Source organism: Paenibacillus silviterrae (genome assembly GCF_030167925.1).
GTDB lineage: Bacteria > Bacillota > Bacilli > Paenibacillales > NBRC-103111 > Paenibacillus_G > Paenibacillus_G silviterrae.
Genome location: NZ_JASKUT010000001.1, coordinates 749,729 through 865,071, shown reverse-complemented (window position 1 = coordinate 865,071; position 115,343 = coordinate 749,729). Strand labels below are relative to the sequence as shown.

Here is a 115,343-nt window from a genome sequence, read left to right as displayed (position 1 = left end):
GCCCGCATTGCAACGCCCTTACCGCACCAGCCGTAGCCAACAACGACAACGGTTTTGCCCGCTACAACAAGGTTTGTCGTACGGTTAATGCCATCCCATACCGATTGGCCGGTGCCGTAGCGGTTGTCGAACAAGTATTTGCAGAAAGCATCGTTTACCGCAACCATCGGGAACTGGAGCTGCCCTTCCTTCTCAAGCGACTTCAAGCGCAGAATGCCTGTTGTCGTCTCTTCCGCGCCGCCGCGTACGTTCTTCAGCAGATCCTTGCGCTCGGAGTGCAAAATCGTAACCAGGTCGCCGCCGTCGTCGATAATCAGATCCGGCTCGGTTTCGAGTGTTTTGATCAGAAGCTCTTTGTATTCTTTAGGCTCCGGATTGTATTTCGCGAATACCGTGATGCCGTCCTCTACCAATGCAGCGCATACGTCGTCCTGTGTAGATAGCGGGTTGCTGCCGCAAATCGTCACTTCCGCGCCGCCGGCTTGAACAACCTTGGCAAGGTACGCCGTTTTCGCTTCCAGATGCAGCGAGATGGCAACCTTCAAACCCTTAAACGGCAGCTCCTTCTCAAACTGCTTACGGATGCTGTTCAGCACCGGCATGTGGGCATTCACCCAATCGATTTTCAAATGTCCTTCAGGTGCGAGATTAATATCGCGAATGATGCTTTTATTGATCGTGCTTGGCATGTTCTTCGGTTCCTCCTTAGGTATGTATCAGCATTATCATTACATATAACAAGCATAATGCTTGCCGTCAATGGAAAGCTCCATGGACAGCAGCTCTTTCAACCAATTGTCTCCGTACTTGTTCAAGTAGCCGTACACGTTGTACACGCGCTCTTGCAGCTTACCGCCAGGCATAGCGGATAAGCCGACCCGCTGGAATTGCCTTAAGCCGGACTCATATTGCGATCGAACGGCGTCCGCGGACTTGTTCTCCAGAAACTCAATCTGCTCGAGAATCTTTGCCAAATTCGTTTCGCCCAGCTTCTTGAGTCCCGGGTTGATCCCGGAAATCGTCTCGATGAGCGGCTCATAGTCCGAACGAAACCGCTGCTTCAGCTCGGCAAAGCGGTCCTCCAGCTGCAGACGGTCCTGCTCCTTCAGCCACGCCTCTTGCTTCTCCTGCAGGCGGTACAGCACATCCTCCAACGTCAGTCCGTACTTCTGCATATTCTTTTGAACGGTTCCTTCAACCAGCGTAAAGCTGATGCGCGGAAGCAGCAAAGGCATGCGCATGCCGAGAGCATGAAACGCCTTCCGGGTCAATCCCCAGTAGGCAATCTCCGAACCGCCAAGAACGGCCCCCAGCACGGGGAACAAGAAATCCTGCATCAGCGGGCGCGTCATCACATTATTGCTAAGACGCTCAGGAGCCGCATCCGCCCATTCCAGCAGCTGATTCACCGTGAAGCTGCGGCTTCCCCGGCGGTCGGACCACACGCCGTCTTCTGCCGTTCTATAAAGCAGAAGGCGCTCGCCATGATCATCGAACACGAAGAGGTTCGTCGCTTGCTCGATCAGCTCGGCGGCAGGCCGGTAGCCTAAGCCCTCGATCTGCGCTCTTGCCTCATGAAGCGCCTCATTAATACCGGCGCGCTTCTCGATCAACTGCCGAAACATCGGCCGTTCCAGCGCGCGAATGGCCGGATCGTCGGAATCGACGAGAATTAAGCCATATTCCCCAAAGAGCTCTGCAAGAATACGGGCAAATAAGTCCGTAAGCGTGTCGGCTTCCGCCGTATAGGCATGAAGCTTCTCCAGCAGGGCCGGCTTATATTCTGTCGGCAAAAGCGACTTGTCCAGCTGCTCCAGTGCGTTCGCCCATTGCTCAGGACGGAAGCGCAGCCGGCTGACCGAGGTCCGAACATCCCCCGGGTGCTCGACAGCAAGCTTCTCCACCTGCTGATCCGGCGACAGCACGTAAGCATGATTCACTTCATCGAAATCATGATCCTCGCCGGCGATCCAGAATACCGGCAAAACCGTGCGTTCAAGCCGCTTCGACGCCGTTCTTGCCGCTTGAAGAATGGTTATTGCTTTATGTATCACGAGCAACGGTCCTGTCAGCAGACCGGCTTGTTGTCCGCCGACGATACAAAGGGCACCCGGATCCCGCAGCCGCTCGATCGATGCAAGCGCCGCAGCCGAGTTTCCCGCCTTCTCATTAAACCTACGGAGCGCATCAGCCAGCTGTTCGCGATCCGCTCCCGCAGGCCGCTCCCGATCCAGCCATGCCGCTCTGGCCTTCCAATCCGCCTCATCCCAAGGGTTGTAATCATACAAACCGCTTACTTCGGCAAACTGATGTATATACGCTTCGGTCAAAGGCTGGCCGGAAGGAAAGTCCACTTGCTCCAAACGCATGGTACCGCCGCCTTTCATTTGCAAAATCCACCCCTACCATTTTACACCTCTAACGAGGGATCGTCAAAAAATTACAGCACTTTTTCGCAGAAAAAGGGAAGACCGATCCTATCTCGGTCTCCCCTTCTGTATTAATACAAGTGACAAGCCACAAAGTGGCCCTGCTCCACTTCCTTGAACTGCGGCATCGCTGCTGCGCATTCCGGCATTGCCTTCGGACAGCGGGTACGGAACGGGCAGCCGCTAGGCGGATTCAGCGGGCTTGGAATTTCCCCCTCGAGAATAATCCGCTCGCGTGTACGCTCCACCTCCGGATCCGGAATCGGAATGGCCGATAACAGCGATTGCGTATACGGATGCATCGGCTTCGCATACAAGGCGTCGGAGGTGGTCACCTCAACGAGCTTGCCGAGATACATTACGCCGATTCGATCGGATATATGCTTCACCATGGCAAGATCATGCGCGATGAACAAGTAGGTCAAGCCATGCTCCTTCTGGAGCTTCTTGAAGAGGTTCACCACCTGTGCCTGCACGGATACGTCCAGAGCGGAAATCGGTTCGTCCGCAATAATGAATTGCGGCTCGATCGCCAAAGCCCGGGCAATCCCGATCCGCTGGCGCTGACCGCCGGAGAATTCATGCGGGAATCGCCCAGCATGCTCTTCATTAAGACCTACGGCGCGAAGCAGCTCGCTGACGCGCTCCTTACGCTTACTTCCTTTATGCAAGCCATGGATGTCGATTCCCTCGGCAATGATATTGCCGACCGTCATCCGCGGATTCAGCGAAGCGTACGGATCCTGGAACACCATCTGCATGTCGCGGCGGAAATGATGAAGCTTCTTGCCTCCCAGCTTATGCACATTCTCGCCGTTAAACAACACCTCGCCGCTCGTCGCCTCATACAAGCGAATGATGGTACGGCCCGCCGTCGATTTCCCGCAGCCGGACTCGCCCACCAAACCGAAGGTTTCCCCCTTATGAATGGCAAAGCTCAAGCCGTCCACGGCCTTCAGCGTTTTACCGCCGCCGAGGTGAAAATGCTTTTGCAAATTACGTACTTCCAAAATCGGCTGTTTACTCATCGTGCGGCACCTCCTACTTGGACAGGTCGCTCTACCTTCGGAGCGTCCGGGTGCATCAGCCAGCAGGCCGCCGAATGCGTCTCTGTCAGCTTCGTATGCTCCGGATCCTTCTCCAGGCAGGCCTTCATCGCATAGGGACAACGCGCTGCGAAGGCGCAGCCCTGAGGCGGTGCGAACAAATCCGGAGGCGTACCCGGAATCGGCACGAGCTCGCTGTCGCTATCATGATCCAACCGCGGAACCGACCGCAGCAAGCCCCAAGTATAAGGATGCTTCGGATCATAGAACAGCTCGTCGACCGTACCTTGTTCAACGACCTTCCCTGCATACATTACCACGACGCGCTGCGCCATCTCGGCTACAACACCCAGGTCATGCGTAATGACAATAATGGAAGCTTCCGTCTGCTCGGAAAGTTTCTTCATCAAATCGATAATTTGCGCCTGAATCGTAACGTCAAGAGCCGTTGTCGGTTCATCGGCGATCAGTAGCTTCGGACTGCAGGCCAAAGCAATCGCGATCATGACACGCTGGCGCATACCGCCGGACAATTCATGAGGATACTGGTGAATCCGCCCCTCCGGATTGGACATCCCGACAAGCTTCAGCATATCGACGGCCCGCTTGCGGGCATCGGCGTTGTTCATCCCCTGATGCTTGACAAGTCCTTCGGCAATCTGCTTGCCGATGGTCATGGTCGGATTGAGCGAGGTCATCGGGTCTTGGAAGATCATCCCCATTTCCGAGCCGCGCACCTTCTCCATTTCCCGATCGGACAGCTTCGTAATCTCTTTATTGTCAAATTGAATGGTGCCTCCCTTGATGACGCTCGGAGGAGAAGGAATGAGACGCATGATCGTCTGTGCCGTAACCGACTTTCCGCAGCCGGACTCGCCGACGATAGCAAGCACCTCTCCCTTATTGAGTTGGAACGATACGCCGCGTACCGCTTGTACTTCACCGGCATACGTCCGGAAGGACACCTTCAAATCTTGTACGTTCAATATGGGTTTACTCACAAAGGACACCCCCCTTTTACTTACGCATCTTCGGATCCAGGGCATCGCGCAGCCCATCGCCAAGAAGGTTAAAGCTCATGAGAATCAAGCTGAAAATAACCGTTGGAAACAGCACCCGGTGCGGGTACAAGCGAATCGAATTCGCCCCGTCGGACAGAAGTGAGCCGAGTGATGCCAGCGGCACGCGAATCCCCAGCCCGATAAAGCTCAAGAACGACTCTACGAAAATCGCAGAAGGAACGATAAAAGTAATTTGTACGATAATCAAGCCAAGCGCGTTAGGCACCAAATGCTTCAAAATAATACGGGGCGCGCCTGCGCCAAGCGTACGTGCAGCTAGAACATACTCCTGTTCCTTCAAGGTAAGGATTTGACCCCGCACGAGCCGCGCCATCGGAACCCAGCCTGTGATCGCATAAGCGAAGATGATGGTCTTAACCCCCGGGCCTATGACGACAATCAGCAAAATGGAAATGAGCAAAAACGGAATCGAATAAATAATTTCGATAATCCGCTGCATAACATCGTCGATGCGACCGCCATAATAAGCGGAAACGCCGCCATAAATGACGCCGAACACCAAATCCAGCAATGCCGCCACAATACCGATAAAGAGCGAAATTCTTGTCCCCCACCATACACGGACCCAAAGATCACGGCCAAAGTCGTCCGTACCGAACCAGTGCGCGAGGGAAGGCTTCTGATTTTTGATATCGTAGTTTTGCGTTGCATAGTCAAACGAGGACAGCAGCGGCCCGAGAATCGCTAGCAAGGTCAGCGTGATAAGCGTAATCAAGCCGAACATGGCAAGCTTATTTTTCTTAAGCCGTCTCCAGGCGTCCTGCCAATACGTTAACGAAGGACGAACAATGGATTCCCGAGAAGCAGCTTCCTTGGCCGCCGGTTGAAACATTTCGTTAGACATCTCCATTATTTGCTGCCTCCCTTCGCCAATCGAATTCGCGGATCCACCAAGCCGTAAATGATATCCGTAAGGAACAAGACCGTTACAAGCAAGAACGAGTAGAATATCGTGAGCCCTGTGATCATCGTGTAGTCATTCGAGTAGATCGATGTCACAAAATGCTTTCCGAGACCCGGAACAACGAAAATTTGCTCCACGATGAGGGTGCCGGTGATCAGGTTAACGAAGATCGGACCCAGTACGGTAACGACAGGCAAAATGGCATTTCGAAGCGTATGTCTTACGACGGTAGCCCGCTGCGACAAGCCTTTGGCCTTCGCCGTTTTGATGTAATCATGATTCAGCACGTCCAGCATGGAGGTTCTCATGAGCCTTGCCAATATGGCAATCGTACCGAAGGACAACGCAATCGCAGGCAAGATCCGGTGCTCCGGTCCCGTCCACATTCCCGGAGGCAGCCAGCCGAGCTTCACGCCGACAAAATAAGAGAGCAGCGGCCCCAGCACGAAGGAAGGGATTGAAACCCCGATCACCGCCGTGAACATCGCTGCGATGTCCGCCCCTTTGTTATGATTGAGCGCAGCTATAATACCGAGTATGAGTCCGATCGCTACGGAAATGCCCAATGCCCAAAGGCCGAGCTCCAGCGAGGCCGGGAAGCCTTGCTTAATAATATCCGTTACTTTACGGGTCGGGAATGCAAAGGATACCCCAAGGTCACCATGCATCACTTTCCCCATATATTGAAGGTATTGCTCACCAATCGGTTTATCTAAGCCATATTGGGCATAGAGCAGCGTTCTTTGCTCTACCGTCAGCTTCTGGGAATCCTCACCGAACGGATCACCCGGCAAATTTTTCATGAGCACGAATGTGAACGTCACGATCAGCCACAGGGTGATGATCATATAAATAAATCGTCGCAGCACATAGCGCAGCATGGCACACCTCCTGTACTTGATAAGGAAAACATCTGTGAATGAAGACAACAACGCAAAGCAGCCCACACCTAATCGTCTTGGACGAGAGGCAAAACCGCTTCGCAAGCATAGACTGGCAAGACTTTAGCGATAGGCCATGTTTGCGAAGCGGTTCCGCATCGCTGCTACGGGACATCCCGTTCACTCGCAAATACATGCTAAGAATTAAAACGGAGCCGTTCCTCATCATTCAAGAACGGCCCCGCACAGCCTACAATATTACTTCAGGTAAGTCCATTTGAGTTCCCACTCTTTAGACATCGAAGGGAGGATCAGACCCTCTACGTTCGCTCTCTTCGCGTACGGACGCGTACGGAAGTACAGAGGAGAAATCGCGCCGTCGTTCATAAGAATCTTCTCGGCATCGACGAGCAGTTTCGCACGTTTCGCAACGTCAACTTCTTTGTCCGCCGCTTTAACAAGATCGTCATAAGCTTTGCTGTTATAAGCAACATAGTTAAACGATTTGTTATCAGACAACCACATGTCAAGGAACGTCATAGGGTCGTTATAATCGGCGCCCCACAGAGCGATCAATGCGTCGAAGTTATTTTCCTGCATGTTCTTTACGCGCAATGCGAAAGGCAACGGTTCGCCGTCCACATCGACACCCAGGTTTTGCTTCCATTGTGCTTGAATGAATTCGATGGACTTCTTGGAAGTTTCCGTGTCGTCGGAAGTCAGCTTGAACTTCGGCAGGGAAGTCATATTCATTTCCTTCAGGCCCTCAGCAAGAAGCTGCTTCGCCTTGGCAGGATCGAATTTAGGCTGAGCCTCACCGGCTGTTTTACGGAATTCCTGCTTGTTGCCGTCCAGCATGGTTCCTGGCACCAGACCTGTGGATGGTACGGATGTACCGCCGAGAACGGTCTCGGTGAATGCTTTACGGTCAACAGCCATACCAAGCGCTTGACGAATCTTAGCATTGCCGAAAGCAGGGTTCTTCGTATTATGGAACATCAAGTACGCTGTCACGAATTCCTTCTTGAATACAAGCTCAGGCTTGCCTTCATACATTTTCGGCTGCTCGCCCTTCAGCTCCGTCAGATCCACTTGATTCGTTTCGAACATATTTAAGGAAGTGTTAGGATCCTTCACCACGTTTACGGTAACCTTGTTCAGCTTCACGTTAGCGGCATCCCAATACTTATCGTTTTTCACCATGACGAGCTGCTGCTCATGATCCCACTTTTCCAGCTTGAACGGACCTGCACCGATAACCTTATCGGCATCCGCGCCGTATTTGTCACCTTGCGTTTTGACGAAATCAGGCTTCTGCGGGAAGAAGATCGGCATGGACAGCTGATCGGTAAAGAAGGCAACCGGACGCTCCAGCGTAATTTCAAGCGTCTTGTCATCCTTTGCCTTTACGCCAAGAGCAGCTTTCTTTGCTTCAAGCTCTTCCGGCTTCGCTTTATTCAAGTCAGCGCCGCCTTTGATCCAAGCCAGCATCGTTGCGTATTTCGCCTTCGTAGCCGGATCCAGAGTACGCTTATAGGCCCATTCGAAATCGCTTGCTTTCAGCGGTGTGCCGTCAGCCCATGTCAGACCGTCACGCAGGGTGATCGTGTAAACAAGACCATCCGGGGAAATCTTCGGGAGCTCCTTCGCAAGAGCAGGCTGTGCTTTCCCTTCCGCATCCAAACGATACAACCCCTCATTGATTGCATTCAAAATAGTGAAAGTCGGGTTTGTAGTCGCGATCGAGCTGTCAAGCGCCGGCGGTTCCGCCGACAGGTTAATTCTAAGCTCCTGGGCAGGCGCCTTTGCGGCATCTGTGCCTGCAGATTGATTTTTGTTTCCGCTGTCCGTGGAGCAAGCAGTCGTGCCAAGCATCGCTGCTACTGTCGTCAGGACAAGAAGCTTGTTTAACTTCATGTACATGTCCTCCCTTTTTTCATTATGTAATTATATGATTTTCCACCCCAGGTTAAATATTGACTTCCGAGGATTCTTCATATAATCTCATAAACATCCGCGTATAACAGTGACAAAAATCACTGAGACCGCTACCAAATATAGATTATACAACCAATGGTCAATTAAATCTACTTGTATTTTATTACATATTTTTCTCTAACTATTACATTTTTTCGACAAAAAAAAGAGAAGCTGTTCTCATAGCTTCCCATTATTTTCATTCATTTATTCATCTTTTGGCCTAAAAATCGGATTTCCGTTGGCTGTTCAGCACCTTATCAATTGCTACCGCCAGCTCCCGATACACATCCGTCTCGACTTGATTGCGCAGCTGCGTTTTGGCGAATACTTCCCCCGGCGCCGTGACTACGTACTTCGCGGGCAAATGATTCAGCGTAATCGCCGAAATGTCGGCCTGCGCTTTGTCATCCAAACCGCTCAGTTCTTCCTTATGCTGCATCAATTCCTTGAGACAGCTCTTCACGATGTCTTCCATTAAATTATGTAGTTGCATGCGGACCCTCCTCTATGCGAGCATGTATTTTCCGATTCCAATGATGAGCAGCACCACATAACATGCGCTTAACACAACAAAACCTAAACGACTGAGAGTTTTGGCGATTTTGCCCATGTCGACCCGACCTCGGATACGTGTTTGCAAATTGCCCAGCAGCCCCGCGAGCACCAGGAAAAGCAATACGACGGTCCAGAACAGCATTCCCGACTGAAACAGCCGGTTGCTCATGACCGCCACAGAGCCAATGAGGAACAGCGTAGTCACATCCATGCTAAGATGTGTAGCCGTCTTCTTATCCTTACAGACCCAATATACTATAAACCACGTCACCAGAAAAGCAACAAAAGGTACCATCGCCAGCATCGTATATACTTGATGCAGCCAATCCCATAGTGCGTTCACGGCCTATCACCCGCTTCGTCATCATAATGGTTAGCCTCGTGCCGGCGATACTCCCTCCAGCGCTTTCACCAAACGAAAGATCGTTTCATGGGTAGGTATGCGTACGCCCTCTTCCCTTGCCTTGTCCAGAAGAGCCCCATTGATCGCTTCAATCTCAGTCTGCCGTCCCGCCAGCACATCCTGGAGCATGGACGATCGGTTGTCTTGTGTCTGCCGGCAAACCTCAAGCACGGTCTCCCATAGATCGGGATCAAGATGGATTCCTGCCCGGTCCGCCAGCCCCCGCGCTTCTTCATAGAGCGCTCTCATGAGGGGCTGCGCCTCCGGAAGAAAAGGAAGAGCGCCGTTGTTCACTTGCAGCAGAGCCGTCAGCGGATTGATGACCGCATTGATGATCAGCTTTTGCCAAACACGATTGATGATTTCATTCGACAAAAACAGCTGAAATCCTGCATCCATTAGCATTTCCCGTATAACTTTTTGTTCAGGCTCCCCTTCGGAGCCCCCATTTAGTATAGGACCCAGCCAGGTAACCCCATGCCCTGTATGAGCTACCTCCGTGTCGGTTGCCTTGAGAGCCCCTTCCGTCGTTACCGTAAGCCATATCCGGTTCGCATCGATGTGCCGTGCCAGCACCTTGTCATGTCCCAGACCGTTTTGCCAGCATATCACCCGGCTCCCTTCCCCCATCATTTCCTTGACCCTGGCCGCAAACGCATCCGTCATCGCCGTTTGTTTCACAGTGAGCAGAAGGTAGTGCCTCTCCTTCTTCGGAAACGGCAAGGCGGAGCAGGCTTCCATCGAACATGCCTTAGGATAAACCGTGCCTCCTCCGGTCAAGGTAACTCCTGCAAGGCTTATACGTTTTGCTTGCTCCTCCCGCTTCGTTATCAGCTCTACCTGATAGCCCGCCTCCAACAGCCTGTATGTCAGAAGCATGCCGATTGCGCCGGCCCCAATGACTGTCACTCGCACCATTTGAATCTCCTCATCTTCCGTTTCAACCAATCATAGCAAACCTGCTATACGGAAAAAAGCCCCGTACGCGTAATGAACTTAAGCGCAGCGGGGCCTTCCTCGGCAGCTGCAAGGCAGCTGTATAGATTGCGAGTCTTGCAGTCTATTCAATTCGTTCGAGATTGCCGTTCTCATCCATTTTGAAACGAGGCTTATTCTCCTCTTCCTCTTCAACGAGAAACGCCAGCTTCCTGGCCCTATCCATAATCTGAATCAGAGCCTTGTAATCGTCGTTGACGACTCGATAGTCGGTAGAGACATCGTTGACTTGGCGGCTCAGCTCTTCGTTCTCCGAACGCAGCCGCTCGAGCTCATCTTGTTTATCGTTCAATTCCTTCTCCAGCTGACGTATGTGACGGCTCATCTCTTGATAGCTTCCCTTCCACTGACGCAGAAAGCGGATCACCGCGTCCATGGACATCTCTTCTATCATCACGTTCGCGCGGGATGCCCCTTCCCCGTCCATCACAGCCGTTCCCCCATGCGAAACCGCTGTGAAGGCAGCCGCATGCTTACGCTGCTGATTGCGCTTCTGCCGCTGCGCCTTCGCGATTTGGATCGCGGCCTCATATTTTTTCCTCACAAAACTATTCCAACGGAATCCGCATGCTGCGGCCGTTCTGCCTATTTTCTCGCCCACTTCCTCGAATGCGGAAAGCTGTGTGCTGCCCTCGCGGATATGCCGGAGGGTGACCTCTGCCAAAATCAAATCATCCTCTTCGCTCCAAGCATCTTGTCTAATTGCCGTCATCAAAGCCGTCCTCCTGCCCCTCATGTAATCAACCACATCTATGATCGTGGTACTTAATCAAGCTGCGTTATTTAATCTCTATGCCCATGGTAGAGTTCATAGAATACTTTTCTAGTATTTTGTATTGCCATTTTTGAAGTTAGTCATACATGAAGTTCGTTGAAATCGGGAACCTTACTTTAAGGAAAACCTACGCTACCCGAAAATGACGAAATTTCGTCACGGATTGGACGTTTACATCATCCGGCACGCGAGGTATAATGTTGGATAGAAAACTTGGAGTTGTTTAGTTAACGATAGATGAGGGGGGATACAGGATGGATCGCATGTTTCGAGTACTCGGCTTCTGGACCCTTGTAATCGGATTGATGGGACTGGCCGGAGATTTGATTCCGATGGCCCTGATCTTTTTCGCCCAAACGGCGGTTTTCGTGCTCCTTGGATACATGAAGTTATCCGAACGCACCTACATATTGCTCTTCTGGGGGTATATGCTGATTTCGTTCACAGGCTTCACTTATTGGTCTTTCTTCAAGATGTCGGTGTAACGAGCAAAGAAAGAGGCAGGGTCATAACGACCCGCCTCTTTTTTGTTTCATCATGATAACGGCTCACGGCTTTGTCTGAATTAGCACCTTAAACAGCTCGCTCATGGAATCGCTCAGCAGCAGCTGCCGAATCATACGATTACGCCTCGCTTCCGCACTAAAGGGATCGCGGCCGCTGTGCTCCCGGAGCTTGTCCAGCAGGCCGTTCTCTACCAGAAACTGCTTCTGGGTCAGGAAGCGCCAAGATGAAACGCCTGCCTCCTGCCCTGTCCGGATTAGCGCGCTATAATTAACATGAGACGTCATATCCTGCTCCCCGGGACGCTGGAACGGCGTATCGGAGGCCAAATGACGAGAATAACACATCAAGGTTCCGTTCATCCGATGGGCGGCGTACAGCTCCTCGGACACATCGCCGTAATCGATCGTCATCACTTCGCCTTGCTCTACAGCTCCCAAAATGCTGCGAAGCCAATGCTGGGCTTGCAGATTCACTTCAAAGATTTGACCTTCCCGCAAGGGTGCCCCTTCCCGGGTAAGGTAGTCGGCAACCTCACCGTCTCCAAGCGGAAGATAGGATTCTTTGAGCTCCCTGTTCGCGGCATCCCAGCTAACGAAGCATTCGTGCCAGACCCCGCCGCGAACCATGATCCTGTGAACAGGAAACGCATCCGGCAGCTCATTGGAGAACAAGAGCGTCTTCCGCCAAGGCGCGCTTGCATAGAACTCCGCCTCCTCCAGCCATCGAATGCGATCCTTGTGCGATTCCAGATGCTGCCGCTGAAGCTTGCGATGCTGCGGACTGGCTTCCACGCTGATATACTTTAGCCTGCTGTATAACTCCGGGTCCTCTGCGCAGATGGAATCCAGCAAGGAAAGGGCCAGCGAGCCGGTTCCCCCTCCCCATTCCACTAAATACACTTCACCTTCGTCATCTGCGAATGATTGGCGCACATACGAAGCTAAGCATTCTCCCATGAATCCGCCCAAATTGGAGCTGGTATAGAAATCTCCTTCTTTTCCGATTTTCACACGATCATTCATATAATAGCCGAATTCAGGGTGATATAAGCACCATGCCATATAATCGTGAAAGGGCGCTTTACCGCCCGGGTATGAAGCCAGCTCGCCGCGAATCCACTCTTGGAAGCCAACGAACTGTTGCTGTCGATCCTGCTGCATCCTGTCATCCGTCCTTATTTTTTCAATCGCCGCTACATTCCGTGAAGACAACGAAGCCACTACCCCAGTATAATAAGAGACAAGGAAGGACGCAATTTTATTGTCATGTTTTTCTAATTCCAACGATAATCTTTAGTTGAGACAATTCTTCAGCTTCAATGTGGAGCGGTTGGTTCGTGTTTGAGAGGCAGGAGGTTACAAGTGAGCATAAAGTGGCTGAGACAACTTACCGTAGGGCTGCTCCTCTTCTCTGTGTACATGCTTACCTTAGGACAGGACGCCATCGCCGTAACGGACAGCAGTGTCTCCGCAAGCAGGAATCTGCTGCAAAAAGGGCTGACACTGTTCGAAATCGAGCAAGAGCTGGCTAGAATTGCTTTAGAGGATGCCGCCCTCGCGAAGCGGCTGGCCGAAACCGAGTCTCAGATACAAGACGCGGAAAAGGCATCCTTAGAAGCAAAGCAGCATGCCGCCAAGGTGATTCGAGCCTATTATATGGGAGATCGGGACGCACTCTGGTTCCTGATGTTCTCTATCCGCTCCCTGAGCGACGCCCTGACGACCATGGAATACTTGCAAATGATCCTCGCCAGCGATAAAGAAGCATTACATAAGCATACCCAAAACAATCAGGCCATGAAGAGGCTGCACGCATCATTAGCGGCGTCACAAGCGGAGCTCCAGCTTACAAAGGACAAATATATGAAAGAACGAGCGCGGCAAACTATGCTTCAGAAGGAACTGAACGAAGAACTCTCGCAAAACAAGGAAGCCGAACGCATCCTCAAAGAGATGCTGACGTTAAACCAAACCTGGCAAGAGAAGGGCATCCCTCTGTTCCGGACTTACTTTAAAGCGCTGGCTGAGGCCTCGAAGGAAATTCCCGAGCTGGCGGGCGGAAGCGGCAGCAACTTGATCATGAACGGCTTCAACTATACGTTTCAAATTACAGAGCAAGAGCTCAACGATTTTCTCCGTAAAAAGAATGAGCTGTTTCATAACATGACGTTCCGCTTCACAACGGATCATGTGATCGCATCAGGCAAGCAGGGCGATATCGATGTTCTTATTAAAGGCAGCTATCAGCTGGCCGAGAAAAACTCCGGCGTCAAGTATGTCCGCTTCCGCATTAACGAGCTGCATTTCAACGGGTATCAGCTCCCTGACACGACGGCCGCCGATCTGGAGAAAGAATTCGACCTGGGGATATATCCCCAGAACGTAGCGCGATTTCTTCAGGTAACGCAAGTTCGCATTGAGGAAGGAAAGCTGAGCTTATTTCTAAAGCTGGCGCTGTAGTTGCAGCCGCCGGCTTTTTCCATAATAATAAGAGCAGACGACGGAGCTGGAGGAGGTTTGCGGATGAAGTTAAAATACGCCCTGTTGATGGATATCCCGGAAGGAAAACGGGCCGGTTATTATGCTCAAATCATTAAGGCGTTGGCGGACCGGGCGCCTGTATTCGACCGCGATAAGGAAATGCTGATTTTCTCAAGCGCTGCCGAACGAGAAGCGGCACACGGCATCATGCAACAATATTCGGTACCCTTCGAGGAAATGGAGCTGCTTCTGCTCCCTGCCCCTGTTCAAACGGCCCCTACCCTGGACGACTTCGGATTCACAACCCGAATGGAAAATGTATACGTTTATGCCCAGCTGGCCTTAGCCGGTCAATTGGTTTCGATGGAGAGCGGACGTTCATCCGAGCCTTCCCAAGCCATGGAGCAGCTAAGAGAGCATCTGCTGGCCTTTGGAAGCCTGGAGAACGGGGCGTCCTACTTTGTCATTGAAGATCAGCATCAAGAGCTGGCAGAGCGCATTGCGGCCGCTTACGGCTGCCGAGTGAACTGGCTGGAAGCTTCATAAGACCGCTCAGCTAACAGAGAAAGGCTGTACTCCCGCGTCCATCCGGACGAACGAGAGTACAGCCTTTTCTTGGTTACAGCAAATCCGCTGCCAGCTGAGCCAGGTTCGAGCGCTCGCCGCGCTCCAGTGTGACGTGTCCGCTGATGTTTTGCTCCTTGAAGCGCTCTACGACGTAGGTTAAACCGTTGCTGGAGGCATCCAGGTACGGATGATCGATCTGCTCCGGATCGCCCAGCAGAACAATTTTGGAGCCTTCGCCAACACGGGAGACGATCGTTTTCACTTCATGCTTAGACAGGTTCTGGGCTTCGTCGATAATAATGAACTGTCCTGGTATCGAACGCCCCCGAATATACGTGAGCGCCTCCACCTGAATGCTTCCAAGGCCCGCAAGAATTTTATCGATATCCCCAGGCTTCTTCGTATCGAATAAGTACTCCAAATTATCATAAACCGGCTGCATCCAGGGCCGAAGCTTCTCATCCTTCTCTCCAGGCAAGTATCCGATATCTTTCCCCATCGGCACAACCGGACGGGCAATCAACAGCTTCTTGTACTTGCGCTCATCCTCTACCTTCATAAGACCCGCCGCCAGCGTCAAAAGTGTTTTTCCCGTGCCAGCCTTGCCGGTCAGCGTCACCAGCGGGATATCGTCATTGAGCAGAAGCTCAAGGGCCATACGCTGCTGCGCATTCCGAGCGGCGATCCCCCAGATCGGGTCATTGCTCATGTAAAGCGGCTCCAGCTTCTTCCCGTCGGCATTGACCTTAAGCAGAGCGGACTTCGATGTGCCAAGCTCATCCTTCAGGATGACGAATTCGTGAGGATGCAGCGGGTACGCCAGCTGAAGCGAATTCACACTGAGAAAGCGATACGTATAAAATTCATCAATTATGGCCGGGTGCACCCGAATCGTCAGGTTACCCATATACATATCCGGTGTATTGACAACCCGGTCGGTCAAGTAATCCTGCGCCGCAAGACCAAGCACATCCGCCTTAATGCGGACGAGCACGTCCTTACTGACAAGCACAACGGGCTTGGACTCCGGTTTTTCTTTTTCTTCTAAATGATAGTTCAGCGCTACCGCGAGAATCCGATTGTCATTCGTCGCCTCCGCAAAAACATCCTGCAGCTTCGCAAAGCTCTTATGGTTCAGCTCCACTTTCAAGCTTCCTCCGCTTGGCAGCGGAATTCCCTCATACAATCGGCCTTCATTACGCAAACCGTCCAACATCCGGGAGATATGACGGGCATTGCGCCCGAGTTCATCCGCATTGCGCTTCTTAGAGTCAATTTCCTCCAGCACAATCGCAGGTATGATCACGTCATTATCCTCAAAAGCATATATGGCATTCGGATCCTGCAACAATACGTTGGTATCCAGCACATAGATCTTTTTCATGGTGAGTCCCTCCCAGGTTAGGTGTTTGGCTTCTGGCGTAATACATAGAACCAGCTCGTTAGGACAAACTAACCAAAGCGATTACTGTATAGAAAGGAACGAAAGCTCATGAGAATGTTTGTCGCGGCAATCTTGTTGTTAACCGTATTGTCAGGTTGTAACCAGTCACCAAGGAACGGAGCCTCCCCCTCTCAGACAGGTGATCAAACAGGGAAAGTACAGGTCCAGCAAACAGCGCCTCAGAAGAAGGAAATCACAGATCCGGCAGCCGTATCTGCCCGCTTGGAGCAAATCGCTACAAGCATTCCCAACGTGGAGAGCGCGAATTGTGTGATCTTCGGCAATACTGCCGTCGTAGGCATTAATGTGCCTCCGAATATGGACCGTGCCAAAGTCGGTACGATCAAGCTGTCTGTAGCGGAGGCGCTAAAAAAGGATCCTTATGGTGTCGATGCTTTCGTCACGGCAGATATGGATTTGGCCGGACGGCTGCAGCGGGTCCGCAGCCAGATGCAGAACGGTCGCCCCTTGAACGGGCTCGCCGAGGAGATGGCAGCCATTATCGGCCGTATCATTCCTCAGCTGCCGCGCGATGTGGATCAGTCTCCGGACCAAGCCGTTCAGCAGCATAATACCCGACCGTCCGATTAAGTCGATCCGAGGGAAAGAAAAGCCTAGGACATTAATACATGTTCTAGGCTTTGTGCATTGCGTCGAAAACTTGGTTGTCCAGCTTTTCAGCCGCGCGCTGATCATAGGTTTTTTCATATTCAGGAGCAATGGAAATTTTCGCCCCATAAAACATCGCATCCCGAACGGTGGAGATGTCAATGTCATAACAAGCCAGTTTAAAGGGCACCTCTGGCAAAGCGTCGGTCACTTGGCGAGCAGAACCATAAATCGCATGCACGGATCCGGCACCGATAAAGGTCAAATTGACAAGCGGGTTCTTGCTCACATTCGTTACGATGCGAGACCGCTGATCGACAGCGAAGCGGATCGTCGTATCATCCTTCGCATAAAGCCAGGAAATCGCGTTCATTGTCGGTGCGCCTGATTCATGATCGATCGTGCTCAGAAGCGCGAACGATTCCTTCTGAAGTACCGCGAATAATTGCTCCGGCAAGGCTGTGAGTGTTTCTGCCATCGTAATTCCCTCCTACAAAAGCTGCATTATGCTAAATTGTCTGAATTATGTGAAAACTTAAGCTGTTATGCACATTATATCACACGGACCCTAGTACGGCTACCAACAGTTAACCAGACACTCCCTTCAATCGGTGATAATTTATATTATCTGTTTATTCGGACATATATGTCATTCATTATACTTTGGGTTTGAATTTATGTCCGTCAGGAGCTGCTCGGCCGATTCCCGGTCGAACATGAGCCGCTTGGCACCGCTCTCCGTTTCATAGCGGATGTGATACATCGTCTCGTCCGCTTCCGCTGCAAATTGCTTCAACTGATGATCCTCTTTTAGTATGACCTCAAAGAAGTCCTGCGTTTCCTTCGCAGCGTGATCTTCGGGACGCGCTTCCGCCACAATTTTAATTTGCAGCCAATTAAACAAGGCGTCTTGCAGATTCATTGTCCTACCCCTCCTCTCGCAACAGCAGCACTTGGCAGCCTTCCTCCAGCCACCCGTTCAGCCTATCGAACCATTCCGCATCCTCCGGATGAATAACGGCCCCCGGCAGTCCTGCCTTCAGCTCCATCAGACCGACCATCCTATGCAATCCATTTTCCCCGCAGTGTGAAAGGGGGAGCGCTTTCTCCTGCCATTGCGAACTTTGCTCCGTGACCAGAATGATATCTTCCCCGTTGTCCAGCTCGAACGGGAGCTCATCCACACCGCATGCCTCATAAGCTTCATCAGCGGGCAGCAGGCTTGCCTTAAACAGCAGAGGAAGCCGGGGATGGAGCTGCTGCAGCGCATTCACGAAGCGGTCGCGCTTGGCATCGGGCGCTAACTGGAAGCGCTCCTTCTTCAGTATTGCTACTTCGCCATTCCAAAGCACGGGAGTCAACCAAAAGGCAGTCATTCCCGAATCACCTCCGGCAAAAATTTGCTAATTTTGCTTCCGGTTACCGCGATCCTGGATAAAGTATCGAATGCGTACAATCAGCATGAGAGAAACGGCGACAGTCAAGCTTGCGACAATCGGCAAGCCGGCCATTTGAAACAGCATAAGCATACCTGCACCGACGGCCAGGAGCAAATAAATGACCAATTCCTTTAAAATCGGCAGCTTCCGCATACGAAATACTTTGTTATATACGTAGGTCATAAGCACGAAAATAAAGACAAAGGTTAGAAAAGGATGTGCACGCAGCCAATCCGTCATAAATGGAACCTCCTTTTATAGAGCTTGTAGATATGTACATGGAAAGAAAGCCCCGGAGACCCGACTCTCCGAAGCTTTCTTGTTCATTCACGTATTAAGCGTTCGCTTCAGCCATCTTACGGTGCTTCTCCGCACGCTCGCGCTCGCTCTTATTCAAAATCTTCTTACGCAAACGAATCGACTTCGGCGTAATTTCGCAGTACTCGTCATCGTTCAAGTATTCAAGCGCCTGTTCCAATGAATAGAGACGCGGCGTTTTCATCTTGACGGTATCATCCTTCCCTGCGGAACGAATGTTGGTAAGCTGCTTTTCTTTACAAATGTTAACGATGATGTCGTTGTCGCGTGTATGCTCGCCGACGATCATGCCCTCGTACACTTCCGTTGCCGGCTCCACGAACAGAATCCCGCGATCCTCTACAGAGAGAATACCATAGAGCGTGGAGGTTCCCGTTTCGCTCGATACCAGCACGCCTTCGTGACGTCCGCCTACACCGCTGCCCGCATAAGGACCGTAGCTGTCGAATGCATGGTTCATGACGCCGTAGCCGCGAGTCAGTGTGAGGAAGTACGTACGGTAACCGATCAATCCGCGGGCAGGAATCAGGAATTCCAAGCGGACATTGCCAGTGCCGTTGTTGATCATGTTGACCATTTCGGCTTTACGCGTTCCGAGGCTCTCCATGACGGAGCCCATGCTATCCTCCGGAATGTCGATAATGAGTCGTTCGATCGGTTCCATCTTCTGGCCGTCGATATTTTTAATGATAACCTCCGGCTTGGAAACTTGCAGCTCAAAGCCCTCACGGCGCATGTTCTCGATCAAAATTCCGAGGTGAAGCTCACCGCGTCCGGATACGATGAAGGCATCCGGGCTGTCCGTCTCATCGACACGCAGGGATACGTCCGTTTCCAGCTCCTTGAACAAGCGCTCGCGGATCTTGCGGGAAGTTACCCACTTGCCTTCACGGCCTGCAAAAGGACTGTTATTGACAAGGAACGTCATCTGCAGTGTCGGCTCATCGATTTTCAGAACCGGCAAGGCCTCCGGATTGTTCAGGTCTGCGATGGTTTCTCCGATGTTGATATCCTTAATACCGGCAATCGCAACGATATCGCCGGCGCCTGCCTCTTCAATCTCCAGACGCTTCAGCCCCTGGAAGCCGAACAGCTTCTCGATGCGCGCCTGCTTCGTTTGGCCTTCACGGTTAATAACGGCAACGGGTTGACCCTGGCGAACCTTGCCGCGGTTCACACGGCCGATCGCAATTCGACCCAGGTATTCGTTGTAATCCATCAGAGTTACGAGGAACTGCAAAGGCTCTTCTACGTTCTCGGTAGGGTTCGGGATATGCGAAACAATCGTCTCATAGAGCGACTGCATGTTCTCATCCTGCTTCTCAGGATCCATACTGGAGGTACCCATTAAGGCCGATGCGTACACTACTGGGAAGTCCAGCTGGTCGTCGTTGGCGCCGAGCTCGATAAACAGGTCCAGCACCTCATCAACCACCTCGGCCGGACGAGCGTTCGGACGGTCGATCTTGTTCACTACAACGATAGGCGTCAGGTTCTGCTCCAACGCCTTGCGAAGCACGAACTTAGTCTGAGGCATCGTGCCCTCGAACGCGTCAACAACGAGGAGTACGCCGTCTACCATTTTCATGATCCGCTCCACTTCGCCGCCGAAGTCGGCGTGGCCCGGGGTATCAACAATGTTAATCAAATAATCCTTATAACGAACCGCTGTATTTTTCGCCAAAATCGTAATACCGCGTTCGCGCTCCAAATCGTTGGAGTCCATCGCCCGCTCCTGCACCGCCTCATGGTCCCGGTATGTTCCCGATTGCTGAAGCAGCTTGTCTACGAGCGTTGTCTTCCCGTGGTCGACGTGCGCAATGATTGCGATATTCCGAATGTGCTCTCTTGAATGCATAAGTTCACAAAACCCTCTCATTAAATTTGGGATAATTGCTATCAGATAGGATAGCCGCCCGATTCACAAAAGAAGCGTCGGACGGAAGCGCCGACGCTTGATATACTTTTCACATTATACGTCTATTTTCGCCAAAAGGCAAGGCAGGTCGGGAATTTTTACACCGCATTTACAAAATAACTTAACATTTATGCCGATTTCGGCGTGTTCATCAATTTTTTCCACTGACCTGCCGCAATCACCAAAGCGGTGGTTACCGCCGGAATAATCCAGGTTGGAGTGCTTCCGAAGATAAAGCCGTAGACCGCCTTATCGGATACGAACATCTCGCCTGCCGTATAGCCGAGGATGCCTGCGCCAAGATACACAAGCACAGGATATTGGGTCAGCAGCCTCATGACGAGCGCGCTTCCCCAGACAATAATCGGGATGCTGAGCGCAATCCCCAAGATAATCACGGCGATATCCCCTTCCGCCGCCGCGGCAATCGCCAGCACGTTATCCAGGCTCATCACGAAGTCGGCCACCATAATGGTCCATACGGCGCTGGCCAGCGTGGATGCCTGCTTGATATTTGTATGGTCCTCTTCGTCTCCGAGCAGCTTAATCGCAATCCAAAGCAGCAGCAGCGAGCCCGCCGACTGAATGAACGGAACCTGCAATACGTAGACGGCACCTATGGTCAGCAGCACACGTAGACCGACCGCCGCGAAGGCGCCCCACCAGACCGCCAGCTTCCGTTGATGATAGGGCAGGTTCTTGCTGGCCAGCGCAATGACAACGGCATTATCCCCGCTGAGCACGATATTGATCATCATAATTTTCAAAAAGAGCAAAAACCACTCCATCGCCTAGACCTCCGTCCGTCTGTAGAGAAAGAATACTGACACCTACTACTCAATGTATTCTTGTCCTTGTCCGGACAGGTCTATTTTTTTGCCGCTCGTTTAAAAAAATGATGAAAGCTCATCCCGCTCCGCGGCGGAAGCATCCAAACGGATCGTTTCTGTGCGCTGCACCGCATCCGTTATCGCTTCATCCAGCCAAGGCATGTTCCGTTCGATGCCGAGGAGCACCTTCAGATTCGGATTGGTGCTCGGACTCGGCGGCAGAAAGATCGTGCAGCAGTCCTCATAAGGAAGAATCGAAATATCATACGTATCGATCTGCTTCGCCAAGTCGATAATGGACTGCTTGTCCATACAGACAAGCGGCCGGATGATCGGGAGCTCCACTACACGGCTGATGGCATTCATACTGGACAGCGTTTGACTCGCTACCTGCCCGAGGCTCTCTCCGGTTACGATAGCTCCGGCTCCCTGCTGCTCTGCCAATGCTTGCGCAATCCGCATCATAGCTCTGCGAAGGAGGGTGATATAGAGATTTTCTTTGTAATGCTGGTGAATCTTCGTCTGAATCTCCGTCAACGGAACCATATGCAGGCGTACCGGACCTGCGTAGGCCGACAGCTTTTTCACCAGGTCTTTCACCTTCTGCTGTGACCGTTCGCTGGTATAAGGGAAGCTGTGAAAATGCACTGCCTCCAGCTTCAGCCCCTGACGCATGGCAAGGTACCCCGCCACAGGACTGTCGATGCCGCCGGACAGCATCAGCATCGCTTTGCCGTTCGATCCGAAAGGGAAACCGCCGGCCGCTTCGTCGATTCGGCAATAGATTAGTGCCTGATCCTCGCGAAGCTCAATCCTCATTTCGATGTCCGGCTGATGCAGGTTTACCTTCAATTGCGGCAAAGCCCGGAGAATATGCGCAGATACCCGCCGATTCATTTCCTGCGAATCATGAGGGAAGCTTTTATTCACTCGACGTACGTTCATCTTGAACGTTCCCGGCAGGGCCGGCAAGGCTTGCATGACCTGCAGGGAAGCCGCCTCGATCTCCTCAAGCTTGAGCGGCGCGGTATATACCGGGCTGATCGAGACAATGCCAAATACTCTGCGGAGCTGTGGCAGCACAGCCTCATACGCATGCCCTTTCAAGGCGAGAAGAATCCGCCCGAACTCCGGGGCAAAGCGAATATTGGGAAAACCGGTCAAAGCGCGTTTGACCTGCAGCAGCACCTTGCGTTCGAAGCGGTGCCGGTTGCGCCCTTTCAGCACAAGTTCTCCATATCTTAGAAGCACCCATTCCGGCTTCATGCTCATCACCTCCGACCTTCCGTCTGCACAGTATGGGACAGCTCCTCTACTACCTGCTGAAGAACAAGGCAAAACCGTTCCGCATCCGCCATCGTATGCTGCAGGTTAAAGCTGAGCCGGATGCCTCCCACTGCACGGTCCGGCTCATAGCCCATAGCAGACAGCACTCTGCTGGGCTTTCTTGCGCCTGAGGAGCAGGCCGATCTTGTGGAGACATAAATATCGTGTTGTTCTAAAGCATGAACGACAACCTCGGATTTCATACCCGGGAAGGTGAAATGCACAATCCACGAAGCCATGTTCGTTCCATCGGCCGATCCGCTGAGATACAAGCCCGGGGTTTGTTCGATGCACTGCACCAAGGCTTGACGAATCGCCGCCGTCCTTTCCGCAAATGACGGCTGCTCTTGAACGGCCATCCTTACCGCCTTTGCCATCCCGACGATGCTCGGCACATTCTCTGTTCCGGAACGAACTCCCTGCTCTTGCCCTCCCCCGTAGATCAACGTTGCCAGCTCGACGCCGCGGCGTACGTACAGGAAGCCTGTTCCCTTCGGGCCTCGAAGCTTATGCGCGGAGCAGCTCAGCAGATCCACCTTCAGCTCCTTCGGCTGAACAGGCAGCTTCCCGACAGCTTGGACGGCATCGACATGAAACAATGTCTTCGGCCTGCCCTCCAACAGCTTGCCGATTTCGGCGATCGGCTGAATGCTCCCAACCTCGTTGTTCACATACATAATGCTGACCAGAATCGTTTCGTCCGTCAGCGCTGCCTCCAGTTCATTTATATCCACTATTCCATTCGCATCTACCGGCAAATAGGTGACACGGAAGCCTTCCAGCTCCAATTGCCGAAAGGAATCGTATACCGACGCGTGCTCAATTTGTGTAGTAATCAGGTGGTTGCCCCGTGACCGGTACTGTCTTGCGACACCGAAAATCGCCAGATTATTACTCTCCGAGCCCCCGGCTGTGAAACGAAGCTCTTCCGGGGTGCAAGCCAAGGCAGCCGCTATCGTTTCCCGCGCCCGGCTTACCAGCCGCTCCGCTTCCACTCCTAAGCGGTGCAGGGATGACGGATTGCCGTAATACGTTCTCATCACTTCTGTCATCGAGTCGATGACTTCTTCATACATCGGCGTAGTCGCCGCGTTATCCCAATATAGCATGAGTATAGTTCTCCTACTCTAATGATTGAATGAATATACAAAAGAAACCAACGGTCCAGCTTCGGAAGAAGCTTACCATTGGTTTTCCGTTTGCGTCAAGCTTGATACTCCTGCTTCAGCTTCAGCACCTTGCGAACGTAATTCTGGGTCTCTTCCGGAAGCAGATGCAGCTTCGCCATGAGCTCCTGATCGTTCGCCGCCTGAAGCTTGTCCACCCGGCCCGAGCCGGCATTGTAAGCCGCTAGAGCCATTCCCTGATTGCCTTTATATTTCATAAGGAGATTAGAGAGATATCGGGTTCCCCCTTCAATATTCTGCGAAGGGTCAAACGGATTCGTGACTCCAAGACCTTGTCCAGTCGAGTCCATAAGCTGCATCAAGCCCTTAGCTCCTGCACGCGATACGGCTTGCGGGTTAAAGGAGGATTCGGCACCAATGACCGCTTTCACGAGACTTGAGTCCACACCGAAGCGGCGGCTTGCGGTTTGAATCATGGCATCATATTGGGTTGGCTTGCTTGTCTTTGATGCTTGGTTCATTCCGGTGTACGGAGCGGCCGCAGAGAAAATCGGACTAATAGCGGCTGGCTTGAGCGGCGCTTTATCAACAGAGGCTTCCGTCGTCGTCGATGCCGTCTGCGACTCCGCGAGCAGTGTATTCAGCAGCTCGGCAAACTCCGAATCGTCCGTTCCCGTTTGAGGAGTACCGGAGGACATGAGATTCAATTTGTTCAAAATCTGCAGCTGCAGCAGCTCTTTGATTGTTCTCGGATCAATACTCATCTCGAAGCTAAGCTCCTTCGTTATCCATTTCCTATTCTTTTATTGTACACGCTTCTTCTTCATTCAGCCAGAAAAAATTCAAAGAGAATAATAGGAAAAAAGCGAATCCCGAAGGATCCGCTTTGACGAAAACTATGCATATAAGGGGACTAAAAGGAAGTAACCCGCTAAAGCAATCAAACCCAGCACGATTGACCATACGCCCAGAGCCCGATTCCCGGCCATATAAGCCAAAAATCCAAGCAAGGTCGCCCCGGCGCCAAATAATGTAGGATACACAAACATCGCTAAAATCGCCAGCGTAAGAGAAGCTGCTCCCAGCCAGGGATACGTCTTTTCTTTCGGCGTTTCCTTGCTTTCCAGCTCCTGTGCTTCTGCAGCCCTTACTTTGCGTGTAGCATCGTGGACAGTCGGACCGGTGTATGGAATAGCCAGTTCATTGGCATATTCCTCCATAATATCGTCAGAACCGGTTTCTTTGGAAATTTGATGCTGCTGAAAGCGAATGACCTTACGACTGGTTGCTTCCGACTCTCTTAAGCCTTCTTCTGGTTCATGCTCCATCCCGAAGTCCTCCTTTTTCGCATTTCGTTCCAGAGGAACGAATTACGATTTCGATTTTCTAGGCTCGAAGGTATGGCAGCAGGTTTTGGAGGACGAAGCGGCTTGATCCTGATGATCGGTAAATTCCGCACCGAATTCAGTATCATAAGCCATGCTCGCATGAGAATCGATCTCGATCATAATCTTGTCAGCGCTGCAGTTGTTACCCTGTGCCCAGTATTCACAGTTGGCAACACTGCACTTTACCAATGGTTTATCCATCATCATCACCCCATCTACAGGGTGCCCGGCGTTAAAAAAGGCTATTCGATAATTCGCCTTACCGGAGCTTGTTATATAACACCAAATACATAGCGTGAGACCAAAGCAGCGGCAGGGCCGGGGTTCCCCAGCGCCGAACCCATTCCTCATACCCCTGAAGATCCGGCAAGGCGTCAGGTACTTGTTCCGGCAGTCTTCCGAGCGAATCCGCCTGGGCTGCAATCCACGCCAGTGACTCCCTGGCTTCTTCGGTATTTCCGCTGCGCAGCTGAAGCAGGCCGTACCAAGCGGTAAGGAGGAGCCATTCTCCGCCGCCATAGTAGGTGTCCGTAACGTACCTTCGAATTCCTCCGCGAATTGTACGTAAATCGGCAGTGAGCTTAGCAAACGTCTTGCGCATAGCCGGGTGATCGATCGGAAGTACCTCAAAGGGCTCGCAAAGCCACATCAGGCTGGCATCCACCTCCGCTGTACCAGGTTCATACCGGACCGCTTCCGATGATTCGTAAACAGGCGTTATGTACTTCACAATATACCCGTCCGGATGCATCGCGTGCTTCAGGATGAAATCTTGTATTTTATCACATATGCCAAAAAGCTCTGATCGTCCGGCAAACGAAGCAATGCTGCGCAAGCCGCCGTAAATACACGCAAGGGTCGCCGGGTGCAGCTTGTCGCTGAACTCTTCCCAGCAATCGAAATTGGGATAGGTCCAAAAAGCGGATAAGTATTGTATCGTCGATTCGATGCTGACTCGAAACGATTCCGGAATTTCAGTCACGCCGTTCCTTCGCCAATGCTCTGTTACACCCCAAAGCCAAGCGCCGTACCCGTCGAGCTGAAAATGCCCCCACTCCGAATCGGTATCATCACTCCCGTCCAAATGGTACCGTGTGTGCAGGAATTCGTGCTGAGGTATGTTCTCCCCCCTTTGATGCTTTGCAATGAGATCATCTATTTGATTCGTTTTCCGCGCAATGATGCGGTTAATCCAGTCGTAAAATTTTCGTGCGGATTCATGCTCTCCCGTTGTATCCATAGCGTAGGCAATAAAGGTTCCGTCACGCAGCCAGCTAAAGCCATAATGATGGAACAAAGGACTTGCCACATAGCCCCCGCTAGGGTGCTGATTCCACGAAATCAACTGCCGGCTGACCTGAGCCAGATCTTCCAAGGATCCTTTAGTAAACACTTTCCCGCAGCCTCCTTTCGCCAGTACAACAAAAAACCGCTTTTGTAAATGCAAAAAAGAGATGCTTGGTTAAGCACCTCTTCACCAGTGTATTCGATCCAAGGAAAATTATACTTTTTCCCCTTGCATGCGCTTCTGGGTAATGTAATCCGTTTCGTAATAAGACAAATCCTCACGAAGCGTTTCGAATATTTTTGATAGCTCAATCGTCAAATCGCGGACAGGACGGGATGGCTTCTTACGGAAACGAATGGCATCTTGCCCGGTATACGCATAACGACCGTCTTCCGAATAACATTCGTTCTTCGGATAAAAGAAGTTGTTAACACAGCTGTGATACACTTCGTATAATGCTTTTTCCGCGTAATCATTGTTGAAATTCGGGCGTCGCAAAGCTACACCCAGCTTCTCATACGAAACTTCGCTAAAGACAAGCAGGTGTCTGGTATCCGACAAATATCCTTTATAGAACTCGTCCATCGCTGAGTCATTCTCCGCATTCAGCTGCTGTAAGGATTGGTTATTCAGAAACGCTTCCATTTTGCCGATGGCCTCGCTTAATTTCGTTCTCGTTGAATCACAAAGATTTTTTACGTTAAATACTGCCATAAGGCAAGACCTCCTCAACTAAACCGACGATGATGATGAAGCATACTTTCCTCCCTTCATGGTACCATAAAAACTTCACAAAGGGTATATCTAATGTCTTCGAAAATGCGTTTCTTTTTATCAGGTCCGTGATCCTGCTAAATCAAGGAAGACATAACCCTTTTCTTCCTAGGGGACGCTACAAGTAAAATCATGATGGTAAGGAGGCGGCAGTATGTGGAGATATATTCTGTCGTTTTTGTTTGTAATTGCTGGGGTAGGTCTGCTGTTTCCTCGCGGAGCTGAAACTCCCAGGCCGGAATCCGTCACTCCCGCCGCTGAGCTTCAAATGAAGCAGCAGACACTGAATCAGGATGTGGCGATTACCGATGAGCTGTGCCGCAGCCAATGCAGCTATGAGCTCGGACGGATTGCAAACGAGGTGCAAGCCCTGTCGGCAGAGGATAAACAAAAAGGGTTAGCGGCGCTGCAGTCCGGACACCCCCATATGGAATGGCTTGCCTGGACCGAGCAAGGCAAAACGTTAGCTCAAGCCATGCCTTACGGCACGCTCAAGGCGGAAGTAGAGCAAGCCGCCAAGGATCGTCTGGAAAAGGCTAAACATCATGTGGACAGCGGTCGCTCCTATCAATCGGAGCCGTTCCAAGCGGACGGCGGCACTTACTTCGTATTGGGAGTGCCTGGAACCCAAGGCTCCTCCGGGATTCTAGGAGTAGTGCGGCAGCACATTTTGCAGGAAGTGGAGGAGCATCAGAAGAAAAATTTGCGCCTGGTTACTTATCCTAGCGAAGGCCGCTATAAAATCGAGTCGGTAGAGTCCGGGACGCTGCGCGATGTGCACGTCGATCATCCTGAAGAGAATGAAGGGACGAGCCACTATCATATGAATCAGGTGGTCGTTCGTTTCCGCACAGAGCCTAGCCAAGCGGATTTGGCCAAAATTCGCTCGGAGATCGGAGCGACCCATTCCCAGAAGCTGGGGTATACTTATGTGTTTGAGTCCTCTTCGATGGAGGCTAAGCAGTTGATGGCTTATTTCTCAAAATGGAATGTGGAGTATGCCGAGCCTCATTTTCTTTATTTAACGAATGATGTGGCTGCACCAAGTGCACCAAGCGCCGGTGTGTTTAAGCCTAACGATTCCTTATATGGCCGTTATCAATATAACCTGCCGCTTATTGAGACGGAGGCCGGCTGGAATGTTACCAAAGGCTCGGAGCAGGTAACCGTCGCCGTAATCGATACCGGAGTGGACTTAAGCCATCCGGATTTAAAGGACCAGCTGGTCAGCGGACTCAATGTCGTAAACCCGAGCGCACCGCCGCAGGATGACGTTGGCCACGGGACTCATGTGTCCGGGGTCATCGGAGCTCTTGTGAACAATAATTTGGGCGTGGCGGGAATGAGCTGGTACAACCGCATTATGCCGGTTAAGGTGCTTGACCAGACGGGAGCAGGCAGTACTTATGCCGTGGCTCAGGGGATCATTTGGGCGACTGATCACGGAGCTCAGGTAATCAATATGAGCTTGGGCAACTACGCGGATGCTCAATTTCTCCATGATGCGGTGAAATATGCCTATGATCACGACGTAGTCTTAGTAGCCGCCAGCGGAAATGACAATACGGAACGCCCCGGATTTCCTGCAGCATATCCTGAGGTTCTCGCTGTTGCCGCAGCCGATTCCCGAAAATCGAAGGCTTCCTTCTCCAACTACGGTGACTATGTCGATGTAACGGCGCCCGGAGTCAGCATCGCCAGCACGTATCCGAACGGGCAGTACGCCGCTCTCTCGGGGACGTCGATGGCAAGCCCGCATGCTGCCGCTCTTGCCGCATTGATTCGCTCTGTCAACCCCATGTTGAAAAACACGGAGGTTATGCAAATCATGCGGGATACGGCAATGGATTTAGGCCCGCAGGGTCACGACCCCTATTTCGGTCATGGTATGATCGATGTAGTGGCTGCGGTGAAAGCTGCCGAGCAAGGCAAAAATTCTCTTACGAATTTCCCTCAGAGCACGCAAAGTCAGCTGGAACGAATTATCAGCAAATTTTTTGGCAAATAATGCGAAAAAGAACCGCCTCTGTGGCGGTTCTTTTCCATAATAAAGATTGGCAGCTATTGCAGCTCATGGCGATAAGAAAGCTTGCCGTAAGCCGGGTTCTGTGCTTCCAGTGGTTGTATCGGGGGCCACCCTCCCACCGTTGAAGCGACAATCATCTATCTAGGCCGCACATTGCTGTACGGCTCAAGCGACCAACCCGAACGCGCCTCGGGCTAAGGCTGTCCGCAAGGGACTGCGTTCCTCTAGGTCTTGCTCCAAATGGGGTTTACCAGGAACGATGTCACCATCGCTCCTCGTGGTCTCTTACACCACGGTTCCACCCTTACCTGTTTCGCTGCGACATAAGCGGCAGCGATCATCGGCGGTCCATTTCTGTGGCACTAGCCTTCAGCTCGCGCTGACTGGACGTTATCCAGCATCCTGCCCTGTGGAGCCCGGACTTTCCTCTCGTGACCCGGAGGTCACCAGCGATTGTCTGTCAAACTTTCTTCTGCAATAGGTGCATAACGTAGTATACAGGGTTATCGGACAAAACACAACTGTCAGATCCTAGAGAAAACGGAACGCTTCGGTATCGATCTGTGAAGCAATCACTTCCGTCTGCCATTTCCGGCTGTTCATCTGCTTCTGCAAATAGTCGGCCACGCCCTGCTTCATGATTTTCTCGATATTATGACCCGGATCAATGATAGCGAGGTCTGCTGCCAACGCATCATGAGCCGTATGATAGTCAATATCTCCTGTGATTAGTACGTCAGCACCGGCAAATAACGCATGCCTCATGTATCGCGCACCCGACCCGCCAAGAATGGCAATCTTCCTCACCGTACGATCCGGATCTCCGACCAGACGCAGCATAGGGACATCGTAGGCTCGCTTGACCTGCTCACACAATTCGCGGAGCGTCACGGCTTCCGGAAGCTTTCCGACTCGGCCAAGCCCTAAGGACGGGCCGATAATATCCAGCGGATAAATGTCATACGCTACTTCCTCGTATGGATGAGCCTTAATCATCGCTTGTATCACTTTACGTTCCACGGAAGGGGTAACGACCGTCTCAATTCGAATTTCGGCTACTTGCTCAAGCTTGCCCTCCGAGCCGATAAAGGGATCCGTTCCTTCCCGCGGCATGAAAGTGCCGGTCCCTTCGCTGTTAAAGCTGCAGTGGCTGTATTGGCCAATCCAGCCCCCTCCCGCTTGAAACATGGCGTTTCGAACGGCCTCCGCATGTGTTGCCGGGACGAATACGACCAGCTTTTTCAGCTTTTCGGAGTAAATCTCCTCAAGCGGTGCCGTATTGGTCAGACCGAGCGCCTCTGCTAACAAATCGTTCACTCCGCCCTTAGCTACATCCAGATTCGTATGTGATATGTATACGGCAATATCGTGCTTAATCAGCTTCTCGTACAACCGGCCCGCCGGCGTATCGGTCTGAATATGCGGAAGCGGCCGATAAATAATCGCATGATGGGCAATAATTAAATCCGCTTGGAGCCGTATGGCCTCCTCCACAACCTCGTCCGTTACATCCAGGGCGACAAGCACCTTGCGAATCTCCTTCTGCAAGGTACCGAGCTGAAGACCGATTTTGTCCTCCGGAACGGCATAAACCTTAGGAGCCAGCTCCTCCATCAGCTGAATGACGGCTTGACCTTTGGCAAGCATGCCAGCACCTCCCTAATCGCATGCATTTCTTCTTGGAGCTCCCGCTCCTTCTCTCTGGAAGCCGGGTTATCGGATTGTCCCAGTTGACGCTCGATCATCTGAAGCTTTTTGATTTCCGCTTCCCACTTCTTGATCAGCACAGGAGAACCCTCACGAACCAGATAAGGCCCCATTAGCAGCAATCGGTTCTCCGATAGTTTTACATTCTCCCCAAGTTGGAACGGTTCATAGAGCTTTAGGTTAGTGATGTCCGCCGCGCTTTCCGGGACCGCCGTTAAGATTTCGTAAATTTTCCCGTCTTCCTCCAATATTTGTTCTTGTATCAGCACCCAGCCATGCTGTACCAGCCAGCGGCGCACATTATCTTCTCCGACATTGGGCTGCAGCACTAGCCGCCGTACCCCTTCAAGCTTGGCGGCACCGGCCTCCAGTATGGAAGCGATCAGCGTCCCGCCCATCCCTGCTATCGTAATCACATCTACCTCGCCCGGTTCAATGACTTCCAAGCCATCTCCAAGCCGCACATCAATAAGCTTTTGCAAGCCCGCCGCCTTCACTTGCCTTAGAGCCGCGTCTCTCGGGCCTTCATTCACTTCTCCTGCCACCGCAAAGGTAATGCTTCCCCGCTCGGCAAGCCAGCTGGGGAGCAGGGCATGATCCGAGCCGATGTCCGCCATCCGGCTTCCATCAGGCACCTGTCGGGCAATACATTCCAAACGTTTTGATAATCGCAGCATGCTATGCAACCCATTCCGTCCATTTTTTTCGTAAAGTATAGAGCAGGATGCCCTCTACCGCCATCTTGACAAAAAGCACCGTTTGCACTGTCGCTTTCCCATACTTCTCGGCATAAAGCATACCATACAACTCAGGCATATACCAAACGATCAAGCTTAGCAAGAAGAACACCAGACCGATCTGCTTGCTCTTCTCATGGATCACCCAAGCCATCCAGCAAAACAGCAGACTCAACGGGACCCAGCTAAGCTCCAGCGTGACCCAATTAATCGAATCAAGCTGATGATGAAGCAGCCATCCGTAACAAAAAACAAGGCTGACCCACCCGCATAGCTGAAAGAGCACGAGCCTTGCTAACAGACCGGTTAAGATCCAGATTAAGCTGCATAACACTACATAAGCAACAATGGGGACAGGAGCGTCGATCCCTTGAATACGAAGAATGTAGACGCCGATAAACAACACGTACAGAGATGCCGTACCCAAGTAGATTTGCGAAGCCATCGGTTCTTTATAACGCTTCCAGCCGCCCATCAAATAACATACCGCCAAAAAAAGAAAAGAAACGCCAATTTGCATTGGTAATTCAAAAGCGCTAAAATTAAGGGCAGTAAAGGAAATAACACCCATTACGAAGAAGAACAACGTCCAATTTTTCCAATTACTGTTACGTATAGCGGAAGGGCTTAAGCCGAATAATGCGGAAGATGGCTTTTCGTCGTTATCAACATATAAATTCATTAGAAAATCACAATACTGCTCGGGCAGCAGCCGGCTTTTGCGCCAATGCTCAATTTCCCGGATCATGATCTTTCGTTTCTCATCTTGTTTATCCATCGGAACGCCACCTTACCAAAGCGAATAGGATTTACCAGCCTTCTTCCATATTTATCGGCGTGTGCGGCTCAAAAAATTAGACCTTGCCGCAGATTCCTGCAGTAAGGTCTATGATCATCATTACTCTAAGAAATCCTTCAGCCGTTTGCTCCGGCTCGGATGGCGCAGCTTGCGCAGTGCCTTGGCTTCTATCTGGCGAATCCGCTCCCGCGTGACGCCGAACACCTTACCGACTTCTTCAAGCGTGCGGGTTCGGCCGTCATCAAGGCCAAAGCGCAGCCGAAGCACATTCTCCTCACGTTCCGTCAGCGTATCGAGTACATCCTCCAGCTGCTCTTTGAGCAGCTCATAGGCTGCAGCATCTGCAGGTGCAAGCGCCTCCTGATCCTCAATGAAATCCCCCAAGTGAGAATCGTCCTCTTCCCCAATCGGCGTTTCGAGTGAAACCGGCTCTTGAGCAATCTTCATAATCTCTCGAACCTTATCGGTGCTAAGATCCATTTCCTTCGCAATCTCTTCGGGAGTAGGTTCGCGCCCCAGCTCCTGAAGCAGCTGTCTGGATACCCGTATCAATTTATTGATCGTTTCTACCATATGCACAGGGATCCGGATCGTTCTCGCCTGATCCGCAATAGCCCGGGTAATCGCTTGACGAATCCACCAGGTAGCATAAGTACTGAACTTAAAGCCTTTGTTATAATCGAACTTCTCTACAGCCTTAATCAGACCCATATTGCCTTCCTGGATCAAGTCAAGGAACAACATGCCTCGACCCACGTAACGCTTGGCAATGCTCACGACAAGCCGCAGGTTCGCTTCCGCCAGCCGGCGCTTTGCTTCTTCGTCTCCAAGGCCGATCCGCTTAGCAAGCTCCACCTCATCCTCAGCCGACAACAGAGGTACCCGGCCGATTTCCTTCAGGTACATTCTTACGGGGTCATTGATCTTAATCCCCGGAGGGAGCGACAAGTCGTCATCAAAATGAAAATCATCATGCTCCGGGTCATGCTGTCCCATTTCCCGATCTTCATCCGATTCGTTGCCTACATCAATCCCGTTTTCTTGAAGGGTTTCGAAAAACTCATCAATCTGCTCGGGATCCTGGTCAAAGGGTGCGAGCTTCTCCATGATTTCCTTGTAAGTTAATGAGGAACGCTTCTTGCCCTGTTCAAGCAGCTGCTCCTTCACCTGCTCCAACGTCAGTTCTGTCTCTATTTCCGTCCGTTGATCGTTCGCCATAATCGTAAGCTCCCTCCTCCCTGGATGCATCCGCTGCCGGAAGGGCCGGCTAAGATGACTTTAACTGCTTTTCCAAGGAAATAATCTCACTGCCAATTTGTGCAGCCAGCAATATATCGCCGGAACGCTCTGCACGAATCATTTCTTCCCTCTTGCGCTCTATCGCCTGCTGCTGAGGATATTTCTTTATCTCTCGAATGTAATCGTCTATGACCTGCTCATTCAATCCATGCCGGTTTCCCATCATGATGAGCGAGCTGGCCAAGCCTTCGAGCTCCTCCTCCTGCAGTGTGCCGATAAACGTGCTCGCATTCGGTTCATACCCCTGTGCGTAATAAGCGTACAAGTAGGCGGCCAAAGCCGCATGAGCATCTACGTTAAAGCCGTCTCCCAAATGCTTCTGTACATATTCCGTCACGTCCTTGTCCGCCATCATGACGGCTAAGAGCTGACGTTCTGCATTATGATAAGCAGGATATAGCGATGGAGCCCGCTCCCGGGGCCTCCGGTCATTCATAACATTATTCCACGGCTGATCCTTATTATCCCCTGCATTGTTATATTTTTCCGATTGGAGACGGATCTCGTTCAGGGTTTGCATAGCGGAATCATAGGAATATTGAAATTCCCCGGAAAGCTCACGTACGTAGTGCTCGCGCTCGATCGGCGAGGACAGGCCTGCTATGATTTTCAGCGCTTGCTGAATGTAACGAAGCTTCTCGCCATCCTCTTGCAGCCTATAATTTTTGCGGAAATAAATAAGCTTATATTTGATCGACGGTACGGCGGCCTCGACAACCTCACGTACGAATCGTTCAGAACCATGGGCTGCGATGTATTCATCAGGATCGAGCCGGTCGGGCAGCAGTGCCACTCGCACCTGGCATCCCGCATTCTCCAGAATCGGAATGCTCTTATAGGCTGCCGATTGTCCCGCATTGTCACCGTCATAGGCTACGATGACGCGTTCGGCATTTTTCCGAATGACCTCCGCATGCTCCGGCGTCAAGGCGGTTCCCATGGTAGCTACTCCGTTCGTTACCCCGGCTTCCCAGGCTTTGATCACGTCCATATAGCCCTCGAACAACACCAGCTCCTGCGCTTTGCGTATTTGCGGGCGAGCATGATGGATATTGTACAAAGTTCGGCTCTTATGGAAAAGCATGGATTCCGGACTGTTCATATACTTCGGCTGTACATCTCCCATAGCTCTGCCGGCAAAGGCGATCAGCTGCCCTTTCCAATCATGGATCGGAAACATAACACGGTCGCGAAACTTGTCAACATATCCCGTTCCATCTTGTTTGGCCGTGATAAGTCCGCCCTTCTCCATCAGCGGAAGAGGGAATTCATTCTTCTCCAGAACGCTGACGAGCGTATCCCATCTTGCAGGAGCGTAGCCGATACCGAACATGGAGATCATCTTATCGTTCATACCTCGTCCTCTGAGATATTCCAGTGCCGGTTTTCCTTGCTCCGTATTCAAGAGGATGTAATGATACAGCTTGCCTGCCCGTTCATAGGCCTCCAGAAGCTTCACCCGTTCCGGATTTTCCTTCGCCTGGCGTTCGCCGGGACGATCCTCGAGCCCCAGGCTCAAATTCGCATCGTCAGCAAGCTTGCGCACCGCCTGACCGAAGGATACCCCTTCTACCTCCGAAATGAACCGAATAGCATTACCACCCGCTCCGCATCCGAAGCAGTGATAAATTTGCTTCTCCGGGGTTACGGTAAAGGAAGGAGATTTCTCCGAATGAAAAGGACATAGTCCTTTGAGATAATGTCCCTGCTTCGTTAAGTGAACATATCTGCCAACCACTTCTACGATGTCATGAGCTCGCAGGACTGCCTCGATTACCTCTTCCGGAATGCGTCCGTTACTCATCCTATCCACCTACATTCAAATTAACACCGTAATATAATTCGCTATTTTGTTCGATTCTCCTGCAAGCCAGACAAAACTTTTGTCAAAGATTGTAGAAAAAAGCGCCGATCCTCTTCCGTAAGCGGTTTAGGTCCCTTGGAATGCTTGCCGCCGCGCCGAAGTCTGGCCTGTTCATTACGCCGCTCCAGCAAAAAATCGATCGTACCGTCATGGAGCCGCTGCCCGCGGTTCGACAATACCAATGCGCGCTTCCCCAAAGCCAGTGCCGCTAAGCCAAAGTCCTGCGTTATTAAAATATCACCGGGCTTGATTCGATTGGCAATGTACAAATCGACGGATTGATCCGACCGGTCCACTTGGACCACTTGAACTCCCTCCGCCGGCTGCAAACGATGATCATATGAAGCTACCATGGTGATTGGGACTTGATATTCGCGTGCCGCCTGAATAATTTCCGATTTGACCGGACAAGCGTCGGCATCAACGATAATTTGAAAGGACATGGATTCACACCGTTTCTAAGGCTGAAGTACTAGCCGTTACCCTATATTATATACGATGAATATTTAAAAAATCCTGCTTCTCCCTGTCGCTTCAACGAGTACGGTACCAGTCGATAATCGTATTCGCCGTCTCCTCCACCGCTTTGTTCGAAACGTCGATAACAAGGCAGCCGATCCTTTTCATGATCGCATCCGCAAATACCAGCTCCTCCTGGATGCGCTTCACATCGGCGTACATTGCCGTGCTCGGCAAGCCAAGCGCCTTCAGCCGTTCCGCTCGAATCATATTGAGCTTCATCGGATCGATTCGCAGACCCACGATTTTTTTATTGGACACGGTAAACAGCTGCTCCGGAGGCGAGATTTCGGGAACGAGCGGAACGTTCGCGACCTTGAATTTCTTGTGCGCCAAGTACATGGACAGCGGCGTTTTGGAAGTTCTGGATACCCCCACCAATACGATATCCGCCGTAAGAATACCGTTAAAATCCCGTCCGTCGTCATATTTTACGGCAAACTCAACGGCCTCTACCTTTTTGAAATAATCTTCATCCAGCTTATGTATTTTCCCGGGTTCGTGGCGCGCTTCCTGCTGCAGCACTTTTTCCAGCGTCTGTACGACAGGTCCCAATAGGTCGATATAAGGAATGCGGCTCTGCTTAGCCCGCTTGACCAGGTAATCCCTAAGCTCCGGAATAACAAGCGTAAATACAACAATGCCGCTGCGCTCCTTCACCTGCTGGATCATTCGGTCAATCCCCTCTTGATCCTGAAGGAAGGGAATACGAATTGTCTCCACCTGCTGCGGATAAAATTGCGCTTCCGCCGCCCTCACCACGGCCTCGCCCGTATCTCCAGCCGAATCGGAAACAATAAAAATCACCGGTTTAATCAAGGCTTCCATGTTTAACCGCCGCCTTTCTTCTAACTACTACTACGAAAAAGTAAGGGAATATGTTTCAGAGATTATTGTCCGGGATATGGAGAGTGAAGTGTTTGCCGTAGAGTTTACGTGCCGCCTTTGAAATCGGATGAATACCATCAAATCTAATCTTACTTCATCCGATTTCAAGAGCGGCCGAAGGCAAATAGCTTCAGCTCGGAATGGTACTACGGACATCGGAAATATCTTCCCTTACTTTTCGCGGCTACAAAAAAATCCCGCCCCTTAAGTCTATGTACAAGACCCAGTAACGAGAAGTATTTCCAACGGCATATCAAATTATAGTAGCAAATGGTAAATTTCATGTCAATTCGTCAAATATTAAATGCCGTACTTGTCCATCTGATCCAAAAACGAGCGCGATTTCAGCTGCAGGCCGACATGCGTATCGAAATAAGCCCGCATGATACACTTCAAGGCAGTTTTCGTTTCCGGCTTTACATCAATTTGACCTAATCGTCTGACATCCAGCTGCGTGAAAAGTTTAAGCAGCTTATATACTCCGGGGGCCAAGCGAACAGCCTGCGGGTCACGCAAATGGCAGCGTTCGCAAAGAATGCCGCCCATCGTAATACTGAAAGCAAACGGTTCGGTGGCCTCGCGGCAAACGACGCATTGCTCCAGCTCCGGCGTATACCCGGCGAACATCAAAATTTTCATCTCATACAAGTGAGTGATAATTTGCATGTCCTTCTTCTCCTGCATCCCCGCATAGCTTGCACGAAGCTGCTCGAAAAGAAACGGCTGCCCTTCCTGGTCCCCCAGCATCCGGTCCGTCAGCTCGGCTAGGTAGGAAGCGTGCGCCGCCATATCCAAATCCTCGCGCAAAGGGTGAAAGCCCTCGATAATCTCCGCGTGATTCAGCGTTCCCAGCTGACCGGATTTGAAAAACAAATAATCCCCATAAGTAAACAGCTGTGCTGCGGAGCCGAAACGGCTTTTGACCTTCTTGGCTCCGCGGGCCACAACGCTTACTTTCCCTATTTCACGAGTGAAAAGGGTCAAAATCTTGTTGCCTTCCCCATAATCCATGCTGCGGATGACAATGCCCTGCACACGGTACTGCATCGACCGTAACTCTCCCCGCTGCTTCGATTCCTATTCCCAAACAAACTGCGTATTAATTCAGCAGATCAAAGGCTTGCGCTTGAGGCTCTTCCGATTCAGGCTCCTCGTCATCTTGATCTGTGATCTGTTTATAAAGCAGGTATGCATCGACATCTCCAGTCATTGAAAAATACTTCCACGAAAAATCTCTCATGTGTATCATCCTCTCCTTAGGACATGACGGTACCTGTTACTAGGATTAGGATGGTACGATTCAGGTCGAAGTATGCTAAACAAAAACTGCCATGTATGCATTTTTAACCCGCGGAAACCACAGTTGAAACAAGGCCGCCGCCTATTCGTTACGGAATCCGAGATCGCGCAGAACGCGGTCCTGATTCCGCCAATCCTTCTTCACCTTGACCCATAGCTCAAGAAACGTCTTGGATCCAAGCAGCGCTTCAATATCAGCCCTCGCCTTCTGCCCGACTTCCTTCAACAGCGCGCCTTTTTTGCCGATAATAATTCCCTTCTGGGAATCCCGCTCTACGTAGATAACCGCTTGGATATTGACGACACCGTTCTCCTGCACCTTCATATCCTCGATCGCAACGGCGATGGAATGAGGTACCTCTTCACGGGTTAAGTGCAAAATTTTCTCGCGAATCAGCTCTGCACAGACAAACTGCTCCGGGTGGTCGGTCACTTGATCAGCTGGGTAATACTGCGGTCCCTCAGGCAAGTACTTCACGACTTGCTCCAGCAGTGTATTCACATTATTGCCGTGAATGGCGGAAATCGGGACTATTTCTGCGAACGGATACATGTCCTTATACTGCATGATGATCGGCAGCAGCGCCTCCGGATGAATTTGGTCGATTTTATTCATCACAAGGAACACAGGCGTCTTGACTTTTTTCAAGGTCTCGATAATGTAGCGGTCTCCGCCTCCGAAGCCCTCCACGACATCAATCAGAAACAGGATGGCATCCACTTCGCCAAGCGTGCTTTCCGCCGCGTGCTTCATGTAATCCCCCAGCTTGGAGGAAGGCTTGTGAATCCCGGGAGTGTCCAAAAATACAATCTGGGCTTCATCCGTAGTATACACACCATGAATTTTATTTCTGGTGGTCTGAGGCTTATCGGACATGATCGCGATTTTTTGTCCGATCACTTGATTCATCAACGTCGATTTGCCTACATTGGGCCGGCCGATGATGGAGACAAAGCCGGATTTGAATTTTTGCTTTTGCGTATCCTTCGTTTGGGTTGCTGCCATTATGCTATCGTTCCTCCGTCTTCCAATTGCGCAGATGTAAATGCACCGGGGAGCAGCTCAGACACCGTCATTTCCCTGACGTCTCCCCGCAAATTACTCATATAAACCGGCATATCCGGCGGGCAAAGCTCCACTAGCACTTGACGGCACACGCCGCAAGGCGAAATCGGTCCTTCCGTGTCGCCGATTACGGCAATCGCCCGGAAGGCACCCGCCTTCACGCCGTCGGCAATCGCCCGATGAAGCGCCGTACGCTCCGCACAATTCGTGGGACCGTATGCCGCATTCTCCACATTGCAGCCAAGATGCACATTCCCCTCCGCATCCAGCAGCGCGGCTCCTACCTTAAACCGGGAATAAGGCACATAAGCCCGGTCCATTACTTTTCTTGCCAAAGCAATTAATTCACGCTGCTCCATTTGCCTTCACGCTCCTCTCCCATCTTTGCCATAACACCCTTCACATATGATACAAATAGTATGCCAAAAAGGAAACAAAGCTTCCCATCAACGCTCCGACGAGTAAGGAAGCCAGCGAACGCGTGCGCTTATCATAAAGCACGGCCATGATCAAAGCCGCTAGAAGATACGCCAGCAAACCGACCAAGGTCACCGGAGAGGTGCAGGTGATCAGCGTTGCTACGGCAAACGAAAGCGCTGTTAGGATGCTTGGCCTGAAGCCTCCGCCTTTCTGTCCGAACCTCGTTTCCACGATGATAACAAGAAGCAAAATCAGGCAAAGCAGGATCCACACCATACCTGCCGAAAAAGGAGTATTCTCGGCGATTCGCCATTCCACCAGCAGCTGCTCCATCGGCTCGAAGAAAATAATCATCCCGGTGATAGCGGCAAAAGCTGCAGACACCAAAACGGAGGCTGCAGCTGTGTCTTTGGCGATCTTGGCCAACGGATGAATGTCCGGCATGGCCAGGTCGACCGATTTTTCTATTGCTGTATTGATAAGCTCCGTGACAATCATCAGCGTGACGGACAACAGCAGAAATAACACATCCACCTTGGGCAAACGAAAAAACAAAGCCAGCACCAGCACCACCACCGCAGCGAAAAAATGAAACTTCATATTCCGCTGGGTTGCCAGAGCGTATTTGATCCCTTCATAAGCGTAACGGAAGCTGCGCTGCCATCGATCCGGCTGTCTCAACGGGTTAGCCCCGCTTTCAGCAGGATGGCCTCCTGCTTGCCGAACATTTCCTTCTCCGTCTCCGCATCCTGATGATCATAGCCGATCAGATGCAGAAAGCCGTGCACGAATAGAAAGCCAAGCTCCCGTTCTACCGAATGCCCGTATTCTTCGGCTTGCTCGATAGCGCGCGGGATCGAGATGATAATATCGCCGAGCGGTTCCTCGAAATCGGCTCCCTCTGCAGGTACACCCTCTTCGGCCAAGGCTTGGCGAATCTCCCCTGCTTCCCCGTCCAAGCGGCTTCCCTCTTCCAGCTCTTCCGCGTCGACTACGCCATCCTCATCATAGATGATCTCCATTTCATCCTCGCCCATTTCCTGCATGGCGAAGGAGAGAACGTCGGTTGGCTTGTCGAGACCGCGATACTGCTTGTTCAGCTCCTGAATCGTTTCGTTGGAAACGAAGGTAAGCGCCACCTCGCCTTCGGTAATTTGCTCCGATTCCCCTGCCAGACGAAGCAGCTCCTCGAGCTTTTCCACAAGATCCTGAGTGATTTCAAATGCTTCGTACTCATTGTTCCATGCTAATTCCAGAGCCATGTCGGCCTCCTTTTAGGCGTTAGCCTTCTTCGCGTCGGGCTTCTGCCCGGCGATGTCCGTCGGGTATTCAATCCGGGAATGGAAAATTCCCAGCAACGTTTCATTTAAGGTCTTTGCGATCTGGTCCAGCTCCCTGAGCGTCAGATCGCATTCGTTGAATTGGCCGTCATCGAGACGGCTCTTGATGATTTTGCGGACCATGGAATCGATCTGCTCCACCGTTGGATTGCGGAGCGAACGAACCGCCGCCTCCACACAATCCGCTATGCCAACGATGGCCGCTTCCTTCGTTTGCGCCTTCGGTCCCGGATAGCGATACTCAGCTTCCTCCGGCGGCTCCTCGCCTCGTTCCTCAGCCTGCTTGACGGCCTTATGAAAGAAGAACGCCAGCAGCGTCGTTCCGTGATGCTGCTCCGCGATATCCCTAAGCGGCTTCGGAATATTGTATTCCTTCAGCATTTCTACGCCGTCACGAGCATGGGCGACGATGATCGATTTGCTTAAGGCCGGATCGATTTTATCGTGCGGGTTCTCCATGTTGTTCTGATTCTCGATAAAATAGCCCGGACGCTTCGTTTTCCCAATGTCGTGATAGTAGGCTCCCACCCGGCAAAGCAATCCGTCCGCTCCGATCGACTCTGCCGCCGCTTCGGACAAATTCCCGACCATCACGCTATGATGATAGGTACCGGGCGTTTCCGTAAGCAGCTTACGCAGCAGCGGGTGGTTCGGATTCGCGAGCTCCACAAGCTTCAGCGGTGACAGGATGCCGAAGGCCACTTCAAAGAACGGCAGCAAACCGATGACGAACACGGCGGTGAGCAGACCGCCACCCACGGCGAACGAGCCGGCAAACAACATATCTCTGCGAGTCGCATGATCCTCGAGAATGAGCAGTGCCGTAACAAGCACCAGAGCAAACAAGGATACCATGACCCCTGCCTTCAAAATCGAGGAACGCTGACTAGCTCTCTGAATAGAGAAGATGGCCGCAAAGGAATTGGTCATGGTTAGCAGTCCGTAAGTAAAATCAAACGGATCCGCCTGCTCTACATTGAAAATGACGCTGGCCGTGACGCTGAACAGCACTGTGGCGATAAAGGCCATCTGCGCATCCAGCAGAATGGTGATCAGCATAGCTCCCATGGCCGTAGGCGCCAAGTATCCGATGAAGGGATAATCGAGATTCTGCACCATCGAGAACAGCTTCATTCCTGCAATCGTGATGACCAGAATCAGAATGAGCATCAATAGCTGAGCGTTATTGTAGCTGACCGGCAGGCGGCTTTGACGAACGAACATGAACAGCACCAGGCTAATAAGAATAATGAATAATAGCAGTCCGATATGAGGCCAGTACGTTTTTTCATCCTTCAGCAGATCCTGCGTCTTCAAGCGTCCGTATACCTCTTCGGTAATGCGTTCTCCCTTGGCGACAAGCACATCGCCTTTATCGATGTAAACCGGTTTCACGCTGTCGCGCGCCTTCCCTCTAGCCTCTTCGGTCCCCTTCTGATCATAAAACTTGTTGGGGGATACGGCTGCGCGAACAAGCTCCTGAACGAGCTCGCGGGATACGCTTTTCTCAAGGGTCGAAGCATTTACCAGCTCCGCCACCTTGGCTCTGGCGGTTTGCGCGTCGAGCAGCTGGTCGTTCATCAGCCGAATGACGATGTCCTTGGACACCTTCTCCATGGCAATCAAATCATCTTGTGATAAACGCGGCATCTTGTAAAAGGATTCCTCAGGAATACGATACTGCTGCTCCTTAAGCCGGTTGCGCATTTCTTGGAGCAGCGCATCGTTGTACTGTCCGCTGTTCTCGAATATTTTCAGCTGCCGATCCATATGGTCCTGCAGCAATGTCGGAAGCACTGTACGGTAAATATTAACCTTATCGGCCTGTGATACGTCCGCATCGTTATTGATTTGGCGCAGCTTTTCATAAATGGCTTCCAGCGCCAATTCATTTTTCAGCGAAATGATCTGGTAGACCGGCTGTACCTGACCGGCAGCGACCTCCTTAGCCTTCTGAGTGGCTAAGGCGTTCTCCACCGGTCGAGGCGCGATAATATCCTTCTCCGCGATCGTTCCCAGCTGAATATCGTACGTTTGCGGCACCATGCGGGGCAGCAAGGTCATGTAAATAACGATCCCCAGCATCAAAAACAGAAGAAAGCGCACTATGGCGCTGTATCTCCAACCGATGAGCTGGGATTGAAATTTGCCTTGTATCGAAACGCGATTGGTCATGACGAAAGGTCATCCCTTTCTCATCCTTCTTTGTCCTCATTGTAGGCTATGATGATTTTCTGTACCAAAGAGTGTCTGACTACGTCCTGCTCGGCAAATGTGATAAATCCGATTTCCTCCACATGCTTCAGAATGCGCTGCGCTTCCATGAGACCGGAAGATTTTCCTCGTGGAAGGTCAATTTGAGTTACGTCGCCCGTGATGACCATTTTGGACCCGAAACCGAGGCGCGTGAGAAACATTTTCATTTGCTCCGGCGTCGTATTCTGCGCTTCGTCCAAAATAATAAACGAATCATCCAGCGTACGTCCCCTCATATAGGCGAGAGGCGCGATCTCAATGAGTCCTCTCTCCAAGGACTTGAGCACCTGCTCCGGACCCAGCACATCGTTAAGAGCATCATACAACGGCCTTAGGTAAGGGTCAACCTTTTCCTGAAGGTCGCCCGGCAAGAAGCCGAGGCTTTCTCCGGCCTCTACTGCCGGTCGGGTAAGCACGATTCGCTTCACCTTGCCTTCCTTAAGCGCGGTTACAGCGAGAACGACCGCAATGTACGTTTTCCCTGTGCCCGCAGGACCGATGCCAAATACGATGTCTTTCTTCTTGATGGTATTGACATATTGCTTCTGCCCGATCGTCTTGACGCGTATCGGCTTCCCTTTGAAGGTCACGGCGATATCGCCCTTGAACAGATCCAGCAGCTGATCTGCTTTCATTTGCTTCGCGAGCTCCAGTGCGTAAGCTACATCCCTTTCGGTCAGGCTGTAGTTGTTGCGGATCAGCTCAAGCAGGACAGTGAACAGCTGTTGCAGCTGTTCCGCCTCAGCTGTGCTCGCTTGAATGACAATTTCTTCCTCGCGGGAATAAATCTTGGCCTGAGTCTGCGCTTCAATCAGATGCAGGAACTTATCCTGCGGCCCGAATAGCGCCAGCCCTTCTGCTGTATTCTTTAGTGCAACTTTCACGGTTGTCAATTGATCGATCAACAGGGAATCCCTCCGCGATGAGTTTTGAATTGGTCCACCTAATGGTATAAGACAATCAATTCAAAAGATTTAAAAAACTAGAAAGACGGCTCTCTACAGCGTGCTATAAGGGAGCATTTACGCCTATTGCCGGATGAAGCCAAAACTCGCGCCGATGTGGTGCTGTAAGGCGGAATTTCCGCATATCGCGTCAAGCCTTACAACATGCACTACGGGACGATCGGCTGCTCGGTTGCAATATGCTCTTCGATTTCTAAATGTACTTCCATATAAACTTTACCATTCTCCGTCTTTTCATGCAAAATTTTTTCACTTACGACGTGCGCATCCTTCCCTGCATCAGCTAAAAGCTCGGAGCGTACCTGCTCCAAACCGATCGCCCTAGCCTCCTTCGGATCGATCGGCTGCTCTACATATTGAACCTCCATGACCTTCTCGTGCATCCATCCGACCGGTAGGGCAAAGCTGCGCCAGCCCAGAGTCTTCCGGTCAGTCAAGCTTTCGAACTGCTCAAAGCCAAGCTGTCCGTAGCCCGTGATTTGCAATGCCCGGTTACCGAAGACGAGGTAGAATCGTTTTTTCGACTCACCGGTGTAGACTTTATACTTTTGCGTCAGCGGGACCTCGATTTTGGGGGTATACCAGACAAGCCCCTTCACATGCCCGGCAGCCACAACGGTTTGCTGGTTCATTTCGTCCCCCAGAATGCCCGAGATCAGAATGTCTCCCTTGCGTACATACATATTCGGCTTCACTAAAGGACGGCCCTTTTCTGCGAATAAATCAGTCACCATGGCGTTTTTCGCGGCTACCAGATGCTGCGGATTCATGAGCGGCGGCTTCTCCGGTATCGTCGCTTCCACCACTTTAATCACTACATGCGTTCCCCGCAGCTCAACCCCTACCCAAGCGGCGGAGGGCAGCTGGCTCTGCAGCTGGCGTGAGAGCTGCTCCGGTTCCGGCAGTCTTCGCTTCCATTGATATTTATAAATGCCTTCCTGCCTGGCTGCCTGCAAAATTTGATCGGTGGATATCGTTTGATTACCCTCCACCCTCACTTGCCAAACAAGAGAGGACAGTAAGTAGATCCCTACGAGAAAGCAGATAACGCCTACGGCAAAAAATTTACGCCGCCAAAGTTTGTCCAAGAAAAAGGGAAAGCCAAGCCGTTCTTTGATTCGAATGCGGGAGCCTGTCTCCTTCAAGAGCGGACGAAGCCGAAAAAAGTCACCGATCGAGATGCACATCTCCGCCCGATGGTTGTCCAAATAACGAATGTCCCAAATGGACATTCTTTTCTCGATAATCCGGTTGATGAGCCGCTCCAAACGGCTGCCCGTCACCTCCAACTTCACAAATCCGCGCCACAGATGAATATAGTTCTGCTTCACTTTCCGTTTCCCCTTTCCGTTCTATGGGATATATTGGATATCGTGGATGATGCCTTCGATGAATACTTCCTCCGACAAGATCGCGCGAATCGTCAGTTCTTTACCGTATACCTCGAGCCGCCCTTTACTAAGCGAAAGCTTAAGCACATCACTCGAAAAATGGAGCACACCGCGATGATTCTCTACATACAGCTGCATGTTTCCTATCATCGTTATGCGGGGAAAATCCATCACCACATCTTGAGGCAGGTCAAGCAGTTTGGCTGCGAATTGGTTAATTTTTCGAGTCAGGCTGCGCATGCAGTAACCTCCTCAGCGTTTTCTGTAGCTAGACAGTGGAACTTCGTTTTCTTATATCCGTGGATGATGCAGTTAGACTATTTACACCATATGCGCAGACGGGGCAAAAGATGATGTCAAGACAAAAAAAAGCACGGTTATCAAGCGATAAGGCTTGATAACCGTGCTTTTGGAGATGAGGACCATGCTATCGGCGGTACGGTCTGCGCGAACGGGGAGGGCCCAGAATCTCTGCCCACAGAACGCCTCTGGCAAGCTCCTTACCCGTCGGCGCTTCCAACGGCTCCTGTAATGTCTTCTCAGGCGTTTCGACCGTTCTCGCAAGCTTCATACGTTCCGTACGTTCTACCGTAGTAGGTACAGGAGACTGACGCTCCGCTCCGGGCACAGGGGCTGCAGACTTTCCCTGAGAGGGACGGGAAGTCTTCTGCTTAGGCCATCCCGAGCCGTCTCCTCCAAAGGGCGGCATCGAAGGAGCAGGTCCCTGTCCGCCACTCCCTCCCCGGGAGCTCTTCCAGCGTCCGAGCAAACCGTTAATCACAATATAGGCAATCACAAGAAGAAACCAATTGCTCATCAGAAAATTAATGATCTTTGCAAAGGTCATGACGCAAAATCACCCTCTTTCGGGAGACAGTAGTAGTTACGAATCTTCACGATCCCTATCGGGCTGATTCATGCGGCCTAAGGAGCTTCTCATTTGCGTGTCGGCGTCCAAATTTTTCAGATTCATGTAATCCATGACGCCGAGCTTGCCGTCTCGCAGCGCCTCGGACATAGCCAGCGGCACCTCAGACTCCGATTCCACTACCTTGGCCTTCATTTCCACGACACGGGCCTTCATTTCCTGCTCCAGTGCAACCGCCATCGCACGACGCTCCTCCGCCTTCGCCTGGGCAATGCGTTTATCGGCCTCCGCCTGCTCCGTTTGGAGGATGGCACCGATGTTTTTCCCAACGTCAACATCGGCGATATCGATGGATAAGATCTCGAACGCCGTGCCGGCATCGAGGCCCTTACCGAGTACGGTACGGGATATCAGATCCGGGTTTTCCAGCACGTCCTTATGCGAGTTGCTCGAGCCGACAGTCGTTACAATGCCTTCGCCTACGCGAGCGATAATGGTTTCTTCCCCCGCACCACCGACCAGCCGATCAATATTCGCCCGTACGGTTACCCGAGCGATAACCTTCACTTCAATCCCGTCCTTCGCTACGGCGGAAACGGTTGGTGTTTCAATGACACGCGGGTTTACACTCATTTGTACGGCTTGGAGCACGTCACGCCCCGCGAGGTCAATGGCTGCGGCACGTTCGAATTCCAAGTGAATGTTCGCGCGGTGAGCCGCGATCAATGCGTTAACAACGCGGTCTACGTTACCGCCTGCAAGAAAGTGACTTTCCAGCTGGTTGATGGTCAATCCCAAACCGGCCTTTATCGCTTTAATCAACGGATTGACTATGCGGCTAGGTATGACGCGGCGCAGCCTCATAGCAACAAGGGTGATAATACTTATGCGAACTCCGGACGCAATCGCGGAAATCCACAGCATCACCGGGACAAAGCTAAGAAACACGGACAAGGCAATAATCACAACAGCAGCAAGCAAAAAGAAATAAATCATCGGATCCATATAAGTATCTACCTCCTATAATTTAGTCCACTTGTTCCTTCACAACGACTCGCATACCTTCCACATGGACGACAGTTACCCTGCGACCGGAGGCGATAAACTCTCCTTCGGTGACGACGTCCACTTTCTCCTCCCCTATTCGAGCGGAGCCGGAGGGTCGAAGCGGCGTCATGGTAACACCCGTAATCCCCAATAAATCCGTCCGGCTTACAGCGGAAGTATAACCCTGTTCCGTAGTGAGCTTGTCGCGCAGAATGAATCGGTTCCAGACACCGCGATGCTGGAAATATTTCATCGTTACCCCGACAACCACCGCGGCAAAAACAAAAGCGATAGCCAGATTCCAAGCAGCCTGCTCCGTATTATAAGCAGCCGTAATGACGCTGCCGAACAAGGACAGGGCCCCTAGTATGCCTAAAATGCCAAAGCTGGAGACGAATATCTCAATAATCAGCAGCAGCACACCGAGGACGAAGAAGACGATATGCTCCACCTCGGCAAACCCCACGATGTAGTGGCCGAAGAAATAGAGCGTGAAGCCGAGCAGCCCTATAATTCCCGGCACACCGAAGCCCGGCACGAATAGCTCAATCGCAATTCCCGCTATACCGATAAAAAGCAGAATCATAGCCACCCAGGGGAGCGTGAGAAAACGGGCGATTTTCTCTGCGAGAGACGGCTCGATGGTTACCACTGGATGCTTCTCTAAGCCCAAAAAGCGGATCACCTCTTCCTGATTGGCGGCCAGCTTCTCGGAATATCCCACCTTCAGGGCTTCTTCTGCGCTAAGAGACACTAATTGTCCCTTCTCCACCGTACGGCCGATCTCCGGCATCGTCACCCCCACGTTCTTATCTACCATCGCTTCTGCGATTTTAGGGTTGCGTCCCCGCATTTCTGCGGCGGCTCTCATCTCGCTTGCCCAGTGCGCAACCACCTTGGCGTCATCAATGGCATTGCCCGTGACATCCACCACAGCTGCCGCTCCGATAGAACTGCCTGGCTCCATGGCGATTTTCGTTGCATTCAGAGCGATGTAGCTCCCTGCCGAAACCGCTTTCCCATGAACAAATGCCGTAGTAGGCACTTGGCTTCCCCGGATCATCTCTCCGATCTCTTCCGCTGAGTCCACTCGGCCTCCCAACGTATCAATGTCCAGGATGATGTGCACAGCCCGCCGCTCCTCCGCCTCCCGGAGTGAACGCTCGATAAACTTCTGCAATCCCGTTTCAACCGTTTGATGTACCGGAATAACAACCACCGGTGCGGACTGCGGAGGTTCTGAGGGGAGGGTCTTGGGCGAGGCCGCCGCCGAAGTACTTAGCCCCAGCAGATGAGCCAGCATGACCGTCCAAAGGACGAGCCATCGAAACCACCCCGTGTTAACGCTCGCATGTATCGGCATGGCATACCTCCAAGAAAAGTAACTTTGCTTACATCAGGTTATACGCATGTTTTCCTTTTTTGATTCAGAATAAGCTCACAAAGGCAAAAAAAAGAAACACCCCACAACATGGAGTGTTTCTTATGGTCTACGACAAAAACTGCGAGACGAACCCGTTCACGAGCTTCCCGTCCGCACGGCCCTTCACCTTTGGCATTAATGCGCCCATGACTTTACCCATATCCGCTTTCGAAGAAGCTCCCACTTCTTGGATGGTCTGCTGTACAATGGCTTTAACTTCTTCTTCCGTTAATTGCTGCGGCATGTAATCCATCAAAACGGCGATCTCGGCTTTCAGATCATGAGCCAAATCATCTCGACCGGCTTTTTCAAATTCTTGGAGGGAGTCTCTGCGCTGTTTGATCTCGCGATTCAAGATATCAAGTACTTCTTCTTCATCTAAGGTTCTACGCTGATCGATCTCAACATTCTTAATCGCAGCACGCACCATACGGATAACGGAGAGCTTAAACTTGTCCTGACTTTTCATCGCGAGCTTCATGTCTTCATTTAATCTATCGCTTAAGCTCATCGATTAAAGACCTCCTAGAACTTTCTCTTACGAGCAGCCTCTGACTTCTTCTTCTTCTTCACGCTAGGCTTCTCATAATGCTTGCGTTTCTTCACCTCTGCTAAAACGCCATCTTTCGCGATGGAGCGCTTAAAGCGACGAAGTGCAGCATCTATAGTTTCGTTCTTGCGAACTCGAGTTTCTGACACCAGTTTTCCCTCCCTCCGAACAGACCGTCCAAGACGAAAAAGACATTCATCAAACTTCATTATAGGTTAAACAGAAACATAGTGTCAACCTAAACTGCAAAGCATTTGCAAAATGCTTGCAAATCAAGCGCTTCGAACGTTCAACCCACCCAGCTTCTCACCGGCAAGAAGGTGATAGTGAATATGGAACACGATCTGCCCGCTGTCCGGACCGCAGTTGTTCACGAGCCGATAGCCGGCTTCGGTGATTCCTTGCTCCCGTGCGATTTGCTGGGCCGCCCGGTGAATCTCGCCTATCAGCGGCCAATCCTCCGGCTCAACGTCATTCATCGATGCAATATGCTTCTTGGGGATGATGAGCAGATGCAGCGGCGCTGCAGGTTGAATGTCGTGAAACGCTATGACATGCTCGTTTTCGAACACCTTTTTGGAAGGGATCGAGCCTTCGACGATCTTGCAAAAAATGCAATCCATGCTTGTCCCCCCTTCCCGCAATGAAACTTCTATAATCATACCGAAAATTGAATCAAAAAGCGAATCAAAATCGGGGCGAAACGGAAATAAATTTTACTTCTCCGCGGCAAGCGTCCGGCTTCCTCCGCGCTGACCTCACTCCATCCAATCGTTTACCACCTCTACCACCCGTTTGAATCTTTCCCGGCCCTGCGTCGCTAACGCTTCCTTTGCACGCTCATTGTCTCCCGCCAGCATCCATTTGGCATTTTGATCCTTAATCAAGCCAAAATGAAGCCACGCCGTGTGCAGCTCCGTGTAATACCTGCGGTCCCGGGACGTCTGGAGCGATTGCTCCAATTCGGCGAAACGCACCTGAAGCTTCTTTTCCTCGATCAGCTTGCGTTCGTGCCAAGCCCCAATGAGCGACGGATCGGTCGAGTAAATCATAGACACCATTACCGCCCGGATGCCCAGCGCGCAATCCAGCCAGCGATCCAGCTCCTTCTGCAGCGGATGCAGCTCCTCGCGGGAGGGCAGCCGGAACTGCGATACGACAGACCGGAGGGTCAAGCTGTTATGCGTGGCCTCCTGGATCGACAGGTTCATCTGTCCTAGATTATTCAGCTGCAGTTCCGCAGACGCGAGCACCTCCTGGCTTCCCGCCGAAGCCTGCTGAATCATCGCGGATGTTTCATTGACGCTCGAGGTAATCGCCAAAGAGCTGCCGGCGATGTCAGCGACCCGTTCATTCATTTGGTTCATATCCCGGGCGATGCCGCGCAGGAACGCGTCCATTGCCTCGTACCTCTCCAAAGCCGTTTCCATGGAGCTTCTGCCCGACTGTGCAGATACTTTCATGTGAGCTATGCTCCCGTTCAAATGCTGGCCTTGTGTACTTACCTGCTCCAGCTGCTCCTCAATGTGAAGAGTAACCTCATTAGTCCGTACCGCAAGCTTGGAGATTTCGCCAGCCACTACGGCAAAGCCTTTCCCCTGTTCTCCCGCTCTTGCTGCCTCAATGTTGGCGTTAAGTGCCAGCAGCTTGGTTTGATCGGCAATATCGGCTATGAGCTTTGTCATCTCCGATATCAGGATCAAGGTTTGATCCAGGCTGCTCATCCTTTGAGCTACCTCCTCCGTATCCGAGGAAATGCGAAGCATCCGCTCCACTGCCCCTGTCATTTCCTGCTTACCCGAAGCCACGTCCTCAGTCAGCTTGCCGGAGGAAGCAGCGACAGCATGGCTTGTCCCGCGAAGCTCTTCCAAATGCCTTGAAATACGAGAAAGCTCCTCAGCGGTGTCCTGCACGTGAACAGCCGCCTCCTGCAGCCCTTCGCTCATATCACGGATAATGTCCGTCACGTTTCCGACCTGCTCCTGAATCTGCTGTGAACTTGCCTTCATCTCCTCCATCCGGCGATGAAGCTTACGCGAGCTTCCATCAACGATCCTCAGCATGCCTCTTAAGCTTCGAAAGCTCCTGACCAGTGCCCGGAACATTCGATTCCGGCCGCTTCCGTGAATCGTCTGCTCCTTGGTGAAATCCCCCTCCGCCATTAGTGTAAGGGTCTCCTCTAAGCGTACGGCTGAATTTGAAGAAAACAAACGAATCATGACCAAAGGCCCCCTTACTCAAATTTTAATGTAATATAACCTGACATTCACAAGACTTATAACCCAAATATAAATTAAAAACTGACATTAATCAACGATTTTCGAACTGTTATTCACCTTTCTTCAGAATTGTTTGTTAACTTTCCTTACATTAAGTTGCTTTATACCTAAATTACCGAACAAACTCCCTTACTCTTCTAAGGAACATTCGTCTCTTTTGAAAATGGTCTAATGCCTAACCAATAAGTCCGAGGAATTTATAGACCGCAAGTCTAATATCAGTTATAATAATGCTAATTCAAAGTTTTACTTATGAAAGCTTGTATTGGAATAGATCATTCGGTTTGGATCAGGGGGCTTGATCGGAATGAACCGTTATATGCGGGAGTCCACCCAGAAGAAGCGTGAATTCATGATGGAGGTTGCGCTTCGCCTGTTCGTGGAGCGCGGGTATGAGCAGGTTTCCGTAGACGATATCATCGCGGCAACGAATACGTCCAAAGGTACGTTTTATCACTATTTTCAGGGCAAGGATGAAATACTGAGGGAAATTCCGCGGCGGCAAATCGCAATCATCAAAGCCTGGTCAAGCCGAACGCCATCCCAGGTACCGTCACTGGAGGCTCACGTCAACCGCCTTATGCTGGAGCTTGTTGCCCCCATCGGCGCTTCCCCCAAGCTCATGCGGAGCTTAATTGCACTGTCCATGCAGAACGAAGGCCTGCGCGCCGCGGTGGATGAACAGAATCGGTATCTATATGAAAGCTTGCTGCGCTGGCTGCCGGAGCCGGGGAAGGCACGGGTGCTGGTCACGGCGTATTTGGGTACCATCATGATCTGGTGTTCGCGTGAAGGCGGGGATCTAAATGAAATGCTGCGCAAGCAGCTGGCTTGGGCTTGGTCGGGCCTTCGCACAAGCCATGTTGAGGAGCCTGTGCTGCCGGAGCCGGAAATGAAAGGAGCAAGAAGCATGAAAATTGCGATTATTGGAGGAGGCTTAGCCGGCCTGACGGCTGCAGCCTATTTATCGGAACACCCGGGAGTAGAGGGCGTTCTGTTCGAAAGAAGCCCGCAGCTCGGCGGCCGCGCTTTTACGTACGAGAAAGCCGGATTTACACTGAACTATGGTGCCCATGCGATATACGGAATTGATCGCCATGAAATCTCCGCTATGGAGCGCGAGCTTGGTCTTTCCTTCAGCTCCAAGCAGGTAGATAAGCGAAAGGTTATGTATGCCAAAAACGATGAGCTGACGCCGGCGCCGCTTGATTTTGTCAATCTGATGCGGACCGAGCTGCTCAGCCCGATGCAGAAGATGCGTTTTGTCGGTGAAATTACCGCCATTATGGCGAATATCCATACACTCAAAAACTTCAATACGCTAGGCGATTACTTAGCCGACTCGGATGCCGGAGAGGACGTAAAGGAGCTGTGGGAGCATCTGGTTTGCTCCAATTTTTTCATTACGCCGGAGGAAGCCCGCAAGGTTCCCGGTTCCGTCATCAGCGAGTACTATCATAACCTGTTCCTGTCTAGCCGCCCCGTCAATTACGTGCTCGGCAGCTGGGCTGTCATTACGAACCAGCTAAAACAAAAGATCGACATGTCCGGACGATGGGATATTGCCTTGCAGCAAGGCGTCGAAGGCATCCGTTACGCCGACCGCAAATTCGTGCTGCAGACGAAGAACGGTGAATCCGCTTTTGATAAGGTGATCTTTGCTATGCCGGTGCAGCAGGTGTGCAAGCTGACCAAAGGCACTCCATGGGAGCCGTTCCTTGCTCCGTACGAGGATAATACGGCTACCGAGGTGATGGTGTACGATATCGGCCTGCGAACCGTCGTTGCCCGCCCTTTCAGCTATATCAGCGATATGAACAACAAGCTGTTCATCAGCGACGTATCGGCTACGGATCATACTCTTGTGCCGGCCGGCGGCCAGCTGCTGCAGGGCATCGCTTATTTAAGCGATAACTTTGCCGATGAAGCGGAGCGCAAAGCTTACCTGGACGCCAAGACAGCTCAGATGGAAGCTCTGTTCGATCAGTATTATCCGGGCTGGCGCGAGGCGGTTGAAGTAAAACGGGTATCCAAAAAGGCCATGGTCGCCAGTGTTAAAAATATCAGCAGCAACCAGCTGCTGCCGACGCGTCTGGAGAATGTGCCGTTCTACTTCTGCGGAGACGGCTGCCAGGGCAAGGGCGAGCTCGCAGAACGGGCATTTTCTACCGCTCGTCACGTTGCGAAGGCGATTCTCGAAGAAGCTAAGGAGCTTGTAAAGGCATAATACCGTATGGTAAGGGATTATAGCTTAGCTGTAAGCCATGTTTTGACGCGATGGAACAGTCCTGAAGCGGCTGATGCGATCGTTTGAAGCTTAGAACGCCAACCCGATTCCTGTGTGGAATCGGGTTTTTGTTCATCTGCAGGTTCGGAAGGCTGCGTGGTTGTTTGCTGCGTAGAGGAGTGCGGGAGTGCTGCAGTGTTTCCGTTGGTCGTAATTTGAACCGTTCGGGTGGTTGCGTCCCAGCCTACCTTGCCGCCGAACGCCTCTGCGACGAATCGGGCCGGGGCCATCGTATAGCCGTTCACCAGTTGAGCGGCCATATCCAGTGTTATCTTCTGTCCGTTCTTCTCGGCAATAGGGTTACCGATTTGGATCGTAACCGTAGTATCGCCCTTCTTGGCCGTGGCTGTCTTCGTTGTAGGATCCCACTCGACGACGGCGCCCATAGCCTCGAAAATGGCGCGAAGCGGAGCCAGCGTGCTGCCCTCGCGAATGACAGGCGGCTGCTCATAGCTCTGCAGCTTGTTGTCTATTGCAACGGATACCTCCGATGATAGCGTAAACGACTTTGAGGCTACCTTCCTACCGTCATGGTTATAGACTGCCAGTTCAATTTGGGAGTTGTCAGGCACGGAGCCCGCCTTCAGATCAATACCATATGGAGGCTTGGTCTGTGTCTCCAGAAGCTTTCCGTTTAAGTAATACTCCAGCTTGCCGATGTAAATATCGGGAATCTTCACAAAAGGTGTTAGCTTCGTCTGCTTCGCGAACGCCGATCCGTCCGTTACTTTGACATGTCCGATTCTATCGGCGGGCTTGGCGTTGTTCTCCACCTTCGTAAGATAATAAGGGCTGGAAATCAGCTTGCGGTAAAGCTCGTACATCTGTTCGTTATCGCGAAGCAGATAGTTGTTCCTCGATTCCCGGTCCGCCAAATTCACGTTGAAATAGGTAATGGACTTCAAACGCGGGTATTTCTTCGGCATGATGTCATATAAACGCTGCAGGTTCAATGTCCCGTACTCCGTGAACGATTCCTGCGGGATATGCGCGTAATGGGAAACGGCCGTTTCGCTAATCATCAGCGGCTTGCGGTCCGCGTACGTTTTGTACAAATAGTCCAGACGCTCTACGGGCGAGGTCGCCTGCATGTTTCCTTGCCCGGGGTCGCCGTTCTCATACGGCTCGGAATACAAGCTTACGCCGACCCAATCCACAACGTCATCCCCAGGATAATAGGCGTCCATCGAATACATAGGAACGTCGCCCGGACTCCACACCATGGCAACATTCGGCGCTTCCTCCGCCATAATGCGGTGTACCATCCTGAATTTCTCGATATATTTTTGCGGATCGCCGTGCCATGGAACCCAGTTGCCGTTCATTTCGCTGGCATAACGCAGGAAGATCGGGATTTCGGAGGCCTTGGCTCCCTTGGCGAAGGAGCGAACTACGTCCTCCGTCACCGCATCCAAGCCCTGCGACGGCTCCCATGCGATCTGAATAGCCGCACCGGCTTCCTTCGCGCGGTTAGCGAATTGGGTCGGAAAGTCTTTACTTACCGGGCCATAGGTTAGGTAGAGCGCATGCTTTTTATCGTAAAATTGCTCGGACCGGGTAAAAAAGTTCAGCATTTTCGGATCCTGCTCCGAATATAAGCCGATATACGTACCGTATTCCGGCTCGAACTTCGCCAGCTTGCCTTTCTTCGGTGCGGCCTGGCGTTTCAGCTCCTCCTCCTCATCCGTCGACATATATAGATCGATCGTCGTACGGATTTGCTCCGCACGAATGAGGTCCACCGCTCCCCAATCCTTGCCATGGAGGAGCCAAAATTTATTTTCCAGCTCGTAATATTCGATGGCTTTGTCATACTCCTTGATGCTGTCGTAATACTCGTTCAAGCTCCCGCTGAACAAGGCTGCTCCCTGATAATCTCCCAGCTGTTCATAATGCTTTACAAGAAACTCCCAGTGCGGTACGGCGGCAGCAGGATTGCCCTGTTTTACAGCTGCTTCGGCAGCTACCCAGCGGTCCCAGATCGCGTCGGCGCGAGCCGGGGCCGGTGAAGCCGCAGTCAGCAGCAAACTGCAGCATATCACAGCTGCGTATAGCTTGCGGGTGAATCGTCCCTTTAGCTTCATGATTGCTGAATCCCCCTTGTATGTAGGCACTGACCTCATTATAACATTACGTATGTGGGACGAGGTACAAGTATTCATGCATGGCGGGGTATGCTTCCGTGACCGATAATCTACATGGTCTCCAGTGTGATTCGGCTGCCTTTGCCCCCCGGCTCCGCGGGATGAACGATCAAACGCCGTGCCAGTCTCGCTCTAAGCTCCGGCACGTGGCTGATGATGCCGACGGTCAGCTTGTCCATATGCAGCTTCTCCAGCGCGGAAATGACCGTCTCCAGCAGCTCCTGGTCAAGTGTTCCGAAGCCTTCGTCCAGGAAAAAGAACTCCAGCGGATACTGGCCCTTCAGCTGAATTTGGGCCGACAGGGCGAGCGCCAAGGATAACGAGGTAAGGAAGGTTTCTCCGCCGGAAAGCGTGGATACCGGCCTTCGAACCCCGCCATTGGCGTCATCCCGGATGACAAAGCCGCCTCCCGAATCCACCTCGATCGCATATTTCTGCCTTGTCAGTTGTCCCAGCCGCTCGGAAGCGGCCCGGCTGACCTGCATCAGCTGCTCCTCGGCAAGGTATTCTACGAAGGCGTTGCCTCGCAGTACGCTTTGCAGCTTCCCCAGCAGCTGAAGCTCCGCTTGCTTCTCCTGCCTCAGCGCTTCCAGCCTGCTCCACCGCTCATGCTTCGCTTGAAGCTCCTCGGCGTCCCGTTCCGTTTTCGCCTTTGCCTCCAGCGCAGCCTCGTCACGCTCCTTGCATCCTGCCAGCTCATGCTCCAGCTGCCCCCATGCTTCGTCCGACACCTCGCGTCCGGCAAGCTCCGCCTGCAGCTCCTGTAGCCTTGCGGCTACCTGATGCTCCTGCTTGCGCTGCTCCTCCACTTCGCGGGTGTATTCCTCCAGCTGCTGCGGGGTAAGAAGCGCATCCGTCACTTCCTCCGGAGCAGCGAAGCCTTCCTTCACCGATTCAGCCGCCCATTCGCGCGCCGCCTCCGCGTAAGCCTGAGCAGCGGAATCGACGGCCTGCCGCGCCGCCGCATCGGCCTGCGCCTGACGCTGCTGCTCCTGCCCGGCCGCGTCCAATACTTCCGCGCTGTGCTTTGCTTCCGATTGCAGCTGCTGCAGCTGCTGCTCCGCGGAACGCGTAAGCTGCCCGATCTCCGTATCCGAAGCAACCCAAAGCGCCAGCTTGTCCTCCTTTTGCTTCACCTGCTGCTGCAGGGTATCACGCTCCGCGATCGTTTGGACATGCTGCTTCTCGTATTCGTTCAAACGCTGCTGCAGCGTTTCCATATTGCTCTGCTTTTGCGTCAGGAAGTCCGCCGCCACGCCAAGCTTCTCGCGCAGCTGCTCCGCCAGCTCGTCCTTCGCCTGCAGCTCCGCAGCCGCCTGCTCCGTACTGTCCGATGAGAGCTCGGGGAAGTGCACAGCCCATTGCGACTCCAGCCGACCGAGCTGCGACTGAAGCTCCTGCGTCCTCCGCTCTTGCTGCTCCAGCCACTGCACGGCAGACTGCCGTCGCGCTGCCAGCTCTTGCGACTGCCTCTCGTGCTGCCTGCGTTCCTGAAGCAGCTGTGATAGTCCCGCTTGCAGCTGCTTGACTGCTCCTGCGAGCTGCGGCAGCACGCTGCCGGGCTGCAGATTACCTGAGAACGCCGCCGCAGGCGGAGCTGCCGCTGCCGCGGCTTCCGCCAAGCCCGGCAAGCCAGGGGCACCCGAGGCTTCGCTTTGCAGCGCTTCCCGTACCTGCTCCCCCATGGCCGTAAGGCTGTGCAGCTGCTGCTTGCAGGTCAACTGCTGCTCTCTTGCTTCCGCCAGAAGCCTTTCCAGCTTCTCTATGCTGCCGCTCTCTTCGTCGGATGGCGATCCCGCCGGCTGAGGGTGCTCCAGCGAGCCGCATACCGGACAAGCCTCTCCTTCATGCAGGTGAACCGCCAGCACCGAGGCCAAAGAGCTCAGCTCCGCCTGTTTCATCGCTTCGCGCTGTTGTTTGATCTCGTCCGGCAGCTCGGCGAGCTGCTCCTCAATCCACGCTTCCGCCTGACGGGCATGCGCCTGCAGCCCCAGGAGCTGCTCCACCCAGGCCGCCAGCCTCGCCTCCGCACCGCTCTGCTGCTGCGCCAGCGCTTGCCGCTCGCCGTCAAGGCGCGCCAGCTCCTGCCGCTGCTTCGCGAGCTCCGCGCCCTGCGCTTCCGCCTCCTGGCGCAGCCGGTCCTGCTCGCGCTTCTGCTGCAGAGCGGCGGCCAGCCGCTGCCGCTCGGCGCTGCCGACCTCGGCGCGCTTCAGCTCCGCCTGCAGCTGCGCCTGCCGCTGCAGCGCCTTCTCGCGCAGCTCGCGCTCGCGCGCCAGCTCGGTGCCGGCCTGCGCCAGCTGCGCCTCGAGCTGCGCCGCTGCAGCCGCCAGCGCGGCCAGCCGCGTGCGCTCGCCGGCGAGCTCGGCCGCGAGCGCCGCCGCCTGGCGCAGCTGCTCGAGCCGCGCGGCCAGCGGCGCCTCCTGCGCGGCGAGCGCGCCTGCGGCAGCGCCGTGTGCGGCCTGCGCCGCAGCGAGCGCTTCGGCGGCGGCCGCCAGCGCGGCGGCACGGGCCGCAGCGGCGGCGCGCTCCTGCGCGAGCAGCGCGGACGCGGCCTCGCGCCGGCGCACGAGCGGGCGCAGCCGCTCGGCCTGCGCCGCGCGGGCGAGCCGCGCCGCGAGCGCCGCCGCCGCGGGCGCGCGGGCCGCGAGCGCGGCCTGGCGCGTGCCGAGCGCCGCGAGCTCGCGCTGCAGCTCGCGCACGGCGCGCAGCTCGGCGGCGCGGCGCTCGCAGGCGGCGAGCTGCGCGCGGGCGGCGGCGGCGGCGGCCTGTGCGTGGCGCAGCCGCTCCTGCGCGGCGGCGAGCGCCTCCGCGGAGGCGTCGCCGAGGCCCTGCTGCTCCGCCTGCAGCTCTTTCACGGCGATGTCGGTTTCCTTGAACCGACCGGCCGTTTTGGCACTAAGCCGATCCCCGTAAGGCTCGAGGTGGAACAGCCGCTGGAGCATAGCCCGTCGCTCGCTGCCCTTCAGCCCGAGGAACTCGGCGAACTTGCCCTGCGGGAGAACAACCGCCCGGGTAAAGTCCTGCATGGACAAACCCAATATATCGGCTACCTGCTGGTTCACCTCGCCGGCTTTGTCCGCAAGCACGACGGTGCCGTTCTCTTCAAATGCGATTAAACGGGACACCGTGCCGTTGACGGACACGTCCCCGCCCCGCTTGAACTGACGATCCACGCGATATCGCTTGTGTCCCCCCGGCTGACCCAGCTCGAAGGTGAACGAGACGGAAAGCGTCGTCTCCGCATGGTTCATAATCGCTTGCGTACCGCCGGGCGCCCTTTCGACCTTGCCGAACAGCGCCAGCGTCATGGCATCCAGAATCGACGACTTCCCGCTGCCGGTCGGCCCGAAAATACCGAATACGCCGGCTCCCGTCACCGTCGTAAAGTCGATCTCCTGTACCTCACGATAGCTTTGCAAACCTGCTATGGACAAATGAATAGGCCTCATCGCCCAATCACTCTCCCTTCCATCTGTAACATGCTTTTCCTACCCTGCTTCTTATAGCGTCAAGAGATGATCGCTGCGGGCTCAGCAGCCTGTGCAACTCTTTCCTTCGAAGCGCGGCGCTCATCCCGCCTCTTCCTCCGTTCCCTCCAGAAGCTCTAAGAACAGCTTCACCAGTTCGGGCTCAGGCTCCGCTCCCCCGGTCTGTCTGACATAAAACCGCCGAAACAGCTCATCCATCGGCAGCTTGGCGGACGAGCCGGCCTCCGCCAGCTCCGATGTCATTTCAGGATACACCGGGCGGATGTTGACTAGCCCTTCCCGCGCGCCGCGAAGCTGATGAATCTGCTCCATGGACATCGTTTCCTGAAGGTGCAGCTCCAAGTCAATCCAGGCCCTTGCATCGCGACCTTCCTCCAGCCAGCGATGCACCTCGGCAAGGCCCCCCTTGGCCGTCCAGCGAACGAGCGGCCGACCGCTGCTCAAATAAATCTCCTCTACCTGCGGCACGCCTCCCGGTGCCAGCTCCACCACCGAAACCGACTTGGCCTGGCCCGCTTCCGAGAAGCTGTAGGCGAGCGGCGACCCGCTGTAGCGAATCATCGTATCCGCCTTCATGTATTGCGGTCTATGTAAATGGCCCAAAGCCACATATTGCGCTCCTGTGCATAATGCAGACGTATGCACCGTGTAAGCGCCGCCGACCTGTATCGGACGCTCGGACTCCTCCTCTTTGCCTCCGAGTACGTACAGGTGACTCATGAGCAGGTTGACCGTATCGGCACGGAAGTGCCCTGATTGCGCAAGCGAAATATGGCGCACCCGTTCCGAATAGGCCGCCCGCAGCACCTCTTCCTCCGCCGAATCCGTCAGCAGCTCCTTCAGCCGGGACTCCGACGGGTAAGGCAGCGCAAACAGCACCGCCTTCTCTCCCGTACGAGACACCGCGGATTCGTGTACGCGGGCCTCCGGCAGCCCGACCAGGGTCACTCCCAGCTTGAGTGCCAGCGGAGCCGCCGCCGCCAGCCGGTCGGGATGGTCATGATTGCCGGCAATCACATAGACGGGACGCTTTCCCTGATCCGCCAGCCTGGCCAAAGCGTCATAGAATAATTGCTCCGCCGCGGCTGGAGGATTGACCGTATCGTACACATCGCCAGCCAGTAAGACCAGATCGATCTGCTGGTCCCGTACGATCGCCGCCAGCTCATCCACGAATGCCTCCTGCTCCGGCAGCCGGCTTCTTCCCTCCAGCGTCCGGCCCAAATGCCAATCCGCCGTATGCAGTATTCGCATGCCACCTCTTCCTTTCCTTCAACCGCATTTACAATGGAACCACATGCGCCCCATCGAATAAAAAGATATATTTCGCCGCGACCGGCCGCTTCCAGATCGTCTCCACCGCCCTCGCATAAAGCTCAAGCTGCAGCCGGTATTTCTCGCCGACTGCGGCAGGAGAGCTTCCTTTGAGATGATCCGTCTTAAAATCCAGCAGAACAAGCCCGGCATCCTCTTCGAACAAGCAGTCTATAACCCCTTGGAGCATAATGATCTCATCGCCGAGCCGCTCCGAGTTCTTCAAGCTTTCCGCCCCATATACATCCTTGGCAGGAAGACCATAGCTGAAAGGAACCTCGCGATGCACCTTCGATGAGGAAAGAAGGCGTCTGCCGAGCTCGCTCTCGAAGAAAGACACGATGACCGCCGGCTCCACCACGCCGGCTTGTAATTCCGTCAGCAGCTCACGGGCCACCATTCCCGCGAGCACTTCGTGTACATCCGCTTCCGTCGGCGTCTTGGTCAGAGGCATCTGCTGCATGACGGCATGAAACACCGTTCCGCGCTCCGCCGCATTCAGCTTCGTTTGCTCCAGAAACCGAGGTCTGCGAACAATCGCCGGCCGATAGCCGGCACCTCCCGACCTTGCAGCATCGATGAGCCCGGCTCCGGGCAGTGCCAGCCCCTCCTCCGTAAAGACGGCCTCCGCCGTCCCCTCGGACTCCGATAACAGCTCCATGAGCTTATGATGCTCGGACAGCCGCTTCAGCTCCGTAACCGATGTCTTGGCCAGGACCTTGGTCGCCTGCTCCTCACGGTATTGCCAGGACAGCCTGCGCCATACCTCATGCTCCCAGCGCTCCGTCTCGCCTACCGGCTCCAGACGGAGCATGGTTTGCAGCCGCTCGTTGCTCCGCTCGATCGTTCCGGCGGCTTCCGCCATACCTGCGAAAACTTCCGTCCCGATAATCTCGACGCGCCAGCGGGAGGGCTCATTCATCAGGAACGCTTGTGCCCGGTAACCGCAGCCCGCCGCATCGCGCAGCGGCTTTCCATCGGGATGACGGAAGACGGCCGGGCCGATCCAGTCCAAGTAACAGCGTGCGGATGCGAGCGCATCATCGGGCAGCTCCTGCCGGTCATGATCGATGAAGCGCAGCCAGGACCGGAGCGTTTTGTCCAGCCCCTTTACCGAGCCGATCAAGTAAAGCTTCTCTCGCGCACGGGTCAATGCCACATACAGCACGCGCATCTCCTCGGCAAGCAGCTCCAGCTTCATCTTGCGCTGGATGGCGAGCCACGGCAGCGACGGATAGCTGACCCGGGTATCCAAATCCATATATTTCGGCCCGAAGCCGAGCTCCTTGTGCAGCAGGAAGGCGTCTGTCAAGTCGCGGTTGTTGAACTGCTTGGCCAGTCCGGCCACGAAAACGACCGGAAATTCCAACCCTTTGCTCTTATGGATCGTCATGATCCTTACGACGTCCTCCTGCTCACCGAGCGCGCGAGCCGTCCCCAAATCGCTCCCTCCTGCCTGCATCCGTTCCACGAAGCGAAGAAAACGGAACAAACCCCGGAACGAGGTTGCCTCATACTGCCGCGCCCTGTCATAAAATGCCCGTAAGTTGGCTTGCCGCTGCTGCCCTCCCGGAAGTCCCCCGACAAAGTCGAAATAACCGGTAGAGCGGTAAATGCCCCATATCAAATCCGCGAGCGGACCTTGCTGTGCCTCTCTTCGCCACTCCGCCAGCTGAACGAGGAAAGCGGCAAGCTTCTCCCGCAGCTGCGAATCCACCGGTCCGTCGTCCTCAGAGCTCCTGGCATAGGCACGCACCGCATCGTAGAAGGCACCTTGCCTGCTTCGAATCCTTACCTTTGCCAGCTGTTCGGCGCTCAATCCGACGATGGGAGAGCGCAGCACCCCGGCAAGCGGAATATCCTGATAAGGGTTATCCACAATTTTGAGCAAAGACATCAGCACCTGCACTTCAATCGCGGTAAAATACCCCGTACTCAGCTCGGCATACGCAGGAATTCCCTGAGCTGCCAGCTCCTCAATCAGCACGGGAGCCCATGCTTGCGTCGCCCGAAGAAGAATGACCATATCCCGGTATGTGATATCGCGCATTCCCTTGACGGACTTATCAAATACCTGAAACGGCCGGTGCCCGTCCATCCCCAGTAGCCGGCGAATGTTCAGCGCAATCGTACGCGCTTCGAGCTGTACGACAGCCAGCTCCTTCGCTTCTTCCTCGAGACTCGGTCCTTCCTCCGCAGGCGAATCCTCCGCCTCCTCAGACCAGACCGCAGGCTCCTCTTGAACGTTTGCCGCATTCGAGCGGTCAATCAGCAGGAGCTCCACGGCCAGCTTATTGTCTGATCCGCTCTCTTCCGGGTAGCTTGCTCCGCATACCAGCTCCGCCGCCCGGTCATAGGCAATCTCGCCGACGGTTTCATTCATCACCTGACGGAAAATATAGTTCGTCCCGTCGACAACCTGTCTGCGGCTGCGGAAGTTACGCGCCAAATCGATTCTCTGGCCCGGTTCCGTACCGTCCGGAACATAGCTTTTATACTTCTCTTGAAATAATCCCGGCTCGGCTAGCCGGAACCGGTAAATGCTCTGCTTCACATCGCCGACCATGAACCGGTTCCCGGGAGCCGCACGGGAAATCAGCTCTACGATAGCCTCTTGCACCCGATTCGTATCCTGATATTCGTCCAGCAAAACCTCCACAAACTGATCCCTGTAGTCCTGAGCCGCTTGGGAAGGAAGCAGCTCCCCGGGGGAAGCCTCCGCTGAACGAAGTATTTGAAGGCAGTAATGCTCCAAATCGGCAAAGTCCACCAAACCCTTCGCCGATTTCGCCTTCCGGTACCTCTCCCCGAATTCAATGACCAGCTCGACCAGCTTATTCATCAAGGGAGCCATCGCGAGAAGCTCTTCTCCGTGCTCCCGAGGCGTTCTGCCGAACAGCTCTTCCTTGATGGCGCCAAGTCTTTCCTTCACTTCATTGCGCAAATCCTTTACCTGCTCCTGAAGCTCTTTATCATAATCGCCCTTGCACGGCTTCAGCTTTCCGAAGCCCGCTCCCTGGAAGGCGTTATAGAGCAGCTCCCATCGATGCTCTCCGGATACCATCTCCAGCAAATATTCGATAACCGCCGTGTCATCCTCGAGGTTGCCCGAATAAGGCTCCGGTCCGCCAGGCTGCTTCGTCACGCGAACCGCTTCCTGAAGCACGGCAAGCATGCCCTCCAGCTCCAGCTTGACGGATGCCCGGAGGCTCGGAAGCCACGGACTTTCCTCTTCATTCCAGCCTTGCGTGAATAGTCCTGCCATATCCCGAAGCCATTCATCCGGGAACGGATGGCTTCGCGAATAATCATAAAGCCTTTGAATGAGCTGAAACAGCGCTTCGTCGCTCTTGTCTCCGTTAAACCAATCGGCAAGCCGCCAGAAGGCATCCCCCTCGGCAGACTCTCCGTACTGTTCCTCCAGCAGCTCCTCAAGCAAATCCTGACGCATCAGTGCACTCTCGGTCTCGTTCGCTATGCGGAAGCCGGGGTCAAGTCCAATAAGCTGGTAGTACCGGCCGATCACCTCAAGGCAAAAGGAGTGCAGCGTGGTAATGGAGGCTCTATGGATCAGAGCAAGCTGCCGCCGCAAATGATCGGAGCCCTGATTCGCCGCCAGCGCTTTCTCAAGCGCTTCGCTGATCCGGTGCCGCATTTCTGCTGCAGCCGCCTTCGTGAAGGTAGCAACAAGCAGCCGGTCCACATCGATCGGATTTCGCTCATCCGATATGCGTCGGATAATCCGCTCTACGAGTACCGCCGTTTTGCCTGAACCGGCGGCTGCGGCCACCAGCATGGAATGCCCGCTGAGGGTAATTGCGTCCCACTGGTCGTCCGTCCAGGTGCTTCCCTCCGGCTTTGGTATTCTATCGATCACTATGCATCTCCTCCTTCCTTCGCTTGGTCCTCATCTTCTATTGTCACTTGAAGCGCGGCAAGCTTGTCCTCCGCTCTTCCCGCCGGCCGGAACCGAGGTGACGATGGGATTGGCTTCACCTGACCGGCCGCAGGGGATTCCATCAGCTCCCACACCCGGTCCTTTCCAAGCACCGGTAGCTGACGATGAGCATTGCCTTCGAACTGTGTGTCAAACTGGCACACCGGTCGATAGGAGCAGCCGTTGCAGGCTGCCGATGGCCCCATGCGGTAAGGGGCGATATCGATTCGGCCCTCCGTAATGGAGGTGCCGATGCTTTGAATGGTTTTTTTTACATAACTTCGAACCGTATTCCACTGCGCCTCCGTCGCCACTGAGGAGGTCTTGTAGAAGGTGCCGTCCGTCTTGAGCGCCGCAGGCAAAATTTCCGAATAGCCGCTGGAGTTTGCCAGCCCGTTATCCATGAGCTTGACGATCTCGGCATCGGCCCGAAGCAAGCCCTTCATCTTGAAGCGCTTCTTGACCTCCTTCTCCACCGCCTCGGCCTCCAGCCGGTTCTTCTGATTCAACACGGGATTATGTACATGGAAGTACAAGACGCCGGCAGGCTCCGCTTCCTTGCCGAGCCAGATCGGCGCATGGGTCAGTACTACGTCCAGGTAAGCCAGCATCTGCAGCGATAAGCCGTGATAAACCTCCGCAAGATTTAGAGCCTTGGAGCTCGACTTGTAATCGATCACCCTCAGCAGCGTGCCCCGCTCCGTATCCGCGCGGTCAATGCGGTCGATCCGGCCGCGAAGCTCCATCTTGACTCCGCCGGGAAGCTCGTATTCCAATGGCGGAATCGGCTGCCCCTTGCCGAAGCCGACCTCAAGCCCAATCGGGCGGAATTGTCCGCGCCGCTCATGCTCTCCGAGGATGGCTGCGGCTTTGCCGATGACCTGCTTCAGTTTTCGGGCGATATAATGGTACCTCTTCGAGCTCAGCAGAATTTCACCCTGAAGCCTCGGTGCGAGCATGTCGATGACTAAGGCTGCCCGCTCCTCGCACTCGCGTGCAGACAATCCGCCCCAATCGACCCCTTCCTGCAGCACCTGCTCTGCGAAGCCGCTTAGCGCAGAATGGAACAGCTGACCGATATCCGGAGCCTCCAGCCGGAACAGCTGTCTCTCCTTAAGGCGCAAGCCGTGAGAGACAAATTGGGAGAACGGACATTGCACGAATCGTTCCATACGGGAAACGCTCGTTTCGATGGTTTCTCCGTACAGCTCCCGGCTTGTTTCCTCGCGAAGAGGCGCCTCTTCGTTCGTATAAAGCAGCGACTGTAACAGGCGGGATAATCTTCCGCTATATTCCGGCTGACGGGCAAACCAATTGTAAACCGACCACCAAACCTCGTTCACTTGCTCTCCATACATCCAACGCTTCAGCTGCATAATTAATAGGCTAAGCGCTTTGTCCGGATGGGCGACATAGCTTAAGTGCTCCGTAAGGCTGTCTTCTTCACCCGGCTCGATGACCAGCAGCCTTTCCTTTACCGTAGGAAACATTCGCTTGAGCTGCCGGATCACATCCGACGGAAGGAGGGTCTTCCCTTCCTCGTCCGCCAGCGGGTAGCTAAGCCAAAGCCCATGGGAGGGCGTGCAGAAGGCGCAATACATTAAGAACGGCTCATCGAGCAAACGGCGTCTGCTGCTTTCGGCCAGCATCAGCCCGGAGGCTGCCAGCAGCTCCCGCTCCTGCTCGGAGACGACGCCGTTCTCCGTAATTTTGGCCGGCATCACGCCTTCATTTACCCCCAGCACAAACATGATCTTGACTTGCCCCGACCGGGTACGGTCCATGCTGCCGACCAGCACTTGATCCAGGGTCGGCGGAACGAGCCCCAGCTTCATGCTCTCCATGCCGGTTTCCACCAGCCGGGCAAATACCTCTGTGGACAACGACTCCTCCCCCATCAGCTCGACCAGCTGATCCAGCATGTCCATCACACGATCCCACACTTGAGCGTGCTCTCTCGCCTTCTCGGGCTTCCCTTGGCGAAGCGCCTCCTGGCTCCAGGCCTCCAGTCTTTCCGGTACTTGAAGCGTCACCAAAAGCTCGTAGAGCGCCTCCACGCGGTCCCTTACGCGCTTGCTCTCCTTCATCTTCTCCTGCATCCGCAGCAGCGGTCTCGTCACCCGTCTCCGGCAGGCATTGATTTTGCGTAAAAAGGCTTCCTCCCCCGCGCTTCCTTTCGTACCGTCAGAATCCAGGTCAGCTCGCAAGGAATACGTCCAATCGTCCGGGGACAGCCATTTGGAGCCCTGAATCCCGAAGGCCAGCACATAGTTCTCCAGCTGATCCATCGCATGACGGTCGATAATGACCTCCTCCGAAGCATCCTTGCCGAGAGGCAGGAAGAAATCCGTTTTGACACATCGAAATACAGCATCATACTTCCAGTACAGCTGAATGACCTCCAGAGAGGAACGGATCAGCTCAACGAGCGGATGATGCATTACGGTGCGCTTCTGATCGAAAAAATGAGGAATTCCATAATCCTGAAACGTGCCGGCCAGGAGATCTCCATAAGCTTCAATATTTCTTACCGAGACCGCAATATCGCGATAACGCAGCCCGTCCTCCCTCACCAGCCGGACGATATCCCTCGCTACACTTTCCGCCTCAGCCCGGCGGCTTACCGCTGCAGACAATCGAACAGGGAAAGGCTTGCTCCGTTCCTCGAAAGAGGCCGAATAAGGCCGTTTCACGCGCTGCTCCCACGCCGTCTCCAAATACGCCAGTGCAGGACTGTCGGCGAACCTCGCAGGGGGCTCCGAGCCGAGAAGAACGGAAGAGTCCATTCGGGCTCCCAGCTCCTGCAATCTCGCATGCAGGTTCATCATGGTGCGTGCCGTCGGATGGAACAGATCGAGCTCATGGGGTTCCTCTCCGGCCCGGTACTCTCTGTTTAAGCACAGTGTCAGCGATACATTCTCGCAATGGACCGCCAGCTGCTCCACCACCGCCAGCTCCTGAGGCGTAAAGCCATGGAAGCCGTCGATCCAGCACTCCGCACCAAGTACGTATGATGAATCCTTCAGCTGCCGGGCCAGCAGCGCCAGGTAATCCTCTCCATCGAGGTATTGTCTCGAAAGCTGCCGTTCGAATTCACCGTATACCAATTGGAGATCGTGCAGCTTGTCTCTCAAATGCCTGCCGCCGAGGCCCCCCCTTGTCTCCTGCTGTTCTATGTACTGCTTCAACCCGTCTGACGTGACACAATACCGCTTGAATTCCGTCAACAGCTGATTCAGGTTATCCAGAAAACCCATCTGGTCGGCTGAAGCGTCGAATAATCGTAAGCGGTCCTTCTGTTTATGTAAAATGCTGTGAAGCAGCAGCTTTTTGCCGGTTTCATCGATCGGCAGTCTTGCAGTGCCCCCGACCTCCTGCATGACCCGCCAGGCAAGCCTGCGGAAGCTGAGCACCTGTGCCCTTAATGTGCCGCCAAGCTCCGGAGATTGGATCAACGCATACTCCGCTTGCGACGTGGCCTGCTCCGGCACGAGCCAGATCAGCGGACGCCCGTCCGGCTGCTCCGCCAGCCTCCGTTTGATTTCCTGCAGGCACCATGTCGTCTTCCCGCTGCCTGCCCTTCCGAGCACGAATCGAAACGCCACCGTTTGTCCCCTCCATCGTCCTTTCTATTATTCTACTATTCTATCAAATTTCCATAAGGAAAGCGAAGGTATGTTCTGGTTGAAAGGTAAAAGAATAACCCTGTATCTTTGAGCAAGACCAGGGCTATTCCACATAAAAAGTTCAGTTAGTCCAATGCTGCGATATCACGCATATCGCCTATAATCGCGTACTCCCTCCTTCTACTGAACCGATTTTCCGTCTCATGTTATGAAAGCTTCATGTCTCAACCGGTCCCTTAATTGCTGCAAAACTAAGCTTCGAGGCTCCACATGGCTTCCGTATGAATCCCAATATCCGTCGGGTCCGCGGTGACCTCCCGGATCCTTGCTCCCGACGTGCCCAATTGCCCAGTTTTGTGCGGTCGGCGGCTGGTGTGCCACCAAGACGCCTTCCGTATTCCATGCAGCGTAATTAGCTCCTGCCCAGCCGTGACCAGAACCCATATTCAAACGGTTCATGAGGGAGATCTTGTCTTTTACATTGTCATACAAGCCGCCTACGGACCATCGATGATGCGGTTCGCTCCATGTAAGGGGGTTTACACCGACACAATCTAAAAATACATTCGGTCCCGTCACTCTGGAACCCAGCGTAAATCCATGGCGATTGTTCAAGGCTAGGCAACGCTGGACCAACGCGGACTGGCCTTGTAAATAAAACCCGTAGCGCCCGACATAAATGTTCGTTTCATAGAAGGTACGGCCGCTCGGGTCGTAGCCTTTGCCGTGATAAAAGCTTTTGGAAGCGATTAAGCTAGAGCAATCTTGGATCGTAATCCACTTGGAGCCCCTCCCTGTGAGAATAGCCCCGTTCGTGCTGGTAAAGTGCTCGAGAGTCACATTCCGCACCCATCCGTTCTTCATTGCATCCAGGCTTACAAATGCATCGGCATGCCTAGTGTCATCCACCCCGTCGGCATTCGGCCGCCAGTAGGCAATGGCACGCAAGTGTTCCACCCCCGATTGAACAATCCGTCCCGGGTCTTGGAACTTATAGACTCTCCCCCCACCCCATCGCGTCTCTATGGCATTAACAAGAGAAGAATCAATTGTGATTTGATTCCCCTCTAGTGCTGTAATGACATGCTCAAACTCGAGCTCGAAGGGCGACCACTGCGTAATGCTCCCTCCGTCCGTTCTTGGAGGGATCCGATTCATACCGATCTCTTCGATCCAAGCTGCATTGCCGCTTCGCTGCACGATAATGCTGTCTCCTACAGCAAACCATTCCGGGTTTTCGATGTGGAAGGTGTTTGCACCTACCGGAACATATGGATCTAGAATGGTGCTGTGCCCGGTACTAGGGATACGAATGCCGGAGGAATCCCCCTCTATCTTTAGTATTCGGCGCCGCTCACTGCCAGTTGCAAGGAGTACGGTAGCTTCCTTTCCTTGCAAACCGTCAATCACCCGATCCGGATCGTAATCTTGCTCCGGCTCATACCATAAACGGTCTAATTCGCCTTGTCCTTCCCCTCTCAGCACAACACCGCTTGCCCGGATTTCCAACGTTCCCGCGATTTCGTACACTCCCTTGCTGAGCAGCACCGTCCCGCGGAAGCCTTGTTCATCGGGGATATACTTCGATACGAGATCGATGGCATCCTGAATAGGTTTGGTGTTGTCTCCAGGTATCGCTTCAAGCGTTATCCTGACGGGCGCATGCGGCAGGGATACACCCCCGCCCATATAACCGCAGCCGGAATAATCAGGCAGCCTGTTTCCCAAATAATCCGGAACATATACCATACGCCCGTTGTCAATGTAGGCAGCTTTACTGCTGCCCTTAACGGACAAGTCCTGTACGGAGAAATAGAAAGTATGTAACGGGATGGATGCGCTCGTATCCCCTGGCTCAACGACAATCTGATAAAGTCCTGTCAGAACGGCCTTGCCGGGAAAATGAATCGATGCCTCCACGGAAGCCTCTAGAGGATAAGCTGCTTCTTTAAAAATAGTGGCTGCGCTTTGGGTATGAATTAATCTTATATGCACTTCCGTTGCTTCTTCCGCTTCGATTCGCAGCACCGGGTAATCGCTCCCAGTGTATAGGAAAGCAGGGTAGCCGATTCGAATATCCATCGTATCATGGATAATTGTTGCATTCGTAACCCCCGATGTATGATTCCCTTGCGATGTCTTCACTCCCGTTCCTCCCATTCGCTCATAAGCAGTGTGATGAAGCTAAGAACCTTTTCCTGATCATATTCTCAATGCGAAATCATCGTAATATCCAAAACTCAGGAGTTTTTGCACAATACTAACTTTTTTTTGTCAAAAAGAAGTGTTTCCGGTTTGCATAAAAATAAGGTGTTTTGCACTTTTCTTAGCTATTTTTGATTCCTTTCAAAATCAGCTGGAATCGGAAGGGATCGGAAGCATTCGTAAGGTTAATCTGACGTACCCGCGATATGAAGGGAAATGAGGGGAAATATCCGTGTATTGGTGGCTGAGCCCGGATGATATGATAAGCAGGTCGAAGTATAATATGTGGTTGAGACGGCGATTTGGATATTTCAACTAAAAACAGGATGTGGATGCCATTGAAGGACATACGTTTACTTAAGGATTATCTAAAGGCCCACTGGTATTTTTACTTGTTCGCCGTGCTTTGTATTTCGGCGGCCAATATTACGCAAGCTTATTACCCGAAGGTGCTCGGAAATTTCACAGATGATTTGCAGCAAAGTGGGATTACCTCATCATCCATTCGCAATTACAGTCTGCTGCTGCTTGCCATCGGTCTGACCTATGGAATCCTGGGCGGAATCGGGCAGTACGTTGTGATGAGAATGGGCAGATTGTTCGAATTTGTTACCCGTAAAAAATTGTTTGCCCACTTCACTACGCTAAGTGAAAGCTATTATTCCAAAAATGGTGTCGGCAAGCTGCTCAGCTATGTGATGAACGATGTGACGTCGGTCAGAGAATCGATTTCGCAAGGGATTAACCACACGACCAATGCAGTCATTATTATTTTATCCGTAATTGTGATGATGATCTTAAGCTCAATTCCGCTTTATTTAATCATGATTTGTATATTGCCGATGCTAGCCATTCCTTGGGCGGTGGTTTACTTCGGCCCGAGAATACGCGACCGTTCCAAGAAGGTGCAGGAGGCGCTCGCCGGTATGACTGAATCGGCGGAAGAGCAATTCGGAGGCATCCGCGTAACAAAGAAATTCGCTGTAGAATCCGTCATGCGAGCCAAATTCGGCCAAACGGTCGACCGCATACTTGACAATCAGGTTAGACTGGTGAGAATCTCCTCCCTGTTTCAGGCGCTGCTGCCGTTTTTGGGAGCGCTGTCTCTGATTCTCTCCCTCGCCGTAGGCGGATACTTAACCGCACAAAAGCATATTACTCTAGGCAACTTCGTATCTTTAACGTTATACATGCGGATGATCGTCAACCCGCTGCAGCAAATTGGAAACGTCATCAATACGATGCAGCGCTCGCGCGCCTCGCTGGAGCGTCTCAATGCTTTGCTGTCTCTGAAGCCCGAGATTGAGGAAGCAGCCTATGCTAAACCGATGGATTCGGAGGCTGTTTCTATCCGCGTGGAAGGTTTAACGTTTGCATATCCGGAATCAAGCAAGCCTTCGCTTCGAGACATCAGTCTCACCGTTCCTGCGGGGAAAACCTTAGGCATCATCGGCAAAACGGGAAGCGGCAAAACGACGCTCGTCAAGCTGCTGCTTCGGATCCATAATCCGCCCAAGGGCACCATAGGGCTGGGTAACAAGGACATCCATGACGTAACACTGGAAAGCTTGCGGTGCAATATTGCTTACGTGCCTCAGGACGGCTTTCTGTTCAGCACCACCATCCGTGACAATATTGCCTTTCATAACCGGGACACGGCTTTTGAATATGTGGAGCAAGCGGCAAGGCGCGCGCAAATTTATGACAACATCGTTGATTTTCCCGATGCTTTCGAGACGAAGCTCGGCGAGAGAGGGATTACGCTGTCGGGCGGACAAAGACAGAGAGCGTCCCTTGCCCGCGGCTTTATTAAGGACGCGCCCGTACTAATATTGGACGATAGCGTCAGTGCTGTGGATGCCGTAACGGAAACAAAAATCATTGATAATATTCGTCTTGGACGAAAAGGAAAGACAACGATTATTATCGCTCATCGGATCAGCGCATTGAAGCACGCCGATGAAATTATCGTATTGGATGAGGGACGCATCGTTCAACGGGGAACCCATCAACAGCTGCTCGCTGAGGATGGTCTGTATGCCTCTCTTTATTCCATTCAGGAGGAGGGGACACGGTATGCCGAAGGAAGCTAACGGCGGTAAGCAGGAGGAAGAAATCAACGCGTCCTATCACGTCAGCCCTGAGCAGCGCCGCCAGGCCTTTCGAGCTATGTTATCCTACATCGTGCCGCACCGCCGCAAATTTGTAACCGTGTTTTGCTTTACCTTCCTGGCCATCGCGGCGGATCTGCTTCAGCCCTATCTTGTGAAGATTGCCATCGACGACAATTTGGCCATAGGCAAGAACGATATGGGGATGCTGCTGGTGATCTGCAGCATATACCTTGCACTTTCCTTGCTGGGTCTCACTTTTACTTATTTGCAAAACAATTTGCTGCAATATACGGGGCAGAGCATCGTCGCCCGAATTCGCAAAGAACTGTTCGAGCATATCACCAAGCTGCAAATGTCGTTTTTCGACCGTTTTCAAAGCGGCAGTCTCGTCACTCACGTCTCCAGCGATACCGAGACATTAAACCAATTTTTTACCCAGGTGTTCCTTAGCATGATTCGTGACGGTCTGACGCTGATCTTTATCATCGCATTAATGTTTCATCTTGATCCTACGCTGGCTGCTTACAGCATGATCATTCTTCCGATTATTGCAGGGATCGCGATCGGTTTCCGCAACTACATTCGTAAAACCTATCAGCTTACACGAACCCATTTATCCAGGCTGATCGCGTTTGTGGCGGAGAATTTGGCCGGGATGAATCTGATTCAAGCGTTTCACCAGGAAAAAGAACAGAACCAGCGTTTCACCGGGCGCAACGAAACGTATTTCCGCGCGAACCTTCGCGAGGTCCGGACGAATGTCCTGTTTAACCGCTCCTTTGACTTGCTCGGCAATATGGCTGTAGCGTTCCTGGTGTATGTCGGCGGTCTGGCCGTATTTAACAAAAGCATCGAGTTTGGCGTTCTTTATGCCTTTATCACTTATATACGCCAGTTTTTCCAGCCGATCAACAATATTACCCAGCAGTGGAACACCCTGCAATCCACGATTGTTTCTATGGACCGGCTCTGGAGAATTTTTTCTCTCAAGCCTGAGATTACGGATACAAAGAAGCCTGTCCCGATCGATTTGTCCGCCGTGAAGGGGCGTATCGATTACAACCATATCCAGTTCGGGTATTCGGAGGACAGCACGGTGATCGAAGATTTGGACCTGCATATACGCCCTGGGGAAATGGTTGGCATTGTCGGTACAACCGGTGCAGGCAAAAGCTCATTAATGAGCCTGCTATGCCGCTTCTATGATGTTCGGGAAGGCAGCATCCTTGTGGACGGAACGGATATTCGGGACATCCCCCAGGCTGTTCTGCACCGCATGATCGGGCTCGTACAGCAAGAGCCTTACTTATTCTCAGGATCGATCATCGATAATGTGAGACTCTTTGACGAAAACATTTCAAGAGAAAAGGTAATCGAGGCGTGCCGCTTCGTCGGAGCGGACGTATTGATCGAAAGGCTGAAGGATGGCTATGATACGCGCCTATCGGAGCGCGGCAGCGGATTATCCGCCGGAGAAAGGCAGATGATCTCCTTTGCCAGAATCGTCGTGTTCGAGCCCAAAATCCTGATCCTCGACGAAGCTACCGCCAATCTCGATTCACACACGGAGCAGCTGGTACAATCGGCGCTTCAGGTGGTATCCCAAGGACGAACCACGATGGTCATCGCCCATCGTCTTTCCACCATTATGCAAGCGGATCGAATTATCGTGATGCGTCAGGGCCGTATTGTAGAAGAGGGAACGCATCGGCAGCTTCTCGATAAACAAGGGTACTATGAGCAGTTATACCGGCATTCACAGGGTAAAGCGAGCTTAGAAGTAGGCTGATTGCAAAAACTGACACCGGGCATCCGGTGTCAGTTTTATTATGAGAAAAACAAGCGTTACCGCTTCTCTATTACATCCACGGACCTTTCAACGATTGGATAAAATTTATTTACTACCTCCCGTACAAGCGTCACCCGATCAGGGAGCTCCGTCAATTCCTGCATTCGGAACTGGAATAACACGGAAGGATCCGCACTAGCGCCGCTAAGTACGAATCGCCCATTCTCTCCGCTGATTGCCCCTCTGCCGTCCACCCTGAACTTTCGTCCATCTGCCGTCTTCAGGCTCCAGCCTTCCGTCAGACGCTCGTTCATAAACGTCCCTTCCACATGCAGCGCCGCTTCTTCCTTATCGATCCGAGGATCAGGACTCGGCTCCAAGGTGAATCTCCTGATGGTCAGCTCATCCCCTTCCGCCCGGAACGTCACAGGCTGCTGCGCCAGCTGATTCGTGACTAGCTCCACCGCTGTACCGTCGGTCTGAGCAACGGTAAACCCGTCCCACACAAACCGGTAGGGACTTTCCTCCGGCAAGTACTTGAAGGTATAGCTGTGACGCATCACGCCTGGCTTCTCTCCCGGCAGCTTTTGATAGCTCATCAGGCTGTCTTTATGGGGCATCATTCTGCTGTTCACGCTATGGATTTCTTCCCCCGATTCATCTTCGAAATGAAAGCTTAGCTCCTGATCCTTCCACAGGTCACCCGGCGAGCGAACGATTGCTTCGCTGCTAAGCTCCGTTTCCAGCTCGAACCGCACACCCTGCACCATGCGGGTCAGCTGCTTCAGCCGAACTGTCATTCCTTCTTTTGCCGTGAGCTCACCCTGCAACGGAATAACCACCGTTTGGGCCTTGGCCTCGCGTAAATCCATAGCGAACCTGAAATTCCACTGCCCCTCCACGACAGGCAGCCTCTGTATCTCGTTGCCAAGCTGGCGGATCGTGCCTTCCACATAGATTTTGTCCGCTTGAATCGGCTCCGGAAAGAAAGCGACCATATAGTAAAAATCGCCTGTTAGCCCCATGTCGTACATTTGCCCTAGCATACGACCCTGTTCATCTTTAATTTGAATCTGATTTCCCGGAGCCATCGTCAGTCGGTCGTCATCATGACGGCCGTCCGGTCCAAACAGCTGCAGCGCCATTACTACCCTAGTCGGGTCCGCCACAGCCTCCTCAATTTTGAGTGTATATCCTTGATCCTTCACCTTAATTTCCGGGTTGTGCACGATCCCCAGCTCCTGTGCCCGTAAAAGCCCGATATCAACGTTATCACGGCTAAATAACGAGCGGACCATCTCAGCTACGGTGGGCCCATTCAAAGCCAGCGCAGCCATGATCGTAAGAACCAGCACCCCGGCGGCGATTCGCGAATAACGGGCTCTGGAAGTTCGAACGACAGCCGATTCCGCCTTCACCGGTTCGATTTCCGCATCCTTCAAGGATGCCATTACCCGCTGCGTAAAATCCTCCGGCAGCTCATCACGAAACAATGACTCGGAATAAAACATCTGCTCCTGCAAAACGTCCTCAAACAGCTTTTGGCAGCAGGCACAAACGGCTCTATGCAGCTCCAGTTCTTTTCTTTTCACGGAAGTGCTTGAGGCAAGGCAGCGATCCATTTCATCTCGTGTCCAACAATTCATTCACCGCTACCTCCTTCTCCGTCATTACCTGCTTAAGCCTTTGCTTTGCACGATACAGATCATTTTGTACCTTGCTGGTTGGAATGCCAAGCAAGTCCCCTATTTCCTCATAGCTTAAATCGCCGGTATATCTAAGCAGCAATGCCTCCCTGTAGCCCCGGGGCAATTGCTCCAAATACACTAGAAGCTCCCTCTTTCTCTCTTCCAGAAGAAGCGTTTCCTCCGGACCCTTTTCACCTGAAGGCAGCTGCGAGTCCAGCTCGGTAAGCTCCATTCTTCGCTTTTTCCACTCATCCTTCACCAGGTTTGTCGCTATGGAATAAATCCAGGCAGCAAAGCTCCGTTCCTCCTGCCGGGCAGCCAATTTGCGGTAAGCTCTTAGAAAGGTTTCTTGTGTCAGATCCTGCGCATCCTGCAAGCTTACTCCCATTCCCCGGATCACATTATAGATCTTGTTCTTGTACTTATTTACCAGGAAGGCATACGCTTGCTTGTCACCCGCAAGTACACGGCGGGCCAGCTCGCTATCCTGCTCCCTCTCGTCCCTCATTCCTGTGCCACCACCTATTCTGTATATATAGACGATGACCGACTGGAAATCTCTCACTTGAACAAAAGAAAAAGCCTAATCCGATGCTTTCGAATCGGACTAAGCTTTTCTACTACCGGTGAATCGGATAATCTACTACAACCACGCTATCGAGGTAGCCGTCGAGCATCCGCACGAATTGTTGGTGAACCGGGTGCGGACCGTATTGCCGGAGCGCTTCCCGGTCCTCGAAGGTCACCCGCAAGCCGAGACTATAGCCATGCCTATTTTCCGTTTCTTCCGTCACGTTCACTCCTGCCGTAAGCTCCACTATCCCCGGGATGCTCCCCTTGAAGGTATGCAGCTTATCAATCAGCCTTGCCTCAAGCTCCGGCGTATAGCTGCCGTTAAATTTAAATGAAACCAAGTGCTCGAACATCGATTATTTCCTCCCCCCGGCTTAGTCGCGGCTCCGCAGCTTGGACAGCAGACGAAGAATTTCAATGTAGAGCCACACGAGAGTAACCAGCAAGCCGAAGGCGCCGTACCATTCCATATACTTCGGTGCATTCCTTTTGGCGCCATTTTCGATAAAATCGAAATCCAAAACGAGGTTCAGCGCAGCAATGACAACAATGACTAAGGAGATCCCGATGCCAATCGCCCCCGTATCGTGCAAATAGGGCACCTGCATACCGAAGAAGCTGAGTACGATGTTGATCAAATACACCAAAGCAATGCCGCCTGTCGCTGCTACGACACCCAGCTTGAAGTTTTCCGTAGCTTTAATCAGCCGGGTCTTGTAAGCAAGCAGCAAGGCAATAAACACGCCGAAGGTCAGCAGCACCGCCTGTACCGTAATGCCGGAGAACGCAGCTTCATATCTTGCAGATAAGCCGCCGATGAACAAACCCTCGAGCGCGGCATAGACCGGCACGAGATACGGGGACGTCGTCGGCTTGAAAATAATCACCAAGCTGAGAATAAATCCCCCGATTACTCCTGCAGCCAAGTAAGGAGCAACATTGTGACCGTTGAAGTACATGTTCCAGGTGTAAAAGGCTGCCCCCAGCAAAATCGCCAGCGAAATAAACGCTTTGTTGACTGTACCATCGATGGTCATCGTTCTTCCGATAGACGAGCCCCTTTGTCTTTCAAACGTATCCTCGTTTAACGCCGGATTTCCGCTCCTGCCATAATTCAATGGATATCCACCTCTTTTTGTATGGTTAATTACTGTTTCGACAATGAATGCTCGATTTCCTACTTATGGTTATCCATCCTTACCAAATTTCTCCTAAGATATCCTTAAGGTTTTCTCAATGACACGGCGAGCACCCTTCTTCCCTCTCTCGTCACTCACTTTTTTTATATTCCTTGAACCAAGCTTATATTCATAGGTAAGGGAACGTCGATTCTCCCAAAGAGAAAACCACCGATATAAGTCTCTCGGTGGTTCTCGTTAAGATCCCTATTACTCCTGCGCGCCGCGGCGGCTACTCAAGCTAGACCCTCTTCCGGCTCCGCACCTCGAAGATGGCGAACTTTAAGTAGTTCCCTTCGTCCACTCCAAGTATACGAGGATGATCTTTGCCTGCGGTCCGGTACTCCAACAAACGCAGAACCTTCCCCGCATCGACGGCTGCCGCATGAATCGTCTCCAGGAACAGCTCCGGCTTCATATGATACGAGCAGCTGGCCGTCACTAGATAGCCGCCCTCGTTCACCAGCTTCATCCCATGCAGGTTAATGTCCTTATAACCGCGGCAAGCTCCCTCTACCGCCCCTCGCGATTTGGCGAAGGCAGGAGGATCGAGAATGACCACGTCCCACGTGCGTCCCTTTCCCTCGAGCGGTTTGGAGGTATCCACCTTCTTCGAGGCGGCTTGCCCCCGCTCCTGCCTCTGTTCGATTCCATGCACCTGCTGGCGCAAATAATCGAACGCATCCGCTACGATAAATTCCACCCGATCCTCGAAGCCGTTCAGCTCCACATTGCGCTTCGCCGTCTCCACCGCATGCTCGGAGATGTCGAGACAGGTGACCTTCTTGGCCCCGAACTTGCACGCATGAAGGGTGAAGCTGCCGGTATGGGAGAAGCACTCGAGCACAGCAGCCCCATCCCAAAAAGGGAAGGTGACCTCCTTACCTTTGGCATTGACGGGGACCGGTCGCAGAGCTCCGTTCTCATCCGCGAGCTCTTTCAATTCGATTCCGCTGCGCCGGCCCCAGCCTCTCATGAGCGGCTCCAGCGCCGCACGGTTCTCCCGCTGATCGAAGAAGTAGCCCGTCTTCTGCCCTTCTACGATGTCCACCTCTAACAGCAGACCATTCTCACGAATCGTGACATGTCGCGGACAATCGCCGTACAATACTCCCGTCCGCTGCTCCAAGCCTTCCAGCTCACGTACCGCCACATCGCTGCGCTCATAAATGCCTTTAGGCTGCATGACTTCGATTAATGCGGAAATGATGGCATCCCTTGCCTGCTCCATGCCCAGGGTGAGAATTTGAACGACCAACACATCTTCAAATTTATCTACCGTCAAGCCCGGTAAAAAATCCGCTTCACCGTAAATCAAACGATACGATACATTCTCACCTAAGAAGCGTTCGCGATGCTCTCTACAAGCTCGAATGCGCTCCACGAAAAAGTCGTGCGACATCGCTTCTAGAGGCTCGTTCGATACGATCCGAACCGCCATCTGCGACGCCGGATTATAATATCCCGTGGCCATATATTGGCCGGCATGCGTATGTACTGCGACAAGTGCGCCGGGAGCAGGCTCCCCTTCCGTCCGGTCGATTTCGGATTGGAAAATCCAAGGGTGTCCCGCTTCCAGCCGCTTCTTGCGATTTTTTTGTAAAATAACAACTGCCATGGCTGCTCACAGCCTCCTGCCTCTACTCAATAGGATGATGTTCCTGTCGTTCCGCTGACCAAAGCTACGCCGGAGCTGGTGCCGAGTCTCGTTGCACCTGCTTCGATCATGCGCAGGGCGGTCTCGAGATCACGGATACCGCCGGAGGCCTTCACGCCTGTCGCTGCAGCAACATTCGCCCGCATAAGACGAATATCCTCTACCGTTGCACCGCCAGGCCCGAAGCCTGTAGACGTTTTGACATAATGCGCTCCCGCTTCTTCAGATAGGCGGCAAGCGGCGATCTTTTGCTCGTCGCTCAGCTGCCCCGTCTCGAAGATGACCTTTACAATGGCCTGTCCCTTCACAGCTTCCACCACAGCGCGGATATCCTCCCGAACCGCATCATGCTCCCCGGCCATCAGCCGTCCAACTTGCAGGACCATGTCGATTTCCGAAGCGCCCTGCTCTGCAGCCTTCGCCGCCTCATAAGCCTTGACGCCGCTGTCATTCGCCCCAAGCGGGAAGCCGCACACTACGCTGATTTTCACCTGCGAGCCTTTCAGGACATCCTGACAGTAAGGTACCCAGGTCCCGTTTACACACACGCTGTAAAACCCATACTGCATCGCTTCCTCACAAAGCTTCCTCACACCCTGTGCATTCGCATCCGCCTTAAGCAGCGTGTGATCAATGTAAGAAGGAAGCTGGCTCATGTTAAACGTACTCATTATCCCTTCACCTCGTAGCCTAGCGCTTGCAGCGCCTTCATAAGTACCGAATCGTTGTTGCCGTAGCCTGCGTTCATTTGCTGCTGCCAGGCATCCTGCGGCGTAAGCCATTCCACTCCGCGAATCTCCTCCACCTGTGCCTGCAGCTTCCCCCCGGTAGCTTCGACCAGGAAGTAATGAACCTCTTTATCAATCAATCCTACCCCGGAAAGAGTAAATTGATAAGTAATCGTCTCCAGCGGCTGTACGATGGAACCGGTGATTCCCGTCTCTTCTAGGATTTCCCTAAGCGCTGTCTGTTCAATCGTCTCGCCGGTTTCCATTTTGCCTTTTGGCAGTGTAATTTTCCCATAGCGGTCCTGGATCATCTGGATTTGCAGCTGTCCCTCGAATCGCCTGTACACCACGCCTCCCGCGGAGATTTCCCTCATCGGTCTCCATCCTTCCTAAGTATTTTCAGAGCCTAACAAGAGAGAAGGACTCCAGCTTCGGCGTGTGCTTCAGCATGAAATCCTCCTCTCCTTTCGTTTATACGATCGCTTTCTTTTGTACGGAGGCTGACAGCGGGGCTTCTACAAGCTCTCCCCGCACTTCGTTGACACCCGCCTCCAGGATTTTCACCCGGCATACTTGTCCAACCCGATCTTCACTGCCTTGGAAAACCGTCTGGAGGTAGTTATCGGAATACCCCATGATCAAGCCGCTGTTCGGCTGACCCTTGTATTCCCGCTCCGGAATAATCTCCAGCACCTGCCCGACGAATTTCTTGGCGTAAGCAAGCTGCATCCGCTCGGACAAATCGATCAGCTCATGAACGCGGGCATTTTTCAGTTCCTCGTCGATCTGGTCCTCCATCCGTGCTGCAGGCGTACCGGTTCGCTTCGAATAAGGGAAGACATGCATTTCCGAGAATTGCATCTGCTCCATGAAGCGATAACCGTTTCGGAACATTTCCTCCGTTTCACCGGGGAAGCCCACAATCACGTCCGTAGTAATCGCAGCACCCGGCATGATGCGGTGAATTCGCTCGATCTTGTTTCCGAATTCGGCCGTCGTGTATTTGCGTCTCATCCGCTTGAGTATGTCGTCATCCCCGGCTTGGAGCGGAATGTGAAGGTGACGGCACATTTTATCCGAACCGTTCAGCACCTCAAGCACTTCGTCGGTAATCTGGCTCGCTTCAATCGAGGAAATCCGAATCCGCTTCAGCCCGTCCACCTTATCGAGATCCCACAGCAGCCTGGCCAGGCTGTAATCCTCTATATCCTCGCCGTAGCCACCCGTATGAATGCCCGTCAGAACGATTTCCTTATACCCGGCATCCACCAGCATTCTGGCCTGTTGGAGCACGCTTTGAGGCTCTCTGCTGCGCATCAAACCGCGGGACCAAGGAATGATACAGAACGTGCAAAAGTTGTTGCAGCCCTCTTGAATCTTAAGAAATGCGCGAGTGCGGTCGGCAAAATCGGGCACATCCAGTTCCTCGAATTGCCTTGTTTTCATGATGTTGCGCACCGCGTTAATCGGTTGACGCTCGTTCTGGAGCTGCTGCACATAGGTCAAGATTTTATCCCGATCCTGCGTACCGATGACCAGATCGACCCCGGGAATCTCAAGGATTTCCGCAGGGGAGGTCTGCGCGTAACAGCCGGTGACGGCCACGATCGCTTCCGGGTTGCGGCGTACGGCCCGGCGGATCATCTGTCGGCTTTTCTTGTCTCCCGTATTGGTAACGGTGCACGTATTAATCACATACACATCGGCAGTCGATTCAAAATCCACCTGCTCATAGCCCTCTTGCTTGAACAGCTGCCAGATCGCTTCCGTGTCGTAGAAGTTCACTTTGCATCCCAAAGTATGAAATGCGATGCTTGGCATTATGCTTCTCCTCCCATCTCTCCAGCTTCATATAAAATGCACGTCAGCCCTACCATTGCGGCTGTTTCCGTACGTAGAATTCTTCGTCCGAGGCTGATCGAACGGCTTCCCGCCGCTTCCGCTGCAGCTACTTCCTGCTCCGTAAATCCGCCTTCAGGCCCTACGATCAGCAGAAGAGTCGTTTTTCCTTCTGTTTCGACAGCGTCGCTTAAAGCCTTTTTAATGGCGGCTCTCAACTCCAGCCCGCTTTCCTTCTCATAGCAAATCCAGGAGGCGTCCGCTTGCTCGGACCGCTTGAGCAGCCCCTTCCAGGACAGGGGCGATTCCACTATCGGCACCCTACTGCGGTGCGCCTGCTCCGCCGCCTCCTTGGCGATCTTCTGCCACCGCTCCACACGCTTCGCTTCCTTCTTCGCCTCAAGCTGAACAATCGTCCGCTCCGAGACAAAAGGCAGGAACCGGCTCGCACCGATCTCCGTTCCTTTCTGGATGACAAGCTCCATCTTGTCTCCCTTCGGCAAGCTCTGCGCGATCCATACTTCGACCGCCGGCTCCCCGGTCATCGGACGGTGCTCCACGATGTCTGCGGTAACGCGGTCCTTCTCCAGCAAGGTGAAGCGGACCAACGCTTCGCGGCTGATCCCGTCGCTGACAATACATTCGTCACCTGGCTCCGAGCGCAATACGCGGACCACGTGATGAGCGTCGTCGCCGGTAATCGTCACTTCCCGCTCGCCAAACTGCTGCGGATCAATAAAATAACGCTGCATGGGATTCCTCCTGCAAATAACCAACCTACATCATACACCGATTTCGTTCAAAAAACCAGTGTTTCCAGCATTTCATAGGTACAAGCTTATCAGCTAAAATATCAAACTCAGCACCGTGGAGAAGGCACGTAAAATATCGCTTTCCAGGCCGAATATCGGACCGAGCGTTACCGCGCGAAGCGGCGGTATGAAAAACAACAGCAAAATAATATAGAAAAACCATTGCTCGTACTGCTTCATTCGCAGGGCCAGCGACCTTGGGAGAACGTCCTCCAATATCCGATAGCCGTCAAGCGGAGGAAACGGCAGCAAGTTCAGGATAAACAAGAAAATATTCAAACGAATCAAATATTCGAAGAATAATTTCACCGCATCCACGATGCCCTTGCTCGACTGGTCGATCCAATGGAACTCGAAGATCATTGCATAAATCAATAAGCTGATAAAGGCCAAAACGAGATTGCTGAACGGCCCCGCAAAGGATACGGCAATCCCCATCCCTCTCGGATTTTTAAAGCGGGAGCGGTTGACGAGCACAGGCTTCGCCCAACCGATGCCGACCAGGAGGAAAAAAATCATACCCAGTACGTCCAAATGGACTCGCGGGTTTAAAGTGACCCGCCCCATGGAACGAGGTGTAGGGTCACCGAACCGGTCGGCCAGATAGGCATGGGCAAATTCATGAACGGAAAAGCTCAGCATCAGCACCAGAAACACGAACGGCAAATGCTCGAGCGGATAAGCTAAGAACGAGTTCCAATCCATAGCTTCACCGTCCTATGGCTTGACAGCCACGATGACGACCCAATCCTGGTCCTCATTATGGTGCGAAATCTTGAAGCCGGCCGCGACGAGCGCATCCTCCACGAGCTGCTGCTTGCTCTGGATGACACCGGAGACAATGTAGCGGCCGCCCGACTCAAGCACGTCATATACATCCTTAATGAACAGAAGGATGATCTCAGCAAGAATATTCGCCACGACGACCTTCACCGGCAGCTTCACGCCAAGCGCACCGGCCTGCTCTCCGCCGCTTTCGCTGTCGCGGAATACCTGCAGCAGGTCGCTCAGTCTTACCGTAATGCGGTCCGACATGCCGTTCAAACGGATATTCTCGGTCGCACTGGAAACGGCCACCGGATCGAGATCAACGGCAAGCACGTGTCTGGCGCCCAGCTTTGCAGCGGCAATGGCCAAAATACCGGAGCCTGTCCCCACATCGATGACATCCTCTCCGCCCTGAAGCTCCTGTTCCAGTGTTTTCAAGCATAGCGACGTGGTGGCATGCGTACCGGTTCCGAAAGCCATTCCGGGGTCAAGCTCAAGAATAAGCTCCTCAGGGGACGGTGTATACTCTTCCCAGGTCGGCTTAATGGTCAGGCGTTCGGTAATACGAATCGGTTTAAAATATTGCTTCCAGGCATTCGCCCAATCCTCGTCATCAACCTCTTGAAGCTCATAGGCAGGATTGCCGGTATCAATATCATACTCGGAAAGCTCATCAACCCTGACCTTCAGCTCCGAGAGGATGGACTCCATCTCCGTTCCCTCGGAGAAATATCCTTTAATGACCGCACGCCCTTCCGGAATATCGTTCAGCGGCGTTTCGTACCATTGGCCTAAGGATGTGTCCCTCTTCTTATTGAGTGTCCCGGATTCCTCTATCGACACGCCTCCGGCTCCAAGCTCGTGTATAAAGTTCGAGATCATTTCGATCGCTTCTTCTGTCGTATGTACGGTAATTTCATGCCAGCGCAATGGGTATGCCCTCCTAATCCTTCAGTCATGCTTCTTTAAGCACATAATTCCCAGTATACAATAAAGGCATACCAGATACAACGAAAGAACCCCCTCCGACCGGGAAGGGGGTATTGAAGCTTACAGGCTGCCGCCTGCGTCCTGAATCACACGAACTGCTTGCTCATACACGGATTCATCGACAGACGCCGTGAGAAGCGTGTCCTTAAGCGAATTATCTGACGGATCCGTACGGTAAAAGTTATAGTCGCCGCCCGCTGCAAGTCCGCTCGCTTCGGGAGATGCGGCCATTAGGACGCGTGCATCCTGATTCGTCGATTCGGAGCCTAAGGTCAAGTAAGGAAGTCCCGGAAAATCGCTCGTCAATGGATTGATCGTCTCGCCGACGCCGTTCCCGGGAACCTCGCCGAATTTGCTCACGGATACGCCGGTGGCGCGCAGCGCCTCCAGCTTCCTTACGGCGCGATCTGCCTCCGAGCTGGAATGAAAATATGCCATAATACTGCGTTCTGCCATTGCTCTAGCCTCCCTGCTGATTTACTGCTGCTGTCTGGCATCCGCCTGATCGCCGCGTTCAGCCGCCTCCATATCATCGGCATCCGCGAGCTCAGCGGAAAATTCCACGTCTTCGTTCTTTGCGATAGGCAATTGACGGCTTCTTTCGTTCTGCTGCTTCTTGTTCGCCATGGTTCATCTTCCTCCCATTCAATTTAATTCGGCCTATACTGCTTCTATTGTCCGCAAAACCTGCTTGAATATGCAATGTAAAAAAGACACCCAGCTCCCTCCCGGGGATGCATGAGTGTCTTCGAATGGGCTTAGTCGCCCAAAAACGCTTTTTTCATTCGTTCGAAAATCGATTGGTTTTGCTCGTGCGTGTGCTCTCCGTTCAGCTTGGAGAATTCGCGGAGCAGCTCCTTTTGCTCGTCGTTCAGATTGGTCGGCGTGACGACAACCACCTTGACATGCTGATCTCCTTGTCCGTAGCCGCGGAGTCTTGGAACTCCCTTGCCCTTCAAACGGAAATACGTATCCGTCTGTGTTCCGGCAGGGATCTTCAGCTTCACTTTTTCCGTTAAGGTAGGAATCTCGATCTCGTCGCCAAGCGCAGCCTGTGCGAAGGTCAACGGAACCTCGCAATAGATGTCATCGCCTTCCCGCTCGAAAAATTCGTGTGCCTTCACGCGAATCACGACATACAGATCCCCTGGAGGACCCCCGCGTGTTCCTGCTTCCCCTTCACCGGACACTCGGAGCTGAGCTCCGTCATCCACGCCTGCCGGAATGTTCAGGCTGATGGTGCGCTGCTTCTTCACTTTGCCCGTTCCGTGGCACGTATTACACTTATCTTTAATGATTTGGCCTTGTCCGTTACAAGCGGAACAAACGCGGCGGTTCACAATGCGGCCGAAAGCGGTGTTCTGAACGACCTCTTGCTGACCGGACCCGTGACAAACGCCGCAAGTCTCCGGCTTCGTCCCCGGCTTTGCGCCGTTGCCGTGACAAGTCTCGCACGTTTCCGTACGAGGAATAGTAATTTCCATCTTTTTGCCGAAAACCGCTTCCTTGAACTCGATCTGGAGCGTGTATTGCAGGTCGCTGCCGCGCTGCGGAGCATTCGGATTTCGTCTCCCTCCGCCCTGACCGCCGAAGAACATGTCGAACAGATCCCCGAAGCCGCCGCCGAAGTCGGCGCCGCCAAAGCCCCCGCCGCCCATGCCCTGATTCGGGTCTACGTGCCCGTATCTGTCATAGGTTGCCTTCTTCTGGTCGTCGCTCAGGACATCGTAAGCTTCCTTCGCTTCCTTGAACTTTGCTTCGGCATCAGCCGCTTTATTGACATCCGGGTGGTACTGGCGGGCCATCTTCCGATAGGCCTTCTTGATATCCTCCTGCGAGGCGTCCTTATCCAGTCCCAGCACCTCGTAATAATCGCGTTTACTCATGGTTTTTCCTTCTCACTCCCCGCCTGAAAAACATCCCCACAGCTCTGATTATAAACCGACAAACGGAAAGTCAAAGCACGGACAAGTCCGGCTTTGACTTCACTCGCTGCTCTTACTTCTTATCGTCAACGACCTCGTAGTCCGCATCCACTACGTTGTCTTTTCCTTTAGCCTGACCTTCCGGACCGCCGGCATCAGCGCCGCCCTGAGCTTGCTGCGCTTGCTCATACAGCTTCACGGAGAGTGCCTGCACCACTTGCGTCAGCTCTTCGGTAGCCTTTTGGATTTCCTCGAGGTTGTCGCCTTCGAGAGCTTTCTTTACTTTTTCCTTCGCTTCTTCGGCTTTGGCCACTTCGCCGGCATCCGCCTTATCGCCAAGATCCTTGATTGTCTTGTCAACGGAGTACACCAGCTGATCCGCCTGGTTGCGAGCTTCTACCAGCTCTTTACGCTTGCGGTCTTCTTCAGCGTGAGCTTCAGCGTCCTTCATCATTTGATCGATTTCGGCATCGCTCAAGCCGCTTGAAGAAGTAATCGTGATCTTCTGGCTCTTGCCAGTGCCCTTATCCAAAGCGGATACATTCACGATACCGTTGGCATCGATATCGAAGGTAACCTCGATTTGCGGAATGCCGCGCGGCGCCGGCGGAATATCGCCCAGAATGAAACGTCCCAGCGTTTTGTTGCCGTTTGCCATGGCGCGTTCGCCTTGAAGCACGTGAATTTCTACGCTTGGCTGATTATCCGCATACGTAGTGAACACTTGCGACTTGGTTGTAGGGATTGTCGTGTTGCGCTCGATCATTTTCGTGAACACGCCGCCAGCGGTTTCGATACCGAGGGACAGCGGAGTTACGTCGAGCAATACCACGTCTTTCACATCACCGGTAAGCACCCCGGCTTGAACCGCAGCACCGAGCGCTACAACTTCATCAGGGTTAACGCCCTTGTGAGGCTCTTTGCCGATCAGCTTCTTAACGGCTTCTTGTACGGCAGGAATCCGTGTGGAACCGCCGACAAGCACAACTTTGTCGATTTGGTTGGCCGACAGACCTGCATCGCTCAAAGCTTGGCGAGTAGGTCCCATGGTGCGCTCAACCAGGCCCGAAGACAGCTCTTCGAATTTCGCACGAGTCAGGTTGACTTCCAAGTGCTGAGGTACGCCGTCTACAACGGTAATGAACGGCAGGGAGATCGTTGTCGTCAGAACGCCGGACAATTCTTTCTTCGCCTTCTCCGCCGCATCCTTCAGACGCTGAACCGCCGCTTTGTCTTTAGCAAGGTCAACGCCGTGCTCCTTCTTGAATTCCGCAGCCAGGAAGTCGATGATCACTTGGTCGAAGTCATCGCCGCCAAGCTTGTTGTCACCGCTGGTTGCTTTTACTTCGAAGAAGCCGTCGCCGAGCTCCAGGATCGACACGTCGAACGTACCGCCCCCGAGGTCGTACACAAGAATCGTTTGATCTTCGGTTTTCTCCAGACCATAAGCAAGCGCTGCAGCCGTCGGCTCGTTTACGATACGCAATACTTCCAGACCGGCAATTTTACCTGCATCCTTAGTTGCTTGACGCTGGCTGTCGTTAAAGTAAGCCGGGACCGTAATAACGGCTTGGGTTACTGTAGTGCCAAGGTATGCTTCTGCATCAGCCTTCAGCTTCTGCAGGATCATTGCGGAAATTTCCTGCGGCGAATACTCTTTGCCGTCGATGTTTTCCTTGTGGTTCGTGCCCATGTGGCGCTTGATCGAAATGATCGTGCGGTCCGGGTTGGTGATCGCTTGACGCTTCGCCGTTTCTCCGACGATCCGCTCGCCGTCCTTCTTAAAGCCTACTACGGATGGAGTGGTGCGGTTTCCTTCCGCGTTAGGAATAACTACAGCCTCGCCGCCTTCCATAACGGCAACGCAAGAGTTCGTTGTACCTAAGTCAATACCGATTACTTTACTCATGCTATGGTAGCCTCCTTTAAATGGATCCTTCGATCTTGATTGGAATCATATGCTGCAGATTTAGTGCATTAAGAGCTAACCTTAACCATGGCCGGGCGAAGCACCTTGTCCTTGAGCATGTAACCCTTCTGGACCTCTTCTACCACGATGCCCTCCTCATGCTCCTCGGATTCCACCTGCATAATCGCTTGGTGATACTCCGGATTGAAAGGAGTCCCAACGGTCTCCATCGCCTGCAAGCCCTCGCTTGTGAGCACTTGTTCCAGTTGACGGAAAATCATATTAACGCCCTTGGCGAGCGATTCAAAGTCATTGTTATCCTTGCTGGCTGCGAGCGCGCGTTCGAAATTGTCTACCACAGGAAGCAGCTGCTCGATCAGCTTCAGGGAAGCGTACTTTGCAAATTCTTCCTTCTCCTTCTGCGTGCGTCTTCTGAAGTTATCAAAATCCGCTTGCGTACGAAGGAAGCGCTGGTAGTTCTCCTCTGCCGCTTTCTTAGCCTGCTCCAGCTCAGGATGGCCTTCGGATCCGGCTGCATCCGCTGCTTTTGTCTGTTCAGCATCAGTCTCTTCGGCAGCGTATGTAGCTTCAGCAGCTTGGTTCTCCTCAGCCTGGTGACTCTTGTTTTGCTCTTGTTCTTGTTCTTGATTCTTTTGTTCCGTATTCAATTGTGTGTCACCTCCTTATCCTAATCCGGTTTCTCATCTATTAGTGCATGGTTATACTGCCTATTCCTCTGAACGCGGGCCGCGCATTTTGATAACCGTATGAATCCGCAGCACGGCGGACGCTACCTCTCCTGCCGCTTGCAGTGCATGAAGCTTCACCAAAGCAGGATCGACCACACCATGCTCCATCATATCAATAATTGCCCCTGTATCGCAATCGACGGCCAAGCTGTCCCGTCCGGAGCTGATTTGCGCCGCTTTGACCTCCTCGACCTTCTCCAGCGGGTTGTAGCCCGCATTGACGACGATCTGCGCGAGCGGCTTCCGCAGCGCCCCCGCTACGGCGGCGAAGCCGAAGCCCTCCATGCCCTGCACCGTCTCGCGCCGACGCTCGACTTCGTGCGCAGCGGCCATTTCGGCGGCCCCGCCGCCGGGCAACACCCCGCCGCGCAGCGCAGCCTGCACGCTCGAAGCCGCGTCGCGCGCGATGCGCAGGCGCTCGCCGACAATCTCGCTCGTGCTGGCGCCCACGACGATCGTCACCTGCGCCCGGCCCTTGCCTTCGGCCAGGCGGACGCATTCGAGCCGCTCGTCGTAGCCGACGTGCCCGGCGGTGCCGATCGAGCCTGCGAGCTCCGCCGCAGGCTTCAGCAGCCCGCTGCGGCGGATCGGCCGCGCGCCCGTGTATTCGGCTAAGCGCCGGAGCTCCGCCCGAGGCAGCCGCTGCACGACCATGATGCCATGGTCGGTGCAGAACTGCTCCGCCTCGGGGTCGACGCCGCGCTCTGCCGCGATAAAGCCCACGCGAAGCTCGAGGAGCTTCCCAAGCGTAGCCCGGAACTGCTCGCGAAGCTGCGTCTGCCGGCGGAAGCCCGCTTCAGTCATGAGCGCTTCCTCATCGACCGATTCCGGCTCGAACGCATCCTGAAGCAGCAGCACCTGCGCCGCGGCCGGCGGAAAGTCAAGCTGGGCGTTGACCGGCTTCTTCTGAAGCAGCAAGCCGGGCCATACCTCGCTCCGGCCTTTACCGCTGGACATAACGACCTCCGCGAAGCGGAAATGCTCCTCCAGCAGCCTTGCCGTTCCCAGTCGCTTGGCTCCTTCCAGGACGAGACCGGCCAGATCCGCATGCTCTCTCCCGGCGATATAGGCGATTCGGTACAGCAGCGGATCCTCCAGACCTTCAATCGGTCTGCTGCGCTTCTGCAAGCTCTGCAGCGCCGTATCGATGCCCTCCTGCACCCCTCTCACGACTTTGGCGACGGGAACGCCTCGAGTCACCTGGGCGACGCCTTCCGCGACCAAGGCTCCGGCCAAAACCGTTGCCGTAGTGGTGCCGTCCCCCACTTGCTCCTGCTGCGATCTCGCCACCTGGATGAGAAGGCGGGCGGCCGGGTGGTTGACCTCCATTTTGTCCAAAATGGTCACGCCATCGTTGGTGATAATGACTTCGCCGAGCGCGCCTACGAGCATGGTGTCGAGGCCCTTGGGCCCGAGCGTCCCCTCAACGGCAGAGCAAATCGCACGAATCGCCGTTGCGTTATTGCGCAGTGTGCCGTAAGCGTCCTCCGCCTCCGGACCGTTCGATTTCAATTGACTCATTTGTACCATCGCTCCATCGCCACGGTCAAATCCTTCGTAAAGTGCTCCAGCAGCTTGATGACCTTAGCATAATCCATCCGTGTCGGCCCGAGGATCCCTATCGTCCCCAGCGGCTGACCGTCAACCGAATACGAAGCGGTAATCAAGCTGCAATCGTTAATGGCTTCAAGCTCGTTTTCGCTGCCGATGCGAACCTGGATACCCGAGCCGGTCTCGTTGACCCCGGAGAACAGCCTTACGATCTTCGGCGTTTCGGAGAGTAGATCGAGGATGGTCTTCACCTTATCCACGTCCTTGAACTCCGGCTGCGTCAGCATGTTCGTCGTGCCGCCCAAGTAAATGCGTTCCTCTTCTCCGCGATCCATCACGCCATTCAGCATCATGAGCAATTCTTCATAGCCGGAGACGTAGCTTCGCATTTCTTCGGCAATTTCCGTGTACAGGCTCGATTTAAAATGAAGCAACGGCACATTCTTCATTCGGGCATTGAGAATGTTGACGAATTTCTCGATCTCGGACATCTGAATGCCTTCCGGTATCGTCACCGTCTTGTTCTCCACTTGCCCGGTGTTGGTTACAATAATGGCAACAGCCGTACGGTCTGTGAGCGGTACGATCTGCAGGTGCTTCAGCGTCGTTCCGAACACCTCGGGACCGAGAACGATCGATGTATAATTGGTCAGGCTGGAGAGCATCATCGCGGTTTGCTGCACGACACGCTCCATCTCCTGCATTTTCTCTGCAAAAAATTGCTTGAGCAGATCCACCTCATGATTCGGCAGATGGCCGTAGGTCAAGAGATGATCGACATAATAACGGTATCCTTTATGGGATGGAATTCGGCCTGCCGACGTATGCGGCTGCTCGAGGTAGCCCATCTCCTCCAGATCGGACATCTCGTTACGGATTGTGGCGGGACTAAACCCAACATTGCCGCGCTTCGAAATGCTGCGCGAGCCGACAGGCTCTGCTGAACGGATATAATCATCTACGATGGCACTGAGAATCTGGCGCTGACGATCGGTTAACAATGCAGTTCCACCTCCGCGAGTTTTATTGGTTGTGTCGGTTGGCAACGGTTCAGTGCTAGTTGCCTCCGGCCGCTCTTGAGATTAGGTTCCATGAACTTACCTGTCGGTAAGAACCTAATCTCAAAGGCGGCACGTAAACTCTCTGGCAACTACACTGACCTGCGCCAAATACACGAACCAAGAAAAGGAGGATTCCACCTCCATAAAAGACAAGGCATGCTCGATTGCCTATGGCACCGAGCCGGCAGAAGGAAATAACGGACTTTCGAGCCCTTATTAGACTCGAATGTACCATGACGAACGGAATAACAGTTTCTTAGGGTGTTATTCTGGGGAAACCTCCTCAAAAATCACCCATATGCACTTGTATAGCCAAAATAAGGCTTTTAAAATCTCTTATTTACTATATAACACAAAATAAGCAAGGAATAAGACCCTAAAAAGCTCTTATTCACTATTCACTTCAGTGAACGTCACTCCCGGGTCTCTGGCCCGCATCGTTAGCACTCCACTTAGATGAGTGCTAACCTAAAATAAAAATAACAGACCCGAAGGTCTGTGTCAAGTCAATCGAGCCGTTTCAGAACGGCGATTTCGTCGCAGCAATGCTGCTTTTTACAGTGGATGCAATCGCGCCAAACCTTTTCCGGGAAGATCTCCTTCTGCACGACGGTGAAGCCGTTCCGTTCGAAGAAAGCCACTTCATATGTAAGCGCCATGACCTTCGGAATTTGCTGCTCCCGCGCTTCCTCCACGAGGAAGTTGACCAGCGCTTTGCCGATGCCCTGACCCTTGTGTCCTTCCGTTACGCCAAGCGATCGAATCTCGACCAGATCCTGTCCGAGCCTGGTCAAGGCACCGCAGCCGACCAGCTCCTGCTCTATTTCAGCTACCACAAAGGTCTCGATCTGCTCAAGCAGCGTTTCCCGTGACCGCGGCAGCATAATGCCTTGCTCGGCATAGCCCTGAATAATATTGTATAAAGTATCCACATCCTGCTGATTTGCTCTTCTGCAGGTGACCGTCGCTTGCATAGCGGATCCCACCCATCAAGTATAATACAAATACATATGAATAAATATACAACATTACGCATAAAAAATTCAATCATTATTTTTGCTCGACAGCACCTAAAAATTCGCCGAACACTTCGTTTCCAAGCCAGATTCCCTGCTCACTCAATCGATACCCGTTTTCGGTCGCTACCAGAAGTCGTTTTTCCTGTAATCGGTCCAATACCGACCCGAACACTACCTCCGGCAGGCGCCCGAATTGAGCGGCAAAATCCGAGCTCTTCACGCCGCGAAGCAGCCGGAGGCCGACCATCATAAAATCCTCCATCGCTTCTTCCTCGGACACTTCATTGCACTCGAGCTGAGGCAAACGTTCCTTCGTCGCGTCGATGTACGGCTGTACACCCTTAATGTTGACATGGCGTCTTCCGTAGGTGTAGCCATGCGCTCCGGCACCGATGCCATAGTAGCTCTGGTTGCGCCAGTACATGCTGTTGTGTCGGCTCTCATAGCCGGGCTTTGCAAAATTGCTGATCTCATACTGCTCGTAGCCCGCCTCCCGCAGCGTTTCCATAATGAGCTGGAACATCTTTTGCTCCTCTTCCTCCTCCGGAAGCGGCAGCTGGCCCCGTTCGTATAACGCGTGGAACAGCGTATTTTCCTCTACCTTCAGGCTGTAAATGGAGTAGTGCTTCAAATCGAACGCCAGCGCTTCCTTCAGCGTGGAGCGCATGACCTCCGCCGTCTGCTTCGGCAGGCCGAACATCAAGTCGATCGACATGTTCGTAAAGCCGATCTTCGCCGCATTTTCCAGACTCCGATACACATCGTCGGTATTATGAATCCGTCCGATCTCTTCCAATAGCTTGTTATCGAAGGATTGTACCCCAAAGCTGATGCGGTTTACGCCGCCTTCCTTCATCGCCTGAAGCTTTTCCAGATCCGTTGTCCCCGGATTCGCCTCCATGCTGAACTCCAGGTCGCCCGACCACTGCGGAAAGTAGCTTTTCACCCGGCGCAGGAAGCTCTCCATCTGATCCGGCAGCAATACCGTCGGAGTTCCCCCGCCGACAAAAATCGTTTCGATCTCCCCTGGCGGCACCGCCCGAACGGTACGCTCCATTTCCCGCTCCAGCGCATCCAGGTAATCCATAACCGGCTGCCCCTTCAGCACATAGGAATTGAAGTCGCAATAGTGGCATTTATTTGTGCAAAACGGAATATGCAGATAAACCGCTTTCGGTGTTTGATGACGCTGCATCATGACTTACACACATCCTTTACTATAATCACGAGAAACCCGATTGGTGCCTTTCTCTTTATATCGGCATCCCGAATCCCGCATGGAAGTGGAAAAAGCAGGTGCTCCCCTTCCGCAAGACTTCGCGTGCAAAAGGATTCCGGCAGCACCTGCTTCTCTATTTACATGTTCTATTCGTCGATTTTCAGAACGGCCATGAACGCTTCCTGCGGAACCTCCACGCTGCCGACCTGCTTCATGCGCTTCTTCCCTTCCTTCTGCTTCTCAAGAAGCTTCCGTTTCCGGGAAATATCGCCGCCGTAACATTTGGCAAGTACGTTCTTGCGCATGGCCTTGACGGTTTCGCGCGCAATAACCTTCTGCCCGATCGCCGCTTGGATCGGCACCTCGAACATTTGGCGGGGAATCAGCTCGCGGAGCTTCTCGCAAATAATGCGTCCGCGATTGTAGGCACGATCCCGGTGCACAATGAACGATAAGGCGTCTACCTGCTCGTTGTTCAGCAGAATGTCCATTTTGACAAGATTGGACTGCTTGTAACCCGTCAGCTCGTAGTCAAAGGAAGCATAGCCCTTCGTACCCGACTTCAACTGGTCGAAGAAATCATACACGATTTCAGACAGCGGGATTTCGTAGGTGAGCGTGACACGTGTCGTGTCCAGGTACTCCATGTTCACATACTCTCCGCGTTTGTTCTGGCACAGCTCCATGATGGTGCCTACGTAGTCGTTCGGAACGATAATGGAGGCCTTCACATAAGGCTCCTCTACGAACTCGATCTTGCCCGGCTCCGGGAACAAGGACGGATTCTCAATGCTGAGCACCGTACCGTTCGTCTGGGTCACACGGAACACCACGCTCGGTGCCGTCGTAATCAGCGGAATATTGAATTCACGCTCGATACGCTCCTGGATGACGTCCATGTGCAGGAGACCGAGGAAGCCGCATCGGAAGCCAAAGCCTAGCGCCGTCGACGTTTCCGGCTCGAAGGAGAGCGAGGCGTCGTTCAGCTGCAGCTTCTCAAGCGCTTCACGCAGATCGTTGTAATCGCTGGTTTCGATCGGATATAGTCCGCAGAATACCATCGGATTGATCTTCCGGTAACCCGGCAGCGGCTCCGCTGTAGGATTCTTCGCATCGGTAACCGTATCCCCGACACGTGTGTCGCCGACGTTCTTAATCCCCGCCACGATGAAGCCTACGTCGCCGATTTCCAAGGAATCCACGATACTCATGCGCGGCTTGAAAGCACCGACTTCAATAACCTCAAAGTCTTTGTCCGTCGCCATGAACTTGATTTTGGAGCCAGCCTTGATCGATCCGTCCACAACCCGCACATATACGATAACCCCTTTATAAGGATCGTAATGCGAGTCGAAAATGAGGGCCTTCAGCGGCTTGTCCGAGGCTCCGGTCGGAGCCGGAACCTTCTGGACAACCTGTTCCAGAATCTCTTTAATTCCGATACCCGCCTTCGCGGAAGCAAGCACGGCGTCGCTGGCGTCCAGTCCGATCACATCCTCGACCTCCTGCTTCACCCGTTCTGGGTCTGCGCTGGGAAGATCGATCTTGTTAATGACGGGCAAAATTTCAAGGTTGTTATCGAGCGCCAAGTACACGTTTGCAAGCGTCTGCGCCTCAATCCCCTGCGCCGCATCGACAACCAGCAAAGCGCCTTCACAAGCGGCCAGGCTTCGGGATACCTCGTAAGTGAAGTCGACGTGTCCCGGGGTATCGATCAGATTCAAAATATATTCTTCGCCGTCATCGGCTTTATAGTTCAAACGTACAGCCTGCAGCTTAATTGTGATGCCGCGTTCCCGCTCCAGATCCATCTGGTCGAGCACCTGTTCCTGCATCTCCCGTGAGGTCAATGCCCCGGTATACTCAAGAATGCGGTCCGCCAGCGTTGATTTCCCGTGGTCAATATGAGCAATAATACAAAAATTTCTGATCTTCTTCTGTCTTGCTTGGATATCCATGTCGGCAAACCTCACTAACCTGCAAATTGTCAATACTTTTCATTATAGCAGTTGTGAGGTTCCTCATCAATGGATACCCGACCCACACATTAACTAAGCACCGCCTCGAACAGCTTGATAAAGGCACGAATACCGTTATAGGCCATAATTTGCAGTAAATCTCCCGTCTTATTACCGATCCGGTTTACTCCCGTGTCTACCTCGAGCTCCGTACGCTCTTGGGGCTTGGACGCAGCCGCGGGCGGACTGCCGGCCGTCTTCGCAGGCGCCGCTGCTTTGGCCCCTGCGGCAGGTGCGGCGCTGTACGCTTTCGCTTCTGCAGCAGCAGGGGACTTGCCCCCGCTGCCGGATGCGGCGCTCACAGTAGACCCTTGAATCCGCTCGGTCCCTTTTGTCGCCATATCTACGCCGAAGAAGACGCAGAAGGCCAGACCGATCGCGAGCAAAAGCATTTTCATCCAGCTTCCCTTCCCCATAACGCTTATCTCCCTTTCCTCAGCTTTGTGTTTTAGTTTCTTTATTGTCCGCCGGCGCGTTTACTTTCTCTACATTGTTGATCACTTCCGCGATGGCCACTGCCAGCGCGTCCGCCGTCCGGTAGCATTCCTCGAAGCTGTTGTCGACGCCGCCGACTTCAATCAGCAGGCTGTTCGGCGAAAAGTTTTGATTATACACGCCGTTCCCGTCCACGGATTTCGCATGAATCCCCTTGGATATGCCGGGGAATTTCTGCTCAAGAGCCTGATGGACCTGCTCCGCCAGCTCGTAGTTTTGCTTCCAGTTCGGATTTTTCCCTCCGATAATGAAGAACACCTGCGCATAGTCCTGCCCGTTAATCTTGACCGTGGTCCGGTCGCGCCGCTGCGAATCTCTATGAATATCGAAGTAGTATTTCAGATCAGGATGCCCTGCCGATGCTTCTTGAAGTGTTTTTAAAGAATATTTGTAGGACAAGTGGTATTTGAAATCCTTCTCGCTCGCGGGATAATTTTTGTTGGAGTGAACCGCCCCAATGCCTTCCTTCTCCAGCATCATGGCTAGTCGGAGTCCGACATTCGTAATGTTGGTTTTGGCGTCGTATGCCAGATCCGGATCCTTCACTCCCGGTAGCTCAGGCAAATAGGATTCCTGATTGTGAGATTGATAGATAAAGGCTACATTCTTTCCGGCCGTCTTGGGCGGCTGGGCTGACGGCTGCGGCTGCGGCTGAGCCTGCGGGTCCGAAGGGGCAGGCTGCTGACTCAGCTCAGTTATATCACCCGGCTTGCCGGTCGTGTCCAGCTGCTGCTTCGGATCATAATCCGCGGGAGAATCATAGTTTGGATTCGATTTGAGAGGGACCGAGCGATCCTGCGATAAGACGGGCATCTCTCTTGAGATCAGCGTCTTCGGATCATTCGGGTTAATGTCCGTCATCATCGCAAAGAGAAAGCTGGAAACGTTTGACTGTGAAAAAGTGAAGCTTTTCCGGTCGGCTTGCAGGTGCGGCATCTCCATCCCCATCATATCCATGAAGAAGCGGCTTGATACCGAGGCCGCCAGCCCCTTCATCGATGCGGATGGCGTCGTGTCCGTCATGCGGGACTGCACATATCCTAGCAAGCCTAACGCTATGAAAAACAGCAAGCATCCTGTCATAAGCATCATAACGGCACGAGTGTAAACACCGGCTTCTTGTCCGATTTTGCGATATTTGCTTAGATTAACCGTTACCGCTGGCCATTTCATGTAGGAACTACCTCCTTAAAGCGTATCTACTAACAACTCTATGAGCGGCTAATAGGAGATAGAACCGGGAATCTCATAAATTTCTCTACGATCTAGTAAACTAGGAACATTCGGCGGCGCCTTGCCGTCTCGCAAATAAGCGTGCACACCGGGGTATGCACGCTTTCCGAGCTTAATGAGTATAGGCCGCTACGTTGTTTACATCCACTGCTTGATGCAGCGCAGCGTTCAAACCGCTGGCAATAATGTTCGCGATATCTTCGATAAATTGGTCGATTTCCTTTGGCGTTACCAGCAGATCATGCCCCAGAGGATCGAGAACCTCCTTCACCAGCTGCAGCCGCTCATTCTCCTGCATGGAATCGAGCAATCCTAGGATCTGACCCGTGTTTGCCGTCTGCTGACTGAAATGGCGGTGCATCAGGTCAAACGCCGTGTTCACGATCGTTGAAGCATAAACGACCGTCGGAACGCCGATTGCGATACAAGGAACGCCCAGCGTTTCCAGTGTCAGCCCCTTGCGTTTATTCCCGATGCCGGAACCCGGATGAATTCCCGTATCTGCGATTTGGATGGTCGTATTCACTCTTTCGAGCGAACGGGAGGCCAATGCGTCGATGGCTATGACCAAATCCGGCTGGGACTTATCCACGATCCCCTGCACAATTTCACTTGTCTCAATCCCTGTCGTGCCAAGCACACCGGGGGCAACCGCACTTACCGGACGATAGCCGGGACTTACCTGACCAGGCATCAGCTCAAAGAAATGACGGGTCACCATCACGTTCTCCACCACCATTGGTCCCAGCGCATCCGGCGTCACGTTCCAATTACCGAGACCGATGATCAGCACCTTGGCGTTCGGACCGATATTCAGCTTCTGCAGGAATTGCTCGAACTGCTGGGCGAATACGGTAGCCACCCGGTCCTGCAAGGCCGTGTCCTTACGGCGAAGCGCCGGTACTTCAAGCGTAATGTAGTGGCCCGGGAGCTTGCCGAGTGCCCTGGAACCCTCTTGTGAATGAATATCAATGACGCTGACTTTAATGCCCTCATCTTCAAAATGGCTTGTATTGACACCCGGGATTTCCGGTCCGGAAGCAGCCGAGGCTAGATCGCGCGCTTCGAGTGCAAGATCGGTATAGGCCGAATAACGGCTTAAATCCATGCTCATGAAGGAATAGACCCCTTTCCGATTCGTTCTGCGCCTATATTGTGTGACAAAGCAGAGGCGCTTATACAAAGTTTTGGCAGACAAGCCTTGACGGCTCTATTGCAATTTGGATTATGCCATGGTAGAATATCTAGAGTTGTCAGAATGAACCGTAGGGTTTTCCTGCAAGTTGTAGTAGGAGGTGAACGTCATGCCAAACATCAAATCCGCAATTAAGCGTGTGAAAGTGAGTGAAAAGCGCCGTCTGCGCAATGCATCTCACAAATCCGCTCTCCGTACGGCTGTTAAGAACTTCGAAACAGCTGCTGCAGGTGAGAACGTAGCTACTGCTAAGGAAGCTTTGATCACTGCCAGCCGCAAGCTGGACAAAGCAGTGACCAAAGGTTTGATCCATAAAAATGCAGCTGCTCGCAAAAAGTCCCGTTTAGCGAAGAGACTCAACGCGATCTCCGCACAAGCGTAAGACAATGAAGCAGATAAAAGACCATGTTTCCGGCACACCCGGATGCATGGTCTTTTTATTTGGCTATTTAGGCAATCAGCTTTAGCAGGAACATTTCGAGTCCAAGCACCTTATCGATTTTGCCGCTTTTCATCTGGTAGTCCAGCTCCCCCAGCTGCCTAAGAATACCGGCCAACCTTTTCATCTCGAACCGGTTCGCTTGTCCCGCGGCTATCTTTACTGCATAGGGATGCAGCCCGAGCTGAGCAGCCATTTGCTGCTGAGAGTAACCCTGCTGCGATAAATCCTTTACTTGAAACATGATGCGAAACTGCCTTGCGATGAGCGCTACGATCTTGATCGGCTCTTCCTTGCGGCGGAGCAGCTCATTCAGCATCGTAAACGCTTGATCCAGCTTCAATTGAACAATGTGCTCGATCAGCAGGAAAATATTTTGTTCGGTGGTACGGGTTACGAGCTGCTCCAGGTCGGCAGACGTCAGCGTCCCCCCTTGTCCTACATAGAGTGCACACTTCTCAATTTCCTTCTGCAGCGTTTGAAGCCCTGTTCCCGAATAAGAAATCAACTGTTCACTGACCCCCGGTGCCATTCGAAAACCCGCCTTCTCCGCTTCCGCCTGAACCCATTGAGTCAGCTCATCAGAGGATAACACCGAGCAAGGAACCAGCGCATCCGCTTCCTTTAACGACTTCACAATCTTCTTCCGCTCGTCCAGCTTATCGGCAGGAACCGTAAAGACGAGAACGGAAAAATCCGCGGGGGAGCTAAGATAGGCGGTAAGCTTGTCCAGCTTATGCTCTACCTTCCCGCCTTCCTTAGCACCGGTGAGGAAGAGGGCATTCGAGGCAACGACCACCTTGCGCTCTACCATAAACGGCAGTGTCTCCGCCTCCTCGATCACGACCTCCACGGGTGTCTCCGAAAGATCGTACTTCGATACGGCGAAGGTCCTCTGATCCGGAGCAATCAGCTTCTCTACCAGCTTATCTATCAGCTCTTGTATCAAGTAGAATTCGTTGCCGTAGCAAACATATACCGGAGCAAAGCTCCCCTTCTGAATGTGCCTTATCGCGGTCTTGTAATCCATAACCTCATCCACCCTTATTTACGCTATTCCCCATCATACCAACAACAAAGGGATTACGTCAAAGCCCTGCGAGCTTTGAGCGTAATCCCTTTGCCCGAACCCCATCTATATAAACACCGGAGGGCAGGCTCTAGAAACCTTCCCGTTCTGGTGGTCATACAAGACGTGAATCGAGTGCGATGAACTTAGTATACTATACGCAGCCGCAGAGCAATGTGTGCAGCTTCTTCCATCATTTCATGGGGTCTTCAGCTTCTCTTCCTTAAGCTCCTTTACCCGAATGGTATACGTTTCCTTCGTTTGCTCGGACACCTTTACTTCATAAGTAAACACAAGCTCGGGAGACCATCCGATGAGGGTGACCTGCTCCGGCTTCCACTGGTAGCTGGAGGTGAAGACCGCCTTCTGCTGCGCATTGTCACGGATGACGACATGCCCCTCCGCATTGAGGGAAGCCGTATATTCATTCCCGGCGGACGTGCTTTCCTTCATACCGCTCTGATCCTGAACGGAAGGATGTGCGAAGGAAGCCATCGGCGGTAATGCCGCAATACCATACTGCTCACCCGGAGTTTGCCGGAAATTGCCCATACTGCCTTCCGGGGCTGATTCCGTACCGGGAGATCCCATCTTGCCCATCAATGTGCGCTCCGGCTCCGGAGCGGCTGTTGCTGCCGGCGATTGAACAGGCTCTTGACTGCCGTCAGGCGGAACGACTTGCTTCTTCAATGCCATCGAATCACCAGGAGCCGTTTCAGTCGCTTTTGCGTCCGCAGCGGCTTCAGGTTCTTCCTGCTTCGGGGAAGGAGTCGGTGCGGGCGCAGCGTTTGAAGGGTTGATCTTCTCCGACTGCGGCGGTGCGGCCGGAGCCTTATCCTTCGGGGCTTCGTCCTGCATCGTCGGCACCTGCTTGGATTGCGGAGCATCGGACTTCATATCGTTCGCAGCTGCGGGGGCAGCCCCTCGAGCCATCGGGGCCGCCGTCGACGCTTGCGGTGCAGCCCCGTTAACCTCCGGCTTGGCCGAATTGGACGTAGATGCCGCTTTATCCGCACTTCCGGCGCTGATGGAAAGCAGCACTTCCGCCTTCTGATCGTTAGAAGACAATTGCTGCTGACTGAATACGAAAAATCCAAGCACTAATCCTGCAGCGACAACGCCGCCGGCAACGGGAAGCGAGACCCACTCGCGCATCCGCTGGCGCCAAGCCGGTATGTGCCGGCGCTTCGCAGGTTCAGCGGTTTCGACCGCTCCGGACACCTCACCGGCATCAATCAGCTGAAGTCTTGGCATGATCGAATCAACAAGACTGACGGGCGGCGTCACCTTCGGCAAGCTTTCCAATTCCTGCGAAAGGTTGACTAAACGTTCAAACAGTTCGGAACAAGCCGCGCACCCCTGAACGTGCAGGAGCATTCGGCGATATTCGGTTTCATCGAGATCCTGATCGAGGTATCTCTGCATGAGTTCGATCACCTCTTGACACATCATCCCCGTACACTACCTTTCTGAACGATTCTCATATCCACTCTGCTTCCGGTCATCCTTGGAACACGTCCGTACCGGTCTTTTTGTAATCCCGCAGAATCGTTTGCAGCTGCTGCCTGGCCCGGAATAAATACGATTTGACCGTATTGATCGGCAAGTCCAGCGATTCGGCGATCTCGTTATACGAGAAGTCCTGTAAATATCTAAGAACGACGACCGAGCGGTGATGCGCCGGAAGCTGGTCTATCGCCTCTCGAATATCTTTGGCAATATAAGCGGACATAACTTCATCTTCAACGGTTTTGTGCGCGGTAAAGCTCATATCGTGCTCATCGATCGAAACCGTGGGCTTGGAACGCCGGAACTTGTCGATACACAAATTCGTTACGATCCGCTGCACCCACGTTTTGAATTGAGCCTTTTCCTCATAGGAATTAATTTTCGTATATATCCGGATTAACGCTTCCTGTGCGGCGTCCATCGCATCCTGCTCATTGCCCAGAATGTAATAAGCGGTTCGATAAACGTGAGTCTCGATTTCGCGCAGTAGGGTTATTAGAGCGTCGCGATCGCCCGATTGGGCAGCCTTGATGAGTTCTGGCGCTACCACTGGGATCCCCCTCTCTTGCAACCTTACAGACGAAGTGTCCTGACCAAAGGTTGCAGTGACATAGGCTCTTTTTAGCATATCAAAATATGTACTCTAGGTACATACATAGCATTTATTCGTAGAAATGCCAACAATTAACGACTTTTACGGCTCTGCCTGCTTTCAGACGGCTTTATTTCCGATACGGCAATACCTAGCAAAATGGTTGCAATACCGATCCATTGCAGCGGCCCCGACGCCTCTCCCAATAAAAGGGCGGAACACAGAATGACGACGGGAAGCTCAATCGCCCCGAGTACGGAGGACAGTCCCGTATCCAGCTTCGGCGCTCCTTTGGCATACAGAAAAGTAGGAAGCACCATGCCAAATACGCTGAGCAGCAATCCCCATAACCAAAGCCCTTGCTGAAGCGATCCGTTCCATAGGAACTGAGGCGGATAGATGACCGCTACGAAAATGGACGCGCCCGTGATCATCCAGGCACTTCGCTGCAGCGCGGGAAGCTCCGTTTCCAGCCGTCCGCTGAAATAAATAAAGAACGTATAGCTCGCCGCGGACAGCAAGCCGAGTATCAACCCGAGGGTGTCAAGCTGAGCCAGGCTTTCATACGAAAATCCGGTTGCAAGCAGCGTTCCGCCCAAGATCAGCAGCACGGCCCAGCCTTGATTCCGGCCCGGCCTTTTGCCTTGAAGCAGCCAGTCCAGCAGCAGGCCCATCCATGTAAATTGAAACAGCAATAAAACGGCGATCGATGCATCCAGCATTTGCAAGGAATAATAATAGAACACACCGGTCATTCCGGTGAAGGAGCCCCCAGCCAGCAGCTTCAGAATCGAGCTTTTGGTTACCTTGCGAAAAGACCCCGTTGTATAGCAAAGGATCCAAAGCATCGCGGCCCCAAACATTACTTGACTGCCCGTAACCTCCGACGCGGAGAACCCGGCAGCATATCCCAGCTTCACGATACTGGATAAAATTCCATACGAAGCAGCGCCAAAAAGCACATAAATACTTGCTTTCCATTTGGTGCTCATCATGCGCACCTTTCTTTCTAAAAGTTACCCTCGCCCACCCGCCTAGCCCCCAATCCTCGGAAGCCCGCAACTTATAAATTTAACAGAGATGGCTATAAGAGACAAGAGGAAACGGACCCATTGTTGGGTAAAATTTCCTTGTACCAAAAAAAGCCCCGATCCCCCTCTTGACGGACAGGGACTATGGTAATTGGTAGATCACCTTAGTGAGCCGGGAAAAAGGCCATTTGCAAAATAAAGATAATGCCGAACGCATAAAGCATCGGATGAACCTCTTTGCCTTTGCCGCTCACGAGCTTCATCAGCGGATAGGTAATAAAGCCGATGGCGATCCCTGTAGCGATGCTGGAAGTGAGCGGCATCGTCAGCAGAATGGCGAAGGCGGGAAACGCCTCGTCAAACTCCTTCCATTGAATGCGTGCCAGCCCCTCCATCATGAAGCAACCGACAATGATCAAGGTAGGTGCCGTGATTGCCGAAAGGGAGGAAATCGCGGAGATGGCCGGCGAGAAAAACATCGAGATTGCAAACAGCATCGCCACCACAACAGCGGTCAAGCCGGTTCTCCCCCCTGCGGCTACGCCGGCAGACGACTCAATGTAAGCGCTGGATGGGCTTGTCCCGAACGCAGCCCCTACCGTTGTTGCAGCCGCATCCGCCATCAATGCGGAGCGGACCCGCGGGAAGTCTCCGTTCTTGGCTAAGCCGGCCTGCTCCGCAACGCCGATCATCGTTCCCGTCGTATCGAATATCGTCACCAGCAAAAAGGCAAAAACAACCGTGTACAGACTATGGCTGAACACTACGCCAAGGTCCATATCGAACAGCACCGGAGCCGGCGGCATGGAAACGACGCCTTCGAAATTCAGCAGATTCATGAAATATCCGACGATGGCGGTGACGACCATCCCAATAAAGAGTGCTCCGCTAACTCGCTTGGCCATCAGCACTAACGTTAGAAACAAGCCGATTAAGGTGAGCACCGTGGCAGGCTTATGCAGATCTCCGAATGCGACCATCGTCGCTTCGCTGGGAACGACGATGCCGGACATTTTCAGCCCGATAAAGGCAATGAACAATCCGATCCCGGAAGTAATCCCGTACTTCAGCGAATTGGGGATGGCTCTCAGAAGTGCGGCCCGGAAGGAGCTCAGACTTAAGAGTACAAATAGAATACCGGCAAGAAATACCGTGCCGAAAACAACTTGATAGCTGAGCCCCTGCGAGCCTACCACACTGGCAAAGTAAGCGTTCATCCCCATCCCTGGCGCAATGGCAATCGGGTATTTGGCCAGCAGCCCCATGATCAGGGTGCCTATGACAGCCGAAATGATCGTAGCCATGAAAACTTGTTCGAAAGGAACACCGGCTGAGGAGAGAATGGCCGGATTTACGATAATGATATAAACCATGGTTAAGAAAGTGGTGATGCCTGCGATAAGCTCCGTTTTTACCGTAGTTCCGTGCTGCTGCAGCTTGAAAAATCGTTCCATAGTCCGCCTCCGCAATATTCTTAGGTGAAAAACAAAAAATCCCGGCTCCAGCGGACACGAGGTGCCGCTTTCGTAGCCAGGAATTACGGTTCCTTGTAGATACCCTTACCCGATTGTAAGGTTATACGAAAGTTTGATTTTGGATTATCATGTTTTCCCCTTTCGTATAATAGACAGATTTCGGTTCGATGTCAATGTGTATAGCTTATATTATTCGGATTTTGTTGATGATTATTTATCTATCCTACACGCGCTGAGCGAATATTCGCGAAAAAGCGAACATTTATTGTATTGCGAATTACGAAAGCTCAGCTACATCTGCTTCCGCCGCCTTGGCCAAATCCGCACCGGACATAAAAATTTGCAGTCCTCGGCGTCCCGCGCTTATGCTAACCGGATTCAAGGAAAGCGCCGTGTCATCAAGGTATAACGGATACTTTTTCTTCATTCCCAAGGGCGATACGCCCCCGCGAATATATCCGGTAAGCTGCTGCAGCTCCTTCACCTGAACCATCTCCACCTTCTTATTCCCCGACAAAGAGGCCAATCTTCTCGCATTCAGCTCCCGGTCTCCCGGAAGACAGGCTACCAGGATGCCAGTTTTATCCCCTCGTAAAACCAAGGTCTTGAAAATTTGGCTGCTATTAATGCCTACCTTGCTTGCGACAGTTAATGCGTCCAGCTGCTCCTCATCCCATTCATACTCATGGAGCGTATAATGAATTCCCGCTGCGTCCAGCATACGGCAGGCATTCGTTTTCGAAGACATATCGTACACGTTCCTTCCGGCATATCATAATGTGATTACCTACCATTATAAACGAAATTCACGTTAAGGAGCACCCGCCAGCTTCGTACGGACTTCGATCTTGCCTTCGCGGACTCTCATCTGAATTTCCCCCTGCCGATCGGTACGGAAAAGACTTGCCCCGGAGGTCGCCAGCCTCTCCACGACAAGAGCATTCGGATGTCCGTAGAGGTTATTAACGCCTGCGGAAATCACAGCGTTACGCGGCTGTAACACCTTCAGCCAGTCGTCCGAAGTAGAGCTTTTACTCCCGTGATGAGCTACTTTCAGTACATCCAAATTTTCCGTCAAGATGCTGCTGATTCCGGACCAGCGCTCAAGGACCTGTTTCTCCGCAGCAGCATCCATATCGCCTGTAAACAGCCATCGCGTTCGGTCCATTTCCATGAGAAACACCAAGGAGCTTTCATTTTGTTCCTTTTCGATACGTATGGCTTCCGATTCGCCCGCCTCCGTCCCAAGGGGATGAAGGAACATCAGCTTCGTCAGCTCATCGGCCTCCAATCGGTCCCCGGCTTGCGCCGAGATCAGCTGCGTTCCTTTAGCCAGCGCCGTTTCGAACAGCTTTTCCACCGCATCCGTCGGTTTTAACGTACCGTTAAATATTAGGCGGCTGACCGGAATTTGCTCTAGAACCGCCTGCAGTCCTCCGACGTGATCCATATCCTGATGAGTTATGATCAAGTAATCGATTCGCTGCACGCCGCGCTGCTTCAGCAGCGGGACGAGCAGCTTGCGGCCGACCTCGTACGGATCCTTCCTTTCCTTCCACTCCTCTCCGGCTTTGCGGAAGCTCAAGGTTCCTCCTCCATCAACAAGCAGGGTCATCCGGCTCTTCGGAGTTTGAATCATAATGCTGTCTCCTTGCCCTACATCCAGAAATTGCACCAGACCTGAACCCGTCCAACGAGGGTAGACATATCCGTAAAAGAGCAGCGATGAAAAGCAAAGAAAGGAGATCACAGATAAGTGCACGGGTCTCCAATTGAAAAATGCAGGTATTTCCTTGGTCGTTTGCAGCTTAGGCTGCGGCGTTTCACCCTCACTGGTTTGCTCCAGCCACTCTACGGCGCCGATAGCACTGAGCGTCAGGAGCAAATAGTACAGCACAATCCATAGAGGGGAAGGCTTCGGCCAAATGGTCTGGAATAGGTCCCAGCCGGCCAGCCACTCGATGGCAACGAACAAATAATGATTGACTTGAATAATTAGCCAGGCTAAAAGCTTACCCGCTGCGGGCCAAACAAGTCCGAGCATCAGCGCTGCCGTTCCCCCCGGCATAATCAGCATGCTGAATACTGGGACAAGAACAAGATTGGCCGCCAGCGACAGCAGTGAAAATTGGCTGAAATAATAAATCGAGATGGGAAAAGAGATCAGCTGAGCCGTCACGGTTATCGATACCGCATCTTTTAAGGAAGACTGCCGGATGGGCAGCAGCCGATTCATATAAGGCACTCCCAGGATTAAGCCGATGGTCACGAGAAAGGATAGCTGAAAGCTGACATCCATGAGATAGTAAGGCTCCCATAGAAGCATAGCCACCGCAGCCAGCAGCGTAATGTGGAGGCCGTCCTTCAACCGGTTTCGGTACGCGGCGTATAAAGCGACCATCGCCATCAGCCCCGCACGTACGATCGAGGGAGAGGCTCCCGTAATTAGGACGTAGAATGGCATAAGCGCTATGGAGGTGAGTAAATACGTCTCCTTGGTCATCCCGAAACGGCGCATGATCCAAAGCAGGCAAGCTAGGAAGATCGCTACATTCAAGCCGGAAATCGCGATAATGTGTGTGAGCCCCAGCTTGGAGAAGCGTTCGAATTGCTGCGGATCCAGATCGTCGGTAAGACCGACCAGCATGCCCTTCATAAACCCGGCCTGCTCCTCAGGGAACAGCTGGTCCACCTTATCGGCCAGCTTGCTTCTGACCGCATCATTCCAGCGAAGGGGGAGCCACCAGCCCCAGTCATCTGCAGCCGGAGGTAACACCTGTTGAGCGGCCAGCCCCTTGACCGTAAGCTGCCAATGCACCTTCTGCAAACGCAAATACCGCCGGTAATCGAAGCCTCCGAAATTTCTTGCCTCCCCCGGCTTGCGTAGCGTTCCGGCCAGCTCGGCCACATCGCCGCGCTTCCAGCCAAGGGCGATCTCCTTCTCCTCCAGCTTCAGCAGCCGAATGCTAACCTGGAGCGTCTCACCCTCTTTGTCCAGCAGCTTTGCTTGAAAGCTCGCGCGATCCCCGTCTACCTGTACCGGCGACACAATGCGCACCTTAAACTGCCGCTCCGACTCCTCCCATGCCTCAGGTATCGCCGATTGATTGCTTCGGTCGTAGGCAGCATATACTCCCGCAGCAACGGCTGCGACAAGTGCACCCCGCAGCAGCCATCCGCCGAAGGGCGGACTCCATACCGCAAGGCCGCAGATTAGCGCCGCTCCGGTCAATGACACCTCCCATCCGAGCCATGCCGGCTGAAATACATAACCCAGCGCATAGCCGGCAATCCAGCATAAGGCATACCATACTAGCGGCCGCTGCTTCATTACATTCCCCTTTCCGCCGCAATGCAAAGAACCTCTGCACACGGCTGCTTACACCGATATGCAGAGGTTCTTCCTCTTGCCAGCCTATTAATGTTGAACTTCCGACATAGCTCCTGCGGGAGGCTCATATTCTTCCAACGCGCGGAATCGCACGCCTTTTTGCTCCATGAGCAGCCTTACCTTGTCGCTGTCTTTCGGGTAAGGCCTGTGAAATACGATTTCAATGATTCCGCTGTTCGCCAGCATATTGGCACATGTCCAGCAGGGCTGGTCCGTAACATACACGACCGATCCCTCCCTGTCCTTCCGATCCGTAAACAGAAGCAAATTTTGCTCCGCATGGATTGTGCGAATACAGCGCTGCTTCTTGATGACCTGCTCCTGTCCCTCTTCCTTTACGAGCTCATACTCCTCCACCAGCATACAGCCGGCCTCCGAGCAATCCTGAACTCCCATCGGAGCGCCGTTGTAGGCTGCGCCCAGCAGCTTTTTCCCTTGCACAAGAACGGCGCCTACATGACGTCGACTGCATTGGGAACGCGTAGAGGCCATGTAAGCCATGTCCATAAAATAAGTGTCCCAATCCTTACGGGGCGTCGTCGATTTCTCCTGCTGCTCTGCCATGCTGACCTCCTGCTTTTGCGTCTTTTGTAGTAATTACTCGTATTTTCTCACATGATGTCAAGAAACGGAAGCCATTTTTTTCATCACTGGCAAGACCCTCTTATTCAAGTACAAGCTGCGGCCTCATTTTGTCCAGCATCTTCTCTCCAATCCCCTTGACGTCCAGTAGCTGCTCGACGGAAGTAAACTTCCCGCCGAGGCTTGTCCTCAGCTCCAGAATCGCACGAGCCCTGCTGGCTCCGATACCGGGCAGGGCCTCCAGTTGCTCCGCCGATGCCGTGTTCAAGTTGACCTTCTGCGGTTCCGCAACCTTAGCGGGCTGCTTAGCTTCCGTTGGAGGCGATGCCGGTTTAGGTGCCGCGTTCTCCTTTGTCGGCTCGCGACGGCTTTCCTCCCGATTCAGGAGCATCCGCATCTCTTCATTCACCGGCTTCCAGCCGTTTATGGCCTGCTGTTGTTCCGACATCGTCGTGTAAAATAAAGCGCCGCCCCCAAGCAGCAATGTGCCGGTCAGGATCAGTCCGGTATTACGCAATTCTCGATTCCTCCTTCAAAAAGACAGACAAAAAATTGACAGCTGGTTATAACGTTTTACTTATCCACATATACATGAGAGAGGCTGCATTCTATTCTGGAGGGATGGTCATGAGAGTAGGATTCATTGGAACAGGCAGCATGGGCAGTATTCTTATCGAGGCGTTCATTCAATCCGGAGCCTTAAGCCCGGAGAACATGGTGGCCACCAACCGCACCATGAGCAAGGTCGAGCGATTGGCGGAAATGTATCCGGGCCTTAGTGTAGCCCGATCCAATAAGGAACTGGTTCAAGCCTGCAGCGTAGTGTTCTTATGTGTGAAGCCGGGCGAGTTCAAGTCGGTCATTGACGATATCGCCGGTATCACGGAACCGAATCAGCTGTTCGTGTCCATCACGAGCCCTGTCCTCATTCGACATTTGGAAGAGCTTCTGCCGGCCAAAATCGCCAAGGTCATTCCGAGCATCACCAACTATGTACTTAGCGGAGCGACGCTTTGCATTTATGGAGACCGTATCGAGCCGGAGGATCAGCTGCTGCTCGAGAACTTGCTGTCCCACATTAGCGCACCTATCCGCGTATCGGAGAAGTACACTCGCATTTCCTCGGATTTGTCCAGCTGCGGTCCGGCCTTCCTGGCTTACTTTGTGGAAAAGTACATTGAAGCGGCCGTCAGCTTTACCGGAATCTCTCAGGAGGAAGCCACCATGCTGGCCAGCGAGATGACACTCGGCACCGGCAAGCTTCTGACGACGGGCGGCTTCACCCCTGCCTCGCTGAAGCAGCGCGTCACCGTTCCCGGAGGCATTACCGCCGAAGGACTCCGTATAATGGAAAAAGAGCTGGGCGGCGTCTTTTACGACTTAATCCGCACAACTCATGCTAAGTATGATGAAGATGTGGAAAAGGTGGAAGCCAAGCTATTCGGCACCAAAGTCGATTAATGGCGTGATGCTTTCACGCTTTTCCTGTATGATCGCGTGGTTGCTCCTCAAATTCTCTGAAAGTGGATGACCATCTTACGTATCTCCGTGGGTGAATATCTTCAGCTAACCTCGTGCATCTTGTTTGCCGTCATTGAAATCCATTCCATGGTTTGACGGTAAGCAAAATTGCTGAAGACATTTCCCACTGATACGCAGATGGACAACACTTAAGAAAATTTCGGACAAGCCCGCGATATTTTTATTTATCCGACAACAATGTTAACCAACTTGCCTTTGACTGCGATCACTTTGCGAACGGCTTTGCCGGACATCGCTTCCTTCACCTTATCCAGCCCCATCGCCAGCTCCTGAATAGCTGCCTCATTCGCATCAGCGGCAATCGTCAGACGTTCTACAATTTTGCCGTTCACTTGAACGACAATCTCTACCTCGTTGTCTACCGTCCAAGCCTCATCATATGTCGGCCATGCCGCATAGGTGATCGTACCCTGATGTCCCAATCTGCTCCACAGCTCTTCCGCCAAATGCGGCGCGATTGGGGACAGCATTTGAGCGAACTGCTCCATTGCCGCCTTCGGCAGGCGATCCGTCTTGTACGCTTCGTTAACGAAGATCATCAGCTGGCTGATGGCCGTGTTGAAGCGCAGCGCATCGTAATCCTCCGTCACCTTCTTGATCGTACGGTGCCACACGCGCTTAAACGCCTCGCTGCCAAGCTCCTCCTCGCTGCTAATTCGGGAGTTCAAGCTGCCGTCCTCGCTCACAAACAAGCGCCAGATCCGGCTTAAGAAGCGGTGCGCGCCGTCCACGCCGTTCGTATTCCAAGGCTTTGTCGCCTCCAGAGGTCCCATGAACATTTCGTACAGACGAAGCGTGTCGGCACCGTAGCTGTTCACGATCTCATCCGGATTGATGACGTTGCCGCGGGACTTACTCATCTTCTCCATGTTCTCGCCCAGAATCATCCCTTGATTCACGAGCTTATAGAAAGGCTCCTTCGTAGCAACGACGCCGAGGTCGTAAAGCACCTTATGCCAGAAGCGCGCATACAGCAAGTGAAGCACCGCGTGCTCGGCTCCGCCGATGTACAGGTCAACGGGCAGCCATTTCTTCTGAAGCTCCGGAGAGCAGATCTCCTTGTCGTTCTTCGGATCGATGAAGCGCAAGTAATACCAGCAGCTGCCTGCCCATTGCGGCATCGTGTTCGTCTCGCGGCGCGCCTTCATGCCGGTTTCCGGGTCAATGGTGTTCACCCAATCCGTCACATTCGCCAGCGGCGATTCTCCCGTACCGGACGGCTTGATTTCATCCACATCCGGCAGCAGCAGCGGAAGCTGATCCTCAGGTACCGTCTTCATCGTTCCGTCCTCCAGGTGAAGGATTGGAATCGGCTCGCCCCAGTAGCGCTGACGGCTGAACAGCCAATCACGCAGACGGTAGGTGACCTTGCCTTGCCCTTTGCCGTTCGCTTCCAGCCACTCGATCATCCGGCTGATCGCCTGCTCATTGTTCAGTCCGTTCAGGAAGTCGGAGTTCACATGCTCGCCGTCGCCTGCATAGGCTTCCTTGCTCACATCTCCGCCCTTCACAACCTCTACGATCGGCAAATCATACTGCTTCGCAAACTCCCAGTCGCGCTGATCATGTCCCGGTACGGCCATAATGGCTCCGGTGCCGTATCCTGCCAGCACGTAATCGGCAATCCAGATCGGCACCTTGGCTCCGCTCACCGGGTTGATGGCATAAGCGCCGGTGAATACTCCCGTTTTTTCCTTGGCCAGATCCGTACGCTCCAAGTCGCTCTTGCGCGCCGCGCGCTCTTGATAATCCTTCACGGCAGCCGACTGCCCGGCAGACGTGATGCGCTCCACCAATTCGTGCTCCGGAGCAAGTACGCAATAGGTCGCACCGAACAGAGTGTCCGGACGGGTAGTAAATACCTTGAGGCTGTCTGACTCAAAGCCTTCAATAGCAAACACCACCTCGGCGCCCTTCGATTTCCCGATCCAGTTGCGCTGCATATCCTTAATGCTCTCGGACCAATCCAGCTCCTCGAGATCCTCCAGCAGGCGCTCGGCGTACTCAGTAATCTTGAGCACCCATTGACGCATCGGCTTGCGAATGACCGGATGGTTCCCGCGTTCGCTTAAGCCGTCGATGACTTCTTCGTTGGCCAGCACCGTTCCGAGCGCAGGACACCAGTTCACAGGCACCTCGTCTACATAAGCAAGGCCCTTCTTGTACAGTTGGATGAAAATCCACTGCGTCCACTTATAATAATCCGGATCGGTCGTGCTGAACTCGCGGTCCCAATCATAGGAGAAGCCCAGCGATTTGATCTGGCGGCGGAAGTTATCAATGTTCTTGAAGGTAATATCCCGCGGATGCTGACCCGTATCCAGTGCGTGCTGCTCTGCCGGAAGACCGAACGCATCCCATCCCATCGGATGCAATACGTTGTAGCCGCGCATACGCTTGTAGCGGGATACGATGTCCGTTGCCGTATAGCCCTCCGGGTGCCCGACGTGAAGACCCGCTCCGGATGGATAGGGGAACATATCCAGCGCATAAAATTTCGGCTTGGAATCGTCGTCCAGCACCTTGAAGGTTTTGTTCGCATCCCAGTATTGCTGCCATTTCGGTTCAATAACCAAGGGGTTATACCCTTGCTGTTCCTTCGCTTCTTGTGTCATTCGTTTCATCCTCCTCTATCTGCTCAACAAAAAAAGCCCCTCATCCTCTAGCTCACCGCTAGGGACGAGAGACTGGATCTCCCGTGGTACCACCCTAGTTAGCAGCGGGCATGCTTTGCCACTGCTCACTCTGACCCCTTAACGCGGGGCTTACGATCGGGCTAGCTGACATCAGCAGCTTCACCTTCTGGCTCCAAGATGAGTTCACACCTCGCTATGACCGGCTTGCACCCTTGCACCGGCTCTCTGAAGCATAGCGGACAGCGCTACTATTTCTTATCACAGCTTCATCATGTGTAACTTTATTAGATTATATGTAAAATCCTCCCGCAGTGTCAAGTGTATCCTGCAGAGTGCCGTACTTGTTTTCCTAGTTTAGCCATGCCCTTGTTTGGTCATACTGCTAGCATAATACTTTCACACAAGGAGCCAGACCGAATGAACGGGATCATCAACGGAATCGCCTTATCGCTTCCTCTATGGGGCATCATCCTCTGCATCGTCCATTTGCTGATACGGCTTTCCTAGTAAAAGATACTTTAGGCGGATAGGACGGAAGCAATGCCGTCCTGTCCATCAATCGCTTTATTTTACCGCAACAAAAAACGCCCGCTGCGTATGCTCCGTCGCTTTAGACCACGTAAAGTCTCCGTAACACTCCACCTCGCGGAAGCCGGCCTCGCGCAGCCGCTCTTTCACCCATCCGAGATCATACGCCCGCTGTACATGAAGCTCCTCCACCCGATGAAACCTTGGTGTGACCGCATCGTCCGAGCCGTATTCAAGAGAGCTCTCCTCCCGGACAAAGATCGTCAGCTCATGCTCGATCTCACATTTACCCGGATCGAAATCGCATGTCCAAATGTAAGCCACATCATCGTCGTTCAGGAAGTAGGGCTGGCCCTCCGCATATGATTGCAGCTGGTGCCGGGTATGCATGTCAAAGCAGAATACTCCGCCATCGCGCAACCCCGCATAAGCTTGCTTAAAGGATTCCACCAGCTCCTCTTCTTCCGTCACATAGTTCAGACAGTCACAGAACGAAATCACAGCGTCTACCGGTCTTCCCAGCTCCCAATCCCTTAGGTCCTGCTGCAGCCAGGTAACCGAACCGCCCGCAGGAAACTTCCGCTTCCCATCCTCCGCCTTCTGCTGCGCAATCGACAGCATGTCCTCCGACAGGTCAATGCCGAACACTTCTAAGCCCTGCTCCGCGAGCGGAATGGAAATCGTCCCCGTGCCGCAGCCCAAATCCGCTACCGTTCGTGGCATCCCATGCTTCTGCCAGCACTGCCTCGCAAAGGCCAGCCATTCCTCGTAGGGCATATCCTCCATTAAACGATCGTATATGTGAGCAAATTGTTCATAAGCCATGAGCATCCGTTCCTCCTTTGATACAAAAAGCAACCGGCTCCCGTGCTACTCGGAAACCGGTTGTTCCTTGTCCTGCTTCAAATAAGTCCAGCTGCCTTCCTGATACACCAGACCTTCCTTAATCAGCTTACCCATGGCCCGTTTGAAGGCGGATTTGCTGATGCCGAAGCGCTGGCTGATCAAATCCGCGGGCGTTTCGTCCGAGTACGGCATCGCTCCGTTCGGACGCTCCCGCAGAAAGGCCAGAAGCTTGTCAGCATCGTCCCCTCTGCCATGCTCCTTCGCTTGACGCATCGTCAAATTCACGTTGCCGTCCTCCCTCACGAAGGAAACCCGTACCTTCACGGCTTCGCCCAGCCTTAGCAGCTGTGTGCGCTCCGAAGCATGAATCATGCCGATGACGC

102 protein-coding genes, 1 other RNA gene, 1 riboswitch and 1 other annotated feature (2 of these 105 running past the window's edge) are annotated in these 115,343 nt (G+C 53.1%); of the genes, 10 read left to right on the top strand and 93 right to left on the bottom strand.

Annotated elements, in window-relative coordinates:
- From QMO62_RS03565 to QMO62_RS03515, 11 genes are all read right to left on the bottom strand, one after another.
- On the bottom strand, positions 1–689 hold the 5' portion of the coding sequence (locus tag QMO62_RS03565; protein WP_284638746.1) for an adenosylhomocysteinase. It extends 583 nt beyond the left edge of the window; only the first 689 of its 1,272 coding nucleotides appear in the window; the start codon lies at positions 687–689; its stop codon lies beyond the left edge, outside the window.
- A 39-nt stretch (positions 690–728) separates the two neighbouring features.
- Positions 729–2,387, bottom strand: a complete 1,659-nt coding sequence (gene bshC / locus QMO62_RS03560) for a bacillithiol biosynthesis cysteine-adding enzyme BshC (RefSeq protein WP_284638745.1) — start codon at positions 2,385–2,387, stop codon at positions 729–731.
- A 113-nt stretch (positions 2,388–2,500) separates the two neighbouring features.
- Positions 2,501–3,457, bottom strand: coding sequence for an ABC transporter ATP-binding protein (locus QMO62_RS03555; protein WP_284638744.1), 957 nt, complete (start codon positions 3,455–3,457; stop codon positions 2,501–2,503).
- A complete protein-coding gene (locus QMO62_RS03550) occupies positions 3,454–4,521 on the bottom strand; it encodes an ABC transporter ATP-binding protein (protein WP_284644844.1) in 1,068 nt (355 codons plus the stop codon). The genes QMO62_RS03555 and QMO62_RS03550 overlap by 4 nt, the downstream gene beginning before the upstream one ends.
- Positions 4,493–5,407, bottom strand: coding sequence for an ABC transporter permease (locus QMO62_RS03545; RefSeq protein ID WP_284638743.1), 915 nt, complete (start codon positions 5,405–5,407; stop codon positions 4,493–4,495). Before QMO62_RS03545 ends, QMO62_RS03550 begins: the two co-directional genes overlap by 29 nt.
- Positions 5,407–6,342: an ABC transporter permease gene (locus QMO62_RS03540; RefSeq protein WP_284638742.1), complete on the bottom strand. Its 936-nt coding sequence runs from the start codon at positions 6,340–6,342 to the stop codon at positions 5,407–5,409. The genes QMO62_RS03545 and QMO62_RS03540 overlap by 1 nt, the downstream gene beginning before the upstream one ends.
- 258 nt (positions 6,343–6,600) lie before the next feature.
- Positions 6,601–8,259: a peptide ABC transporter substrate-binding protein gene (locus QMO62_RS03535; RefSeq protein WP_284638741.1), complete on the bottom strand. Its 1,659-nt coding sequence runs from the start codon at positions 8,257–8,259 to the stop codon at positions 6,601–6,603.
- 283 nt (positions 8,260–8,542) lie between these two features.
- On the bottom strand, positions 8,543–8,815 hold the full coding sequence (locus QMO62_RS03530) for a late competence development ComFB family protein (RefSeq protein ID WP_284638740.1): 273 nt from the start codon (positions 8,813–8,815) through the stop codon (positions 8,543–8,545).
- A 12-nt stretch (positions 8,816–8,827) separates the two neighbouring features.
- Positions 8,828–9,220 (bottom strand): DUF3397 domain-containing protein, encoded by a 393-nt coding sequence (locus tag QMO62_RS03525; protein WP_284638739.1) that lies wholly within the window; start codon positions 9,218–9,220, stop codon positions 8,828–8,830.
- Positions 9,221–9,250: 30 nt separating this feature from the next.
- Complete coding sequence (locus QMO62_RS03520) at positions 9,251–10,198, bottom strand: 2-dehydropantoate 2-reductase (protein WP_284638738.1); 948 nt, start codon at positions 10,196–10,198, stop codon at positions 9,251–9,253.
- A 142-nt stretch (positions 10,199–10,340) separates the two neighbouring features.
- On the bottom strand, positions 10,341–10,988 hold the full coding sequence (locus tag QMO62_RS03515; RefSeq protein ID WP_284638737.1) for an RsfA family transcriptional regulator: 648 nt from the start codon (positions 10,986–10,988) through the stop codon (positions 10,341–10,343).
- A gap of 317 nt (positions 10,989–11,305) precedes the next feature.
- Between QMO62_RS03515 and QMO62_RS03510 the strand changes: the two genes are divergently transcribed.
- The gene (locus QMO62_RS03510) at positions 11,306–11,536 is read left to right on the top strand and encodes a DUF2626 domain-containing protein (protein WP_284638736.1); all 231 of its coding nucleotides are present in this window, start codon (positions 11,306–11,308) and stop codon (positions 11,534–11,536) included.
- Positions 11,537–11,599: 63 nt separating this feature from the next.
- Here QMO62_RS03510 and QMO62_RS03505 read toward each other — a convergent pair whose 3' ends face one another.
- Positions 11,600–12,841 (bottom strand): class I SAM-dependent methyltransferase, encoded by a 1,242-nt coding sequence (locus QMO62_RS03505; protein WP_284638735.1) that lies wholly within the window; start codon positions 12,839–12,841, stop codon positions 11,600–11,602.
- Between the two features lie 78 nt (positions 12,842–12,919).
- On the opposite strand from QMO62_RS03505, the gene QMO62_RS03500 reads away from it, so the two are divergent.
- Complete coding sequence (locus QMO62_RS03500; protein WP_284638734.1) at positions 12,920–14,017, top strand: hypothetical protein; 1,098 nt, start codon at positions 12,920–12,922, stop codon at positions 14,015–14,017.
- Between the two features lie 63 nt (positions 14,018–14,080).
- Positions 14,081–14,584 (top strand): hypothetical protein, encoded by a 504-nt coding sequence (locus QMO62_RS03495; protein WP_284638733.1) that lies wholly within the window; start codon positions 14,081–14,083, stop codon positions 14,582–14,584.
- A 73-nt stretch (positions 14,585–14,657) separates the two neighbouring features.
- On the opposite strand, the gene QMO62_RS03490 is transcribed toward QMO62_RS03495, so the two are convergent.
- Entirely contained in the window at positions 14,658–15,989 is a 1,332-nt protein-coding gene (locus tag QMO62_RS03490) for a PhoH family protein (protein ID WP_284638732.1), read from the bottom strand.
- Positions 15,990–16,097: 108 nt separating this feature from the next.
- Here QMO62_RS03490 and QMO62_RS03485 point away from each other — a divergent pair, with 108 nt between their 5' ends.
- Positions 16,098–16,640 (top strand): YhcN/YlaJ family sporulation lipoprotein, encoded by a 543-nt coding sequence (locus QMO62_RS03485; protein WP_284638731.1) that lies wholly within the window; start codon positions 16,098–16,100, stop codon positions 16,638–16,640.
- Positions 16,641–16,683: 43 nt separating this feature from the next.
- Here QMO62_RS03485 and QMO62_RS03480 read toward each other — a convergent pair whose 3' ends face one another.
- The 13 genes from QMO62_RS03480 to QMO62_RS03420 form a co-directional block, all read right to left on the bottom strand.
- The gene (locus QMO62_RS03480; protein ID WP_284638730.1) at positions 16,684–17,136 is read right to left on the bottom strand and encodes a pyridoxamine 5'-phosphate oxidase family protein; all 453 of its coding nucleotides are present in this window, start codon (positions 17,134–17,136) and stop codon (positions 16,684–16,686) included.
- Between the two features lie 171 nt (positions 17,137–17,307).
- Positions 17,308–17,580 (bottom strand): hypothetical protein, encoded by a 273-nt coding sequence (locus tag QMO62_RS03475; RefSeq protein ID WP_284638729.1) that lies wholly within the window; start codon positions 17,578–17,580, stop codon positions 17,308–17,310.
- Between the two features lie 4 nt (positions 17,581–17,584).
- The gene (locus QMO62_RS03470) at positions 17,585–18,034 is read right to left on the bottom strand and encodes a hypothetical protein (RefSeq protein WP_284638728.1); all 450 of its coding nucleotides are present in this window, start codon (positions 18,032–18,034) and stop codon (positions 17,585–17,587) included.
- Between the two features lie 27 nt (positions 18,035–18,061).
- On the bottom strand, positions 18,062–18,337 hold the full coding sequence (locus tag QMO62_RS03465; RefSeq protein WP_284638727.1) for a YlaH-like family protein: 276 nt from the start codon (positions 18,335–18,337) through the stop codon (positions 18,062–18,064).
- A gap of 94 nt (positions 18,338–18,431) precedes the next feature.
- On the bottom strand, positions 18,432–20,273 hold the full coding sequence (gene typA / locus QMO62_RS03460) for a translational GTPase TypA (RefSeq protein ID WP_284638726.1): 1,842 nt from the start codon (positions 20,271–20,273) through the stop codon (positions 18,432–18,434).
- Between the two features lie 188 nt (positions 20,274–20,461).
- A complete protein-coding gene (locus QMO62_RS03455) occupies positions 20,462–21,121 on the bottom strand; it encodes a TerC family protein (RefSeq protein ID WP_284638725.1) in 660 nt (219 codons plus the stop codon).
- Positions 21,122–21,220: 99 nt separating this feature from the next.
- Entirely contained in the window at positions 21,221–22,429 is a 1,209-nt protein-coding gene (gene thiI / locus QMO62_RS03450) for a tRNA uracil 4-sulfurtransferase ThiI (RefSeq protein ID WP_284638724.1), read from the bottom strand.
- 5 nt (positions 22,430–22,434) lie between these two features.
- Positions 22,435–23,598, bottom strand: coding sequence for a cysteine desulfurase family protein (locus QMO62_RS03445; RefSeq protein ID WP_284638723.1), 1,164 nt, complete (start codon positions 23,596–23,598; stop codon positions 22,435–22,437).
- Positions 23,599–23,693: 95 nt separating this feature from the next.
- The gene (locus QMO62_RS03440) at positions 23,694–24,380 is read right to left on the bottom strand and encodes a lytic transglycosylase domain-containing protein (RefSeq protein WP_284638722.1); all 687 of its coding nucleotides are present in this window, start codon (positions 24,378–24,380) and stop codon (positions 23,694–23,696) included.
- Positions 24,381–24,512: 132 nt separating this feature from the next.
- Complete coding sequence (locus QMO62_RS03435) at positions 24,513–24,944, bottom strand: hypothetical protein (RefSeq protein WP_284638721.1); 432 nt, start codon at positions 24,942–24,944, stop codon at positions 24,513–24,515.
- Between the two features lie 42 nt (positions 24,945–24,986).
- Positions 24,987–25,205 carry a DUF1540 domain-containing protein gene (locus tag QMO62_RS03430; RefSeq protein WP_284638720.1) on the bottom strand — a complete coding sequence of 73 codons (219 nt, stop codon included), beginning with the start codon at positions 25,203–25,205 and terminating at the stop codon, positions 24,987–24,989.
- A 58-nt stretch (positions 25,206–25,263) separates the two neighbouring features.
- Complete coding sequence (locus tag QMO62_RS03425) at positions 25,264–26,397, bottom strand: glycoside hydrolase family 15 protein (RefSeq protein ID WP_284638719.1); 1,134 nt, start codon at positions 26,395–26,397, stop codon at positions 25,264–25,266.
- A 108-nt stretch (positions 26,398–26,505) separates the two neighbouring features.
- A complete protein-coding gene (locus tag QMO62_RS03420; protein ID WP_284638718.1) occupies positions 26,506–27,006 on the bottom strand; it encodes a YpuI family protein in 501 nt (166 codons plus the stop codon).
- A 214-nt stretch (positions 27,007–27,220) separates the two neighbouring features.
- Between QMO62_RS03420 and QMO62_RS03415 the strand changes: the two genes are divergently transcribed.
- On the top strand, positions 27,221–29,074 hold the full coding sequence (locus tag QMO62_RS03415) for a S8 family peptidase (protein WP_284638717.1): 1,854 nt from the start codon (positions 27,221–27,223) through the stop codon (positions 29,072–29,074).
- Positions 29,075–29,146: 72 nt separating this feature from the next.
- On the opposite strand, the gene rnpB is transcribed toward QMO62_RS03415, so the two are convergent.
- The 25 genes from rnpB to QMO62_RS03290 all read right to left on the bottom strand — a co-directional run bounded on the left by rnpB (position 29,147) and on the right by QMO62_RS03290 (position 51,749).
- Positions 29,147–29,561, bottom strand: an RNA gene (gene rnpB, locus QMO62_RS03410) — RNase P RNA component class A.
- Positions 29,562–29,623: 62 nt separating this feature from the next.
- Positions 29,624–30,739, bottom strand: coding sequence for a Nif3-like dinuclear metal center hexameric protein (locus QMO62_RS03405; RefSeq protein ID WP_284638716.1), 1,116 nt, complete (start codon positions 30,737–30,739; stop codon positions 29,624–29,626).
- Entirely contained in the window at positions 30,706–31,476 is a 771-nt protein-coding gene (locus QMO62_RS03400; protein ID WP_284638715.1) for a tRNA (adenine(22)-N(1))-methyltransferase, read from the bottom strand. Before QMO62_RS03400 ends, QMO62_RS03405 begins: the two co-directional genes overlap by 34 nt.
- A 1-nt stretch (position 31,477) precedes the next feature.
- Positions 31,478–32,314 carry a hypothetical protein gene (locus QMO62_RS03395; protein ID WP_284638714.1) on the bottom strand — a complete coding sequence of 279 codons (837 nt, stop codon included), beginning with the start codon at positions 32,312–32,314 and terminating at the stop codon, positions 31,478–31,480.
- A gap of 120 nt (positions 32,315–32,434) precedes the next feature.
- Complete coding sequence (rpoD, locus tag QMO62_RS03390; RefSeq protein ID WP_284638713.1) at positions 32,435–33,553, bottom strand: RNA polymerase sigma factor RpoD; 1,119 nt, start codon at positions 33,551–33,553, stop codon at positions 32,435–32,437.
- A gap of 49 nt (positions 33,554–33,602) precedes the next feature.
- Positions 33,603–35,438 carry a DNA primase gene (gene dnaG / locus QMO62_RS03385; RefSeq protein WP_284638712.1) on the bottom strand — a complete coding sequence of 612 codons (1,836 nt, stop codon included), beginning with the start codon at positions 35,436–35,438 and terminating at the stop codon, positions 33,603–33,605.
- Positions 35,439–35,479: 41 nt separating this feature from the next.
- Complete coding sequence (locus QMO62_RS03380) at positions 35,480–35,941, bottom strand: YaiI/YqxD family protein (RefSeq protein ID WP_284638711.1); 462 nt, start codon at positions 35,939–35,941, stop codon at positions 35,480–35,482.
- Between the two features lie 91 nt (positions 35,942–36,032).
- On the bottom strand, positions 36,033–36,845 hold the full coding sequence (locus tag QMO62_RS03375; RefSeq protein WP_284638710.1) for a pyruvate, water dikinase regulatory protein: 813 nt from the start codon (positions 36,843–36,845) through the stop codon (positions 36,033–36,035).
- A 360-nt stretch (positions 36,846–37,205) separates the two neighbouring features.
- Positions 37,206–37,952 (bottom strand): DNA repair protein RecO, encoded by a 747-nt coding sequence (gene recO / locus QMO62_RS03370; RefSeq protein ID WP_284638709.1) that lies wholly within the window; start codon positions 37,950–37,952, stop codon positions 37,206–37,208.
- 52 nt (positions 37,953–38,004) lie between these two features.
- Positions 38,005–38,145: a YqzL family protein gene (locus QMO62_RS03365; protein ID WP_284638708.1), complete on the bottom strand. Its 141-nt coding sequence runs from the start codon at positions 38,143–38,145 to the stop codon at positions 38,005–38,007.
- A 141-nt stretch (positions 38,146–38,286) separates the two neighbouring features.
- The gene (gene era / locus QMO62_RS03360; protein ID WP_284638707.1) at positions 38,287–39,210 is read right to left on the bottom strand and encodes a GTPase Era; all 924 of its coding nucleotides are present in this window, start codon (positions 39,208–39,210) and stop codon (positions 38,287–38,289) included.
- Entirely contained in the window at positions 39,210–39,629 is a 420-nt protein-coding gene (gene cdd, locus QMO62_RS03355) for a cytidine deaminase (protein WP_284638706.1), read from the bottom strand. The genes era and cdd overlap by 1 nt, the downstream gene beginning before the upstream one ends.
- Before the next feature lie 40 nt (positions 39,630–39,669).
- Entirely contained in the window at positions 39,670–40,371 is a 702-nt protein-coding gene (locus QMO62_RS03350; protein ID WP_284638705.1) for a diacylglycerol kinase family protein, read from the bottom strand.
- On the bottom strand, positions 40,368–40,952 hold the full coding sequence (gene ybeY / locus QMO62_RS03345; RefSeq protein WP_284638704.1) for an rRNA maturation RNase YbeY: 585 nt from the start codon (positions 40,950–40,952) through the stop codon (positions 40,368–40,370). Before ybeY ends, QMO62_RS03350 begins: the two co-directional genes overlap by 4 nt.
- 12 nt (positions 40,953–40,964) lie before the next feature.
- Positions 40,965–43,205 carry an HD family phosphohydrolase gene (locus tag QMO62_RS03340; protein WP_284638703.1) on the bottom strand — a complete coding sequence of 747 codons (2,241 nt, stop codon included), beginning with the start codon at positions 43,203–43,205 and terminating at the stop codon, positions 40,965–40,967.
- A gap of 20 nt (positions 43,206–43,225) precedes the next feature.
- Entirely contained in the window at positions 43,226–44,188 is a 963-nt protein-coding gene (locus QMO62_RS03335) for a PhoH family protein (RefSeq protein WP_372516701.1), read from the bottom strand.
- Positions 44,189–44,400: 212 nt separating this feature from the next.
- A complete protein-coding gene (gene yqfD, locus QMO62_RS03330) occupies positions 44,401–45,582 on the bottom strand; it encodes a sporulation protein YqfD (RefSeq protein WP_284638701.1) in 1,182 nt (393 codons plus the stop codon).
- A gap of 21 nt (positions 45,583–45,603) precedes the next feature.
- Complete coding sequence (gene yqfC / locus QMO62_RS03325) at positions 45,604–45,882, bottom strand: sporulation protein YqfC (protein WP_284638700.1); 279 nt, start codon at positions 45,880–45,882, stop codon at positions 45,604–45,606.
- A gap of 187 nt (positions 45,883–46,069) precedes the next feature.
- A complete protein-coding gene (locus tag QMO62_RS03320; RefSeq protein WP_284638699.1) occupies positions 46,070–46,489 on the bottom strand; it encodes a YqfB family membrane protein in 420 nt (139 codons plus the stop codon).
- 36 nt (positions 46,490–46,525) lie between these two features.
- Positions 46,526–47,515 carry a flotillin-like protein FloA gene (floA, locus tag QMO62_RS03315; RefSeq protein WP_284638698.1) on the bottom strand — a complete coding sequence of 330 codons (990 nt, stop codon included), beginning with the start codon at positions 47,513–47,515 and terminating at the stop codon, positions 46,526–46,528.
- Positions 47,516–47,537: 22 nt separating this feature from the next.
- Positions 47,538–48,920, bottom strand: a complete 1,383-nt coding sequence (locus tag QMO62_RS03310) for an NfeD family protein (RefSeq protein WP_284638697.1) — start codon at positions 48,918–48,920, stop codon at positions 47,538–47,540.
- Between the two features lie 127 nt (positions 48,921–49,047).
- Entirely contained in the window at positions 49,048–49,491 is a 444-nt protein-coding gene (locus QMO62_RS03305; RefSeq protein WP_284638696.1) for a GatB/YqeY domain-containing protein, read from the bottom strand.
- Between the two features lie 14 nt (positions 49,492–49,505).
- A complete protein-coding gene (rpsU, locus tag QMO62_RS03300) occupies positions 49,506–49,679 on the bottom strand; it encodes a 30S ribosomal protein S21 (RefSeq protein ID WP_284638695.1) in 174 nt (57 codons plus the stop codon).
- Positions 49,680–49,802: 123 nt separating this feature from the next.
- Positions 49,803–50,153 carry a histidine triad nucleotide-binding protein gene (locus tag QMO62_RS03295; protein ID WP_284638694.1) on the bottom strand — a complete coding sequence of 117 codons (351 nt, stop codon included), beginning with the start codon at positions 50,151–50,153 and terminating at the stop codon, positions 49,803–49,805.
- 135 nt (positions 50,154–50,288) lie between these two features.
- Positions 50,289–51,749, bottom strand: coding sequence for a methyl-accepting chemotaxis protein (locus QMO62_RS03290; RefSeq protein ID WP_284638693.1), 1,461 nt, complete (start codon positions 51,747–51,749; stop codon positions 50,289–50,291).
- A 367-nt stretch (positions 51,750–52,116) separates the two neighbouring features.
- Between QMO62_RS03290 and QMO62_RS03285 the strand changes: the two genes are divergently transcribed.
- Positions 52,117–54,036, top strand: coding sequence for an FAD-dependent oxidoreductase (locus QMO62_RS03285; protein ID WP_284638692.1), 1,920 nt, complete (start codon positions 52,117–52,119; stop codon positions 54,034–54,036).
- A gap of 17 nt (positions 54,037–54,053) precedes the next feature.
- Here the strand turns inward: QMO62_RS03285 and QMO62_RS03280 are convergent, their stop codons facing one another.
- The 6 genes from QMO62_RS03280 to QMO62_RS03255 form a co-directional block, all read right to left on the bottom strand.
- Positions 54,054–56,180: a stalk domain-containing protein gene (locus QMO62_RS03280; RefSeq protein ID WP_284638691.1), complete on the bottom strand. Its 2,127-nt coding sequence runs from the start codon at positions 56,178–56,180 to the stop codon at positions 54,054–54,056.
- 110 nt (positions 56,181–56,290) lie between these two features.
- Entirely contained in the window at positions 56,291–59,689 is a 3,399-nt protein-coding gene (locus tag QMO62_RS03275) for an AAA family ATPase (RefSeq protein ID WP_284638690.1), read from the bottom strand.
- A gap of 120 nt (positions 59,690–59,809) precedes the next feature.
- Positions 59,810–60,982 (bottom strand): exonuclease SbcCD subunit D, encoded by a 1,173-nt coding sequence (locus QMO62_RS03270; protein ID WP_284638689.1) that lies wholly within the window; start codon positions 60,980–60,982, stop codon positions 59,810–59,812.
- A gap of 28 nt (positions 60,983–61,010) precedes the next feature.
- Positions 61,011–64,919 carry a helicase-exonuclease AddAB subunit AddA gene (gene addA, locus QMO62_RS03265; RefSeq protein WP_284638688.1) on the bottom strand — a complete coding sequence of 1,303 codons (3,909 nt, stop codon included), beginning with the start codon at positions 64,917–64,919 and terminating at the stop codon, positions 61,011–61,013.
- Complete coding sequence (addB, locus tag QMO62_RS03260) at positions 64,919–68,584, bottom strand: helicase-exonuclease AddAB subunit AddB (protein WP_284638687.1); 3,666 nt, start codon at positions 68,582–68,584, stop codon at positions 64,919–64,921. The genes addA and addB overlap by 1 nt, the downstream gene beginning before the upstream one ends.
- A gap of 222 nt (positions 68,585–68,806) precedes the next feature.
- Positions 68,807–70,750 carry a hypothetical protein gene (locus tag QMO62_RS03255; RefSeq protein WP_284638686.1) on the bottom strand — a complete coding sequence of 648 codons (1,944 nt, stop codon included), beginning with the start codon at positions 70,748–70,750 and terminating at the stop codon, positions 68,807–68,809.
- A gap of 398 nt (positions 70,751–71,148) precedes the next feature.
- Between QMO62_RS03255 and QMO62_RS03250 the strand changes: the two genes are divergently transcribed.
- Both QMO62_RS03250 and QMO62_RS03245 read left to right on the top strand, forming a co-directional pair.
- Positions 71,149–72,903 (top strand): ABC transporter ATP-binding protein, encoded by a 1,755-nt coding sequence (locus QMO62_RS03250; RefSeq protein ID WP_284638685.1) that lies wholly within the window; start codon positions 71,149–71,151, stop codon positions 72,901–72,903.
- Positions 72,887–74,713 carry an ABC transporter ATP-binding protein gene (locus QMO62_RS03245; RefSeq protein ID WP_284638684.1) on the top strand — a complete coding sequence of 609 codons (1,827 nt, stop codon included), beginning with the start codon at positions 72,887–72,889 and terminating at the stop codon, positions 74,711–74,713. The genes QMO62_RS03250 and QMO62_RS03245 overlap by 17 nt, the downstream gene beginning before the upstream one ends.
- Positions 74,714–74,769: 56 nt before the next feature.
- On the opposite strand, the gene QMO62_RS03240 is transcribed toward QMO62_RS03245, so the two are convergent.
- The 24 genes from QMO62_RS03240 to gpr form a co-directional block, all read right to left on the bottom strand.
- Positions 74,770–76,305 carry a DUF4179 domain-containing protein gene (locus tag QMO62_RS03240; protein ID WP_284638683.1) on the bottom strand — a complete coding sequence of 512 codons (1,536 nt, stop codon included), beginning with the start codon at positions 76,303–76,305 and terminating at the stop codon, positions 74,770–74,772.
- A 31-nt stretch (positions 76,306–76,336) separates the two neighbouring features.
- Positions 76,337–76,909 carry an RNA polymerase sigma factor gene (locus QMO62_RS03235; protein ID WP_284638682.1) on the bottom strand — a complete coding sequence of 191 codons (573 nt, stop codon included), beginning with the start codon at positions 76,907–76,909 and terminating at the stop codon, positions 76,337–76,339.
- Between the two features lie 112 nt (positions 76,910–77,021).
- Positions 77,022–77,327: a Dabb family protein gene (locus tag QMO62_RS03230; RefSeq protein ID WP_284638681.1), complete on the bottom strand. Its 306-nt coding sequence runs from the start codon at positions 77,325–77,327 to the stop codon at positions 77,022–77,024.
- A gap of 21 nt (positions 77,328–77,348) precedes the next feature.
- Positions 77,349–78,092, bottom strand: a complete 744-nt coding sequence (locus QMO62_RS03225; protein ID WP_284638680.1) for a Bax inhibitor-1/YccA family protein — start codon at positions 78,090–78,092, stop codon at positions 77,349–77,351.
- 301 nt (positions 78,093–78,393) lie between these two features.
- Positions 78,394–79,770 carry a class I SAM-dependent rRNA methyltransferase gene (locus QMO62_RS03220; RefSeq protein ID WP_284638679.1) on the bottom strand — a complete coding sequence of 459 codons (1,377 nt, stop codon included), beginning with the start codon at positions 79,768–79,770 and terminating at the stop codon, positions 78,394–78,396.
- Positions 79,771–79,796: 26 nt separating this feature from the next.
- Complete coding sequence (gene deoC / locus QMO62_RS03215; protein WP_284638678.1) at positions 79,797–80,480, bottom strand: deoxyribose-phosphate aldolase; 684 nt, start codon at positions 80,478–80,480, stop codon at positions 79,797–79,799.
- Positions 80,480–80,911, bottom strand: a complete 432-nt coding sequence (locus tag QMO62_RS03210; RefSeq protein ID WP_284638677.1) for an NUDIX hydrolase — start codon at positions 80,909–80,911, stop codon at positions 80,480–80,482. Before QMO62_RS03210 ends, deoC begins: the two co-directional genes overlap by 1 nt.
- A 97-nt stretch (positions 80,912–81,008) precedes the next feature.
- Positions 81,009–82,358, bottom strand: a complete 1,350-nt coding sequence (gene mtaB / locus QMO62_RS03205) for a tRNA (N(6)-L-threonylcarbamoyladenosine(37)-C(2))-methylthiotransferase MtaB (protein WP_284638676.1) — start codon at positions 82,356–82,358, stop codon at positions 81,009–81,011.
- A complete protein-coding gene (locus tag QMO62_RS03200; RefSeq protein WP_284638675.1) occupies positions 82,358–83,128 on the bottom strand; it encodes a 16S rRNA (uracil(1498)-N(3))-methyltransferase in 771 nt (256 codons plus the stop codon). The genes mtaB and QMO62_RS03200 overlap by 1 nt, the downstream gene beginning before the upstream one ends.
- A 93-nt stretch (positions 83,129–83,221) precedes the next feature.
- Complete coding sequence (locus QMO62_RS03195) at positions 83,222–83,893, bottom strand: site-2 protease family protein (protein ID WP_284638674.1); 672 nt, start codon at positions 83,891–83,893, stop codon at positions 83,222–83,224.
- Positions 83,894–83,905: 12 nt separating this feature from the next.
- Positions 83,906–84,886, bottom strand: a complete 981-nt coding sequence (gene prmA / locus QMO62_RS03190) for a 50S ribosomal protein L11 methyltransferase (RefSeq protein WP_284638673.1) — start codon at positions 84,884–84,886, stop codon at positions 83,906–83,908.
- A 120-nt stretch (positions 84,887–85,006) separates the two neighbouring features.
- Positions 85,007–85,402: a hypothetical protein gene (locus tag QMO62_RS03185; protein WP_284638672.1), complete on the bottom strand. Its 396-nt coding sequence runs from the start codon at positions 85,400–85,402 to the stop codon at positions 85,007–85,009.
- A gap of 21 nt (positions 85,403–85,423) precedes the next feature.
- Positions 85,424–85,573, bottom strand: a complete 150-nt coding sequence (locus QMO62_RS03180; RefSeq protein WP_284638671.1) for a YfhD family protein — start codon at positions 85,571–85,573, stop codon at positions 85,424–85,426.
- A gap of 131 nt (positions 85,574–85,704) precedes the next feature.
- Positions 85,705–86,832: a molecular chaperone DnaJ gene (gene dnaJ, locus QMO62_RS03175; protein WP_284638670.1), complete on the bottom strand. Its 1,128-nt coding sequence runs from the start codon at positions 86,830–86,832 to the stop codon at positions 85,705–85,707.
- Between the two features lie 112 nt (positions 86,833–86,944).
- Positions 86,945–88,780 (bottom strand): molecular chaperone DnaK, encoded by a 1,836-nt coding sequence (dnaK, locus tag QMO62_RS03170; protein WP_284638669.1) that lies wholly within the window; start codon positions 88,778–88,780, stop codon positions 86,945–86,947.
- Positions 88,781–88,848: 68 nt separating this feature from the next.
- Entirely contained in the window at positions 88,849–89,448 is a 600-nt protein-coding gene (grpE, locus tag QMO62_RS03165) for a nucleotide exchange factor GrpE (RefSeq protein ID WP_284638668.1), read from the bottom strand.
- Positions 89,449–89,508: 60 nt separating this feature from the next.
- The gene (locus QMO62_RS03160) at positions 89,509–91,050 is read right to left on the bottom strand and encodes a TCP-1/cpn60 chaperonin family protein (RefSeq protein WP_284638667.1); all 1,542 of its coding nucleotides are present in this window, start codon (positions 91,048–91,050) and stop codon (positions 89,509–89,511) included.
- Entirely contained in the window at positions 91,047–92,081 is a 1,035-nt protein-coding gene (hrcA, locus tag QMO62_RS03155; RefSeq protein ID WP_284638666.1) for a heat-inducible transcriptional repressor HrcA, read from the bottom strand. Before hrcA ends, QMO62_RS03160 begins: the two co-directional genes overlap by 4 nt.
- Before the next feature lie 566 nt (positions 92,082–92,647).
- Entirely contained in the window at positions 92,648–93,115 is a 468-nt protein-coding gene (locus QMO62_RS03150) for an N-acetyltransferase (protein ID WP_284638665.1), read from the bottom strand.
- Between the two features lie 76 nt (positions 93,116–93,191).
- Positions 93,192–94,358: a radical SAM family heme chaperone HemW gene (gene hemW, locus QMO62_RS03145; protein WP_284638664.1), complete on the bottom strand. Its 1,167-nt coding sequence runs from the start codon at positions 94,356–94,358 to the stop codon at positions 93,192–93,194.
- Positions 94,359–94,525: 167 nt separating this feature from the next.
- On the bottom strand, positions 94,526–96,337 hold the full coding sequence (gene lepA, locus QMO62_RS03140; protein ID WP_284638663.1) for a translation elongation factor 4: 1,812 nt from the start codon (positions 96,335–96,337) through the stop codon (positions 94,526–94,528).
- Between the two features lie 89 nt (positions 96,338–96,426).
- Complete coding sequence (locus QMO62_RS03135; RefSeq protein WP_284638662.1) at positions 96,427–96,813, bottom strand: hypothetical protein; 387 nt, start codon at positions 96,811–96,813, stop codon at positions 96,427–96,429.
- 19 nt (positions 96,814–96,832) lie between these two features.
- Positions 96,833–98,065, bottom strand: a complete 1,233-nt coding sequence (spoIIP, locus tag QMO62_RS03130) for a stage II sporulation protein P (RefSeq protein WP_284638661.1) — start codon at positions 98,063–98,065, stop codon at positions 96,833–96,835.
- A gap of 172 nt (positions 98,066–98,237) precedes the next feature.
- Entirely contained in the window at positions 98,238–99,239 is a 1,002-nt protein-coding gene (gene gpr / locus QMO62_RS03125) for a GPR endopeptidase (protein ID WP_284638660.1), read from the bottom strand.
- 190 nt (positions 99,240–99,429) lie between these two features.
- Here gpr and rpsT point away from each other — a divergent pair, with 190 nt between their 5' ends.
- Entirely contained in the window at positions 99,430–99,702 is a 273-nt protein-coding gene (rpsT, locus tag QMO62_RS03120) for a 30S ribosomal protein S20 (RefSeq protein WP_284638659.1), read from the top strand.
- A gap of 67 nt (positions 99,703–99,769) precedes the next feature.
- Here rpsT and holA read toward each other — a convergent pair whose 3' ends face one another.
- From holA to QMO62_RS03075, 9 genes are all read right to left on the bottom strand, one after another.
- Positions 99,770–100,789 carry a DNA polymerase III subunit delta gene (gene holA, locus QMO62_RS03115; RefSeq protein WP_284638658.1) on the bottom strand — a complete coding sequence of 340 codons (1,020 nt, stop codon included), beginning with the start codon at positions 100,787–100,789 and terminating at the stop codon, positions 99,770–99,772.
- A gap of 237 nt (positions 100,790–101,026) precedes the next feature.
- On the bottom strand, positions 101,027–102,277 hold the full coding sequence (locus QMO62_RS03110; RefSeq protein WP_284644843.1) for an anti-sigma factor family protein: 1,251 nt from the start codon (positions 102,275–102,277) through the stop codon (positions 101,027–101,029).
- A 52-nt stretch (positions 102,278–102,329) separates the two neighbouring features.
- The gene (locus tag QMO62_RS03105) at positions 102,330–102,887 is read right to left on the bottom strand and encodes an RNA polymerase sigma factor (RefSeq protein WP_284638657.1); all 558 of its coding nucleotides are present in this window, start codon (positions 102,885–102,887) and stop codon (positions 102,330–102,332) included.
- Between the two features lie 134 nt (positions 102,888–103,021).
- On the bottom strand, positions 103,022–103,921 hold the full coding sequence (locus QMO62_RS03100; protein ID WP_284638656.1) for an EamA family transporter: 900 nt from the start codon (positions 103,919–103,921) through the stop codon (positions 103,022–103,024).
- Between the two features lie 203 nt (positions 103,922–104,124).
- A complete protein-coding gene (locus QMO62_RS03095; protein ID WP_284638655.1) occupies positions 104,125–105,414 on the bottom strand; it encodes an NCS2 family permease in 1,290 nt (429 codons plus the stop codon).
- 53 nt (positions 105,415–105,467) lie between these two features.
- Positions 105,468–105,563: riboswitch (purine riboswitch) on the bottom strand.
- Positions 105,564–105,712: 149 nt separating this feature from the next.
- The gene (gene ybaK, locus QMO62_RS03090) at positions 105,713–106,183 is read right to left on the bottom strand and encodes a Cys-tRNA(Pro) deacylase (RefSeq protein WP_284638654.1); all 471 of its coding nucleotides are present in this window, start codon (positions 106,181–106,183) and stop codon (positions 105,713–105,715) included.
- Positions 106,184–106,246: 63 nt separating this feature from the next.
- Entirely contained in the window at positions 106,247–108,766 is a 2,520-nt protein-coding gene (locus tag QMO62_RS03085; protein ID WP_284638653.1) for a DNA internalization-related competence protein ComEC/Rec2, read from the bottom strand.
- An 87-nt stretch (positions 108,767–108,853) separates the two neighbouring features.
- Positions 108,854–109,390: a deoxycytidylate deaminase gene (locus tag QMO62_RS03080; RefSeq protein ID WP_284638652.1), complete on the bottom strand. Its 537-nt coding sequence runs from the start codon at positions 109,388–109,390 to the stop codon at positions 108,854–108,856.
- A gap of 100 nt (positions 109,391–109,490) precedes the next feature.
- Entirely contained in the window at positions 109,491–109,925 is a 435-nt protein-coding gene (locus tag QMO62_RS03075) for a ComEA family DNA-binding protein (protein WP_284638651.1), read from the bottom strand.
- Positions 109,926–110,035: 110 nt separating this feature from the next.
- Here QMO62_RS03075 and comER point away from each other — a divergent pair, with 110 nt between their 5' ends.
- Positions 110,036–110,869, top strand: a complete 834-nt coding sequence (gene comER / locus QMO62_RS03070) for a late competence protein ComER (protein ID WP_284638650.1) — start codon at positions 110,036–110,038, stop codon at positions 110,867–110,869.
- Positions 110,870–111,114: 245 nt separating this feature from the next.
- On the opposite strand, the gene leuS is transcribed toward comER, so the two are convergent.
- From leuS to QMO62_RS03055, 3 genes are all read right to left on the bottom strand, one after another.
- The gene (leuS, locus tag QMO62_RS03065; protein ID WP_284638649.1) at positions 111,115–113,565 is read right to left on the bottom strand and encodes a leucine--tRNA ligase; all 2,451 of its coding nucleotides are present in this window, start codon (positions 113,563–113,565) and stop codon (positions 111,115–111,117) included.
- A 57-nt stretch (positions 113,566–113,622) separates the two neighbouring features.
- Positions 113,623–113,857, bottom strand: a binding site (T-box leader).
- A 293-nt stretch (positions 113,858–114,150) separates the two neighbouring features.
- Positions 114,151–114,972: a class I SAM-dependent DNA methyltransferase gene (locus QMO62_RS03060; protein ID WP_284638648.1), complete on the bottom strand. Its 822-nt coding sequence runs from the start codon at positions 114,970–114,972 to the stop codon at positions 114,151–114,153.
- Positions 114,973–114,984: 12 nt separating this feature from the next.
- Positions 114,985–115,343, bottom strand: partial view of a CvfB family protein gene (locus tag QMO62_RS03055; RefSeq protein ID WP_284638647.1) — the 3' portion only. The gene runs 541 nt beyond the window's last position; 359 of the gene's 900 nt are visible here — the last part of the coding sequence; its start codon lies off the right edge, out of view; its stop codon occupies positions 114,985–114,987.

Coding starts and splice junctions, on each gene's coding strand:
- QMO62_RS03185 (WP_284638672.1), bottom strand. CDS start 85,402: ATGGCAGAACGCAGTATTATGGCATATTTTCATTCCAGCTCGGAGGCA.
- dnaJ (WP_284638670.1), bottom strand. CDS start 86,832: ATGAGTAAACGCGATTATTACGAGGTGCTGGGACTGGATAAGGACGCC.
- QMO62_RS03085 (WP_284638653.1), bottom strand. CDS start 108,766: ATGAAGCAGCGGCCGCTAGTATGGTATGCCTTATGCTGGATTGCCGGC.
- holA (WP_284638658.1), bottom strand. CDS start 100,789: ATGGATTACAAGACCGCGATAAGGCACATTCAGAAGGGGAGCTTTGCT.
- leuS (WP_284638649.1), bottom strand. CDS start 113,565: ATGACACAAGAAGCGAAGGAACAGCAAGGGTATAACCCCTTGGTTATT.
- QMO62_RS03420 (WP_284638718.1), bottom strand. CDS start 27,006: ATGGCAGTATTTAACGTAAAAAATCTTTGTGATTCAACGAGAACGAAA.
- rpoD (WP_284638713.1), bottom strand. CDS start 33,553: ATGGCGAACGATCAACGGACGGAAATAGAGACAGAACTGACGTTGGAG.
- QMO62_RS03210 (WP_284638677.1), bottom strand. CDS start 80,911: ATGAGGGAAATCTCCGCGGGAGGCGTGGTGTACAGGCGATTCGAGGGA.
- QMO62_RS03465 (WP_284638727.1), bottom strand. CDS start 18,337: ATGACGGATTGGCTGCGTGCACATCCTTTTCTAACCTTTGTCTTTATT.
- floA (WP_284638698.1), bottom strand. CDS start 47,515: ATGGATCCGATGATTTATTTCTTTTTGCTTGCTGCTGTTGTGATTATT.
- rpsT (WP_284638659.1), top strand. CDS start 99,430: ATGCCAAACATCAAATCCGCAATTAAGCGTGTGAAAGTGAGTGAAAAG.
- QMO62_RS03485 (WP_284638731.1), top strand. CDS start 16,098: ATGAGAATGTTTGTCGCGGCAATCTTGTTGTTAACCGTATTGTCAGGT.
- QMO62_RS03320 (WP_284638699.1), bottom strand. CDS start 46,489: ATGACCTTTGCAAAGATCATTAATTTTCTGATGAGCAATTGGTTTCTT.
- deoC (WP_284638678.1), bottom strand. CDS start 80,480: ATGAGTACGTTTAACATGAGCCAGCTTCCTTCTTACATTGATCACACG.
- thiI (WP_284638724.1), bottom strand. CDS start 22,429: ATGAAGCCGGAATGGGTGCTTCTAAGATATGGAGAACTTGTGCTGAAA.
- QMO62_RS03220 (WP_284638679.1), bottom strand. CDS start 79,770: ATGGCAGTTGTTATTTTACAAAAAAATCGCAAGAAGCGGCTGGAAGCG.
- QMO62_RS03285 (WP_284638692.1), top strand. CDS start 52,117: ATGAACCGTTATATGCGGGAGTCCACCCAGAAGAAGCGTGAATTCATG.
- QMO62_RS03295 (WP_284638694.1), bottom strand. CDS start 50,153: ATGGATTGCATTTTTTGCAAGATCGTCGAAGGCTCGATCCCTTCCAAA.
- QMO62_RS03405 (WP_284638716.1), bottom strand. CDS start 30,739: ATGCTTGCCAAAGGTCAAGCCGTCATTCAGCTGATGGAGGAGCTGGCT.
- era (WP_284638707.1), bottom strand. CDS start 39,210: ATGGCAGCAACCCAAACGAAGGATACGCAAAAGCAAAAATTCAAATCC.
- QMO62_RS03195 (WP_284638674.1), bottom strand. CDS start 83,893: ATGGATTGGAACTCGTTCTTAGCTTATCCGCTCGAGCATTTGCCGTTC.
- QMO62_RS03270 (WP_284638689.1), bottom strand. CDS start 60,982: ATGCGAATACTGCATACGGCGGATTGGCATTTGGGCCGGACGCTGGAG.
- lepA (WP_284638663.1), bottom strand. CDS start 96,337: ATGGATATCCAAGCAAGACAGAAGAAGATCAGAAATTTTTGTATTATT.
- QMO62_RS03380 (WP_284638711.1), bottom strand. CDS start 35,941: ATGTCCTTTCAAATTATCGTTGATGCCGACGCTTGTCCGGTCAAATCG.
- QMO62_RS03160 (WP_284638667.1), bottom strand. CDS start 91,050: ATGAGTCAATTGAAATCGAACGGTCCGGAGGCGGAGGACGCTTACGGC.
- QMO62_RS03400 (WP_284638715.1), bottom strand. CDS start 31,476: ATGCTGCGATTATCAAAACGTTTGGAATGTATTGCCCGACAGGTGCCT.
- QMO62_RS03455 (WP_284638725.1), bottom strand. CDS start 21,121: ATGGAGTGGTTTTTGCTCTTTTTGAAAATTATGATGATCAATATCGTG.
- QMO62_RS03510 (WP_284638736.1), top strand. CDS start 11,306: ATGGATCGCATGTTTCGAGTACTCGGCTTCTGGACCCTTGTAATCGGA.
- QMO62_RS03200 (WP_284638675.1), bottom strand. CDS start 83,128: ATGCAGCGTTATTTTATTGATCCGCAGCAGTTTGGCGAGCGGGAAGTG.
- QMO62_RS03280 (WP_284638691.1), bottom strand. CDS start 56,180: ATGAAGCTAAAGGGACGATTCACCCGCAAGCTATACGCAGCTGTGATA.
- QMO62_RS03430 (WP_284638720.1), bottom strand. CDS start 25,205: ATGGATAAACCATTGGTAAAGTGCAGTGTTGCCAACTGTGAATACTGG.
- QMO62_RS03150 (WP_284638665.1), bottom strand. CDS start 93,115: ATGCAAGCGACGGTCACCTGCAGAAGAGCAAATCAGCAGGATGTGGAT.
- dnaG (WP_284638712.1), bottom strand. CDS start 35,438: ATGAGTAACGGACGCATTCCGGAAGAGGTAATCGAGGCAGTCCTGCGA.
- QMO62_RS03135 (WP_284638662.1), bottom strand. CDS start 96,813: ATGGGGAAGGGAAGCTGGATGAAAATGCTTTTGCTCGCGATCGGTCTG.
- QMO62_RS03535 (WP_284638741.1), bottom strand. CDS start 8,259: ATGAAGTTAAACAAGCTTCTTGTCCTGACGACAGTAGCAGCGATGCTT.
- QMO62_RS03230 (WP_284638681.1), bottom strand. CDS start 77,327: ATGTTCGAGCACTTGGTTTCATTTAAATTTAACGGCAGCTATACGCCG.
- bshC (WP_284638745.1), bottom strand. CDS start 2,387: ATGAAAGGCGGCGGTACCATGCGTTTGGAGCAAGTGGACTTTCCTTCC.
- QMO62_RS03435 (WP_284638721.1), bottom strand. CDS start 24,944: ATGGAGCATGAACCAGAAGAAGGCTTAAGAGAGTCGGAAGCAACCAGT.
- QMO62_RS03550 (WP_284644844.1), bottom strand. CDS start 4,521: ATGCCCTGGATCCGAAGATGCGTAAGTAAAAGGGGGGTGTCCTTTGTG.
- comER (WP_284638650.1), top strand. CDS start 110,036: ATGAGAGTAGGATTCATTGGAACAGGCAGCATGGGCAGTATTCTTATC.
- QMO62_RS03235 (WP_284638682.1), bottom strand. CDS start 76,909: ATGAGGGACGAGAGGGAGCAGGATAGCGAGCTGGCCCGCCGTGTACTT.
- QMO62_RS03445 (WP_284638723.1), bottom strand. CDS start 23,598: ATGCTATATTGGGATAACGCGGCGACTACGCCGATGTATGAAGAAGTC.
- QMO62_RS03080 (WP_284638652.1), bottom strand. CDS start 109,390: ATGGCAGAGCAGCAGGAGAAATCGACGACGCCCCGTAAGGATTGGGAC.
- QMO62_RS03395 (WP_284638714.1), bottom strand. CDS start 32,314: ATGGATAAACAAGATGAGAAACGAAAGATCATGATCCGGGAAATTGAG.
- QMO62_RS03275 (WP_284638690.1), bottom strand. CDS start 59,689: ATGAGGCCTATTCATTTGTCCATAGCAGGTTTGCAAAGCTATCGTGAG.
- QMO62_RS03110 (WP_284644843.1), bottom strand. CDS start 102,277: ATGTGTCAAGAGGTGATCGAACTCATGCAGAGATACCTCGATCAGGAT.
- QMO62_RS03470 (WP_284638728.1), bottom strand. CDS start 18,034: ATGACTGCCTTTTGGTTGACTCCCGTGCTTTGGAATGGCGAAGTAGCA.
- cdd (WP_284638706.1), bottom strand. CDS start 39,629: ATGGAGCAGCGTGAATTAATTGCTTTGGCAAGAAAAGTAATGGACCGG.
- QMO62_RS03100 (WP_284638656.1), bottom strand. CDS start 103,921: ATGAGCACCAAATGGAAAGCAAGTATTTATGTGCTTTTTGGCGCTGCT.
- QMO62_RS03475 (WP_284638729.1), bottom strand. CDS start 17,580: ATGAATCTGCAAGACGCCTTGTTTAATTGGCTGCAAATTAAAATTGTG.
- QMO62_RS03515 (WP_284638737.1), bottom strand. CDS start 10,988: ATGACGGCAATTAGACAAGATGCTTGGAGCGAAGAGGATGATTTGATT.
- mtaB (WP_284638676.1), bottom strand. CDS start 82,358: ATGCCAAGCATCGCATTTCATACTTTGGGATGCAAAGTGAACTTCTAC.
- spoIIP (WP_284638661.1), bottom strand. CDS start 98,065: ATGAAATGGCCAGCGGTAACGGTTAATCTAAGCAAATATCGCAAAATC.
- QMO62_RS03415 (WP_284638717.1), top strand. CDS start 27,221: ATGTGGAGATATATTCTGTCGTTTTTGTTTGTAATTGCTGGGGTAGGT.
- QMO62_RS03495 (WP_284638733.1), top strand. CDS start 14,081: ATGAAGTTAAAATACGCCCTGTTGATGGATATCCCGGAAGGAAAACGG.
- dnaK (WP_284638669.1), bottom strand. CDS start 88,780: ATGAGTAAAGTAATCGGTATTGACTTAGGTACAACGAACTCTTGCGTT.
- ybeY (WP_284638704.1), bottom strand. CDS start 40,952: ATGGCTCTGGAATTAGCATGGAACAATGAGTACGAAGCATTTGAAATC.
- typA (WP_284638726.1), bottom strand. CDS start 20,273: ATGCATTCAAGAGAGCACATTCGGAATATCGCAATCATTGCGCACGTC.
- QMO62_RS03245 (WP_284638684.1), top strand. CDS start 72,887: ATGCCGAAGGAAGCTAACGGCGGTAAGCAGGAGGAAGAAATCAACGCG.
- yqfC (WP_284638700.1), bottom strand. CDS start 45,882: ATGCGCAGCCTGACTCGAAAAATTAACCAATTCGCAGCCAAACTGCTT.
- QMO62_RS03375 (WP_284638710.1), bottom strand. CDS start 36,845: ATGGAAGCCTTGATTAAACCGGTGATTTTTATTGTTTCCGATTCGGCT.
- QMO62_RS03540 (WP_284638742.1), bottom strand. CDS start 6,342: ATGCTGCGCTATGTGCTGCGACGATTTATTTATATGATCATCACCCTG.
- recO (WP_284638709.1), bottom strand. CDS start 37,952: ATGCAGTACCGTGTGCAGGGCATTGTCATCCGCAGCATGGATTATGGG.
- QMO62_RS03440 (WP_284638722.1), bottom strand. CDS start 24,380: ATGAGTATTGATCCGAGAACAATCAAAGAGCTGCTGCAGCTGCAGATT.
- QMO62_RS03480 (WP_284638730.1), bottom strand. CDS start 17,136: ATGGCAGAAACACTCACAGCCTTGCCGGAGCAATTATTCGCGGTACTT.
- QMO62_RS03095 (WP_284638655.1), bottom strand. CDS start 105,414: ATGGAACGATTTTTCAAGCTGCAGCAGCACGGAACTACGGTAAAAACG.
- QMO62_RS03530 (WP_284638740.1), bottom strand. CDS start 8,815: ATGCAACTACATAATTTAATGGAAGACATCGTGAAGAGCTGTCTCAAG.
- hemW (WP_284638664.1), bottom strand. CDS start 94,358: ATGATGCAGCGTCATCAAACACCGAAAGCGGTTTATCTGCATATTCCG.
- gpr (WP_284638660.1), bottom strand. CDS start 99,239: ATGAGCATGGATTTAAGCCGTTATTCGGCCTATACCGATCTTGCACTC.
- QMO62_RS03545 (WP_284638743.1), bottom strand. CDS start 5,407: ATGGAGATGTCTAACGAAATGTTTCAACCGGCGGCCAAGGAAGCTGCT.
- QMO62_RS03555 (WP_284638744.1), bottom strand. CDS start 3,457: ATGAGTAAACAGCCGATTTTGGAAGTACGTAATTTGCAAAAGCATTTT.
- QMO62_RS03310 (WP_284638697.1), bottom strand. CDS start 48,920: ATGCCGATACATGCGAGCGTTAACACGGGGTGGTTTCGATGGCTCGTC.
- QMO62_RS03365 (WP_284638708.1), bottom strand. CDS start 38,145: ATGAGAGATTTTTCGTGGAAGTATTTTTCAATGACTGGAGATGTCGAT.
- QMO62_RS03520 (WP_284638738.1), bottom strand. CDS start 10,198: ATGGTGCGAGTGACAGTCATTGGGGCCGGCGCAATCGGCATGCTTCTG.
- ybaK (WP_284638654.1), bottom strand. CDS start 106,183: ATGTCTTCGAAAACGAATGCCTGCCGTATGCTGGACGCAGCGGGAATT.
- QMO62_RS03180 (WP_284638671.1), bottom strand. CDS start 85,573: ATGGCGAACAAGAAGCAGCAGAACGAAAGAAGCCGTCAATTGCCTATC.
- QMO62_RS03290 (WP_284638693.1), bottom strand. CDS start 51,749: ATGATTCGTTTGTTTTCTTCAAATTCAGCCGTACGCTTAGAGGAGACC.
- QMO62_RS03305 (WP_284638696.1), bottom strand. CDS start 49,491: ATGAGCTTAAGCGATAGATTAAATGAAGACATGAAGCTCGCGATGAAA.
- QMO62_RS03490 (WP_284638732.1), bottom strand. CDS start 15,989: ATGAAAAAGATCTATGTGCTGGATACCAACGTATTGTTGCAGGATCCG.
- QMO62_RS03340 (WP_284638703.1), bottom strand. CDS start 43,205: ATGACCAATCGCGTTTCGATACAAGGCAAATTTCAATCCCAGCTCATC.